The sequence below is a fragment of the Pectobacterium aroidearum genome, from assembly GCF_015689195.1.
In the GTDB taxonomy this organism is placed as follows: Bacteria; Pseudomonadota; Gammaproteobacteria; order Enterobacterales; family Enterobacteriaceae; genus Pectobacterium; species Pectobacterium aroidearum.
The window spans coordinates 1,208,650-1,323,992 of the sequence record NZ_CP065044.1; the positions used below are offsets into that span (position 1 = coordinate 1,208,650).

Genomic DNA, 115,343 nt, shown 5'->3' on the forward strand with positions numbered 1-115,343 from the left:
GAACAGGAAACGAGCCAGCAGCTTATTGGCGTTACCCAGACCCAGATGAATATCGCCGCCGGAGTGGCCGCCTTTCAGCCCTTTAATCGTCAGTTTCAGCGTTTGGTAACCAGCCGGTGGAACTTCGCGCGTCAGCGGCAGACGGGTAATGAAATCAATACCGCCCGCGCAACCCATGTAGATCTCGCCTTCTTCTTCCGAATCGGTATTGATCAGGATTTCGCCCTGAAGCCAGTTTGGTTGCAGGCCAAACGCGCCATCCATACCGGCTTCTTCCGTCATGGTCAGCAGCACTTCCAGCGGGCCATGCTCGACGTTTGGATCGGCCAGCACCGCTAGCGCAGACGCCATACCGATGCCATTATCCGCGCCCAGCGTGGTGCCGCGTGCTTTCAGCCATTCACCGTCAACATAAGGCTGGATAGGATCGGTAGTGAAATCGTGTACGGTGTCGTTGTTTTTCTGCGGCACCATGTCCAGATGCGCCTGCAATACGACAGGTTTGCGATTTTCCATACCTGCGGTTGCCGCTTTGCGCAGCAGGATATTGCCGACCTGATCGCGCTCGGCATGAATGCCTTTCTCTTTAGCCCATTCCAGAATGTGTGCGGCCAGCGCTTCTTCATGATAAGACGGATGCGGAATGGAACAGATCTTGGCGAAAATATCCCACAGCGGCTGGGGGGAAAGTTGAGACAATTCAGACACTATTTCAGTCTCCTTGTTAGCGGCCAGCCTTCGCGTTCTGGCGGGCAGGGCTATAGGTTAAAAGTTAATCGCGGTTAGCCACATAATATGGCGTGTCATAACAGAATATCATTTTCCATCAAAGCAGGGGAATTGCCGTCGACCCTGCCTTATTTTTCCTGCTGCAATATGAATCAATGGGCTCGGCAGGGCGCAGGTTGACGGGAAAAACTCGGTTCTCACGTTGAGAAAAACTGGTTTTTATGTTGTCGGCTATCTATAATCTCGCGCAACCTTTTTCCCCCCTCAGACTCAACTTAAGCCGGTTTTTATTCGGCTGGGATATATTTTATGAGCGAAAAGTACGTCGTAACCTGGGATATGTTGCAAATTCATGCCCGCAAACTGGCACAGCGTTTACTGCCTGCCGATCAATGGAAAGGCATCATTGCCGTCAGCCGCGGCGGTCTGGTTCCAAGCGCGCTGCTGGCGCGTGAGCTGGGGATTCGTCACGTTGATACCGTTTGCATCTCCAGTTATGACCACGATAACCAGCGCGAAATGAAAGTGCTGAAACGTGCCGAGGGAGATGGCGAAGGGTTTATCGTGATTGACGATCTGGTCGACACGGGCGGTACGGCAAAAGCAATCCGTGATATGTACCCGAAAGCGCATTTTGTGACCATTTTCGCTAAGCCTGCTGGTAAACCGCTGGTTGACGATTACGTCATTGATATTCCGCAGGACACCTGGATTGAGCAGCCGTGGGATATGGGCGTGGTGTTTGTGCCGCCTTTGTCTGGCCGCTAATTGCCTCACCGATAAATATCGATTTCCATCAATGCCCGGTTTAGCCGGGCATTGTTGTTTATGAACTGTGGTAATTTCTAGCGTAGGCTTTGATCCGATCGTGTGTTTCTGCTGTTGGTATTTGTCTTCTCTGGCCTGAGTTCGTTACACTTTAACGGGTGACGAAGAAGTCGTCTGATGTCCGCTAACAGCGGTTTACATTAATGGAGGCTGCTGTGGCGCAAGCTAACCTGTCTGAAACGCTATTCAAACCATCCTTTAAACATCCAGAAACCTCGACGCTGGTTCGACGTACGCGAAATAGTCAGGACGTGCAGGGGCTGCATTCTACGCTGGAAGGGGAAAAGACCCGCAGTTGGTATCGCATGATTAACCGGCTGATGTGGATTTGGCGTGGCGTCGACCCTTGGGAAATCGAAGACGTGCTGTCGCGTATCGCGGTCAGCAAGGCCGACAGAAGCAACGAGCAACTGCTTGATACGGTGATCGGCTACCGCGGCGGTAACTGGATTTATGAATGGGCGAAGCAGGGCGCAGACTGGCAGCAGCGAGCAACAGAAAGCGGCGATGATGCGCAAACCGGACAGTTCTGGCTGAACGCCGCCAATCTCTACAGCATTGCTGCCTATCCGCATATTAAAGGCGATGAGCTGGCAGAGCAGGCGCAAACGCTGGCAAACCGCGCCTATGAAGAGGCCGCCAAGTATCTGCCTTATGAACTCAAAGAACTGACGTTCCCCATTGCGGGTGGCGGCACGCTGACCGGTTTTCTGCATATGCCATCGCAGGCGAAAGCGCCTTTCCCTACTGTGCTTATGTGCGGCAGTCTGGAAATGTTGCAGAGCGATTATCATCGCCTGTTTCAGGACTATTTTGCGCCAGCTGGCATGGCGATGCTGACGATTGATGTTCCCTCCGTTGGATTTTCTTCCCGCTGGAAACTGACTCAGGATTCCAGTTTCCTGCATCAGCAGCTCTTGCGCGCGCTGCCGGATGTCCCGTGGGTCGATCACTCGCGCGTTGTGGCGTTTGGTTTCCGCTTTGGTGCCAATATTGCCGTTCGGCTGGCGTATCTGGAATCGCAGCGCTTACGTGGTGTGGCCTGTCTTGGCCCTTTGGTGCATCACCTATTAAGCGATTCGACTCGCCAGCAGCAGGTGCCGGATATGTTTATGGATGTGCTGGCGAGTCGTCTGGGTATGCCCTTCTCGACGGATACCTCGCTGAAAACCGAGCTGGGGCGTTATTCGCTGAAAACGCAGGGGCTACTCGGACGCCGCTGCCCGACGCCAATGCTGGCAGGCTACTGGGATAACGATCCGCTGTGCCCGAAAGAAGAGGCCAGCCTGATAGTGAACTCATCCGCACAAGGGAAACTGCTGCCGGTTAACTTCTCGCCGGTGTACCAGAATTTCGATCGCGCATTACAGCAAATCAGTGGATGGCTGCAGGATAAAGTGTGTTAAGCATGATCAATGGCAGGCGTAGAACCTGCCAATTTTTTACCCGTTTGGGAATCGTTGAGGGATGCAATGATGTGGGGAATATTGTCTCGTCAGCAGCAAAGCCTGCATGACATCTGTTGTTCAGACCTACCGCTGGAAAAGAAAAAACGACAAATCGACCGCTTTCTGGCGCAGGGCGGCAGCATCAATGAAAGGCAACCCCATAGCGCTAATGTGCTTGGCTTGCTAACGGTCAATACGGACGCACCGGATACGGAGTTGGTTCGTTACCTGCTGGATAAGGGCGCTTTTATTGAACAGCCTGGAGGATTCAGCTCGTTACATAATGCGATCGAGTTTTTCCATCTGGAACTTGCCGAGCTCTACCTTCAGTACGGCGCTGATGTGCACTACCTCAATTTCTTCAGCAACTCATGGCTGAACTACCTGTACTGTCCTCAGGATCGCTATACCTACACCGACGACCAGCGTAAGCAAATGCTCGATCTGCTGTTACGTTACGGTTTGGATCTCAATCGTGAAACCATTTTCTGGACATCGCTGGAAACCAGCTTTCCGATCGAGATCGTGATGTGCGAGAAGGATGTCAGTCTGCTGGAGCATATCTTCCAGCTCGATATCCCGATTCATTTTGCCGAAACCGGCATTTTTGAACGCATCTTTAACTATAAAAGCGAGTGGCTTCCACTGCCGCTCTTTCAACAGATCGTGAAACGGGCAGGCGGGTCAGCTTATCGTGAGCCTGGTGTCATTCTTTCCGAAGACAAGAAGATCCGTACCGATGGATCGCTATTGGAAATGGCCATTTTTTATGCCGCGGACGAACGACTCTGTGAATGTTTGCTCGATACCTACCCTGATATCCGCTGCGATTTAAGCAACTACAGCTTTGTTCTGGATGCCTTGCTTAACCGCTATTCGCTTGAATTGGTGGAGCGGATTGTGCAAAAAACGGCGGATATCGATCGTCCTTATTCCTTGTTCATCTCCTCTGGCCGAAAAAAACAGGACGGGTGGGAGGCCGATGCATACCCTGACGTGGGTAGCTCGGCCATGATGCAGTTTGTGGACAACCGTCTGATAAAAGCGCTGAGTGAGCCCGATTACTACGTCTATTTTTACGATGCCATGAGCCTGTTGCTGCAATACGGCGCGTCGCCTCTGGTCGATAAAATGAGCGGGGGGCGCAGCTATGAAATGCGAAACTGGTCATTGCTTTACCTCGTCTGCGTTGAAATGGTGTCGCAGAATAACTTTCGTCCTGACCTGCTGGATTTACTGGTAGCGCATGGTGCGAATTTCAACGTGAAGAAAAGTGCGGTCAGCGAGCCACTCTGCATTACGCTGCTTCAGCGTGGCTATAGTTCGACACATGAAGATGTGCTGCTTCAGGTGATGAACTACCTCTACGAACACGGTATGGATTTGCAGGCGACCAATGCTTACCTGATCAACACGGCAGCCGCGGCGGGAATAGGCTCACGACCACAGGTCTTGCAGTGGCTTATTGCACGCGGTGTGGATATTCACACCCTGAGTGGGTTCGACAATTCCCCCGTTTTGCATAAAACCATCAGCCTGTATAGCGCGGAAGAACTGACGCCGGAGCGGCGTGCGGAAACCGTCGCGGTACTGTTGGATAACGGCGCGAATATTGATGAGTTTTCGATTGATGAACAATTCACGCCGCTGATGTGTGCGGCTTACTATGGTGAAGCGAAGTGTGCCGATGTACTGCTGGCGCGCGGAGCAAACCCGCATGCTCGCAGTGCCAACGGGATGACGCCTCTGCGCTGTGCGCTACATCGCGCCGATGCGGCAGCCGCGCGTATTGTGACCCTGCTTCATCAATATGGCGTGACGATCGCACGAGTGGACGAAGAGGGGAACGATCTGCTGGTCGACTGTATTCGCAATAAACATGAAGCGATGTTTAAAGCGCTACTGGAGATACTATCCCCCACTCTGGATGAGATGCATCGGCTTCTGGACTGGCTGGCGCGGGGCAACCGCTATTGCTATTTCTCCGATCAGTTACGCCAACAGATTGCGCGACTAAGTGCAGGCGAGCCGTCTTCTTCTCATCATTCGTTACCGCTATAAGGACGTAGTGTATGTTTGGTTCAACTTCCAAAACGGATACGTTAGAGACGATTTGTTTCTCTGATGCCCCCACCAGCAAGAAACAGAAATTGATCGATCGCTATCTGGCGGCGAAAGGCGACATCAACGCACTGAGCGACGGGCAAACAGTTTTGCACCAATTAAGTCAGGATCGCGACACAGAGAGCGATCTTGTCCGCTATTTGCTGGAGAAAGGGGCGAATATCGAAACGCCTGAAGGTGAAAGTGCGCTCTTCGCGGCTATCACGTCATACTCTCCTGAACTTGCTGCGCTGCTTTTACAGCACGGTGCCCGGCTGGATTTTCATGATAATCAGGGTCGCGGTTGGCTACACTGCTTTTTTGATCTGCCTGAAAGCCCGGTCTATACCCATGCTCAGCGCAGTACGATGCTGGGGGTATTACTGGCAAACGGGTTGGATATCAATCAGCCAATCCTGTTTCACCCCGAGGCAGAGAAACGCCACCCGGTCGATGTTCTGCTGGAAAAGCAGGACCGTTTCTTGTTAATGCGGCTGTTCCAGGTCGATAGCCCGGTACGCCTGACGGGGACGTCGATACTGGAAGCGGTATTTCGGCACGCCGGATCGTGGATGACGCTGGAGGTCTTTCAGCCGATCGTTGCACAGGCCGAGCGGGAAGGGATGCGGGAATCGGGTTTTACTCTGTCGTTTAATCAGGAACAGAAAACCTCGGTAACCTGGCTGGAAATGGCGTTGCATTGCGGCATGCCCGCGCCGCTTTGTACGTTCTTACTGGATACCTTTCCGGATATGCGCTGCGATGTGCCTTCGCACAGCGTCTTGTTGGATGCGCTGGAAAGGTCGTTTCCTCCTGCGCTGGTACGGCGCATTGCGGAACGGACTGCCGATCTCGATCGCCGCTATCCACTGCGTTTTGAGCAAAACGAACCTGATGATGAGGATGACGCAGAATATGAACACGGTGCTGAGCGCGAAAATGATGTCAATCAGGGGACGGTGCTGGCGCAATATCTTGTGCTGCGAGCCAAGGCGGCGGTAACGGATAGCCGCGTCCATCGCGTGTTTTCTTCCTCTCTCGCACACCTACTGGAATCAGGCGCTTCTCCCAATATTGGCTATACGATGTGGGAAGAGGACGATGACACGCCGACGACGTGGCCTGCGCTTTATACGCTCTGTGAGGCGATGATTGCCACCGGACAATATCATGCTGACTTGCTCGATCTGCTGATAGCGCACGGCGCTGATTTCAATCAACAGCAGGTACTGCAAGAAAGCGGCGCGCTTCCGCTGGGGATAGCGCTGCTCCTGTATTCACAGCATAGTCCGCACGAAAGCGTACTGCTTGATCTCTTCCTGCACCTGCATTCCTGTGGGATGAACCTGCATAGCATGGCACCAGACGAAATGAATATGGCTTATGCCGCTGCGGCAGGGTGTCGTCCGCAGGTGCTGAACTGGCTGGTTCAACAAGGTGTTAGCCTCAATGCGGAAACGGCGAACACCCTTGCGCCGCCGCTGCATCGCGTGATTAATAATGCAAGGGTTACGCCGGAAAGACGTAAAGCAACGCTTGAGGTATTGCTGCAACAGGGGATGGAGAAAGACATCGCGTGGGGCGCTCCCGCGATGACGCCATTGATGCTGGCAGCGAAACAGGGCGCCCAGCATTGCCTCGAGGTGTTGCTGCAATATGGCGCCAACCCGAATGTGCGTGCCGCAGGCGGCATGACGCCTGCGCTGTATGCGATAACGAGCCGCCATTCCATTGATTTCCCGCCTCGCCCTGAATCGGTGTCTGCCCGCATGCTGGCGATGCTGCATGCCTATGGTGCGGAGATTTGCCAAAGCAATGATGACGGCATAACGCCGCTGTCGCTCAGCGTGCAGGAAGAACGGAAAGAGGTCTTTGAAGCACTGCTCAGGCTGACGTCATTTACACAAGAACAACTGCGAAGCGTGCTGGATGGCAAACGCCCGATTCACGCTTATTTTGCTGAACGCCTGCAAGCGCTGCTGGCATTGCCTGTGCCACACGCCGAAGCGGGGCTTTCACGCTTTTCCGTGCCACGCAACTCCGTGGCATAGCGCGTTGGCGCAGAGGCAGAAAAGTCACGCGTCAGACAGTAACCTGATGCCAGGTGGTTGATAAATTGCCATTCTCTGCTAAAAAGAAAGTTCAACCAGAGGAGATCGCAGATGATGTTACCGAGTGGACACTCCAAAAGCCGACTGATGAAAAATTTTGCGGCGTTGGGGCCTTATATACGTGAAGCGCAGTGCGAGAATACCGCGTTCTTCTTTGATTGCCTGGCGGTTTGCGTCAACATCAAGCCTGCGCCAGAAAATCGCGAGTTCTGGGGATGGTGGCTGAATCTGGAAGATACTGGCCAGGCCTTTGCTTATGACTATCACTACGGATTGTTTGATAAACAGGGCAACTGGCGTGAGGAAAAAATCAAGGACAAAGCCGTGATGGAACAGGTGGAAAATGCCAAACAGGCTTTCCATGTCCGACTGGAGAAACTGCTGCACTCGCTCGAACCCGCTACGACCCTCGCTGCACGACCGTGATGCTTCCCTGACGATCCCCGATTTATTCGCAGGTTTTCGCGTTATGCCTGTTGGCATAACGCGTCTGTCCTGCTACAACGTTTTCCTTATTCTTATTTTTTGACATCCAACGGCAGAGAAATTATGAGCGGCAGCCAGACTTTGGTTGTGAAACTGGGCACCAGCGTGCTAACCGGCGGTTCGCGCCGTCTTAACCGCGCCCACATTGTTGAACTGGTGCGCCAGTGCGCGCAGCAACATGCGGCAGGGCATCGGATTGTTATTGTCACCTCAGGAGCGATTGCTGCCGGGCGTGAACATTTGGGTTACCCCGAACTCCCCGCCACGATTGCGACCAAACAACTACTGGCCGCCGTGGGTCAAAGCCGCCTGATTCAGCTGTGGGAACAGCTGTTTTCCATCTACGGTATCCACGTTGGGCAAATGCTGCTGACGCGTGCGGATATGGAAGATCGTGAGCGTTTCCTCAACGCGCGCGATACCATGCGGGCGCTGCTGGATAACAATATTGTTCCGGTCATTAATGAAAACGACGCCGTTGCGACCGCCGAGATCAAGGTGGGTGACAACGACAACCTCTCTGCACTGGCGGCGATTCTGGCCGATGCGGATAAGCTGCTGCTGCTGACCGATCAGGCCGGGTTGTTTACCGCCGATCCGCGCAATAATCCTGATGCGGAGCTGATTCGTGAAGTGAACGGCATCAATGATGCGCTGCGCAGCATCGCGGGTGACAGCGTGTCAGGCCTCGGAACGGGCGGTATGTCGACTAAATTGCAGGCTGCCGATGTGGCCTGTCGTGCTGGTATCGATGTGGTGATCGCCGCAGGCAGCAAACCAGGTGTGATTGGCGATGTCATTGCAGATATCTCCGTTGGAACGCGTTTTCATGCCGTGGATGCGCCGCTGGAAAGCCGTAAACACTGGATTTTTGGTGCGCCACCTGCAGGGGAAATCACTGTCGACGACGGCGCGCTTTCGGCGATCCTTGAACGCGGCAGCTCGCTGCTGCCGAAGGGCATTCGCCGCGTGGAAGGGAATTTCTCTCGCGGTGAAGTGATCCGCGTGCGCAGCTTGGCGGGCCGCGATGTGGCGCACGCCGTGACGCGTTATAACAGCGATGCGCTGCGTATGATTGCCGGACACCATTCTCAACAGATTGCCGAGATTCTTGGCTACGAATATGGTCCGGTGGCTATCCATCGCGACGATATGATTATCAATTAAGGAGTTCGCGATGCTTGAACAAATGGGTAAAGCGGCAAAAGCGGCCTCTTATCAACTGGCAGTCCTGAGCACGGCTCAAAAAGATCGCGCGCTGCTGACGATTGCGGATTTGCTGGAAGCCGAGAGTGCAACGATTCTGGCGGCTAACGCGCTGGATTTAGCCGATGCGCGCCAAAATGGCATGAGTGAGGCGTTGCAGGATCGTCTGCTTTTGACGCAGGAACGACTGAGCGCGATTGCCAGCGATGTGCGTCAGGTATGCCGCCTGACCGATCCGGTAGGGCAGGTGATTGACGGCAGTATGCTGGATAACGGGCTTAAACTGGAGCGTCGCCGCGTGCCGCTGGGCGTGGTCGGCGTGATTTATGAAGCGCGTCCGAACGTCACCATTGATGTGGCCTCCCTGTGCCTGAAAACCGGCAACGCGGTGATTCTGCGCGGTGGGAAAGAAACGTACCGCACCAATGCGGCTACAGTAAAAGTGATTCAGCAGGCGCTGTCGCAGTGCGGCCTGCCTGCCGCCGCGGTGCAGGCGATTGAAAGCCCGGATCGTGAACTGGTTAATCAACTGCTGAAGCTGGATCGCTACGTGGATATGCTGATTCCGCGCGGTGGTGCTGGCCTGCATAAGCTGTGCCGCGAACAATCGACGATTCCGGTTATTACCGGGGGCATCGGCGTTTGTCACATCTATGCGGACGATAGCATCGATTTCGACAAGGCGCTGACGGTCATTGAAAGCGCCAAAGTACAACGTCCTAGCGCCTGCAACAGCCTGGAAACGCTGCTGGTCAATCAACATATCGCTGACCGCTTCCTGCCTGAACTGAGCAAGAAAATGGCGGCGGCGGGCGTTACGCTCCATGCCAGTCCTTCAGCGATGCCCTACCTGACCGGTGGTCCGGCAAGTGTCGTTGCAGTGGAAGAGGCCAACTACAACGATGAATGGCTCTCTAACGACCTGAACGTTACGCTGGTGGATGATCTGGATGCGGCGGTGGCACATATTCGCGAACATGGTACGCAGCACTCTGATGCGATTCTGACGCGCTCGTTGACCAACGCAGAACGCTTCGTGCGTGAAGTGGATTCCTCTGCGGTATATGTCAACGCTAGTACGCGCTTTACCGACGGTGGCCAGTTTGGTCTGGGCGCAGAAGTGGCGGTCAGCACCCAGAAACTGCATGCGCGCGGCCCAATGGGGCTGGAAGCGCTGACTACCTATAAGTGGATTGGTTATGGCGACGATTTGATTCGCGCTTAATGGATGAATGGCTGCGTGTATCAATGATATGCGCAGCATTATTTTCACTCCGCTCTTTTTATTTTATTCTTTTTTCTAAATAAGATATTTCATTCCCACTGTGATTCTTTTTTTGTGGTTTTTATTTAAATTAAAATCTAACGCAGCAATAGAAATATAATAAAGTAACTACATTAGATAAATATCCTCCAATAGTAACAAACTATGCTTTGTGCAACGTATCACAAATACATAGTCTGTCTACCGGAGGATAAAGAGTAATTTTTTGTCCTCTGCTGCAATAATGCGTTATTTATTAACGCTGATGATTCTCTGCGGCATTGTGGACTGATCGTGCGGTTTCACGAGCCTGTTTTTCCGCACGGCTGTTAAAATTATCCGCCTTGGCTTTGGCATCAGCCCAGCCTTTTTCGGCGTCTTTTCTGGCTTCGGATTCTCTGGCTTTCACATCCGCTTTGATTTTTGCTTCCCTGTTTTTATTTTCTGATTCTCTTGCCTTTATATCGGCTTTGATGGCATCGGTTTTATCCCGGAAGTGAGATTCGCTGTTGCTTGTCTTCTGCGGTTCCCCCACAGAACCGGCATGAGCGCTAGCACTGACGTGACTGGGCCCTTGACCAGATGATGATTCAGTTTTGGTTACGCGCTCAGTTTTGCCATCATGAGTCGACTGAGCACTGGCGCTTGCTGAGGCAAAGCTATCCGCTGCAGCCATGCCGATATAGCTCGTACCCAATAACAAACCTAAAAATAGTGTTTTCATCTTCATTATTCACATCCTCTCACGGTACTTTCTAGTCATGCCGAAAATAATATTTTGATGGTGAGATATTATTTTGGCATCAACGTATAGACAGCATCCTTATTGCCTTGGCAGTAGTAGAACAAAATAAGAAATAAAAAGAATAGGGATTTCTCCTAAAACAAAATGACCGTTTGGTTGAGATTTATTTCATTTTCATCATAAAGGTAAGCAGTTATTTTTATTGTAACGTTCCTACTCTACGGAGAAATATATTGATTAAAAATGATCGGCGTTTGTCTAGTCAGATATTATCTGTCTGGAACCGGCTCCCGAAGCAAGGTGATATAGAAGCCAGATTCCGGCTTATCCGTTAAGCCCAAAAGCTATAGCATGCGGCATTATTAGTACGGAAAATTATCAGAACCGTATCATCTTCAACAGGATGATGATAAAACCAGCAGACGATCGCCAAACGCTTGACTTGATGTACCATTATCACTAATTTGTCACCCCGTAGTTCACGTCTGGCTCTCGCCACGACGATCCTAAAGCCGATATAGCTCAGTTGGTAGAGCAGCGCATTCGTAATGCGAAGGTCGTAGGTTCGACTCCTATTATCGGCACCATCATACCTATTTTAACGTCTCCCTAAGTCTACTAAAACACCCTTTAAACCCTTATAATACGCAGTTTCACGGCCCTTATTGTCTCTGCTTGTCTACTCACGTTCACAGAAATCTACGCTGAGTTGGGGGTATCAATGGGGGGATTCGCTGTTCGGTCTAGAGGAGATATCCCCAGATGAAGCTCAATGCCAGACAGGTAGAGATTGCCAAGCCCAAAGATAAACCCTACAAGATGAATGATGGTGGTGGCCTCTACTTATTGGTTAAAACCAACGGGTCACGCTACTGGTTCAAGGAACTTGCCCGTAAAGAGCTTAGCAAGCAGGGGATTGAGCCGAAGGGGTGATGATTTAGTTGGTTAGCAGAATAAACAACCAAGGGAATGGATGATGGATAAAAGAGCATTAATCTTAAAATCAGGGTTGACGGTCAGCGAGCTACTTCGTCTTAAAAATAACTATGTGTATGTTAAAAGCGATGATTTTAAATTTAATACCCCAACGAAGAAAGCCGAGTCCTTTGCAGACTATGTTTTTATCGTTACTCGTTTATGCTGGGAAGCAATGTATCTTCCTGTCTTCATGAGCCTATTTTTTTCAATTTACGCTTACTATGATAGTGGCAATGTGATTGCCTTTGTCAAAACTTTTTTTATTATTTATTCGATATCGATTTTTTGCGTATTAAAAGTTGAGGCTAATCATTATAATATACATATGATTACGGTTTTAAAATTAATTAAATTTAAACTGATGATTTATTTTGCTAACTGATTTTATTTTAACGTTATTCGGCGGCGTTATTGGTTAATAAGGAATGACTTGTATTATGAGCGAGGGAGCGTGTAATGAATAAAAGAGTGTTAATCTTAAAATCAGGATTGAGTGTCAGGGAATTACTTCGCCTGAAAAATAACTATGTAGATACAAAAAACAGGGCTTATGGAAAAAATATAAAAATAAAAGACATTGAATTTTTTTCTGATTATATTTATTTCATCGCATATCTGTGCTGGAATCAAATGCTGATGCTTTTTCTTATATCTCTGGGGTTTGCTATTTATGGTTACTATGAGTATGGTGTTATAATAAACAGTATAAAAATATTTTTATTAATTTATGGAATTTCGGTTATCAGTTTTATGAAAGCTAAAAGTGAAAATTACAAAATCACAATGATTATGATGATTAAATTAATCCCTCTGCGGGTTTTAAATTCATTTAATTATTTGGTCAGATTTTAAATGATATGTAGTTTTTATACTTATGGAAGTTAGCAATGACATTTGTCATTGCTACAGGGGAGAGTAATACCTTTAGGCTAAAGAATCACTTATCACTTATCACTTATCACTTATCACTTATCACTTATCACTTATCACTTATCACTTATCACTTATCACCTAAGCGGTAATTTTCATCTGTAAATTCAGCATATACTTTGTAGGCAGAACCCCCTACCATATAAATCTTCATTATGCTGTTTGCCGCAGTATATTTAGGTTTAAAGTCGCCATGAGCATATTTGAATAGTTTTGTTGTTCCTGGTTTATCCATAAAGCTTCGTGAGGCCAATCGAGTAGGACTGTCTACTAATACAGGTGTCCTTAAAGAGGCGTAAATTGTGAGTGTCAAATCACCAGCGCTATACAAGGCATCTCCGGCATCATCGTTATATCCTGCAAGAGAAGCAAGACCTCTGTATATGTGTCTGACTGGTCCTGCACTATATTTACCATCAAATATTATAGGAGTTGCTGACTCATAAGCATTATTGATTCCGTGGGAGATTAATAAAACTCCAAATGACTTGAAATGTTTAACATTGAGATATCTCCCTAATTGATTTAATCGATATCCCATAAATGCCTGAAAACCACCTGATACAACACCAGATGCGATTTTTGTGTATTTTAAAACACCCTGGTCTTCAAATATATCCGTAACGATATATTTTACATAATCACCTGTTCGTAGCTTTTGGTAGTCTCTTTCTGTTTCTTCACGCTCGGTTACCAATTCATGAAGGATATGATTTTTATCAAAAAAACTAATTGTTGATGACCTGAGTTTCATCTCTGTTTCATTGATGAAATCCTCAATTTCACGAAGATAACGCATCCTTAGTGTTTTATCTTGAATGAAAAAAGAGGAAGCCAACAGAGCAACCCTTCTCAGGCGGTTGCTTTCCTCTAAAAAGTGAAATTGATGTGCCGAATCGATACTCATCTTAATATTCCACATCTTTCCATAAGATATAAGAGCTTGTCCGTGCAACCACATGCTCCCATTCAATCGATGCGAACTTGAATGAAATATTTTCCTGAGGTTGTAATTCGTTGTGTGTTAATGAGTTTGGGGCGAAAAAGCGAATATCATTGATAACCGCATCTCTTAGCACCATTTTAAAATAGAGTTCATTACCACCTGATTGAGAAGTCCTGTAAAAAAAGAACTCACAGGTTAGTTTTTCATTACCATTCAATGCCTGTGCCAGAAGCGGGGTGGCTTTATCTATTGGCTTTCTGATTTCCACAGGGGAGAGTGAAACATTATCTTGTCTTGTTATCTGATTCATTAACTCATAAACAAAAATCTCATCTTCATGGGAAGCCTGATATTTATTACCAATCGAATCTGCACTTGAACAGCCCGCAGAGATAAGACCTTGTTTGATGCCAGTGAGTTTCAGATAGATCAAATTTGCCATTATTTATTCCTTAATATTATCCATAATCCTACCCCATAAATCCTTTTTCCTTATGGGAGGGGTAATTTCTGCATTTTTTAGTCAATGAGTCAATAGCCGTTATCGTGCAATGTGTATGACTTTAAATGGTTTCTTGGATCATAATTATTATGATAATTATTTAAATAGAATTCTCTTCTGGTAGAAGAGAACGGTATACCTTCACCGCCTATAAACGTAAGCCTTAAATTGGACACAAAATCCATTGGGGGGTACTTTTGGGGGTATCAGATAAAACAGAACAGTTATTTACCCTTCAGAGTCAATGGAATATGAAACAGGTTTTGTTCCTATTATGTCATCTATTTTATTGATTTAATTAATATTAAATTCATTCAGAGTGAAATCGCGTAGTCTATCAAGCCCTACGACCTCGCTCATGACGACCCTGGCGCGTTTTTTCGTAAATGTTTCCTCTGAACGTTCTTTGGGCAAGATCAGTCAGGCAAACTGAATCGCCTTCGAGCATATTAAGCAGCACGGAGGAAGCCATGTGTGATAATAAAACTGATAGTTACGCCAGACGTTTTAAACAGGTCTTTGATTATATTGACTGTCATCTCGATGACACATTATCACTGGAAAAACTCAGTGAAGTCGCTCACTTCTCGCCATTTCATTTTCATCGTCAATTTTGTAGTTATTGTGGGATGCCACCTGGTCGTTACATCCAGATGATGCGTTTAAAACGCGCATCTTATCGACTGGCTTTTAATCCGTTAGAGAAAATCACTGATATCGCGTTCGACGCCGGTTTTCAGCATGCTGAATCATTTAGTCGTGCTTTCAGGCAAATGTTTGGTCTATCACCGACGAAATTTCGCCAGCAGCCCCCTTGGGTAGATTGGCATAGACGCATATCCGAACCTTATAAAGCCAGGAGACAAACAATGCAAGGCCAGGTCAAAACCATCAATTTTCCCGCGACACCAGTCGCAATGTTGACTCATTATGGACAACCGGAGCGAATAAACGAAACTGCTGCTCGCTTTATTGAATGGCGAAAAAACACGGGTTATTCACCTGTTACCAGTAGCCAGACATACGGTATTGCACCACATGATCCTACCTTAACACCGCCGGATGAATTTGAGTTCCATATTTGCGGAACAGTAACGTCACCGATTGCGGAAGACAGTCGCTTCGGGGTGGTAAATAGCATCATCCCTGCTGGTCGATGTGCGGTGTTGCGCCATCAGGGATCGCATGATGCGTTAACCGAGTTGGCTAAGGCTCTTTATCGTGACTGGTTGCCTGAGAGCGGAGAGGAACTGCGCGATTTCCCGCTTTTCTTCCATTACCACAACTTTGTACATGAGGTAGCGGAACATGAATTGCTCACGGATATCTATTTGCCGTTGAAATAAACTGATTCAGCCTGTCATGTTCATCGCCACATCAGATGTGATACGCGCAGGGAAGCTCTCTGCGCGTTTTTTATTAAAGGTCGTGGTAAAAATCATGGTGCAGAATTCGTGGTGCTCTCTTAGAGCGGATGGCGGAGCCAGATGAAGCTTTAACACGCTGCCACTTTCGGTATATGCGATATCTTGCGGAAACATTATCAACCAGAGGGGCATGGACGTTTATGGCGACTTACCGACAAATTGCCGATGATGTTAAATGCCGAACGGCAAAAGCAGTCAAAACATGCTGAATAGCGCATGTTAAGTCATTGCATGCGCTAACCTGCCGCGTATCTTCGAACCAGATCAGCACCGAAAGCCGGGTTTACCCTTGTCCTGATAAATGGGTAGTGGAGATCGAGCAATCACTGAGAAATCTGGGTGAGCTTTAGCTTAGCCGCACCGCTTAACGTCGTTCTGTTTTGATCGCTCCATACCAGCCCCCTCATTTTCCTCTCTATCACGAGCAGGGAGGTAAATGTCCTCCCAGAATATTATCCTGCCGGATAGCTGCTATTTTTTAACCGGAAAGTGACGGTAAAAAGATCATTTCACTGCCTTAAACGATAGTTTTTGTTATGAAATAACGCCATTAGGCAGCTTGCAGTTAATGGCACTGATTTTCTATTTTTTGATAGTATAAAAACCTTTAAATTTTAATTAAATAATAAATGATTGCTAAATTATCTAATATTTATTTCTTAACTTAAAAATAATTACCTAAAGTTACATAGATATTTATTCTGTCAAAAGTAAAAAATAAAGGGTAAATTGTTTTACTAAATTAAAATTAATGGGGTATTTGTTATTGGTTATTTTTGTTAGCTGATTAAGTATTTCGTTTTTAACGAAATTAAAAGGCACAAAATATATGCCTTTTCCATTAATTGGAAATCGACGGTATATTCTTTTTTATCCTGCCTATTTTTACTTAAGTTTGTTTTAATTTGTTGTTTTTAGTGTATTTTGTGTTTTAGTGGTTCGCTTTAGTTGCTCTGCTATATAAGCGTTGACCGTGCATTTATGTTGTGTGTATGATCCAAACTCAAAATATAAATGTATTTAATTCCTTCTTGGTGTGACTCTTTTACACCGATATAAATCGTAAAATTACGATTTTATTATGGTTTTTTAATTCGGTTTTAATTTATTTCATCTCGCTGGTCGAAAAACAAATACGCTATACCCTAAATAATTCGAGTTTCAGGCAGGCGGCAAGAGAAGGCATCTCGATGAGCTGACTTAGGTAAGTGATTCGGGTGACTAAACGCAGCCAACGCACATGTAACTTGAAGTATGACGGGGATATTTGTTTGCCGAATTACTGCCGTGCTTATGGACTACGGCGGGCTTTTGGTAGGAATCGACTTTACTTCTCCGGGCCCGAGAGCCCTTACGTTGGTATAGACACATGGCAAAAGGAACTGACGGTGCATCTGTCGCACCAAAGGAACGTATTAATATCAAATATGTTCCAGCCACTGGTGGTCAGCAGGCGGAAATAGAATTGCCGTTGACGCTGATGATCGTGGGAAATATGAAAGGGCGCACAGAGGAAACGCCGATCGAAGAACGTCAGACCGTCTCGATCGACAAGAACAACTTTACCTCGGTGATGAAAGAAGCAGAGCTGGAACTGAATTTCAGTGTGCCAAACCGCCTTGAAGAAGAAAGCCAGGATGACCTGCCAGTGAAACTGAGCATCGGCGGTCTGAATGATTTCTCCCCTGACCGTATCGCCCAACAGGTGCCTGAATTGCGTAAGTTGCTTGATTTACGTGAGGCGCTGGTTGCGCTGAAAGGCCCCCTCGGCAATATTCCCTCATTCCGTAATCGTTTGCAGGATCTGTTGTCCAGCGAAGAAGCCAGAGAGCAGCTTTTGAAAGAGCTCGATCTGGTAAAACCCGCCGAATAATTGATGTTTACTGACGAAATAGGGAAACGAATATGTCAATAGTTGAAGAACAGGCCCAGGCAGGGGCTGCCAGCGCCTCCGGATCGCTGCTTGATGACATCATGGCTCAAGCGCGTATCACCCCGGTCGATGAAGGCTACAGCGTTGCTAAACAGGGGATTGCCGCACTGGTCGCTAACATTCTTGATAGCGGTAATGCAGCAGAACCCGTGAATAAAGCGCTGGTCGATAGCATGATTGTCGAACTGGACAAAAAGCTCAGTAAGCAGATCGACGTTATTCTGCATGCTAAAGAACTTCAGGAGCTGGAATCTTCCTGGCGTTCGCTGAAACTGCTTGTCGATCGCACTGATTTCCGTGAAAACATCAAACTGTTGGTGTTACATGCGACGAAAGAAGAGCTGTTAGAGGATTTTGAGTTCGCGCCTGAAATCTCACAGTCTGGCTTCTATAAACATGTGTACTCCAGCGGTTACGGCCAGTTCGGCGGCCAGCCTATTGGTGGCGTGATCGGTGACTATGCGATGACGCAAAGCTCACCAGACATCAAACTGATGCAGTACGTCAGCGCCGTTGGCGCGATGGCGCACGCACCATTCATCTCTTCCGTTGCGCCGACCTTCTTTGGCGTAGACAGCTTCACTGATTTACCGTCCATCAAAGATCTGAAATCCGTTTTCGAAGGCCCTGCCTACACGAAATGGCGTTCACTGCGTGAATCTGAAGACGGTCGCTATCTGGGCCTGACGGCACCGCGCTTCCTAGCTCGCTTGCCTTACGACCCGGTAGAAAACCCGATTAAGGGCTTTAACTACAAAGAAGATATCAGCACCGATCACGAACACTACCTGTGGGGCAACACCGCCTACCTGATGGGAACGGCGCTGACGGACAGCTTCGCGAAATACCGCTGGTGTCCGAACATCATTGGCCCGCAGAGCGGCGGTGCGATTACCGATCTGCCAGTGCATGTTTATGAAGCAATGGGTCAACTTCAGGCCAAGATCCCGACTGAAGTCCTGATCACCGATCGTCGCGAATATGAAATGGCCGAAGAGGGCTTTATCACACTGACGATGCGTAAAGACAGCGACAACGCAGCTTTCTTCTCGGCTAACTCGGTGCAGAAGCCGAAGGTGTTCCCGAACACCAAAGAAGGCAAAGAAGCGGAAACCAACTACAAGCTGGGTACGCAGCTGCCGTACATGTTCATCATCAACCGTCTGGCGCACTACATCAAAGTGCTACAGCGTGAACAGATTGGCTCATGGAAAGAGCGTCAGGATCTGGAACGTGAGCTGAATACCTGGATTAAACAGTACATCGCCGATCAGGAAAACCCGCCGGCAGATGTCCGTAGCCGTCGTCCTCTGCGTGCCGCACAAATCAAAGTGCTGGATGTGGAAGGAGAACCAGGTTGGTATCAGGTCACCATGTCTGTGCGCCCGCACTTCAAGTACATGGGGGCAAACTTTGAACTGTCGCTGGTAGGGCGTTTGGATAAGGAATAAGGCTTATGCCGTCTCTTTCTGCCTGGGAAAGGGGAAACGCGGCAAGTCTGTTTGATCGTATCCGTGGGGAGGAGCGCCGCTCCTCCCCAGAAACGGAAGTTGAAGCACTGATCGAGTCCGTTAAGCGTCAACTGGACAATGTGCTCAACACCCGGCCCGGAAATTGTCGCAGCGCACCTGAGCTTGGCGTGATTGATTTTAATGACGCGACGCAGGGTGGGGCGGACATTCGAGGGAAAATCCGGGAGGCGATCCGGCAGTGTATCTGTCGCTTTGAACCTCGAATTGTTCATGTGGATGTCGACGCATCGGACTATTTATCGAATCCGATGGAGATGTCGTTTCAGGTTACCGCGCATGTCAGATTGGAAGATCTGGAGCAGGTCACCTCTTTCAATATCCACATGGATAGCCACCGCCATTACAGAATGATCTGATTATGTCACTGGAACATTTTTTCAGGGATGAGCTGACCTACTTGCGCCTGCAAGGGCGTGAATTCGCCAAGGCGCACCCTGAGCTTACCCGATTTTTGTCAGAACAGACCACGGATCCAGACGTCGAGCGTCTGCTGGAAGGGTTCGCCTTTTTGACAGGGAGCCTGCGGGCGAAGATCGAGGATGAATTTCCGGAGCTGACACACGGTCTGCTGGGCATGCTGTGGCCTAATTACCTGCGCCCGGTACCGAGCATGACGATTATGCAGTTTTCGGTACTCCCCGGCGCAATTGCCCAACCGGCGTTTGTTGCGCGCGGTTGTGAGCTTGATAGCCTGCCGATTGATGATGTGGTCTGTCATTTTCAGACCTGTCACGATGCCTGGATTTATCCGGCGGATATCCGCGAGATCAAGGTACAGAGCGGCAACGATCTTTCCACCATCACGCTGGATATTGGGCTGCATGGCCCGCTCTCGCTCAGCGATTTGCAACTCGACAAGCTGCGTTTTTATCTGGGTGGTGATACCTATACGGCCTACGAACTCTATTTCTGGATTGCCAGCCAGCTGTCACATATTGAGCTGGAAATTGATGGTCAACGCTTCCGTCAGGAAGCCAGCGTCCTGAAGACGGTCGGCTTTGAACGCGAAGATGCGCTATTGCCGTACCCCGGCAACGTTTACTCGGGCTATCGCATTTTGCAGGAATACTTCTGTTTTCCTGAAAGCTTCCTCTTTTTCCAACTCGCGGGCGCGGTATGGCCGGATCTCCCGCTGACGGTAACGGAATTCCGTCTGCATTTTTGTTTCGATCGCCCGCTGCCGGCGGAACTGAAGATTCGCCCTGATTCGTTCATGCTCAACTGTGTGCCGGCGATCAATCTCTTCCAGCATGATAGCGAGCCGATCAACCTCAGCGGTCGCCAGACGGATTACCCGCTGAAGGCCAGCTATCGTAACGCTGATAGCTTTGAAATCTTCTCTGTGGATAAGGTGGAAGGCTGGGTGGAAGGGAATTCCGGGCGTGCTCGCGGCATTCCACGAACCTATCAGCCTTTTGAGAGCTTTCAGCACCAAATCGAGCGCGCTAAAGGACGGCTGGCGCTTTATTACCGCATTCGGGTAAGAGAAGCGGTGAACGGCAACGGTTTTGATCACATGCTCTCTTTTGTCCGTGGTGATGAGCAGGAAGTGATTGATTTGGATGAATCCATTTCGGTCACCTTGACCTGCACTAATCGCTCGCGTGCGGCACAGTTAACTGTCGGAGCGATCTGCGTGCCGACCGGGAACTCGCCGTCTTTCGCGACATTTCGCAATCTGGTGCGGCCGACGCGACCGCTGCGGCCTGCGATGGACGGTAGCCTGCACTGGACGCTGATCTCCAACCTGTCTCTGAACTATGTGTCGCTGCTGCGGCGCGATGCGCTGGTACAGATTCTGCGTACCTATGATTTCCCGGCGCTGCACGACAAGCAGGCGGAACAGGCTTCGCGTAAGCGTCTGGCGGGTATCGAATCTATCGAAACCACCCCTATCGATCGTCTGGTTCAGGGGATGCCGGTTCGCGGCTTGAAATCCATTCTGTCAGTACGGCAATCCGCGTTTTCCAGTGAAGGAGAACTCTATCTGTTCAGTACGGTGCTGGCGCACTTCTTCTCGCTATACGCCAGCGTCAACGCTTTCCACCTGTTGGAAGTGGTCAACATCGATAACAAGGAGCGCTACCGATGGCCGGTACAGATAGGTCAACACTCAATGATGTGACGTTCCGTCAGGATGTCTCACGCTTTAATTTTTTCCAACTGGTGGAGCTGCTTAACCAACTGGAAGGCGTGGATCTGGAACAAGAGCTGGATTTCCGCCCGGAGCAGGAGCGCCTACGCTTTCGCTCTACCGCCTCCATTGGTTTTCACCCCGGCGATATCTTGCAGGTGGAATGCGATGACGAGGGGCGTCAAGAACTGGAGGTCGCGTTTCTTGGCCTGCACGGTAGCCAGTCACCGATGCCCGGTTATTACCTTGAAGAGCTAGCCTGGGAATACGCACAGGGCGAACAGAAGCTGGGCGTGTTTCTCGACTTTTTTCATCACCGCTTACTTACGCTTCTGCACCGTGCATGGCGCAAATACCGCTATCACGTGCGTTTTCAGAATGATGGGGAGGATGGATTCTCCCGCCTGATGTTTGCGCTCGTGGGGTTAGGGAATGACGCCGTACGCGATAGCCTGCCAGTTAACCGCGCCAAGATGCTGTCCTACGCCGGGGTGCTCGCAAGCCCTAGTCGCTCGCCAGAAGTGGTCGCGGGGTTGGTTATTCACTGTTTTGACCTGGATGACGTAGCTGTTATGGCTTGGCAGCACCGCCGCGTCCCCATTCATGAAGGCCAGCAGAACCGTCTGGGCAAAGCCAACATGATGCTGGGCGGTGACTTTGTTATCGGCGACAAAGTGAGTGACTGTGCCGGCAAGTTTTTACTCAAGGTCGGCAACCTCAGTTTTAGCCGCTTCCTCAGCTTTTTGCCCAACGGCGAGCATTTTCAGCCGCTGGTGCGTTTTGTTTCTTTCATTCTTCGCGATCAGCTGGCCTGGGATCTGCGTCTTGGCTTTGCGGAAGGCGAAGCCAAGGGCTTAAGTCTGGGCAGTGAACAAAGTAGCCGGTTGGGATGGAGCAGCTTTCTCGGGCAGCCGCCCGCGGATCCCTATGTGACGATTTGTGTGCAGGAGTAAATGTGAACGTAACCCACCCACTCACGTTGGTTGTGCTCAACAGTGAGCAGCTCGATATCAATTCTCAGGTACAGCACCAGTTCGATCACCGTGGTGGCACGCTGGGCGCGTCGGAAAAAGACCAGTGGCAACTGCGGGATCGGCTGGGTGCCGTGGTCCCGGCACATGCCCGTATCGACATGACCGATGGTTATTTCAGCCTGTGCGATCTGAGCGGCCAGTCTTTTATTAACGGATCGCTGTCGCCGATTGGGCGAGATCGCAAAGTCATTTTGTCGCACGGTGATGAACTGGTGATTGGGCCTTTCCGGCTGGGCGTGTACATCGGCGATCCCACCACAGAACAGGATATCGATCAGGTATTAGGACAGCGCACCGACGATGTGCTGGGCGGCTGGCTGAGTGACGATAAAAAAGGGCGATCTACGGATCTGGCGGATCCCTCGGTCACGTTGAATGACCCGCTGTGGGCGCTACAGAAAGAACAGAGCCAGCCACTATTGCCATCAGACAGTGAGACGGTCGGAGAATCGCTCACGACCTCTCTTTCTTCTTTTTCTTCTGGTGAGGACACCATGGATCAGAAATTTGTGGAACTACCGACCATCAACACACCGTACGCGGGAGAAGGGCTGGAGGGCTACAGCGATGGCACCTCGCTGGCACCGCTGATGCGCGGGCTGGGGATGTCGCTTCAGCCGGGCGATGATGCGCGGTTACGTGAAATGCTGGAAGAGATGGGAAAAAGCCTGCGTGCGATGGTGGAAGGCCTGCTGGCATTGCAGACGGAACAGGCGGCGATGGCGGACACACATTTACGCCCGATTGAAGATAACCCGCTGCGTTTGGGGCTGGGCTATACCGATACGCTGTCGGTGCTGTTTGCCGAAGGAAAAAGTCCGGTACACCTGTCTGCGCCCGCCGCCGTGGAAGAAGTGTTGAACAATGTGCGGGTGCATCACATCGCGAATCAGCAAGCGATTGCCGTCGCGCTGGAAAATATTCTTCAGGCTTTCTCGCCTGCCGCGCTGCTCAACCGCTTTGAACACTATCGCCGCAGCGGCGATCCTCTGGCGGCGGATGACGGCTGGGCATGGCAGATGTATCAGCACTACTACCGCGAATTAACGTCGCCGCGCCAGCAGGGCTTCCAAAAACTGTTCCATCAGGTGTATGCGCAGGCGTATGACCGCGCCGTGCGTCAGCAGCAGGAGCAAAAATAATGCTGCGAGCATTGTGCTTATGTTCCCTGATGTTCGTGCTGTCAGGGTGCACCACGCTGGGCAAGATGGCGCAGGTGGCGGCGAATCCTGACATTCAGGTTGGCAGCAACAATCATCAGCCTTCTACCGTGGGTTTCAGCCTGTTGGCGGAGCCGGACGTTAACCCGAACGACAGCGGTGAAGCCGCGCCTATCGAATTCCAACTGGTTCTGCTGGCGGAAGATTCACGTCTGCTGGCCACCGATTACGATCAGGTAACGACGGATATCGAAAAGGCGTTAGCCAAGAATTACATCAATCATCAGGACTACACGCTGCTGCCGGGACAGTTCAAATACCTGCCGCCTGAAGCGCTGGATGAAAAGGTGCATTACCTCGGTGTGATCGCGCGCTATGCGGATTCGGAAAGCTCGGAATGGCGCAAAGTCATCAAGCTAAAAAATACCGGGCAAACGTATCAGATCCTCGTGCACCTGCGCCGGGATGAAGTCGAAATCAAAAAAGACCAAGAAGAAGAATAACTATGTCGAGTCGCAATCGCATTATCTGGCGGGAAGGCCTGTTCATTAAACCGCAACATTTTCAACAGCAGCAAAGACACACCGATTACGCACTGCATGCGCGTCTCAGCGCTCTCAGTGATTATTTCTATGGCTTACAGTCGCTGGCGATTAACGAGGAATACCTCAATTTTGGCCGTATCGCACTGGTGAACGCCAGCGGGGTGATGCCGGACGGCACCGTGTTCAATATTCCGGGTGATGACGCTCTGCCACTGCCGCTGGAAATTACCGATGTGGCGCTGGCAAACCAGAAAGTGTATCTGGCGTTGCCGCTGGCGGTGAATGGCGTCAGTGAAGTCGGTCAGCCGGGGCAGGGGATCGCCAGCCGCTTGCAGTCGCATCGACATGACGTGCGCGATCTGCACAGCGACGGCGGCGATATCGTTTCTCTGGAGGTCGGTAAGGTCAGCCTGCGCCTGATGCTCGATCGTGACGATCGCAGCGCTTATGCCTCGCTGGCGATTGCCAACATTCTGGATAAACGCCCTGACGGCGGCTTGATTCTGGATCCTAACTTCATGCCGTGCAGCATCAGCGTCACGGCAATCCCCACTTTAAAACGCTTTTTGGGGGAGTCCGCCGGTCTGGTGGCGGAGCGTGCGCGCAGTCTGGCGCAGCGTATTGCCGCACCGGGACAGCAGGGCGTCGCGGATGTCGCTGAATTTATGATGCTGCAATTACTTAACCGCGCGCAGCCCAAACTGTCGCATCTGGCGCGTCTGGGCACCTTGCACCCTGAACGCCTGCACGAAACGCTGGTTGAGCTGTGCGGCGAACTGATGACGTTCACCGATGAATCGCGCCTGCCGCCGGAATTCCCTGCCTACCGCCACGAGCACCAGCAGGCCAGCTTTGAGCCGCTGATGATGGCGCTGCGCCAGGCGCTGAGCACCGTGCTGTCGCCGCGCGCTGTTTCCATCCAACTGAAGAAACAGCCGTATGGCGTGATGGTAGCAATGGTCGGCGATGCAGAATTGATGACCAGCGCCGAGTTTGTGCTGGCGGTACGCGCGCGCATGCCGCAGGAACACCTGCGTAAACAGCTGCTGCAACAAACGAAGATCGCCTCCAGCGAGAAGATCCGTGAACTGATCAGCCTGCAACTACCGGGTATTCCGCTACTGCCGCTGCCGGTGGCACCGCGCCAGCTGCCTTATCACGCAGGTTACAGCTATTTCCAACTGGATAGACAAAGCCCCGCCTGGCAGATGCTGGTGTCCGGCAATACGTTGGCGTTCCACATTGCTGGTGAATTCCCGGAGCTGGATATGCAGCTTTGGGCGATCCGCGGCCAGTAGTAAGGAGAGGAAGAGATGAGCATCGAGGTTATTAAAAACGATCAACTGGGCGATCTGCTTTTTGATCATGCCCGACAGCTGGATATGGACTCCGACTACTGGTTTCGCCTGCGCGGACAAAGCATCAATCCGATGATTGATGCGGTCACGCCGCTATTGGGCATGGTGGAGCGGGTACGCCAGCTCTCCGCCTACGAGGGCGTAGAGGATCTCTATCAGCGCGTGGTGTCTGAAATTCAGGCTATTGAGCAGGAGTTACATTCTCATGGCTACGAAAACGGCGTGATTCTGTCGTTCCGCTACATCCTCTGTACCTTCATTGATGAAGCCGTAATGGGGCGGGAATGGGGTGGGCAGAGCATGTGGTCGGCCCATTCCCTGCTGACCCGTTTTCACAATGAGACCTGGGGCGGCGAAAAGGTATTTGTCCTGCTGGAGAAGCTACTGGATGACCCGGCACGCTATCGCGACATTCTGGAGTTTATTTACCTCTGCCTCTGCCTGGGTTTTGAAGGGCGCTATCGGGTGATGACTCAGGGGCGTGAGGAACTCAATCGCGTCGTGAGCAAGTTGCATGACACGCTGCGCCCTGAACCTGCGGATTCTCCGACCGTCTTCCACCTGAATCTCGGGCAACAGGCCTCGCGCTATCACCTGCGCAGACAGGTGTCATTGCGCACGCTGTTCATTGGCGTGTGTGTGGTTCTGGTGGCCGCATTCGGCCTGTACCGTTACCAGCTAACTCATCAAACCCAGGACGTACTGCGTCAGCTGGGAGAATTATTACAATAACAGGAGCTACACCGTGATTCGAATTGAACTGCCGACACTGGTTGAACGACTCAACCCTGTGTGCCGTCATATGCTGGAAGAAGCGGCGGCACTCTGTATTCAGCATCAGGGTGCGGAAATTCGCATTGAGCACCTGTTGATGAAAATGCTGGAAACGCCGCTGTGTGATGTACGCCAGATCCTCAAGCGTGCGGGCGTCGATGCGGATGAGCTGTCTTCATTGCTTCTGCCTTCCTCCGTGGATAAGGAATTTGACGCGGGCTACCCTTCATTCTCTCCTCTGCTGGTGGAGTGGTTGCAGGATAGCTGGCTGCTGGCGTCGGCGGAATTTCAACACACGCGTTTGCGTAGCGGCATTTTGCTGCTGGTCTTGCTGATGACGCCAAATCGCTATGTGGCAGGCGCGATATCTCGTCCGCTGGCGCAGATCAACCGTGAGCTTTTACGCCAGCAGTTTGATGAGTGGGTGAAGGATTCGGTTGAAACGGAAGTCGCGGTGCAATCGGCTACAGCCGAACAAGCCGTGGCGGCGACCACGCAGTTGTCCCGCTATACCCAAAACGTAACGGAATCTGCCCGACAGGGACAGTTGGATCCGGTGTTGTGCCGTGACCATGAAATCGATCTGATGATCGACATTCTCTCTCGCCGTCGTAAAAACAACCCGATTGTGGTCGGGGAAGCGGGCGTGGGTAAAAGTGCGCTGATCGAAGGGCTGGCGCTGCGCATCATTGCGGGCGCGGTGCCGGAAAGATTGCGGGATGTCGAACTGCTCACGCTCGATCTGGGAGCGATGCAGGCTGGCGCCTCGGTGAAAGGTGAATTTGAGAAACGCTTCAAAGGTGTAATGCAGGAAGTGAAAGAGGCGCCGCGCCCTATCATTCTGTTTATCGATGAAGCGCATACGCTCATCGGGGCCGGTAATCAGGCTGGCGGGCTGGATGTTTCCAACCTGCTCAAGCCAGCGCTGGCGCGCGGTGAACTGCGTACGATCGCGGCAACGACCTGGAGCGAATACAAAAAATACGTGGAGAAGGACGCCGCGCTTTCCCGCCGTTTCCAGCTCGTCAAAGTGGGTGAGCCGAACGCGGAAGAAGCCACGGTTATCTTACGCGGGCTGCGCGGCATCTATGAAAAGGCGCACGGCGTCCTGATTGATGAGGATGCGCTTCAGGCGGCGGCACAGCTGTCGGCGCGTTATATCTCCGGTCGCCAACTGCCGGACAAGGCGATTGACGTGCTGGATACCGCCAGCGCGCGCGTCGCCATTAACCTGACGACGCCACCGCGTGCGGTCAGCCAGCTCCAGACTCGCCTGCGCCAGCAGGAGATGGAAATCACCCAGCTTGAGCGTCAGGCGCGTATCGGCTTGGGCAATACCGAAGAGCGGTTAGCCGAACTGCGTGACGCCCGTGAGGCCGGCGCGGCACAGCTGGCGCAGTTGGAAGCCGATTGGCAGCAGCAGAAAACGCAGGTTCAGCGCGTGATTGAACTGCGTACCGCGCTGCTGGATGACGAGCAGGCTGTCGATTTTGATGCAGCATCGGCGACGGCGGAGCTGGCCGCCTGTGAACAGGCGCTGGAAGCGCTGCAACACTCCTCCGTTCTGGTCTCCCCTCACGTTGATAAAACGCAGATTGCTGCGGTCATTGCCGAGTGGACGGGCGTGCCGCTGAACCGCATCTCACAGGGTGAAATGGATGTCGTCACGCGCCTGCCTGAATTCCTGGGCGAGTCGATTAAAGGGCAGCAGTTGGCGATTGCCCACTTGCATAAACACCTGCTGACCGCGCGCGCCGATCTGCGTCGTCCGGGGCGTCCGCTGGGGGCGTTCCTGCTGGTGGGGCCGAGCGGCGTGGGTAAAACGGAAACCGTGGTGCAGATTGCCGACCTGATGTTTGGCGGACGTAACTATCTGACCACCATCAATATGTCCGAGTATCAGGAGAAACACACGGTTTCACGCCTGATCGGGTCACCGCCGGGCTATGTCGGGTTTGGTGAGGGGGGCGTCTTGACCGAAGCCATCCGCCAGAAACCGTATTCTGTGGTACTGCTGGATGAAGTGGAGAAGGCGCACCCTGATGTCCTGAACCTGTTCTATCAGGCGTTTGATAAAGGTGAACTCGCCGATGGCGAAGGCCGGGTGATCGACTGTCGCAACGTGGTGTTCTTCCTGACGTCCAACCTCGGGTTCCAAACGATCGTGAATTACGCCGAGCAGTCGGATGTGTTGCTGGATGCGCTCTATCCCGAACTGGCGGCCTTCTTTAAACCTGCGCTGTTGGCGCGTATGGAAGTCATTCCGTACCTGCCGCTGGCGCATGACACTATGGTCGAGATTGTACAGGGCAAACTGTCGCGTCTGGTGTCTCTGCTGCAACAGCGCTTTGGTGCAGAAGTCATTATTGAAGACGAGGTGCCGGAAGAGATTCTGCGGTTGGCGAACCGCAGCGAAAATGGGGCGCGTATGCTCGAATCGGTGATTGATGGTGCCTTGCTGCCGCCGGTTTCGCTACAGCTGCTGCAACGCCTGTCTGCGGGCGAACCCGTCAGCCGCATTCATTTCCGCGTCGACGCCGGCCAGTTCCAGACTGAGGTGGAGGGCTGAGTATGCAACATGCCCTCGAACTGGCGCTTGCACTCACCCGGCAGCATGACGAGGCCGGTCTGTGCGACTGGCTGCTGGAGACCATGCAGGCTGCCTGGCAGCCTCAAGGGATGCTACTGGGGATGGTGGATGTCAGCGGCAGGCAGCTGACCTGCCAGGGGCGGGTGCATGACATGCCGGTGGCGCTGAACCTGGGGGTGGATGACTTTAGCCACCCGCTGGCTTATGCGCTGCATAAGAATCAGGCGCGTACCTGGGATTCTCTTTATGGCGGCGCACGCATTGAGCACCGTGATTTTCGGCAGATGCTGATCTCTGTCGGAACGAATTGCGGGCTTCATGCGCAGCCATTGCTGTCAGACAGCGGTAAGCCGCTGGCGGTGCTGGCGCTGCTGGATACGCCGACGCGCCTGCAAACGTTGCATCAGCGCGGTGAGTGTGAACGGCTGGCACAGGTGTTTTGTCGCCAGCTTATCCTGCTGCGTGAACTGGCGCACACCCGTCGGGAGCAGGTCGCGCTGAGAGATTCGCTCCGCCAGATTAAGGATGAAGGGCAAAGCCGTCGCGAGCAGGAAAAACGGGTGGAAACGACGCTGGTGGGGCAGTCCACCGTGATTAAGGCGCTGCACCAGCAGATTTATCAGGCGGCAAAACACCGTCTTTCGGTGCTGATTCAGGGTGAAACCGGGTCAGGGAAAGATGTGGTGGCGCGTTTGCTGCATCAGTGCTCCGAGCGTGCCAGCAAACCTTTTATTGCCATCAACTGTGCCGCGATCCCGGAAAACCTGATTGAAAGCGAGCTGTTTGGCTACCAGAAAGGCGCGTTCTCCGGCGCACAAAGCAACAAGATTGGTCTGGTCGAGCAGGCTAACGGCGGAACCCTGTTTCTGGATGAGGTCGGCGATATGCCACAGTCCATGCAGGCCAAGCTGTTAAGGGTATTGGAGACGCACAGCTTCCGTCCTTTGGGCGCGGAAAAAGAAGTGCATTCCGATTTCCGCCTGATTGCCGCGACGCATCAGCCGCTGGAGCAGCACGTGTCTGACGGCGTGTTTCGGCAGGATCTCTATCACCGCCTTTGCCAGTGTTTATTGCAGGTCGCGCCGCTGCGCGAGCGGCCGGATGATATTCGCCTGCTGTGCGAGCACTTCATCAATCAATTCGCAGACAAACAGCAAAAACACGTTGGGCCATTAAATCGGGCTTTCCTGCGCCAACTGGTAGGGTATGACTTTCCCGGCAATGTGCGGGAACTGCGTAACCTGCTGGAGGTTGCCTGCGCCCATACGCCGGACGGCGAGGCGCTGTCTCTGGCGTCATTGCCGCCCGAGTTGCGCGAGCGGCTAACGAGTAGCACGGCTGAAGAGCAGGATCGCTACCAGCACATCCACGATTTGCGTATTGCCACACAGCGGTATGAAGCGGCTGTCATTGAGGCACGCCTGCGCCAGTTTCAGGGGAACCGCCTGCTGGTGGCTGATAGCCTCAATATTCCCAAACGTACTCTTGACCACAAATGCCAGAAGCTGGAGGTAAATTGATGTTTCTGACGATGGCACCCCTACTGTTGGCAACTGCCGCGACGCCCGATCCCGCCTGGCAGTCGTTATGGGAACAGTGCCGTAATGAGACGGCTCCAGAACTTCGGCTGGCCTGCTATGACGCGTTGGGGCGGGAAGCGGAACGTACCGGTACGCTCTCCCCGCAGGGTGATAAAACAATGGCTGGCAACACCTTTCAACTGGGGCGTGAAGCCGACAGTGGCGATATGACGCTCACCCGCGTGCTGGCTGATGGCAACACGCTGGTGATTAGCTGTGCCAGCAACATTACGCACTTGCGCTTAACGCTCAGTGAACCCTGGAAAGGGGAGGCCGTCACGTCACAGCTTGATGGCGTAACGGTGTCAGACAGCTGGTTTATTCGTAACCGCGGGCTGCTGCTGGAATCAGGGCGAGGCCTGCCAGCGATTGATGCGTTAAAGCGCTGGATTGGGCATCGAGAATTGGTGCTGAACGGGGCGGATGGTCATACGTTGCGTATTGAACTCGCCGGGCTAGGTGACGCGCTCGCGCCGCTGCGTCAGCAGTGTCATTGGTAAAGGAGGCGTTCATGCATGCACATCCCTGGTGTAAACGCCTGCAAACCTCGTTACCGGATGAGATGTTGCGCGCGGCGGTATTGCCTGACGATCCGCTCTGGGAAAAGGTCGAGACGGAGTTGGTCAAGCTGGGATCGCTGGCGCATAACCAGGTCGACCTTAACGTAGTCGCGGGTTATTGCCTGACCTTGCTGGAAAGCAAAACCAAAGACATGCGGGTACTGGTGCAGCTACTGCGCTGCTTACAGCACCCGGCCAAAGCAACACCGTTTTCTACCGCGCTGATGCTGCTGGATAGCTGGCTGGAGAGTTATTGGGCGATCGCCTGGCCTGCCAGTCCGGTTCAGAAGCAGAAGCTGATGATCCAGATTATTCGGCGTTTTGAGAGCGTGCTTCCGCGTATTGCAGAAAGCGGATCCAGCGCAGAGCTGGAGCAATTGCAGAAGTTAACGGAGCAAGTGGCGACCCGCTGGAGTGAACTGGTCAGCGACAAAGCCTCGCTGATGGATGAACTGGTGCAGGGCATTAAGCGTGCCAGACAGCGGCAGCAGGCGCAGGAACAGGCGAATCAGACGGCGAAACCGACGCCGACGGCCAGCGGCGGTGGAACAACGGACGGGAGTGAAACCAGCGCCAGCGTGGCTTCGACGCCAGTCAGTTCGGTAGAAATTAATTCATCCGACGAGCGCGGCTGGCGGCAAACCCAGCTGAACGTCGCGGCGCTGCTGGTTGAGCGCCATCCCGGCTCACCGATTGGCTACCGTCTGCGCCGTCACGCTATCTGGTCCGGTATTGCCACACCGCCGATGTCATCCAAGGGAAATAAAACCCAACTGGCGCCCGTCTCGGCGGATCGCGTGGATGAATACCAAAGTGCGCTGGCACAGGCTGACTTGGCGCTGTGGGAACGGATAGAGCAAAGCCTGGTGCTGGCACCTTACTGGTTTGATGGTCATATGCTGTCCGCTTCAGTGGCCTCAAGGCTGGGGCATACCTCTGTCGCAACGGCGATTGCCGAGGAGCTTTCGGCGTTTATTCAGCGTTTACCTGAGCTGCGTGAACTGGCGTTCAGCGATGGCGCGCCCTTTTTGACCGGGAAGTGTAGCCAGTGGCTACAGTCCAGCCAGCCCGTTCGCGGCGGTGGCGGGGCACGGCAGGACGATCTGGCGACGGAGGCGGCCGCCTGCCGGGATGAGAAAGGAATTGGCGCGGCGATGCAGTTATTGGATGAACGTATGCGCCGCCTGAAAGAACCGCGTGACCGCTTTTATGCCGAGTTGGTACTGGCAGATTTACTCGCCGAAGAAGGGATGAAATCACTGGCAGCACAGCACTATCAGCACATGTGGCAGGAAAGCCAACAATTGGGCCTGATGCAATGGGAACCGGGAATGGTCAGCCGCGTAGAGCGGTTGGCGGCATCCCGCAAAAAATAAGACATTCGGAGTGAATGGTCACTTATGTTTAAAACAATCATAACCTTTCTACGCAAGCAGTTGCCTAAACTGAAACCCTCCTGGCTGCTTTTGGGCGTGCTACTGTGGATCGTCGTGCTGGTTCTGGCCTGGTGGCTGGGGCCGCGTTTGGTGGTGGGCGAATCACGCCCGTTACAGGGAATCTGGGGTCGCGTGGTGTTCACGCTGGTCTGGCTGTGGCTGGCGTTCTCCTATAGTGCCTGGATGGTCTGGCGTCGTGTGCAGCAGATGCGTGCGGAGCGTCATGAACAACAGGTAATTGAGCAGGATCCCTTGCAGGTGTATGTCGATAGCCAGCAGACGTTTCTCGATCGCTGGCTGGAGGCGTTTCAGACCCAACTGGGTAAACGCGCACTGTATGCGATGCCCTGGTATCTGACGATTGGTCTGGCTGGCAGCGGGAAAAGCAGCCTGATCCATCGTGCCAATCCGGCAAACAAAATGAACCCGAAGCTGGATGCGGAGCTGCGAGACGTGGCGGCAGGCCAGCAGGTGAGCAGTTGGGTCGGTGAGTCCGCCGTTATCTGGGATCCCAGCGGACAGCTACTCGCACAGCCTGAACTGGAAGGCGATTCACTCGGACAGCGTTATGCTCGACTGTGGCAGCACCTGCTCCAGTGGCTGAGTGAAAACCGCCGCCGTCAGCCGCTTAATGGTCTGGTGCTCACGCTGGATATTTCCTGGCTGGCACAGGCTGGCGTCGCGGATCGCAAAGCTTATGCGCAGGTCATGCGCGCGCGTTTGCAGGAAATTTCCGTCAACATCAATACGCGCTTACCGGTGTATATCGCGCTGACCCGTCTGGATATGCTGAGCGGCTTCGATAAGGTCTATCGCCAGTTAAACCGCGACGCGCGTCAGGCAGTATTGGGGGTGACCTTTACCCCGCAGGCGAGCAATGGCAAAGGTTGGCTAGAAGAGCTGGAGCGTTTCTGGGATGAGTGGGTCACGCACCTGAATGACAACCTGCCAGACATGCTGCTGACGCAGTCCGACAGAAGCGTGCGCAATTCGCTGTTCTCGTTCGTCCGCCAACTCGCTGGCGTGAAAGATTATGTGATGGAAGTGCTGACGGAAACGTTAGCGACGGGCGAGGATCGCGCGTTTCTGATCCGCGGTGTTTACGTGAGTTCTGTCTATCAGCAAGGGGTACCGTTCGATGCCTTTGCGCAGTCGGCTTCCCGACGCTATCAACTGCCTGAACCGATTAATCCCGCGCTGCGCGGGGAATCCAATACGTTCTTTGTGCAGCGCCTTTTTCCTGACGTCATCTTCCCTGAAGCCAGTCTGGCGGGTGAAAACCGGCTGCATAGCCTCTATCGTCGGCGTCGACTGAGCATCGGCGTGGGCTGCATGCTGCTTGCCAGTCTGGTGCTGATTGGCAGCTGGCACCATTTCTATCGGGTCAATGAAGAGGCCGGACGTAACGTACTGACGAAAGCGCAGGCGTTTATCGGCACCAATGAACTGGAAGGGCAGCCGGGCTACGGTTATCAGCAGTTGCCGCGGTTGAATTTGATTCGCGATGCGACCTTATCTTTTGGTAATTACCACGAACGTACGCCGATGCTGGCCGATCTTGGCCTGTATCAGGGCGGCAAGATTGGGCCTTATGTTGAAGGCACTTACCTGCAAATGCTGAACCAGCGCTTTCTTCCGGCGGTGATGCAAGGGTTGCTGGAGGATTTGAATCAGGCACCTGCCAATAGTGAGCAAAAGCTGACGATTCTGCGCGTGATGCGGATGTTGGATGATGCGTCAGGGCGTAATAAATCGCTGGTCGAACAGTTTATGGCGCAGCGTTGGCAGAAGGCATTTCCCGGTCAGGGCAATGTGCAGGAACAACTGATGCAGCATCTGGATTATGCCCTTGAGCACACGGATTGGCACAAGGCGCGTGAGCAGAAAGATGCGGTAGCCATCAGCACGTTTGCTCCCTTTAATCAGCCGATTACGCTTGCCCAGCAGGAACTGAGCAAGCTGCCGATGTATCAGCGCGTTTATCAGAGCCTGGTCATGAAGGCGACACAGGTATTGCCACCAGATTTAGCGATCCGTGATGAGGTCGGGCCGACCTTTGATCCGGTGTTTTCCCTGCGTAATGACAAAGCGGGAAGCGTGCCGCGGCTGCTAACGTACCCCGGCTTTAGTGATTATTACCTCAAGCAGGACAAAGCCCTGTTAGAGCTGACGGCGCTGGATGCCTGGGTACTGGGACAGCGTGAGCGTGCGCAGTTCAGCGAGGCCGATCGGCGTGAAATTCTGCGTCAGGTGAACGATCGCTACATTACGGATTACATCAACCAGTGGCAGAAAGTGCTGGCGAACATTGATGTGCAGACGCTCGATACGCCGGAGCAGGCGCTCGATATTCTCACGGATATTACCGGCAACGATCAGCCTTTCCAGCGCGTGCTGACGACGGTTAGTGATAATACCCGCATTCGTAAGCTGGCCGATGATGACAACGACACGGCGCAGAACATCAATACGCGGATTGGTCGTCCGTTTATGACCATCAACGCGGCGCTGAGCGGACGTGGTGAGCAAGGGCCGCTGGTGCAAGAGGTCAATCAGAAGCTGACCGATCTCTATCACTATCTCGATCAGATCGTTAACGCGACCGATCCTGGGCAGGCGGCGTTGAAAGCGGTGCAGGCGCGGCAGGGAAATAAATTTGCCGATCCGGTATTCGCTTTACAGCAATACGCCCGCAGCCTTCCCGCACCGCTGGATCGCTGGGTCGGACAGCTCGCTGGAGAGAGCGCGAGTTTGGTGACCGGACTGGCGATGTCGTCACTGAATCAGGAATGGCTGGATAAAGTCGTGACGCCATTCAATGAGAAGCTGGCGGATCGTTATCCCTTCGACCCGTCATCGAACAAGGATGTGCCGCTATCGGAAATGGAAATGTTCTTCATGGCTGGCGGGACGCTGGACAGCTTCTATCAAACCAACCTCAAGGCGATGATGGAAAGCGGCATGCTGGAAGAAGGCATGGCGTCGCCGTTGCAGGCTGAACTGGTGAAACAGCTTGAACGCGCCACTCGCATCCGCCAGACCCTGTTTAATGCGCAGGGCAGTCTGGAAGTGCATTTCGTGCTGGAGCCGCTGGAACTGACGGCGAACAAGCGCCGCAGCGTACTCAATTTGGATGGACAACTGCTGGAATACAGCCACGGTCGTCGCCAGAAAACGCCGCTGGTGTGGCCAAACAGTATGCGTGACGGGGCTGAGAGCAAGCTGACACTGGTGCCGGACGATCGTGAGCGTTCACCGCGCAGCCTGAGCTTTAGCGGGCCGTGGGCGATGTTCCGGTTAATCAATAGCGATCAGCTGACTCAGGTGAATGAGAACACCTTTGACGTACGTTTCTCGCTGGAGAACGGTGCGATGACGTATCGCGTGTATACCGATGCCAGCCATAACCCGTTTGCCGGTGGTCTGTTCAGCCAGTTCACGCTGCCTGACTCTCTTTATTAATTAACTCTCGGGAGCCTGTTCAGGCTCCCTATTGCTGGATGATGTGATATGCAAGATGCACAACAGGCCCTGAAAGTCGGCCGCGATCCACGGATGCTGCCGGAGTTTGACGCACTTCGGGCGGAAATTAACAAGCTGAGTCACGCGTCTCGCCCTGATGTGGACTGGATGCTGGTGCACGATATGGCCACCACCATCTTTGAAAAGCAGGGCGTGGATCTTCAGACCGCGATCTACTTTACGCTGGCGCGTTCAAGACTGGCGGGATTGACGGGCTTCACGGAAAGCTGTGAATTTCTGGCGAACCTGATCGTCACGCAGTGGGATAACTTCTGGCCGCCGGTGCATCAGGAACGGGCGCGTATCGAGATGCTGGACTGGTTTATTGCCCGCATCAGCGAAGTGGTGCGTCAATACGCCATCAGTCATGAACATAAGCGGCTGGTTTACCGTTGCGAACGTGCGCTGCAACTCATGAGTGAAAAGCTGCACAACGCCGGCTTGAGCCGCATCCCCCGCGTTGAGAATCTGCTGCACTTCGTTGAAGGCTATACCCATTTGTTTGATGAAACCGAGATTGTCATTGTGTCGGACGATCAGGAATTGAAAAAGCAGGATATGCAGATTCCGCCGATGGTGTTCTTTCATTCGGATATGGAGCCCGGCGCGACGGTGCAAAGCGGAGGTTCATCAGGCTCGGGGCAGGCTCCATTGCCCGCAGGTAGCATTCTCATCGGACGGGAGAAAGGGCAAATGAAGCCGACGGTATTGAAAATTGAAGCGCATAAAAAGCAGAAACCCGCGTGGTTCTGGTTTGTCTCCGGACTGCTGACCTGTGCGTTGCCCGTGGCGGCGATGACGGGCTGGCAGTATTGGCAGGAGCAGAAAGCTGATGCGCTGGCGCTATTGCAGCAGCCCGCGTACGCGTTGCCCGCTGCCCCCGATCATAATGACATTCGCCGGGTGCGGATTGTTCTGGGTGAACAGAAATTACAGGGCATGGAAGGTGAGCTGATCAACCGCTATCAGGCACAGTTAGAGCAGGTGAAAAATGCGTCGCCGTTTTACCTGTACCAATACGGCAACGGCTTGAAAAACGTGATGCAGCAGCTCTATCCCGATTCGCTGGCGGTGAAGGAAATGGAACGCCAATGGCAGATTGCGCTTGAACGCCAGCAGGGTGATGAACCGAAAACGCTGGGTTACGAACAGGCGCGCGCCAGAGTCAACGATACCTTGCAACAACTGCTGGAACTGGAACGACAGCGCCGGACAGTGACGATCTCCTACCTGAAATCAAAGCTCTATGACATGCAAAAAGACCTGATGTCGGATGTCCCCTTCGGGATACGGCTGCGGGAACTTGAGGCGCGTAAAATCAAGAACCAGTCGCTGACGCCAGCGGAACTGCGTGCGATGGAAGACGAACTGCGCGCCTTCAATATTCGCTTATACCGTTTGCAGCAGGGTAATTCCGCCAGCTGATTATCGTGAAGGGAAAAACGCTGAGCACATGATGAAATACAAAAAATTATTGATAGTCCTCTCGGCCTGCTGGCTGGCGTCATGTCAGGCACCGATCACGTCGCTGTCTGAAACGGAATTGGCGGCGTCAGCGAACCGCGGAAACGGTGAAGCGCAATATCAGTTGGCAAAGACACTCGCCGCGCGCTCGCAGTACACCGAGGCGATGCAGTGGATGCAAAAGGCGTCTGGCCTGTCTGAACTCCCCGCTAATACAGAAATGCGCGCTGCTGCCGCGCTTCAGGTTGGCGATTGGTATCAGGCCGGGCTGGGCGCGCCAAAGAACAGCCCGTCTGCCCGCCAGTGGTGGACAACATCCTCGCGTCTGGGAAATGGCGAAGCGGGGCATCGGTTGGGGATGGACTGTCAGGTTCAGCATCAAGGTAAGCTGGTCGCGGCCTGTCTGAGCGCGTTTGAATCCTCTGCGGCGAATGGCTATCCCCCCGCGCAGTTGATTGTTGCCCAATGGCACGCGACACATACCGGCGGTGAGAAAGAGGCCGTATCGTGGTTGTTGAAGGCTGCTGAACTCGGCAATCGGGATGCGCAGTACCAATTGGCGCAGCGTTACGAGCAGGGCAACGGCGTGGTGATCCGTCGCGATCTGGCCGAACGTTGGTATTTCCGGGCGGCGACGTTGGGGCAGGCACAGGCGCAGCTATGGATGGCGCGGCATGAAGACGGCGAGGATGCGCTGAACTGGTATCAAAAATCCGCGTCATCAGGTGATGCCGAAGCACAGCTTTGGCTGGGCAAGGCATACCGCGAAGGTAAGCGCTTACCTTGGGATGAGCAAAAGGCGCGTTATTGGCTGGAGCGTGCTGCATCCGGTGGATCGGGCGAGGCAGACTATTTGCTCAGTCAGAGCCAGACAACCCATGAAAAGCGTGAACAGTATCTGGTTCAGGCCTCCTCTGCGGGCTACATCCGGGCGCAGCGTGAACTGGGTGAACGCTTGTTTAAAGCGAACGAATTTGCGCGTGCGCGTGAAGAATATGCTAAAGCGGCATCCGCAGGAGATACCGAGTCCCGTCTGGCTTACGGTGAGATGCTGCGGCTGGGACAGGGCGGCAAAGAGGATTATGTTGAGGCGATGAAGCAGTACCGTCTGGCGGCAAATGACGGCAACCGCATGGCGCAGTATCGGATGGGTATGATGCGTCAGGACGGGCTGGGTGCCTCGCGCAATCGTATTCATGCCTACGCCTGGTATGCGATGGCAGCGACGGAGGGGATGCCTGAGGCCATTCATGCGCGTAACGATCTGGAGGCGACGATGCAGTCTGATGAAATCAAAGCCGGACAGCGGTTGGCGATGCACTGGTCATCGGGGAAAACAGAGTAATCCGTAGCGGTAGATCGTTGTTATCTGGTCGGATAATCGTGGCATAAATAGTGATAATAAACAGACGGGTGTTGCGTGATAGCAACACCCGTTTTTTGTTTGTATGACTATTTTTATCGTTGGATACGCTGGCTTTGCCATTCCTGTTTATCATAAAAAAAAGTAAGTGACTGCTTACTCTTATTGTTATGAACATGCGCTATTTATCGCCAAATATAGTTTTTTGCTATTAATAAGCATGATTTCTATCGGTCATTCATTTCGTTAATTCATCACTAACGTAAACATTCAGAATAACTGCGCATTCTGCGCAACTTATTGCTCACTTTCTGGTGTAAATCACTTTTTGCGCAATGTCTGCAAACGATTCGCGAGGTCTGCGCAATTTCTTGCTCAAGTTTTACTTAGGTGAAATTTTTGTTAGGTAAATTTCTTTATAAAACATAAAGATAAGTTTTGGCATATGTATTGCTATACAGACGGTGAAGTTACTCATTCCGTTTAACTAGTAATCCCGTTCAACAACAAGGAGCAAGACTATGCCAACTCCATGCTATATCAGCATCGAAGGTAAAACGCAGGGCAACATCACCGCGGGTGCTTTCACGTCTGATTCTGTCGGCAACATCTATGTGGAAGGCCACGAAGACGAAATGCTGGTACAGGAATTCAAACACATCGTCACCGTACCAACCGACCCGCAGTCTGGTCAGCCATCCGGCCAGCGCGTACACAAGCCGTTCAAATTCACCGTTGCGCTGAACAAAGCGGTTCCGCTGATGTACAACGCCCTGGCGTCCGGTGAAATGCTGCCGACCGTCACCCTGAAATGGTATCGCACGTCAGTTGAAGGTAAGCAGGAGCACTTCTTCTCTACCGTGCTGACCGATTCCACCATCGTTGACATCGACTGCAAAATGCCACACTGCCAGGACCCGTCAAAACTGGACTACACCCAGTTAATCGAAGTGTCGCTGGCCTATCGCAAAATTGACTGGGAGCACACGGTTGCCGGTACGTCCGGCTCTGATGACTGGCGTGCACCGGTCGAAGCGTAATCCTTCTATCTCTAACCCGGGCTTGCCCGGGTTTTCTGCGTTTTTCTTTGGCGTGGCGTTTCATCAACGTCATGTTTTATCAACATGATGTTTTTATCAGCGTGACTTGCGGTGTGAGCAGACTCAGACCCCAACTCAGGTTTTTATTTTCATCAGGATAGCGACATGCCGTTTCAGGGGAACCTGAGGCGTGCGGTAGCCATGGCAACGGCGAAGAAGGAGAAAGCAGGTGGCAAACAGTACAGGATTACAGTTCACCGTTAAGGTCGGTGCCCTGGCGGTAGGCACTTTTGCAGTAGTGGATTTCAGGCTGGATGAAGGATTGAACCGGCCTTTCAGCCTGTCGCTAAGTCTGGCGAGCGCACAGCCGGATGTCGATTTCGGAGCGGTGCTGGACCAGCCGTGCGAGCTGATGATTTGGTATGAAGGCGAACTGAAACGTCGGGTCAGCGGGATTGTCAGCGGCTTCACGCAGGGCGACACCGGTTTTCGGCGCACGCGCTATCAGATAGAAGTCCGTCCGGCGCTGTGGCGACTGGGGTTGCGCACTAACGCCCGTATTTTTCAGGCACAAAAGCCGGAAGCCATTATCAGCATGCTGCTGGAAGAGGCTGGCATCACCGACTACGCCTTTGCGCTGCGTAACGAGCATGCGGTGCGGGAATATTGCGTGCAGTACCGGGAAAGCGATTTGGCGTTTATCACCCGTCTGGCTGCGGAGGAAGGCATGTACTTCTTCCACGAATATGAAGAGGGCAAACACCGGGTGGTGTTTGCCGACGATGCGGGCGCACTGACCAAAGGCCCGGAGCTGTTCTTCAATCTCGCCACGCAGGGGCTGAGCGAGGGGGAATACGTTCGGCGCTTCCACTACGCAGAGCGGGTGAGCACGGCCGAAGTCGAGCTGAAAGACTATAGCTTCAAGACGCCGGCTTACGGGCTGTCACACAAGAAGATGAGCGGTGAGCTGGCGCACCAGCGTGAAAGCTACCAGCATTACGACTATCCGGGGCGCTATAAACAAGACCCGAGCGGCAAGGCGTTCAGCGGCTACCGGCTGGATGCGTTGCGATCTGGAGCCGTGACGAGCGAAGGGGAATCCAACTGCGCGGGGCTGATGCCGGGTAGTATGTTTACCCTGACAGAGCACCCGAATGCGACGCTGAATGCGGTGTGGCAGACGGTGAGCGTGACGCACGTCGGGCAACAGCCGCAGGCGCTGGAAGAGGAAAGCGGTGGCGAACCAACCACCATGAGTAACAGTTTTGCGGTGGTGAAAGGTACAACAACGTGGCGCGCCGCGATGCCGTATAAACCGATGGTGGACGGCCCGCAAATCGCCACGGTTGTCGGTCCGACCGGGGAAGAAATCTACTGTGACCCGTATGGTCGGGTAAAACTGCAATTCCCGTGGGACAGATACGGCGCGAGCAACGACCAAAGCTCCTGCTGGGTGCGGGTGAGTCAGGGCTGGGCGGGCGGTCAATACGGCATGATTGCTATCCCACGTATTGGCCATGAAGTGATCGTCAGCTTCCTGGAAGGTGACCCGGACCAGCCGATTGTCACCGGGCGTACCTTCCACGCGACCAATCCGACACCGTATGTTTTACCGGCACATAAAACGCGCACGACGCTACGTACCGATACCCATAAAGGCAGTGGCTTCAACGAGTTGCGCTTTGAGGATGAGGCGACGCGTGAACAAATTTACTATCACGCTCAGAAAGATATGGATGGTGTCATCAATAACATCCATCGGCAGAGTGTCGGGCGCGATCAGCACCTCAGCGTGGATCAGGATCAGTTCCAACGGGTTACTCGTCACCGTCACCGAACGATAGGCAAGGACGATTTTGAAAATATCGGTCAGGACCATCATCAGGAAATTGGTCGGAGCTTTATTCAGAAGATTGGTGCGTCGTTCAAACGTTTCATCGGCGGGGGAGAGATTACCCGTATCGAAGGGAGCCGCCAGACCACGATGTCCGGTTCTGAAGAGACGCTGATTGGTGCGCACCAGCGCGTTCTGGTGAATACGGACAGCTACCTGAAAGCCGCGGATATCGTACTGGAAGCAGGGCAAGCGTTGACCATCAAGGCGCCGGGCGGTTTTATCAAGATTGATAGCGCGGGCGTGACGATTTCCGGGACGATTGTAAAAATCAACGACGGCGGTGCGGCTGGCGTAGGGACTGCGCCGGTATCGATTACGCCAGAAGATCCGACGAGGCCCACGCTGCCGGATGCACCAGACAGACGTTAAGGAGGAACTATGCCAGGAGCTGCACGTTTAGGGGACAGCTGCGCGGGTCACGGCTGTTTTCCTGCCACCCCGATTATTGAAGGCAGTGGTGATGTCATCATTAATGGCAAACCGGCGGCCCGCAAAAGCGATGCGGTCTTACTTCACGCCTGCCCTTGCCCGAATATGCCTCACGGCGTACACAATCGTGCGATATCGGCAGGATCCGGAACGGTCATTATCAATGGCAAGCTGGCGGCGCGTATCGGCGATGCGATCGGCTGCGGCGGCTCGGTTGCCGCTGGCAGTGGGAACGTCATTATTGGTGACTCGCCCTATCAGTCCCCGGTGAAACCCTGCGCTGAGCAATCGGCAAAAAGCCGTGCACCTCTGCTGGCATTGACGCCGATGCTGTTGCCGACATTAATGGAGTGGGCTTCGGTCGCCGAGCTGCCTATTCTTGATGACTTGCTCTCCGTCGCCCAGCGTAAAGAGCGCTATCTGGCGCGTGCCAAGTTGGCGACCGAGGCAGCGACGCTGCCGGGATTAGCCGATGCGGCAAAGCGGCTGGCGTTTAATAACGACAGCATCTTACGCGCAGAGGCTGCCCAGTATGTTTACTCGGTCGATGAATTCCGACGCGGCGTGTTGGATAAATTACCGAAAGCACCCGTGGGGCTGGAACTATTGGATGTCCAAAAACTTCCGGGTTTGACGGACAATGACTTCATGGATAAGAAAACAGGGTTTGGTTCTGCACTGTTTAAATCAGCGATTAATGGCGAAACCATGTTGACCTACCGGGGCACGAATAACGCGGTGACGGGCGTTAAAGACTGGCTGACTAACGCCACTCAGGGTATGGGATTTGAAGCTGCGCAGTACAAACAAGCAATGGATCTCGCGACTCAGGTCAAAGATCTGATGCCAAATCCTCCACCTGTTATTGTTGGCCATTCTCTGGGCGGCGGGTTAGCCTCTGCTGCGGTCAGTGCGACAAAACTTCCCGGCTATACGTTCAATGCCGCAGGATTACATGAGAATACGGCCTTGCGAGGTGGTGGTGCGACATTGGCAGAAACGGCGTCATTGATTAAAACACAAGCGGTAGATGGCGAGATATTAACCATGGTGCAAACTTACGGTAAGGCGTTGATTCCAGGCTTGCTATCCGGGGCTGGCGCATTGATTGGCGGAACCGCCGGCGCGGCGATTGGTGGTGTTATCGGTGTTGCAAAGCTACTGGGAGGGGGGTTGCCGAAAGCCAGTGGTGATATGATGACGCTTCCCGCAGTAGGGGGCTCGCCGATTGCTCGCCACGGTATGGATCAGGTGATTGCGGGTATTGAAAGCCAGAAAAAGGAAGATATCGGGAAGATAACCAATACATTCAGGGGAATATAATGCAATGGTTGGCACGTATAAAATGGGTAGGCGTCGTTATTCTGGGATTATTAACCGCTTGTCAGGCAGGAGGACACAGTATGCGGGCGAGTGAACTTTTTGAACCGCCTGTGGTGGCGGTGCTGGAAAGCATTCAAAAAGATGACGAATCAGCCGCTCGTCATCAACTGTCGCAGGGCGTTAACCTGAATATTCAGGGAAAAGAAGGCGTCACGCCGCTGCTGTGGCTGATTTATGAGACGAAGGATAAAAAGGCCGTCACGCTGGCGCTTAAACTGGGTGTCGATCCAAACTATAAAGACGGATTTGGCGACAGCGCAGTTAATTCCGTGGCGGGAGCCAAAGATCCGGACTGGCTGCGCATTATTCTGGATGCAGGTGGAGATCCGAATGCAATTGGTCGGCGTGGTCAGCCTGCAATATTTAGCGCCATTAATGAGCAACGGTGGGCTGATATTAAGCTACTTGTTGAGAAAGGGGCTGATCTGAATTTAGAAGATCAAAATAAAAGAAATAGTGCGCTTTATGCTGCTTATGTAAATGAATACGAAATTGTTTATTGGTTGATTGAGCAGGGCGCAAGTTTCGATACCTATTCTTCAACCGGTAGTAGCCTGGCGTGGCGTGTGCACGACAGCTTATCCATTATGTCCCCTAAATCTCCGCACTATCCTTGGGCACTAAAGGTAAAACAGCTGTTACTGGAACGAGGTGTTAAATTTCCACCGCTGTCACCTACTGAAGTTCGGGAGCGTTGGGAAAAAGGGCTGCCGTTATAATTTTTATTCGTTTTTTTATCACGTATTTTTCATCATATAAATAAACTGTATTTTCTAACCCGATAATCTGCATGATTATCGGGTCGTTGCTGCGATTATCAATACACGCTCATCGTATTAAAATTATCTCATTTATTGACAGGCAAATAACGATGATGGCAAACGGTTATACTCTGTTTGAAATCAGCCAGTTTGATGCGCCTTTGTACGCAATTATCTCGCCGCTGAGTTATCCCCAATTACCTGAATATTGGCAGGCTTTTCAACCTGCGGCGGCGGATATATGGCAACAGCTACATTTTGGCAAGGATGCTGAAGACTGGCAGATGTGGGCACCTATTGTGGTGAAAATAGAAGAAGGCAAACCAGGAGAAACGTTGCTGCATTGGTTGACTGAGATTCAGCCGGAGCGCCATGGTGGTGCGATCCTCACGCATGGCGACCTGACATTGCAGCAGGTGGTGAATTTTTGGCAGCAGCGTATTTTCTGCCTCTGGCCTGATGGCACACGGGCTGTATTTCGTAGTTATGCGCCAGACGTTTTATCGGCTTGGTGGCCCACTTTGGATCTGGCTGCTCAAACTGATTTTCTCGGTCCACTCGATGATATGTATTTACCCATAATAAATAGCGAACGTGGGGAATATCAGCTATTCGCACAGCGAGACATTAAGTATAAAAATAAGCACGACGTTGATAATGCGTACCATATTACGTTAACGCACTATCAATATTACCTTCTCGCTAACGACAATCGCTTACACCGATTAGCGAATGAACTCTTTCTTTTTGTCAGTGCGCACTGTGTTTTTCCTCTGGATATTGAAATAGTCAAAGCGCGCTTTATTAGCGGTATTGCTTTAGCAAAGAACTATTATCCCAAAGCCAGCGAAGCGGAATGTGAAGCCTGGGCTGCCCATCGCTGGGTTCTCGGTAGTGAATTCTATTTGCACCCGATCTTTATTCATCTGACTGAACGTTATTCGATAGCGGACAGTCTTCGGATTTTTAAATCTGAGCCAGAACGAATTGAAAGTGTGCAGCTTAATTACCATCGCCCCGGCTGGATGCGGGGAGAATTACCTGACATAACGGAGGTCACGCTGTGAGTGTATCGCAACCTTTCCTTGAATTGATGCCGGAAGATGATGCGGTCTGGCAAACGCGTATCGCTCAGGGCGGCTGTTTTGTTATCGCAGAAGCCTCGATGAACGAGGCTGTTCCCTGGCTGGCCGAACGCTGGGGAGGCAGTCTGGAACAGACCCGTTTGTACTGGGGGGAAACGGGGCGCGTTCATGCTTCGGTATCACCCTATTGCATCCCGCTTAACGTTGCTAACTGGCCTCAAGTGAAAGAACATTTGGTTACTCAACCGGGTTGGGGAATGGGGTTACAGCTGGCGTGGTTTATGCAGGCATATTCACCGCTCGATCAACTGCTTGAGGTCACGAAGCATCTGCGGCAGTGGAGTCTGGTGACCTCTCCTTCCGGGGAGAATGCCATCCTGCGCGTGGGGGACTGGCAGGTGGTGAAGCAGTTGTTATCCGCCAGTTCCGCACAAGAAGCCTGTGCGCTCTATGGCCCGATAGCCAGTTTCTGCGACATTTCTCCTGATGGCGTGATACGCACCTTAAACCTCACCGCCCGTGAGCCGCACTCCATTCCAGACATCCTGCCGCGGCAGCTGAGTACCGAACAATGGCATGCCATCATGGCGCCTTCCGAGCATCAGCATCTGGCGCGCTATATGGAACATCTGCGTACTTATCATGCTGACTGGCAAAACGCGTCTGACGATGAACTACAGGCGTTTACCTATCAGCAGACAGAACAGGCAAAGAGCAACGGCTTTAACAACGACCGCGATATCGTGCGCTGGCTGGCATTGGCGACAGAACTCTCACCAACATTCATTCATCAGCCTTGGGCAAAAAATATTTTGGTACAGCCGGAATACATCGGCACGCAAAGCCGTATGGATCGCCTGTATCAGGCAGCTATTGACCACCTGGACGAAGCATAAAATAAAAAGGACGTCATTTCATGAGTCAGGATAAAAGCAGCGCGTTAGCTGCCAGCGGGGATGCCGCGAAGCATAATTTTGCCACGGATAATAAAATTTCAGGGGGATGTACAACCTGTGGTTGCGAAATACTTGTTTATTACCATTACGATTCAGGAGACCCAATACCTAACGCCCCTTTTCAATTAACTGATAGCCGGGATCACAAGATAGAAGGCAAAACCGACGATAACGGGATGTTTTTTATCCATGATATGGGGTGTAGCACGTATGAACTCATTTTGGGGGAAGGCAGCGATACGTTTGACCCTAAGAAAACGGTGCAAAACAACCCCGTTTTGATGTCTAACCCTGCCTATGCGAGTTTTGCCGGAGAATACTTTTCCCTGTTCGTCATCCTGAGAGCGCAAGGGCTGGTGGAGTATGGGTCTGTTCAGCAGTCAGTGAGAATGCCGCTGAGTACGATACCCGATCAATATAAACCAGCGTTGAAACGTTTCTGGGAATTGGAAAGGCAGCTCTATAGAAGTGATGGCGAGCTCCAAAGAGAAATCCGCCGGATTCAACATCAACAGGCGGCGGAGGTAGCTAGTAAGGCATCCAGTATTGATAACGCCGTTCTGCTGTTCTGTGAAGTCATTCTTGGCTGTATTCCCGTAGTCGGACAGGCGATGGATGTGTATTTCCTCGGGAAGTGGTGCTGGGATAGCTATGAAACTCCTGAATTGCTGAAGGACACCATGCACCAGATTGACGGGGTGCTGTGCGTCATTGGGTTTGTTCCTGGTGTTGGGGACGCGCTAAAAGTCAGTGGTAATGCCATTACGCAAGCCTTACGGAAGCTCAAAGGCGCGAAAGGCAACAAACAGCAGAATATTGAGGAAGCCACTCAAATTATTCGCCGTTTGAGTAACGGTAATATAGTCAACTGGTTGATGGGTATACGTTCTGATATCAGAATTTATGCTGATAAAGGGCAAAAAATACTGGAAACCATGAAAGCGGCGCTGGATCTGCTGGTGAAAGGTGTTTCTGGTGAGCGCAGTTGGATAGTTGTGCTGATGGCTGACAGCTTTCGAGCCATGGTGAACGTCCTCGAGAAATTAATCTCAATGTTTACCGTTGTCACGGGATTAATTGAGGCTGAATTTGCTGAATTTATCCCCCAAATCATGACACAGGTTATTGGCAGTGCGCGGCCTAAAGGGAGCTGTGAGTTATCTGCCATGACTGTGCAAAAGGGGGGATCGGGTGACTATCGTACCGAAGAGGAAATCACTGAATTTAATCAACGGGCAGAAAAGCCTAGTGGTTTGACGATGGCTGAGGTCGGAATGGTGTCGTCAATAGGTATACTTTCTGCTATGTCAGGGAAAGGCGGTAAGAATAGAATCGGTATGGCCTCTCAGGGCGGGAAACCTTCGACGAGTGCCTCACATGCCTCTCAACGCCCACCTACACCGTCTGAGCAACACCATTCAACATCGGCGGAAACGCCAAAACCTCAAGATAAGCCTCAGCCTAAATCTACTGATAGCAGTCAAAAAAGTCAGCCTCATGAGGCTGAAAAGCATTCATCGGGTGAGAATAAACACACGCCAGATGGTGCCACGCCACTTCCTGATGGCACTCATACTGTAACGGCAGGTGCTCGGAAACCCAAACAAAACGTTGATGAAGCAGCCCAGAAAAAAGCACAAGAACAAAATGAAGACGCTAAATCTGACCCCAAAAATGGCAAACAAAATGGTGACCCCGTCGACATGGCAACCGGGGCGGTGGTGGAGCAGCGCACGGATATTCAGGTAAGCAGTCCTCTGCCGCTTTCATTGCAACGTTATTATCGTTCCACGGGAAAACGTCACTCTGGTTTATTAGGCACATTGTGGCGTACCAACTGGGATATCAGCCTGACGCTTAACGATGGGGTAGCAACGTTAACGGATGGTGAATTTAATCAGGCATTTTTCACGCTCCCGAATGAAGGGGAGTTCAGTCGCTCAACGTCGAACCCACAATGGCGGCTGACTCGGCAGCAGGGTGAACTGGTGCTTCACCATGTTGGTGGCTTGCTCTATCGCTTTGAATATGCGCTTGGTCTCCAACTTTGTTTGACGTCGATTGACGATGCCGCGGGTCATCGGGTGGCTTTCGAGTGGGTGTTGGGCGAACTGCACTGGGTTACGTTGTCGGATGGGCGTTTGGTTCACGTCACGTCGGAACACCAAAGGATCACGGCACTGACGCTGTGTACCCCGCAGCGTCAGCGATTAAAAACGTTGGCGAGCTATAGCTATGACAAGCGTGGACATTTGCTGAGCGTACGGGCGGATGAAGGACGCAACTTTGACTATCGCTACTCGCCGGAAGGCTGGATGCTGCGCTGGTCGGATTTAGGCTCGACCTGGGTTGAGCACGACTATGATAAAAAAGGGCGTGCCATCCGGGACAGAACCTCGGAAGGCTACTGGCCGGGTCACTTTGAATACGATGATGACACCCTGACCAGCCACTATCACAGCGGGTTTGGCGGGGTATTCAGCTATGTGCGCGACGAGCGCAACAATATTCTGTTGGAACGCACGCCAGACGGCGGTGAGACCCGGTTTGAGTGGGTGGACAACCAACTGGCGGCAGAGACCGACCCGCTGGGTGGACGCACGGTGTATCAGCGTAATGACTGGGGACAGGTAACCGAAGTTATCTTACCCGACGGCGCGACGCATCAGTATGCGTATGATGATAATGGACATCTGCTGGCCTATATCGACCCGCTGGGCAGCGAATGGCGCTATCAGCGTAATGCGGCAGGGCAGGTTGTCGAGGTGAACGACCCGGAAGGGCGCGAGTGGCTGTACCGTTACGGCGACATGGGGCAACTGTCGACGGTGATAGGGCCGGACGGTGTGTTGCAGCGTTATCACTATAATCGTCGTGGTCTGCTGAGCAGCCTTGAGCGGGATAATGCACCGCCGGTCATGTTCCGGTATGACGACCTTGATCGCCTGACGGAGCGGCATATCGGGCATGAGGCTGGCGTACAGGTTCGGCGCTGGGAGTATGACGGCGTGCGTGAGTCACCGTCGAAAGTGGTGTATGAAGACGGCAGCGAGACGCGGTTTGGTTACGATGTGGAAGGTAACCTGACGGCGGTGACGGATGCGCTGGGTCAGCGCTATCAGTTCCGCTACGGGGCGTTCGATAACCTGCTGGAAGCGACCGACCCGCTGGGAGCGACGGTGCGCTATCACTACAATGCGGAAGCCGAGTTCGCCGGGGTGACGAACAGCCAGGGACGGGACTGGACGTACGGCTTTGACAGCAGTGGACGGTTGAGCGAGGAACGGCATTACGACGGTCGGGTATACCGGTATCAGTACGATGTGGCCGACCGCTTGGTGCAGCGCACCGCGCCGGATGGCAGTGCGCTGCATTATGAGCACGATGCGGCAGGGCGGATAACGTGTATCACGGCGCGGAAAGCGGACGGGGAAACGGACGGCATCACCGAGCTGGCATATGATGTTGCCGGTAGGCTGACCAAAGCCGCCAGCCCGGATGCGGTGGTGGAATACGCCTATAACCGTGCGGGGCAGGTGACGTCGGAAACGGTGAACGGCGAGGCGGTGCAGAGCGGTTACGACGCGGGTGGTCAGCGTGCCATTGTCGACGGTATTCTGGCGCCGCTGCAACTGGCCTGGCAGTCGGGACGGCTGTCATCGCTGGGTATCGGCTCTCACCAGCCGTTGCAGTTCAGCCACACGGCAGCAGGGGAAGAGCAGCGACGCACTAACGGCAGCGGTTTTTCACTGCGTCACGAGTGGAGCCCGACGGGGCTGTTGCAGCGTCAGGCGCTGGAAGGGGCAGACGGCCGGGTGAATGACGTGCTGGAGCGTCGCTACCAGTACGATGTGCTGGACCGTCTGACGGGCATCAGCGACAGCCACTGGGGTGAGCAGGCATTCCGGCTGAACGGGGCCGGTCAGGTGACGGCGGAGCGCCGTGATGAGGGGCGGCGGCGTCAGGCGCGGCTGTTTGGCTACGACAGCGAACAGAACCTGTGCGAAGTGTCACAGATAGCGCCGGGTCTGGGTGAGACGCTGAAAGTGCAGGATGCGGTGGTACAGTCATCGGCGCGGTACGATGCTGCGGGACGGGTCATTGAGCGGGGCCATACACAGTACCGGTATGATGACTGCGGGCGTCTGGCAGTGAAGCGTGAAACGCGGTCGGGGTTCAGACCGAAGGAAACGTATTTTGAGTGGGACGTGCAGGACCGGCTGGTGCGGGTAAGTCTGCCGGACGGGGCACGCTGGCGGTATCGCTACGATGCGTTTGGGCGCAGAATCAACAAGGTGCGCGAGGGCCAGGTTCCGTCGGCGCAGGCGGTAGCGCGGGTGGCGTACCGGTGGGACGGTGACCAACTGATTGGTCAGCAGCAGTACCGGGCAGACGGTTCAGCGGCACGGGAAGTGCAGTGGGTGTACGAGCCGGGAAGCTTCCGGCCGCTGGCACAGGTGGAGGCGCAGGGCGACAGCACGCAACTGCACTACATCGTGACGGACCTGACAGGAACCGCAAGAGAGCTGTGCAGCGAGGAAGGGGAAGTCCGCTGGCGCGGGGAACAGGGACTGTGGGGCGCACACCGGGAAGAGCGGCGACCTATCCCGCTGCGTCGCTATCTGGGGGATGCGGCGAACGAAGAAGTGTACTGCGAGCTGCGCTATCAGGGGCAGTTGTATGACGCAGAAACGGGGCTTTACTACAACCGGCATCGTTACTATGATGCGGAGAGCGGACAGTATCTGTCGCCGGACCCGATAGGGCTGCTGGGTGGTAGAAGGGCATATGGTTATGTAAAAAATCCGCTCAGTTGGGTAGATCCCCTTGGATTGACACCGAAGGAAACAATAACGTACCGAGGGGATTCAAGAGATCCTAATACTATTTTTAATGAGGGTTTTCAGCCTTGGGGGGATAGTAATGATCTTTTTAAACACGCTTCCGATAATACATCTCCCCCTAGTAATTTTATAAGCACATCTAAATCACCAGAAGTAGCCGCAGAATTTGGTTCGCAGCTCTATACAGAAAGTGGCTATGTGTACGCTATAAGATCTAATAATGGCATAGATGTTAATTCTGTATTGGGAAAAGCGACACCATTCCCTCGTGAATTAGAGGTCGCAATTCCTCGGGGAGTTAAACCAGAGAATGTATTAGGTGTAACTCCGGTTAATGCCGATGGAACTTTTGGAAATTATAGTATATTAAATCCTAAGCATTATGGGTGGTGATGATGATTAATAGTGTTGATGTCAGTTTATTAATTGATGGAAAAGAGACTCTTGGGACGATAGTTCTGAAGAAAGACTCATCTTGTTTGATGACTTTACTTGTTAATGGGGAAGTTATAGAACAATCTCAAGCTAATGATTTTTTTTCTTGTCTCTGTAGTTTAAGAGATAAAGTAAAAAATATCACTTTCTTATGTAAAGGGGCAAAAAAGAATGTGTACCCTTCGAGAATGGCTAGACAGATGGCAAACGGAATAAAAGCTTATGAATTAACTTGGGGGAGGCAAGCTGATCGGGGTGATTTGGTTGGTATCTTTGATTATGAAGTAGAAGATTTAGTTAGCCCTGATGAGCAAAAAGAATATTTTGATAAATGGATAAGTTCTCTGGGAGAGTGATTTCTTAATTAAAAAATAGCCGGAAGCGATCTGATGATCCTTCCGGCTATTTTATTTTTAGCAGTTAGTCAGCAGTTATAAATTAATCTGCGTCTCAATAATAATCCTGCCTCTTTCCACCGTGACGGTCACGGGCATCCCAGTGATAAAGCCCGACTCTTCCAGCCAGCGGCCTTTAAGGTTGATGGCGGAGGGCGGGTTGGATTTACCATTATGCGGGGCGTATCCCACGGTGTAGTAACGCTCTGTTTTGCCTGCTTTATTAACGGTGACGCCTGACTTAGAATGTGCCTTAGCCATGATTAACTACCTCGTTTAGTTGCTTGTGGTGAGCGGCGTGGGTGAGGTGCGAACTCATCTTCGCCGCGCTAGTTATCCTTCAGTTACGCGCCTGAGCAATCAGAGCGCTTAACATCTCCGAAATCATCTTCTGTTTTGCCTTGGGCAAACTGTCTATCTCTTCAATAAGCTGTTGCCATTTTGGCGTCGGGCCACGTTTACGGGCGGCCTTCTCTGCTTCCTTACCGAGTAAATCCTCAAGAGAAACTGATAACACTCTCGCCACGGCTGGGAGTATGGAAATCTGTATCCGTCTTCTTCCTGCTTCCCATGCCTGTACAGCCTGCTGGGAAACGTTCAGCGCCTGTGCAACCTGCGTCTGTGTCATCCCAGCTTCTTTCCTCAGTGCGGTTATCCGCTTACCCAGTTCGGTGATAAAGACCTGTTCTTCATTGCTTATCGGTGCGGCCATAGTCGTTTTACCTGAAATCCTTTGTGACCTGATGACCATAATCTACTCCATGTTTTACATTATACTGTTGTAAATACTACTAGCTGATGTATATACTTGTCGAGTTATTTTTAGCCAAACCCTATTGACAGGTTTTTAGAGGAAATCCGTTTATGGTACGCATCCCCGAATCCGAGTTGCAGCACCTGAAAGCCGCCGTGTCACTGGTTGAGGTGGTGCGTGCGCAGGGGCGCAAGGTGGTGAAGCGCGGCAAGGACGTCGTGGTGCTGTGCCCGTTCCATCAGGAGAAAACCCCTTCAATGGTTATCTCGCCGGACAAGAATCTCTATCACTGCTTCGGTTGTGATGCAGGCGGTTCGGTCATTGACTGGGTGATGAAGACGGAGAATCTCAGCTTGCCTCATGCGGTCGATAAGTTGCGGCGTGAGTTGGGGAGTGTGCCCGCCGCTGAGCCGTTGCCCCCTGTGGCGGATATCGCGAATGAACAAGAGCAGCAGGCGTTACTGCATCGCGTTACCGAGTTCTATCATCACACCCTGCTCAATGCGCCGGAGGTCATCGCGTATCTGGAAAAACGCCGCCTCAATCATCCTGAGTTAGTCGCGCAGTTCCGCTTAGGGTTCGCCAACCGGACGCTGGGCTATCGTCTGCCATCGAAGAAGCTGAAAGACGGCGCAGCCATCCGGGCGCAGTTGCAGGCCATCGGGGTGATGCGTTCATCCGGCCATGAGCATCTGGCGGGTTCATTAGTCGTTCCGGTTATCGACTTTAACGGTCGGGTGCGGGAGTTATATGGCCGCAAGGTGGGCGACCGTCTGCGTGTCGGCACACCAAAACACCTGTATCTGCCGGGGCCACACGGCGGGGTGTGGAACGAGCAGGCGTTAGTGGCGAGTAAGTCGGTCATCTTATGCGAATCACTTATCGATGCGATGTCGTTCTGGGTAGCGGGCTTCCGCAATGTCACCGCCGCCTATGGGGTGAACGGGTTCACAGAAGAAATGCGCGAGTCGTTTATCCGCCATGGCGTGAAACAGGTGCTAATCGCGTTCGATAACGATGCGGCAGGCGATGAAGGCGCGGTGAAACTGGCTGCTGCGTTAGCGGCTGACGGCATCACCCCGTTCCGCGTGGTGTTCCCGGCTGGCATGGATGCGAATGAATACCTGTGTAAAGTCTCGGAGCCGGAAGTGGCGTTCCGTGCGGTGGTTGAAGGCGCAATGGCGATGGGGGAAGCCGTCAGAGCTGAACCTGAATCCGTGCCACAACGGAAAGCTACGCCACAGCCTGAAAAACCGTCTCAACCCGCCTCCTCTTTAGCTGCCGGGGTTGTGGTTGACGCCCTGCCGAACGGTGAGCTTGAGATAGCGCTGTCCGGCCAGCAATGGCGCATCCGGGGTATGGCATCGGTGAAGATCGGCAGCGGTGCAATGAAGGTGAACGCACAGGTTATCGACACGGCCAGCGGCGTGGTGTTCGCGGACAGCGTGGACATGATGAGCGCCCGGAGCCGGGCGGGTTATGCGCGGCTGGCTGCATCGGAGCTGGGGTTGGCGGAAAGCGACCTTAAACGCCATCTGGGGCGGGTGCTGCTGGCACTGGAAAACCACCTTGCCCAACCTGAAGCCAATGATGACCTCGCACCGGAACTGGATGATGCCGCGAAAGCCGACGCGCTGGCGCTGCTGCAAGACCCGAACCTTATCGGCAGGCTGACCGATGACCTTGCCGCCTGTGGCGTGGTGGGGGAATCGACCAACTTAGTGGCGGGTTATCTGGCGGCGGTGTCGCGCAAGCTGGATAAGCCGCTGGCCGTGCTTATCCAGTCATCAAGCGCGGCGGGAAAATCCTCGCTGATGGATGCGGTGCTGAACCTGATACCGCCGGAAGAGCGGCTGCAATACTCGGCGATGACGGGGCAGAGCCTGTTCTATCTGGGCGAAACGAACTTACAGCACAAGATACTGGCGATAGCGGAAGAAGAAGGCGTGCGGCAGGCGGCGTATGCGCTGAAGCTGTTGCAGAGTGACGGAGAACTGACCATCGCCAGTACCGGTAAGGATGATGCCACAGGCAATCTGGTCACCAAGCAGTACACGGTGAAAGGCCCGGTGATGCTGATGCTGACCACCACGGCCATCGACGTGGATGAAGAGCTGTTAAACCGCTGTCTGGTTCTCAGCGTGAACGAATCCCGCGAACAGACCGAGGCTATCCACGCGTTGCAGCGGCACAAGCAGACGTTAGAGGGCTTGCTGATGGAGAACGAGAAAGGCTATCTCACCGAGTTGTACCAGAACGCGCAACGGTTACTCAAGCCGCTAAAAGTGGTCAATCCGTTCGCCAGTCAGCTCACGTTCCTGAGTGATAAAACCCGCACCCGCCGTGACCATATGAAGTACCTCACCCTGATACAGAGTATCGCCCTGTTACACCAGTACCAGCGGGAGGTGAAGCAGGTAGAACACCGTGGCACGGTTATCGAGTATATCGAGGTGGAACGGTCGGATATCGTGCTGGCCAATCGGTTAGCCCATGAAATCCTTGGCCGGACGCTGGACGAGATGCCGCCGCAGACCAGAAAGCTGTTGCTGTTAATACAGGGGATGGTCAATCAGTTAGCACATACGCAGAACAGGAAACCGGGCGAGGTGCGCTTTACCCGCCGGGATATCCGCAACGCGACGCAGTGGAGTGACAGCCAGCTCAAGCTGCACTGCCTGCGACTGGCTGAAATGGAATACCTGCTGGTTCATGGCGGGAGCCGGGGACACTTGTTGCAGTACGAACTGCTGTGGGATGGCACAGTGCCGGAAGGGGCGCACCTGTGCGGGTTAATCGAGCCGGAAGTCAGTGAAAAAGACGGGTACGACTTGCGCAAGTCTGGGTCTGGCAATGGCAAGTCGGGGTCAAGTCTGCCCCAAGTCGGGGCCAAGTCTGGGTCGGGAAAACCACTCCAAGCCGCAGCCGATAAGGGTTCATCTGTCGCAAGTCGGGTTAACGGCAAAAGCACGGTTCCGGCAAAGCCAGCTAAGCGCATCACATCGTAACGCTTCTTCCTTAACCTCTCTTCTCACCCCGCAGGACGCGCCGCCATGACCCGACCCAAATCGCCCAGCCCGGAAGCCCTTTACCTTAGCAGCCTGTCACAGACGCTGCGCCAGTACACCACCGCTTACCTTGCGCACCTGACAGCGACAAACCACAGCCCACGCACGGTGGAAGGGTACGGTGAACGGCTGCGCCCGTTCGTGACGTGGTGTGAAGAGCGAGGACTGATGCAGGCAGCACAGGTAAGTCTGGCAGTGCTGGAAGCCTATCAGCGCCATCTGCACGGCTACCGCAAGGCGGACGGCAAACCGCTGGCACAAGGCGGGCAACTTAACCGCCTGACGTCCATCAGGATGTTGTTCCGCTGGCTGCTGCAACGCCACCATATCCTGTACAACCCCGCCGAACAGATGACGCTGCCGAAAGCGGAGAAACGACTTCCGGCGCAGATACTGAGCGAGGAAGAAACGGAAGCGGTGATGGACGCGCAGGACACCGACACGCTGACAGGGTTACGCAATCGTGCGGTACTGGAAATGCTGTGGAGCACGGGGCTAAGACGTTCAGAGCTGGCCGGGCTGATGCTGGACGATGTGGACGTGGGGCGCGGCGTTCTGGTGGTGCGACAGGGCAAAGGCAACAAAGACCGGGTGGTTCCGGTTGGCCTGCGGGCGCTGGTCTGGGTACAGCGCTATCTGGATGCGGTGCGGCCAAGGCTGACGACGAAGCACGACAGCGGTTATCTGTTCGTCACAATATGGGGCAAGCGGCTGGGACGGGCGACGCTGACGATACTGGCAGGCCGGGCAATACGGAACGACGCGCACCTGAAAAAAGCGGGAGCGTGCCACGTGTTCCGGCACTCGATGGCGACACAGATGCTGGAGAACGGCGCGGACACGCGGCACATACAAGCGATACTCGGCCATGAAAAGCTGGAGACCACGCAGGTCTACACGCGGGTTGCTATCGGGCATCTGAAACAGGTGCATGAGAAAACCCATCCGGCAGAGCGCAAGCCGAAAACGCGACGCAGGAAGAAACGCAAACCGAGTGAGCCTAAGCCGGACACCACGCCGCAGCCGGACAGCCCGAAAAAGTAGCTCGCTCCCCTCCATCCCGCAGGACGGTGCAGGGCAAACGCTGCGCCGTCCATGGCGCACCGCTTGCCTTATGTGGCTAAGGCGCTCCGGCGGTAAATGTCGCCCGGCCAGCGCTCACCGCCATCACTCTCTGCAAGCATCGTTGCTGGCCGAACGTCATTCAACATAATGTGGCATTACGCGCAAGTTGCTGAACGCAACCCGCGCGCAACACACATTATGTCGGCGCCGGGCAGGTTAAGGGCGCGCTGCGGTCTGCTTCGGCATCGGTGTGCGGCTGGCCGCCGGGGTTAGGCTCTTGGTGCGGTGTGGCGCACAGGGCTTCACCCTCTGCTGTCGGCATCGCGCCCGTTCTTCGGCTTCCACGGCGTGGCCGCCTTCCCTGGCGGCGCAGGCTGCGGCGTCAGTCTTCAGCAAACATCAACGTCAACAGAACAGGGGTTGTCGGCCTGACGGCCTTCGCTGAAAGGCGTTACCTCGCCCCCACCCCAACCCTGCTGCACTGGCTGCGCTCGGCTCGCAGTCGCCCGCTCCTTGCTCGTTGCCGTGCTCGCCATCTCCGCCCCGTGCGGCCCCCGCCGGGGGCCTCCCTGCTTAACGGCTTGTCTTGCGGGCCTCGCCAGCCCGCACCCGGCAGACGCTTCACCGTCCCACAGCAAGCTGCGGAACGGCTCGCGCCGCGATAAAACCGGGTTCAGCAGTAAAACGACTAATGGCAGCGGCTGACGCCGCTGCTATGATGTGGGGCAGGCAGACAGGGAAGTCAGAGCCTGGCGGTAGCGTGTCCGGGGGCAAAAGTGCGCGTCGGGGTGTTCGGGTTAAAACGTTGTTAAGCTGGCGAAAAACGTGACTTAAAAAGGCTGTTGCATCAATAGGTTAAGTGCGCCAGAAAGTACGACTGCACCGGAGTTGTCCCTATGACCCGATAGGGCTGCTGGGTGGTAGAAGGGCATATGGTTATGTAAAAAATCCGCTCAGTTGGGTAGATCCCCTTGGATTGACACCGAAGGAAACAATAACGTACCGAGGGGATTCAAGAGATCCTAATACTATTTTTAATGAGGGTTTTCAGCCTTGGGGGGATAGTAATGATCTTTTTAAACACGCTTCCGATAATACATCTCCCCCTAGTAATTTTATAAGCACATCTAAATCACCAGAAGTAGCCGCAGAATTTGGTTCGCAGCTCTATACAGAAAGTGGCTATGTGTACGCTATAAGATCTAATAATGGCATAGATGTTAATTCTGTATTGGGAAAAGCGACACCATTCCCTCGTGAATTAGAGGTCGCAATTCCTCGGGGAGTTAAACCAGAGAATGTATTAGGTGTAACTCCGGTTAATGCCGATGGAACTTTTGGAAATTATAGTATATTAAATCCTAAGCATTATGGGTGGTGATGATGATTAATAGTGTTGATGTCAGTTTATTAATTGATGGAAAAGAGACTCTTGGGACGATAGTTCTGAAGAAAGACTCATCTTGTTTGATGACTTTACTTGTTAATGGGGAAGTTATAGAACAATCTCAAGCTAATGATTTTTTTTCTTGTCTCTGTAGTTTAAGAGATAAAGTAAAAAATATCACTTTCTTATGTAAAGGGGCAAAAAAGAATGTGTACCCTTCGAGAATGGCTAGACAGATGGCAAACGGAATAAAAGCTTATGAATTAACTTGGGGGAGGCAAGCTGATCGGGGTGATTTGGTTGGTATCTTTGATTATGAAGTAGAAGATTTAGTTAGCCCTGATGAGCAAAAAGAATATTTTGATAAATGGATAAGTTCTCTGGGAGAGTGATTTCTTAATTAAAAAATAGCCGGAAGCGATCTGATGATCCTTCCGGCTATTTTATTTTTAGCAGTTAGTCAGCAGTTATAAATTAATCTGCGTCTCAATAATAATCCTGCCTCTTTCCACCGTGACGGTCACGGGCATCCCAGTGATAAAGCCCGACTCTTCCAGCCAGCGGCCTTTAAGGTTGATGGCGGAGGGCGGGTTGGATTTACCATTATGCGGGGCGTATCCCACGGTGTAGTAACGCTCTGTTTTGCCTGCTTTATTAACGGTGACGCCTGACTTAGAATGTGCCTTAGCCATGATTAACTACCTCGTTTAGTTGCTTGTGGTGAGCGGCGTGGGTGAGGTGCGAACTCATCTTCGCCGCGCTAGTTATCCTTCAGTTACGCGCCTGAGCAATCAGAGCGCTTAACATCTCCGAAATCATCTTCTGTTTTGCCTTGGGCAAACTGTCTATCTCTTCAATAAGCTGTTGCCATTTTGGCGTCGGGCCACGTTTACGGGCGGCCTTCTCTGCTTCCTTACCGAGTAAATCCTCAAGAGAAACTGATAACACTCTCGCCACGGCTGGGAGTATGGAAATCTGTATCCGTCTTCTTCCTGCTTCCCATGCCTGTACAGCCTGCTGGGAAACGTTCAGCGCCTGTGCAACCTGCGTCTGTGTCATCCCAGCTTCTTTCCTCAGTGCGGTTATCCGCTTACCCAGTTCGGTGATAAAGACCTGTTCTTCATTGCTTATCGGTGCGGCCATAGTCGTTTTACCTGAAATCCTTTGTGACCTGATGACCATAATCTACTCCATGTTTTACATTATACTGTTGTAAATACTACTAGCTGATGTATATACTTGTCGAGTTATTTTTAGCCAAACCCTATTGACAGGTTTTTAGAGGAAATCCGTTTATGGTACGCATCCCCGAATCCGAGTTGCAGCACCTGAAAGCCGCCGTGTCACTGGTTGAGGTGGTGCGTGCGCAGGGGCGCAAGGTGGTGAAGCGCGGCAAGGACGTCGTGGTGCTGTGCCCGTTCCATCAGGAGAAAACCCCTTCAATGGTTATCTCGCCGGACAAGAATCTCTATCACTGCTTCGGTTGTGATGCAGGCGGTTCGGTCATTGACTGGGTGATGAAGACGGAGAATCTCAGCTTGCCTCATGCGGTCGATAAGTTGCGGCGTGAGTTGGGGAGTGTGCCCGCCGCTGAGCCGTTGCCCCCTGTGGCGGATATCGCGAATGAACAAGAGCAGCAGGCGTTACTGCATCGCGTTACCGAGTTCTATCATCACACCCTGCTCAATGCGCCGGAGGTCATCGCGTATCTGGAAAAACGCCGCCTCAATCATCCTGAGTTAGTCGCGCAGTTCCGCTTAGGGTTCGCCAACCGGACGCTGGGCTATCGTCTGCCATCGAAGAAGCTGAAAGACGGCGCAGCCATCCGGGCGCAGTTGCAGGCCATCGGGGTGATGCGTTCATCCGGCCATGAGCATCTGGCGGGTTCATTAGTCGTTCCGGTTATCGACTTTAACGGTCGGGTGCGGGAGTTATATGGCCGCAAGGTGGGCGACCGTCTGCGTGTCGGCACACCAAAACACCTGTATCTGCCGGGGCCACACGGCGGGGTGTGGAACGAGCAGGCGTTAGTGGCGAGTAAGTCGGTCATCTTATGCGAATCACTTATCGATGCGATGTCGTTCTGGGTAGCGGGCTTCCGCAATGTCACCGCCGCCTATGGGGTGAACGGGTTCACAGAAGAAATGCGCGAGTCGTTTATCCGCCATGGCGTGAAACAGGTGCTAATCGCGTTCGATAACGATGCGGCAGGCGATGAAGGCGCGGTGAAACTGGCTGCTGCGTTAGCGGCTGACGGCATCACCCCGTTCCGCGTGGTGTTCCCGGCTGGCATGGATGCGAATGAATACCTGTGTAAAGTCTCGGAGCCGGAAGTGGCGTTCCGTGCGGTGGTTGAAGGCGCAATGGCGATGGGGGAAGCCGTCAGAGCTGAACCTGAATCCGTGCCACAACGGAAAGCTACGCCACAGCCTGAAAAACCGTCTCAACCCGCCTCCTCTTTAGCTGCCGGGGTTGTGGTTGACGCCCTGCCGAACGGTGAGCTTGAGATAGCGCTGTCCGGCCAGCAATGGCGCATCCGGGGTATGGCATCGGTGAAGATCGGCAGCGGTGCAATGAAGGTGAACGCACAGGTTATCGACACGGCCAGCGGCGTGGTGTTCGCGGACAGCGTGGACATGATGAGCGCCCGGAGCCGGGCGGGTTATGCGCGGCTGGCTGCATCGGAGCTGGGGTTGGCGGAAAGCGACCTTAAACGCCATCTGGGGCGGGTGCTGCTGGCACTGGAAAACCACCTTGCCCAACCTGAAGCCAATGATGACCTCGCACCGGAACTGGATGATGCCGCGAAAGCCGACGCGCTGGCGCTGCTGCAAGACCCGAACCTTATCGGCAGGCTGACCGATGACCTTGCCGCCTGTGGCGTGGTGGGGGAATCGACCAACTTAGTGGCGGGTTATCTGGCGGCGGTGTCGCGCAAGCTGGATAAGCCGCTGGCCGTGCTTATCCAGTCATCAAGCGCGGCGGGAAAATCCTCGCTGATGGATGCGGTGCTGAACCTGATACCGCCGGAAGAGCGGCTGCAATACTCGGCGATGACGGGGCAGAGCCTGTTCTATCTGGGCGAAACGAACTTACAGCACAAGATACTGGCGATAGCGGAAGAAGAAGGCGTGCGGCAGGCGGCGTATGCGCTGAAGCTGTTGCAGAGTGACGGAGAACTGACCATCGCCAGTACCGGTAAGGATGATGCCACAGGCAATCTGGTCACCAAGCAGTACACGGTGAAAGGCCCGGTGATGCTGATGCTGACCACCACGGCCATCGACGTGGATGAAGAGCTGTTAAACCGCTGTCTGGTTCTCAGCGTGAACGAATCCCGCGAACAGACCGAGGCTATCCACGCGTTGCAGCGGCACAAGCAGACGTTAGAGGGCTTGCTGATGGAGAACGAGAAAGGCTATCTCACCGAGTTGTACCAGAACGCGCAACGGTTACTCAAGCCGCTAAAAGTGGTCAATCCGTTCGCCAGTCAGCTCACGTTCCTGAGTGATAAAACCCGCACCCGCCGTGACCATATGAAGTACCTCACCCTGATACAGAGTATCGCCCTGTTACACCAGTACCAGCGGGAGGTGAAGCAGGTAGAACACCGTGGCACGGTTATCGAGTATATCGAGGTGGAACGGTCGGATATCGTGCTGGCCAATCGGTTAGCCCATGAAATCCTTGGCCGGACGCTGGACGAGATGCCGCCGCAGACCAGAAAGCTGTTGCTGTTAATACAGGGGATGGTCAATCAGTTAGCACATACGCAGAACAGGAAACCGGGCGAGGTGCGCTTTACCCGCCGGGATATCCGCAACGCGACGCAGTGGAGTGACAGCCAGCTCAAGCTGCACTGCCTGCGACTGGCTGAAATGGAATACCTGCTGGTTCATGGCGGGAGCCGGGGACACTTGTTGCAGTACGAACTGCTGTGGGATGGCACAGTGCCGGAAGGGGCGCACCTGTGCGGGTTAATCGAGCCGGAAGTCAGTGAAAAAGACGGGTACGACTTGCGCAAGTCTGGGTCTGGCAATGGCAAGTCGGGGTCAAGTCTGCCCCAAGTCGGGGCCAAGTCTGGGTCGGGAAAACCACTCCAAGCCGCAGCCGATAAGGGTTCATCTGTCGCAAGTCGGGTTAACGGCAAAAGCACGGTTCCGGCAAAGCCAGCTAAGCGCATCACATCGTAACGCTTCTTCCTTAACCTCTCTTCTCACCCCGCAGGACGCGCCGCCATGACCCGACCCAAATCGCCCAGCCCGGAAGCCCTTTACCTTAGCAGCCTGTCACAGACGCTGCGCCAGTACACCACCGCTTACCTTGCGCACCTGACAGCGACAAACCACAGCCCACGCACGGTGGAAGGGTACGGTGAACGGCTGCGCCCGTTCGTGACGTGGTGTGAAGAGCGAGGACTGATGCAGGCAGCACAGGTAAGTCTGGCAGTGCTGGAAGCCTATCAGCGCCATCTGCACGGCTACCGCAAGGCGGACGGCAAACCGCTGGCACAAGGCGGGCAACTTAACCGCCTGACGTCCATCAGGATGTTGTTCCGCTGGCTGCTGCAACGCCACCATATCCTGTACAACCCCGCCGAACAGATGACGCTGCCGAAAGCGGAGAAACGACTTCCGGCGCAGATACTGAGCGAGGAAGAAACGGAAGCGGTGATGGACGCGCAGGACACCGACACGCTGACAGGGTTACGCAATCGTGCGGTACTGGAAATGCTGTGGAGCACGGGGCTAAGACGTTCAGAGCTGGCCGGGCTGATGCTGGACGATGTGGACGTGGGGCGCGGCGTTCTGGTGGTGCGACAGGGCAAAGGCAACAAAGACCGGGTGGTTCCGGTTGGCCTGCGGGCGCTGGTCTGGGTACAGCGCTATCTGGATGCGGTGCGGCCAAGGCTGACGACGAAGCACGACAGCGGTTATCTGTTCGTCACAATATGGGGCAAGCGGCTGGGACGGGCGACGCTGACGATACTGGCAGGCCGGGCAATACGGAACGACGCGCACCTGAAAAAAGCGGGAGCGTGCCACGTGTTCCGGCACTCGATGGCGACACAGATGCTGGAGAACGGCGCGGACACGCGGCACATACAAGCGATACTCGGCCATGAAAAGCTGGAGACCACGCAGGTCTACACGCGGGTTGCTATCGGGCATCTGAAACAGGTGCATGAGAAAACCCATCCGGCAGAGCGCAAGCCGAAAACGCGACGCAGGAAGAAACGCAAACCGAGTGAGCCTAAGCCGGACACCACGCCGCAGCCGGACAGCCCGAAAAAGTAGCTCGCTCCCCTCCATCCCGCAGGACGGTGCAGGGCAAACGCTGCGCCGTCCATGGCGCACCGCTTGCCTTATGTGGCTAAGGCGCTCCGGCGGTAAATGTCGCCCGGCCAGCGCTCACCGCCATCACTCTCTGCAAGCATCGTTGCTGGCCGAACGTCATTCAACATAATGTGGCATTACGCGCAAGTTGCTGAACGCAACCCGCGCGCAACACACATTATGTCGGCGCCGGGCAGGTTAAGGGCGCGCTGCGGTCTGCTTCGGCATCGGTGTGCGGCTGGCCGCCGGGGTTAGGCTCTTGGTGCGGTGTGGCGCACAGGGCTTCACCCTCTGCTGTCGGCATCGCGCCCGTTCTTCGGCTTCCACGGCGTGGCCGCCTTCCCTGGCGGCGCAGGCTGCGGCGTCAGTCTTCAGCAAACATCAACGTCAACAGAACAGGGGTTGTCGGCCTGACGGCCTTCGCTGAAAGGCGTTACCTCGCCCCCACCCCAACCCTGCTGCACTGGCTGCGCTCGGCTCGCAGTCGCCCGCTCCTTGCTCGTTGCCGTGCTCGCCATCTCCGCCCCGTGCGGCCCCCGCCGGGGGCCTCCCTGCTTAACGGCTTGTCTTGCGGGCCTCGCCAGCCCGCACCCGGCAGACGCTTCACCGTCCCACAGCAAGCTGCGGAACGGCTCGCGCCGCGATAAAACCGGGTTCAGCAGTAAAACGACTAATGGCAGCGGCTGACGCCGCTGCTATGATGTGGGGCAGGCAGACAGGGAAGTCAGAGCCTGGCGGTAGCGTGTCCGGGGGCAAAAGTGCGCGTCGGGGTGTTCGGGTTAAAACGTTGTTAAGCTGGCGAAAAACGTGACTTAAAAAGGCTGTTGCATCAATAGGTTAAGTGCGCCAGAAAGTACGACTGCACCGGAGTTGTCCCTATGACCCGATAGGGCTGCTGGGTGGCATTCGACCTCAAGCCTACGTTCACAATCCGTTAGAGTGGTGTGATCCCTTTGGATTATCTTTAATTAGCCCAAAAACTATTCTTTTTTCTCAAGACAGTATTGCTGGTTCATTTTCGGATGGTGGTTCAATAAATGAATTAGTACATAGATTGAAAAACAATCCATCCTATATAAATGAGGTTGAACCTATTAGAAAAGTCAGAATGCGTGACTTACCGACTAATGTCCAAGAAAGGTTAATGTCCCAAGGGGCACATAAAGATTCGGTGTTTAGTTTAGATAACAGAAGATTGTATGCTGCAAAAGAGGCCGGTATTTCAAAAATGCCTTCAAGGTGGGCAACTCCTGAGGAGTTGGCAGAGATAAATCTAAATAGACGCTTCTCCACAGAAACGGGTGGAAAAGGTATTGAAGTAAGGAAGGCTTGCGGATAATGACTGATTTAAAAATTAAAGAATTAGATACAAAATACGGCCGTATCTTCTCAAGAAATGCCTTAATTATTAGAGATTACTCTATTCAAATTACACCTATGACGGTGAATATCAAAACTTCACTTTCTCTGCGGGGTTGTATTCCCTCAGTTAAAGATGCCCCTGATGTATGTGTTGAGTTTTATTTTAGTGATGTGGAAAGTGTGTCTATATATAAAGTTGATACTTTTCCTTATGAGAAGTACACGCTTTCAAGCTTTGATGAGGTTGAAGGGGAGTATAAAAAAAATAGGAAAAGAGTGATATTAAGTACATATGATCATGTTTTTGATATTATTGGTAATATTGAATTGAAATATGATTGATATAAAGGCCGGAAGTGATCGAACAGATCCTTCCGGCTTTATTATTTTTAGCAGTTGGTCAGTCGCTATAAATTAATCTCAGTCTCAATAATAATCCTGCCGCGCTCGACCGTGACGGTAACGGGCATCCCGGTGATAAAGCCACACTCTTCCAGCCAGCGGCCTTTCAGGTTGATGGCGGAGGGCGGGTTGGATTTACCATTTTACTCATCTCATTTTGATATTCGCCCTGCGGGAGTTACTGTCGCGTCAGGCACAGGAAAGGCCGAGTGCTGGGGGAAATAACACGCTGGATCATCTAATTTAGTCGTGTAAAATACCAGCAGTAGTTTAATTATTTTAAGTGATGTGAAGGGGGGATAATATGAAACTCATCGTCCTTGATGGTGAAAAACAGAAAACACCACATGATATTTATGATCATCTTTCACAAGAGTTAGCGTTTGGTCCTTATTTTGGAAGAAACGCAGATGCACTATATGATTTCATGACCCCGATTGATGATGAATGTCGACCATTGATCGTGGAATGGAGGAATAGTTCTGTTTTTAAAAATAGTTATCCAGAAGAGTTTTCAAGGCTGTTATCAATCTTCAGAAATATAGCCAGATTTTCTGGGTTTAATGAGGGCGTTTTTAAATTTAATGTCTCTTGATGATGGTTGCATGATGAATACAATTCCAGAAAACACGATTGTTGTAAGCGATATTGCAGGGAGCACTCTGAAACTTAGTGTGCAAGGAGAGGACTTAACAAATAAAATGAAATCTCTTGGTTTTTTACATTCTTGTGGTTTTATGACCAAAGTTGTAGAAAGTGAAAGCGATAAACTCTATCTCATCAGAGAATTGGTTAAGTTAGATGCGTTATTTTTGTTTGGCTATGGTTGGTATCCGTCAGAGGTTATGGGGTTTTATAAAGAGAAAGGGCTATACACAGGGAAGTATAAAATAATTTCATGGTCAGAACCAGATCATTACCAAATTGAAGAGAAGTAATTAACAACAATTCATAATCAATTTCCCTCACGCTAATCACTCCACTCATAATACCATTACGCCAACGTTCCCTTCGCTTTACCCAGTCGCCAATACTTCAATCGTCAGCGATAGACTCGTTTTCCCGTTCTGTGTGGTTCGCCGCCCGTCAGAGTCCATTTTCTATTATCCACTTATCCTACCCGCCCTGCCGATAGCAGTATCTGCATCGTGGCTTATTCTCTGGTTCTGATACTTAATTATTTTCTCATAATTATTTTATGAACGATTTGAATTATTAGCGTCGTAAATAAAAATACTGAATATGTTATTCAGTATTTTTTTTGTGCTCGCGTAAGGGTTTTATTTTATTGTTTGTGTGTCACTGCTATGCAGTTAATTCCCTTCTTTAAGTTAATGAGGTTATTTTGGATATAATAAATAATGAATTAGTTTCATCGCTAATATTAAGTGAGTTAATTCAATATCGACGCAGATTTACCCATTCGACGAAACCGATTAGTGAAGAAGAGTCTCAGGTGACTCAGGTTCAATTGCCCAGAATCCGTGCCTTTATTGAAGAAGGCCGTCGCATTGAACTTATTCTCCCGGCATTTCCGGTGAAATCTCCCAGCCCTTATAAGGTGTTAGGGAGAAAACCAGATATGGCGGAGCGTTTGTCCCTGACCTTCCTGAATTCGTTATGTCAGCGTATTCAGCTGTATTATCCGCCCGGTGCACATATTCGTATTTGCTCAGATGGACATGTATTTGGCGATCTGATTGGGACTAGCGACGAAACGATTAATCTCTATCAGGATGAAATTGAAAGTTTACTTCATGAACTAGGAGCTGTTCATCTCAGCGTCTTTAACCTTAAGGACGTAGAGAATATGGCGCCGCTTACTGCTGATTATGATTATCTTCGCCAGCGACTGGTTGAGGATTACGCCGAGTCAGAAGAGGACATTAAAGCGCAGCTCATGCAGAGCGAAGAAGGCTTGCAGCTTTATCGTTCAATAACCCGCTTTCTCTATGAAGATAGCCTGCGCCCTGACTATACCGGTTCTAACGCGGCGTTACAGAAGGATGCTAAAAAGCGCGCGTGTGGCGTTATTCAACGCAGTTGGGCGTGGGGCAACCTGCTTGCTGAGCAATTTCCTGACGCGATCCGTTTGTCTATTCACCCTCAGCCTTCGGACAGCCTGAAGCTGGGCATTCATATGATGCCTACCAAGGACGATTGGTTGACGCCCTGGCATGGGGTTGCCGCCAATGTTAATGGGCAGTTTGTGTTGATGAAGAATGCTGATGCGCAGCAGTTGGACGGTGAGATTGTGGAAATCCGTGGTACGCCCAGCCATTACTTAGTTAAACAGCCTGATATGGCATAAGCGTACTTTTCTCGTCTTGTCGTCCACACGGACATCAAGATTGTCATCTGATAAAGGAATATACATGATGGAAAATAGCATGAACTGTCACCTTGAACCGCTTTCCCCTTTTGGTGTATTGCTGACGCCTGTTGAAGCAGGACAGGGCATTGCCACACTGCCAATTGACACTCTGCGTGCGCTCGCCCGAGAGCATCATCTTCTGGTACTGCGTGGGTTTTCTTCCGGGTTTTCCGATCCTGAAACGTTGACCGAATACGCTGGTCACTGGGGGGAAATCATGATGTGGCCTTTCGGGGCGGTGCTCGACGTGAAAGAGCATGCGGATACCAAGGATCATATCTTTGATAATAGCTATGTACCGCTGCACTGGGATGGCATGTACAAACCAACCATACCCGAGTTTCAACTGTTCCACTGCGTTTCTGCGCCGGGGCAGGATCAAGGCGGACGTACCACCTTTGTTGACACCACGCGCTTATTGGCAGAGGCCGACACACAATTAGCCGATAAGTGGCGCACTGTTTCAATCACTTACCGTATTAAAGCCGTTGTGCATTACGGTGGTGAAGTCACTTCTCCATTGGTCATCCCTCACCCCAACGGCACCGGTGAGATCATGCGTTATAACGAGCCGCCGACAGAAGGAGAGCGTTTCCTTAACCAGCATGCGCTGGAATACCATAATGTCACGCCGGAAACGCAAAACGCATTTAGTCAGACGTTGCGGCAGCACCTGTACGATCCCCGTTATTACTATGCGCATAAATGGTTGCAGGGCGATGTTGTCATAGCCGACAACTTCTCGCTGCTGCATGGTCGCGAAGCTTTTACGGCCCAGTCTGCGCGTCACCTGCAACGGGTTCACATTCAGGGTACTCCGATTTGTGTGAATACCTGTATTGATAACGCAGCATAAGGGCAAGCATCATGGCACATATTCTTATGGCGGCGATGGCAACGCCGGGGCATGTTTATCCTTTGCTGACTATCGCTCGCTATTTGGTTGAGCAGGGGAATGATGTCACGTTGTTTAGCGGGGCGTTGTTCCGCGAGCAGGCGGAGGCGGCTGGCGTCGGGTTTATCCCTTTTAGTGATGACATTGATTTTGACTACCGACACCTTGAACAGCATTTCCCCCAGCGTGCCATGCTGCCGCCGGGTAATGCACAGATGGCTTTGGCGCTGAAAGATTTTTTTGCAGCACCGATTCCCTTGTTGGATCGCCAGTTGCGTGACGCGTTGGCAAAAACTGATGCCGATCTGCTCATGGTTGAAAACTGTTTTTATGGTGTCCTGCCGTTGTTGCTTTCTGGGCAGCGGCCGCCCGTGATCGTCATCGGGGTTACGCCGCTGTCCTATTCGACGCGAGATTCAGTTTTCTATGGGCCTCGTATTCCTCCGAAATTGCTGCCGCCCGATCTGAGCCATGAACAGCTTGTTGATGAGGAAACGCGGGCATTGATGAGTGAAGTTCAGCGCGCGTTTGATCATGCGATGGTGCAGTCGGGAGGGAAGCCCCTCGAACAGCCTTTTATGGATGCACTGATTGGCGGTTGCGATCGTTTCTTGCAGCTATCCACTACCGAGCTAGAGTATCAGCGTGATGATTTGCCACAAAGCGTGCGATTTATCGGGCCATTATCCCACCACGTTGCGGCAGCGTGTGCTCCGCAATGGTGGGCATCGGACGACAGTCGGCCGCTTATTATCGTTTCACAAGGAACACTGGCGAATGTTGATCTCCAGCAGCTCATTGGGCCAACGCTGCGAGCGCTGGCTGATTTGCCCGTCAGAGTGCTGGCGACCACCGGAGGACGTTCAGTTGAGTCGTTGCAAGCCTCTTTGCCTGAAAACGCCAGAGTGGTGAGTTTTCTCGCTTATGACGATTGGTTACCAGAGGCGTCGATATTAATAACCAACGGTGGATACGGTTCGATAAATGCTGCATTGAAAGATGGTGTGCCTTTAATTGTGGCTGGGGTCGGGGAAGATAAACAGGAAGGTGCTGCGCGCGTGGTATTCGCTAAATGTGGGATTAACCTGCAAACCAGTACGCCAAGTGAACAGCAGATTAAGCAGTCTGTTATTGAGATACTGGAGGACCCGGGCTATTTGCAGCGTGCAAGATGGATTAAGGCAGATTATGCCAGACACGATGCGTTGGCTCTGATTCAGGCCGAAGTACATGCACTCTCTTTTTCAAAGGAATGCCAGTCAAAGGAGGACGGTATAGTATCAGCCAGGGATGCTTCTCTGCTCCGTGTTTAGGTGTAATAACGTCTAAATCAGCCACACGTTATGGGGTGGAACGGTGCCCCATAACGCTATTGCGGATCATGTTTTTAAAATAGAATACGCGCACGGATGTTCTCTCGCAGGGGCGCAGTATATGAAATTATTTTTAGCTGTGATTTTTCAGCATTGATGATTCCTCAGATCGGCTTTTCAGCAACAAAAACGGATGCGCTGACGTTGCTGAAACATTTGGATGTGACCACTTTCCGCAGTTCTTTTGGGCCGAAACATTTCCCTAAGGGAACGCTGCTGAAGGATACCGGTGACTATGAGTTTAGCCAGGAAAAAGACCGGGCAAACGCAACGGAAAAAGATGGCAGTTGGACATATTCGCTAACGATTATCTCGGAAAATGAAAAAGAGATAATTGCCTGTTTCGTAGATGATGCGCAGATTGGGAGCTATTTTTCGACAAGTCCTTTCCTGATAAAGAAAACGAAAAATGCTCAGGCCTATTCGGTGATTGAGCTTGATCACGATGTAGAAGGATGCGCACTCAATCCCAAAGATCAATAATCTTGATTGCCATCGGTAAATGAATAACGTTCGTGATCTGACCGTTGTTAAAAATAAGGAGCCGCCATAAGCCGCTCCTTTTTTGTTTTTATTATCGCTGTTTTACAGCGCTTTATCGGTCAACAACACGACCTTGCTGGCTGTTGATACCCGCTCAAGGTACGCCTGAACGTTAGGACCAAACTGCACGCCTTTTACGATCGTGAGTGATAGCAAGATAGGGAACAGGATAAAATCGGTGGTGGAAATGGCATTGACGTTTGCCAGTCGCGGCTCCAGTTCGTTGAGTTTTTGTTCCACTTCCGCAATCAGCTCGGGGGTTTTCGCGAGTAGCGCATCCAGATCGCCGAAGGCCTTTTCTTCACGCAGGATGTAGGCATGACGCGCTTCTGGCGTGGAAAGCTCTTTGAAATCCGCTTTCGTGAAGCGGGGAACAGCAAGGTTAAACACCGCACTGGAAACGGACTTACACCAGGTTTCTATCTCTGCATCAACCGCTTTGTCGGCGATTAACGGCGCTTGCTTGCTATCGACATAGTGGACGATATCCATACTTTCCGGCATGAAGCTGCCATCTTCTTTCTGCAGGATCGGCACCACTTTGCGACCCACCATGCGCGTTGGCGTGTCGACATCGCCTTCCATAATGACCGATTGCTCAACAGGCAGATCTTTCAGACCAAAAATCATTCTGGCTCTGACACAGAATGGGCAGTGTTCGTAAATGAAAAGTTTCATACATCGCCTCGTAAGATTTTGAAAAAGGCCGCAAAAGTTTGCCAGCCCTAGCATGACAAGTCATGCCATCAGAGTAATACCGGATGCGGTCGGCGGTAAAGTGAATGTGGCTCGCTGTTGTGGATGGTGGGGAAATAAAGGGGGTGTGTGAATCCGCCTTATTCTCGCCGGGTTCCTGTATGATGCAGTGAAATTCCTTTTTCGGAAGAGAAACCATGGATCGCCTCAGCGCGCTGGAAACATTTATCTGCGTTTTTGAAACGGGGTCGTTTTCCGCTGCGTCCCGCAGGCTTGGTATCGGGCAGCCTGCGGTTTCCAAGGCGATTATGCAGCTTGAAAATCAGCTGGCAACGCCGCTGCTGCTTCGTTCTACCCGAGGGCTGACGCCGACAGAAGCAGGGCAGCATTTTTATGAGCAAATTTCCCCTGCGTTAAAAATGCTGGGTGAGGCTCAGGAGCAGGTGGTGAGCGGGAGCGCGGCGTTGTCTGGTCGGCTGCGTATCTGTGCGCCGGTAACCTTTGCCAGACTACACATCATGCCTCGTATCCATGAGTTCATGGCAGAACATCCCCAGCTAAACGTTGATGTCATTCTGGACGATCGCCCAATCGATCTGATTGCTGAAGGGATTGATGTTGCATTGCGTTTGGGTGAAATGAAAGATTCCAGCCTGATCGCCCAACGGTTGGCGTCGTGTTCCATGCGCCTGTTGGCGACCCCCGACTATTTTGCGCGTCATGGCGTGCCTGCTTCTCCTGATGTACTGGCTGCACATCCTGCCGTCATCTATTTGCAGGGGGAGAGAACCAATCGCTGGATCTTTTCTCGGGATGGCGCACAGACCACGGTATTCCCCAAGGGACGTATCCGTGTTTCTGCGGCGGAAGGCGTGCGTGCGGCCGTGCTGTCCGGCGCAGGGCTGGCTGTAGCGTCTGAATGGATGTTCGCGCCAGAACTGGAAAGTGGGCAGGTTGTCACCGCGCTGGATTCATGGGCGCTGGGGAAGATGGATCTGTGGGCTGTCTACCCCGGAGGCCGCATGACATCCGTCCGCGCCAGAATTTTTACCGATTTCGTTCAGCGTCTTTTCTCCTGATTTATTCCTGTTAGGAATAGATGATATCCATTTTACTCCTCTACTGGGAATGATCCCGGCACCTTATGCTGTGTTCATCACTTGCCGACTTCCGGCGGGAAATACACAGACAGGTATGATGATGAGTACATTATCCAGCGAAGCCGATGTCAGAACGCAGCAGGTTCCCGGTAAATTATTGATTTTCTCAATGGCTGCAGCCAGCGGTATTTCTGTTGCCAATATCTATTACAACCAACCGATGCTGGGCGTGATCGGTGAAAGTTTTACGTCGAGCGGGGCTGTTTCGTTGATTCCAACGGTGACGCAGTTGGGCTACGCGCTGGGACTGCTATTGCTGGTTCCGCTCGGTGATAAGTTCGATCGTCGTCGGTTGATTGTGTGGCAATTTTTGATGCTGGCGCTGGCTTCTGCGTTTGCAGCTTTGTCGACATCGGCTGTTGCTTTATTAAGTGCTTCGTTGCTCATCGGTTTTGGCGCGACCGCCGCCCAGCAGATTGTTCCGGCCGCGGCGGCGCTTGCCAATGCGAAGCAGCGCGGCGCGATTGTCGGGACGGTGATGAGCGGGTTGTTAAGTGGGATTCTGCTGAGTCGTACGATTGCGGGCCTTGTGGCGGAAAGTGCGGGCTGGCGTGTGATGTTCTGGTTGAGTGTGCCGTTGGCGCTGGCAGGCGCGTGGGCAATGGGAAGAATGTTACCGACGTCACCCTCGCATCACACCGTTCGTTACCGTGAGCTGATGCATTCACTGGTGACGCTGTGGCGCGGTGAACGCGCATTACGCAAAGCCACGTTGATTCAGGCGCTGTTGTTTGCATCGTTCAGCGCCTTCTGGAGCGTGCTTGCGTTGTATCTGGAAAGCGGACGTTTCCACATGGGCGCTGCTGCCGCGGGTTTGTTTGGCGTGATTGGTGTGGCGGGGATCTTTGCTGCTCCGCTGGCGGGAAGAATTGCCGACAGAACCGGTAGTCGTCCGGTTGTGATTGCCGGAGCACTGCTGACGCTGCTCTCGTGGGGAATATTCATCGGTTTCGATTCCGTTATTGGCCTGATTATCGGCGTTATCCTGCTCGATCTCGGCGTGCAAAGCGCATTAGTGGCCAACCAGCATGTGATTTACGGGCTCGGTGAAGCGGCAAGAGGTCGAATCAATACCGTATTCATGGGCGGTATGTTTTTAGGCGGTGCGGCGGGATCTTCGGTTGCGATGGCCGCCTGGCATCACGGGGGATGGCTGGTGGTCGGAGGGATTGCCAGCGCGTTGGCCATCATGGCATTTCTGGCTGCGATGATGAAAACGAAAAAAGTATGATGGCGACTTGGGAAGCCGGCTGAAATGGCCAGATAAGACGGCAGGGAGGCATTGCCAATGTTGTTTTACAACCGGCAGATTAACCTTACCTGCTGATGACAATACTATACATTTGGCTTGCTATAGTCCTTTCATCCCTTGTCAGTACCTCACATCTCTGTGAGTGTTGTGTTAGTTAACCATCCCTGTCATTAGAATGACCTTACCCGCCTCGTGCGGGTTTTTTTTTGCCAGTTTTCCCGCCTCATGATGGGCGTGTCTATTCTGTGTGGCTGTTGATTGAACTGTCGGGAACGACTTTGGTGACGACCCGGTTTCTGCCTTCATGTTTGGCCTGATAGAGGGCGTCATCTGCGATTTTCAACACGTTATCGATCTGCTCTGCTCCCGGAATAAAGCAGGTGACGCCTAATGAGATCGTGATATTTTCTGGAATCGGTAGCGGCATCTTCTCCACTTTTTTACGCAACCGTTCTGCAATATCAACGGCTTGCTTCATATCGGTATCGGGCAGGAGTGCGAGGAATTCCTCTCCGCCAGTACGGCAAATCAGATCGGATTCACGTGAACCCTGTTTTATGTTTTTAGCCAGCAACCTGATGACGTCATCGCCGATGTTGTGTCCGTAGGTATCATTCACGCGTTTGAAGTGGTCGATATCAATCACGATGGCGGCAACCTGATTGCTCTTTGGCAGAATGAGTTCAATGCTTTCATAGATGCCACGACGATTGAGTAGCCCTGTGAGTGGATCGGTGTGGGCCTGCAAACTCAGTTTGCCAATGCGTTTGTGCAGCAGCAGGGTACCGAAAAGAATGACGCGTTTGAGTTGTTCAACCTCAAAATACCAGGAAGGGACTTTCTTGATTTTTTCAATCACGCCGGGCTCCTCCATTTTACTGGCAGAAACGGCCAACAGGCGCAGAGGGTTGGCGATAGAGAAGGCGAGCAGGGTGAGTGCAATGAGCGTTAATGCCATCACTGGCGCGCCTTCATATAAAACGGAACGCATTACGCTGCTAAGCAAATCGATAACGGTTTGAGAAGGGTGCAAAGTAATGATGATCCAGCCGGATGAATTGACCGTATCAAAACCCGCAAGAGAGGGAGTGCCTTGCATATCGGGCATTGCGGCGGTGCCACTCTTCTTGTCTCGAAAGGCGTCTTTGATTTTCTGGTTGCTAACGGGCTTGCCGACCCACTGTTTATCCTGATGGTAGAGAACAATCCCACTTTTATCGATCACGTAAACACTGGAGTAATCGTTATAGAAATGGGTGTTCATGAATTCATTCAAGACGCTTTTATTTTTTAAATAAATCGTTCCGCCGATGTAACCGAGGTAATTTCCCTGTTTGTCTTTGATGGGGGAGGACACCAGCACGATCAGATTGCCCGTCACTGAAATATAAGGCTGGCTGATTAACGGCTTTTGTTCCACTAGTGCCAGTTTACTGGCCTCTGAGGTTAGTGTGCTTCCTTTCAGATTCAGCGATGTTGGGTAAACCGCGTGTATCTGATTCTGGGTATCCGCAACGAAAATAGAATTAAAACTTTGGCTCATGTGGTATGTCTGTTCACTTTTCTCCAGCAGTACTGCGTCGTCACTAAAACTATCCGCTATTGAGGTTGCGCTGTAAGCCAGCTCCTGCTGTGCTGAAGAGAGAAAACTTTCCGTGGTCGCCGCGAGTTTGGAAGAATAGTTAAGGTTTGAACTTAGTATCTGATCGGTGATGAGCTTCTTTTGTACATTATAAACAGCGATATAGGCATTGGTCAGCGTAATGAGCATGCTGATAATGGCGAGGGAGAGAATGAGTGAACGCAAGTTGACTAGGAGTCGTCTTTTTATTTTCATGGTGGCCGCACCTATTTTCCGCTAGGTAAGCAAAATCACGCTTTCTTTTTGTTATGTCATCATCAATGTAAAACTGGCGGGGCATTCGCTTGCGACCAATAAATAAACCCGCCATTCAAAGTTATAGACGCTAATTAGGCTATCTGGCAACGTATTGATATCTTTCCATCATCTTCGACTTAATGGAGAGAATGCACAATCTCCAGCGTGCCATTAATGATGAATTGCACGCCCATGCAAACCAGCAGAAATCCCATCAGTCGTGAAATCGCTTCAATGCCGCTTTTACCGATCAAACGCATAATCAGGCCTGAGCTTTTCAGACTTAGCCAGACGATCAGGCTGATCAACATAAAAGTCAGTACGGGGGCAACGGTAATCACCCATGGCGTGATATCTACACCGCTCTTGATCTGTGATGCGGTACTGATGATGAGGGCAATGGTTCCAGGCCCCGCAGTGCTGGGCATCGCCAGTGGAACGAAGGCGATATTGACTTCATTGGCGGAGAAACTGCCGTTGATTTCCTCTTTTTTACTTTTGACTTCAGGGGCGTGTTCTGGGTTTTGCTGGGGGAAAAGCATGCGAAAACCGATAAATACGACGATAAGTCCGCCGGCAATGCGCAATCCGGGAATGGAAATGCCGAAAGTATTCATCACAATCTGACCCGCATAGTACGCGACAGTCATAATGATGAAGACATAGAGCGAGGCCTGAAATATCTGACGATTCCGTTCCCCCTGACTCATATTGCCGGACATCGCCAAGAATACCGCTACCGTTGTCAGTGGGTTCGCAAGTGGCAGGATTAACACCAGACCAAGACCAATGGTTTGAATCAATTCCAGCATTCTACGTTCCTCTTTATTGGGGCGCTGTCGTCAGTTCAGGAAAACGGTCAATGATGACCTGTCGCTATGGCGTCTGGTACGGCTTACGCCAGCTCATCCTCCGCTAATTTTTTGAAACGATAGAGCGTTTTCGTCAGCATATCGCGGGAAAACATATCAAACATTTGGCCGATTTTTTTCCCAATCAAGCCTCCCGGTGGATTGTAGCGAATCGTCAGCGTCACGACTGTACCCACTTCTGATGTGGCAGGTTGAAAAGAAAGCCTACCTTCATTGGGAACCCGCGCTCCTTCCAGCGAACGCCAGTGGATATATTCCCCCGGTTTTTCATCAATAATACGCGCCTGCCATTCAATGAGCGCGCCAATCGGCGTGTTAATGCGCCAGTTGGAGTCGGTATAGTTCAGTATCTCAATACTGGCGAAATGCCCCATCAGGATCGGCAACGTTTCCGGTTTACGCCAAAGATCAAACAAGCGTTCTGCCGGGCGATTGATCGTAATGCTGCTGCTGATTTCATTGGCATAGCTGCCGTTTTTCGCTGCGGTTTTTCTTAAGAAAGAGGGAAACACCCGTCATTCTCCCTAATCGATGGTTACCCCTTTATGGGCATATGCACACCATTCTGACTGATATCTGCCAGCGAAGCAAAGCGGGAGGCGGCGGGTGATATTGAAGAGTGTTGGTGCAGGCTATCACAGCAATAGTCAGGATTTTTGCGCGTCTAATGTTGGGTTAATGTTCGTTCGGTACTGTAAGCATCAGACAGTAACCGAATGAAGTGCCGCAAAACACCAGGGTTTTTCCATAATGATAATCGCTGTACCCCGCCCACTATTTTTAGTGGGCTTTTTTTATTTTTATTTCTCTGTTTAGGCATTTTATTTTTATATTAATTGATATTTGTCAATTTATTGTTAATGAATTTATACCTATTAAGATGTAATAGATGTTTGTCCGTAGGCTCTGTCCTGTAAATAACACATGGCCTGTGAGTTTATTTACTTTATAAACATGTCGTGCTACGTTTATTGCCAGCTTTTATGCTGGTGAGAATAAATATGAGTAATCCATTTTCTGCCCGGTGGAGTCGTAATGGCAATCTGCTTTGCCACGGTCACTGGTTAATATCTTATAAAGAAAGAGAATTCGCGCTACCGGAAAAATATAAAGAAAATCATATGGGAACGATGGGGATTTACTCTATCATCGATCCTGATGATGAAACCTATCGGGACGGATTAGATGAGGATGATTGGATTCTGGAAAATATCGACTGGCTGGCCGATAGCTTCGAAGAAAATAATGTCCCTATCGAAGAGTGTTATTTTAGATATTTCTTTCAGGCGATAAATAAGCAGGACTGGCGATGCACCAGTTGCGCAGGCTGTATGTAAATTACGCTGTTATTCATTATTCCTCTCTGAGTTTGTACCCTACTGACTATATAGCCACGTCGCGCTATTTTTACCTGATTACACCGACGGCGTTTTATTCGGTTTCCCTCGCTTTTCATCTCTTTTCATCTTCTTTGCTATGCGCTTCGCATACCGCGTAGCGGGGCGTCTTTTGCAAGGAAAAGTGTTACCCTGACCCCACAATCCTTGATTAAGATGAGGCGGCAATGACGGAAGCTGACATTCTGCGGTTAAGTGTTTTGGTCGGTGAAAAACTGAAGGCGCGTGGTGCTACGCTGACGTGCGCAGAATCCTGTACTGGAGGTTGGCTGGCTAAGTCTATTACTGATGTTGCAGGTAGTTCCGGCTGGTTTGACTATGGCTTTGTGACATACAGCAATCTGGCCAAGCAGCGTCTGGTGAATGTGAGCGCGGAGACATTGGAACGGCACGGTGCGGTGAGTGAAGCTGTCGTCAATGAGATGGCCGCAGGGGCTTTGCAGGCCGCCGATGCAGATTTTGCCATATCAGTAAGCGGCATCGCCGGGCCCGATGGGGGGAGTGAAGAGAAGCCTGTCGGCACGGTATGGTTTGGCTTCACAGATAAACAGGGCGGGGCATTTGCGCGGACAATCCGGTTCAGTGGGGACAGAAACGCAGTTCGTCTGCAATCGGTCCATTTTGCGCTGCAAACGCTGCTCGACGCGTTTCTGAAAAAATAACCTTGATGCTGTATGCGCATACAGTATAATGTCAGTAATTATTCGGCAATTCATGATTAAGCAGCCGCGTAGAGACAGCAGCTTTACGCCGCATGACAGGAGCAGAAATGGCTATTGATGAGAACAAACAAAAGGCACTTGCGGCAGCACTGGGCCAAATCGAAAAGCAATTTGGTAAAGGTTCTATCATGCGGTTGGGCGAGGATCGCTCAATGGATGTTGAAACCATTTCTACAGGCTCCTTGTCCCTTGATATTGCTCTGGGTGCCGGTGGTTTACCGATGGGCCGTATCGTTGAGATTTATGGCCCGGAATCCTCTGGTAAAACAACGCTAACCTTACAGGTTATTGCTGCCGCTCAGCGTGAGGGCAAAACCTGTGCGTTCATTGATGCTGAACATGCGTTGGATCCGATTTATGCGAAAAAGCTTGGCGTCGATATCGATAATCTGCTGTGTTCTCAGCCGGATACCGGCGAGCAAGCGCTGGAAATCTGTGATGCGCTAACGCGCTCCGGCGCGGTTGACGTTATCATCGTCGACTCCGTTGCTGCTTTGACACCGAAAGCCGAAATTGAAGGTGAAATCGGCGACTCCCACATGGGGCTGGCTGCACGTATGATGAGTCAGGCTATGCGTAAACTGGCAGGTAACCTGAAACAAGCCAATACGCTGCTGATCTTCATCAACCAGATTCGTATGAAAATCGGTGTGATGTTCGGTAACCCTGAAACTACCACCGGTGGTAACGCGCTGAAGTTTTATGCTTCCGTTCGTCTGGATATTCGCCGTACTGGCGCGATTAAGGAAGGCGAAGAAGTCGTCGGCAGCGAAACTCGCGTTAAAGTCGTGAAGAATAAAGTGGCAGCACCGTTCAAACAGGCTGAGTTCCAGATTCTGTACGGCGAAGGTATCAACATCCACGGTGAGCTGGTCGATCTGGGTGTGAAACACAAACTGATCGAAAAAGCGGGTGCCTGGTATAGCTATAACGGCGACAAGATTGGTCAGGGCAAAGCAAATGCCTGTAATTTCCTGAAAGAGAACCCGGCGGTTGCTGCGGAACTGGATAAGAAATTGCGTGAAATGTTGTTGCATAAGGGCAATGAGCTGACACCTGCTACAGCAGGTAATAGCCATGACGAAGATGCATTCGCCGACGAAGGCAACGAAGAGTTTTAATGGTGGCTGAATTCCCCGTGACAAAGCACATCATCGGATAGATGGATGAATAAACCCTTACGCTATGCGATGAATGTGCTTTCTGTTCGGGATTATAGTGAAGCCGAAATACGCCGCAAATGTGCGGCGTATTTATATAAATCAGAAAGTGCAGAAGCAGAAGATGAAGCTACTGCTCGAGCTGCAGTAGAAGATGTGGAAGCTGCCATTGCTTACTGCAAGGAACACGGTTGGCTGGATGATGCGCGCTATGCTCGTCGCTATATCAACAGCCGAAGTCGCAAAGGCTATGGCGTCCAGCGAATTAAAATGGAGCTGAGCCAGAAAGGAATCGATAAGACGATATTAGCCACGGCATTAAACGAGAGTGATATCGATTGGTGCGCGCTGGCGAAATCAGTTGTTGAGCGAAAATTCGGGCATCCTCTGTCCGATGAATGGAAAGACAAAGTCAAACATCAGCGATATCTGCTCTATCGTGGCTTCTTTCATGAAGAAATCCAGTCAATTTATACGAATTTTTCAGATTGAACGCATACGGGATTTTACTTCCCATCGAAGAAAATTTATCTTATTCCCACTTTTTTGTTCGTGAGTTGCTCGGTAGCGTCAGCATGCTGGACTAACCTTGCCCGCGACCTGTTCTTCTAGCTTGATTCCAGGACAATTATGAGCAAGAGCACCGCTGAGATCCGTCAAGCGTTTCTCGATTTTTTCCACAGTAAGGGACACCAGGTTGTTGATAGCAGCTCTCTGGTGCCGAACAACGATCCTACATTGTTATTCACCAATGCGGGTATGAACCAGTTCAAAGATGTGTTCCTCGGTCTGGATAAACGTAACTATGTCCGAGCGACGACCTCGCAGCGCTGTGTGCGCGCCGGTGGTAAACATAATGACTTGGAAAACGTAGGTTATACCGCACGCCACCACACCTTCTTTGAAATGCTGGGTAACTTCAGCTTCGGTGATTACTTCAAGCATGATGCGATTCGCTATGCGTGGGAATTACTGACGTCTCCCCAGTGGTTCAACCTGCCAAAAGAGAAACTGTGGGTAACGGTATACGCAACGGATGACGAAGCCTACGATATTTGGGCTGATGAAGTTGGCGTACCGCGCGAAAGAATTATTCGTATTGGTGATAACAAAGGCGGACCTTATGCCTCTGATAACTTCTGGCAGATGGGTGAAACAGGGCCGTGTGGTCCGTGTACCGAGATTTTCTTCGATCACGGTGAACACATCGCCGGTGGCCCGCCGGGAAGCCCTGATGAAGACGGCGACCGCTATATCGAAATTTGGAACCTGGTGTTCATGCAGTTCAACCGTCAGGTTGATGGCACGATGCTGCCGCTGCCGAAACCTTCCGTCGATACCGGAATGGGGTTAGAACGTATTTCTGCCGTGTTACAACATGTCAATTCAAACTATGACATTGATTTGTTTAAAACGCTGATTGAGGCAGTTGCTAAAGCTGTCGGTACGACAGATTTAACCAATAAATCGCTGCGTGTTATCGCCGACCATATCCGCTCTTGTGCATTCCTGATTGCGGACGGCGTGACGCCATCGAATGAAAACCGTGGTTATGTTCTGCGCCGTATCATTCGCCGCGCTGCACGTCACGGTAATATGCTGGGCGCTACGGATGCCTTCTTCTATAAACTGGTTGCGCCGCTGATTGAAGTCATGGGGCCGGCGGCGGCGGAGTTGAAAAAGCAGCAGTCTGTCGTTGAGCAAGCGCTGAAGATGGAAGAAGAGCAGTTTGCCCGTACGCTGGAACGCGGCCTGTCTCTGCTGGACGAAGAAATTAAAAATCTGAAAGGGGATACGCTGGACGGCGAAACGGCCTTCCGCCTGTATGATACCTATGGTTTCCCTGTCGATCTCACTGCGGATGTGTGCCGCGAGCGTGGCCTGAAAGTCGATGAGGAAGGTTTTGAAGCGGCAATGACGGCTCAGCGTCAGCGCGCGCGTGAAGCCAGCGGATTTGGTGTGGATTACAACAGCCTTATCCGTGTGGATGAAAACACCCCATTCTGCGGCTATGAAAAAACGCAGCAGCAAGCGAAGGTGATTGCGCTTTATCACAACGGAAACGCGGTTGATCAGATTGCAGCAGGTGATGAAGCGGTAGTGATCCTGAATGAAACGCCATTCTATGGCGAATCCGGTGGTCAGGTTGGCGACCAGGGTGAACTGAAAAACGCGGGCGTCAGCTTTGCCGTTCAGGATACGCAGAAATACGGTCAGGCAATCGGCCACGTCGGTAAACTGACGCAGGGTACGCTGCGTGTTAACGACAGTGTTGATGCAAACGTTGATAGCCAACGCCGCGATCGCATTCGTCTGAATCACTCTGCAACGCACCTGCTACATGCCGCGCTGCGTCAGGTTCTGGGCGATCATGTTGCGCAGAAAGGTTCTCTGGTTAATGATAGCTATCTGCGTTTTGACTTCTCACATACGGAAGCGATGAAACCTGAGCAGATTCGTCAGGTTGAAGATATCGTCAATGCGCAAATCCGCCGTAACCTTACCGTGCAAACGGATGTCATGGCGCTGGATGATGCGAGAGCGAAGGGCGCGATGGCGCTGTTCGGCGAGAAGTATGACGACCATGTTCGTGTTCTGACGATGGGGGACTTCTCCATTGAACTGTGCGGCGGCACACACGCCAGTCGTACTGGTGATATCGGCCTATTCCAAATCATTTCAGAATCAGGTACCGCAGCCGGGGTGCGTCGTATTGAAGCGACTACGGGTGAAAATGCGCTTTCTGCGCTGCACCGTCAGAGTGACGTTCTGCAAGATATCGCGCAACTGCTGAAAGGGGATAGTCACAACCTGACAGATAAGGTACGCTCTGTTTTAGATCGTGCTCGCGCGTTGGAGAAAGAGCTTCAGCAGTTGAAGGCTCAGCAAGCGGCGCAGGAAAGCTCGTCACTGTCTGGCAAAGCAAAAGAGGTTAGCGGCGTGAAGTTGCTGGTTACGCAACTGGACAACGTGGATCCTAAGCTACTGCGCACGATGGTGGATGACCTGAAGAATCAGTTAGGGTCTGCTGTTATTGTTCTTGGAACGGTGGCAGAAGGTCGGGTTAGCTTGATTTCTGGTGTAACGAAAGATCTGACTGACCGTGTCAAAGCCGGTGAACTGATTGGGTTTGTTGCCCAGCAGGTTGGCGGTAAAGGCGGTGGTCGCCCAGATATGGCACAGGCTGGTGGTTCAGATGTGTCTGCACTGCCTGCTGCGCTGGCAAGCGTTGAATCCTGGGTTGCTGCTAAGCTATAAAACGATAGATAACGTTTTATTCGCGTTATCCAACAAAACGCCATAACTTTCTGGTTGTGGCGTTTTTGTCTGCGGAAAAGGATCCGATAAATGGGATAGGACGTGTACTACTTTCAGATATTCTGAAGTACTACATGCTCAGTCCTGTTGTTGTGATAACAAAAGCACAAGCTACTGATATCGACTAAACTAACAAGTAGTGACAAACCGGAGTGTGATGGTGGTGCTTATACCATCGTCTAGGTTTACGTTTTCACGGCACATGATGGATAATGGCGGGGAGACAGAGAGACCCGACTCTTTATAATCTTTCAAGGAGCAAAGAATGCTTATTTTGACTCGTCGAGTTGGCGAAACCCTCATGATCGGCGATGAGGTAACGGTTACCGTATTAGGAGTGAAAGGCAACCAGGTGCGTATTGGTGTTAATGCACCTAAAGAGGTTTCTGTCCACCGTGAAGAGATCTATCAGCGTATTCAGGCCGAAAAATCTCAACCAACGTCATATTGATTGACAATGCGTCTCGTGTTCACGGGACGCAATTGTTATTTCCCGCTTTTCCCCCGCACATTTATCGATATATCCATTTTTACTGTGTGCGCCTTTTAGCAAGGTAACCGCCTGTTTTTCTGTCGATAAAACAGACTTTTTGTTGTGAAAATACGCATCTTGGATGCGAATTGTTCAAACAAACACAAGGTGGGAAAAATTGTTTGACTTATAAGTCTGGGAAAGTAATATGTGCGCCACGCAGTACCGGTGAGCACTAACAAGAAGTTCTTAGTAGCGAATCAGGTAATGTAAGGTGAGGTGGCCGAGAGGCTGAAGGCGCTCCCCTGCTAAGGGAGTATGCGGTCAAAAGCTGCATCGAGGGTTCGAATCCCTCCCTCACCGCCATTTAATATGCATCCGTAGCTCAGCTGGATAGAGTACTCGGCTACGAACCGAGCGGTCGGAGGTTCGAATCCTCCCGGATGCACCATAAACACTGTCTTTGCAAGGCAAGTAGTAAAAGTAAGTTTTGTCGTAGATAAAGAATCATTAATGCATCCGTAGCTCAGCTGGATAGAGTACTCGGCTACGAACCGAGCGGTCGGAGGTTCGAATCCTCCCGGATGCACCATATTTCGATATGGATTAAGGTTGTTATCTTGCTCTTATAATCGCTCATTTGTGATTACAAGAACAAGGGAGGAAAACGTTGCTTTAGCAACGGCCCGAAGGGCAAGGCGAAGCCGAGTAATCCTCCCGGATGCACCATTCTTAAGTATCTCGTTCAATTCCCTTATTTCTGCACCACACTCTGCATCCGTAGCTCAGCTGGATAGAGTACTCGGCTACGAACCGAGCGGTCGGAGGTTCGAATCCTCCCGGATGCACCATATTTCGATATGGATTAAGGTTGTTATCTTGCTCTTATAATCGCTCATTTGTGATTACAAGAACAAGGGAGGAAAACGTTGCTTTAGCAACGGCCCGAAGGGCAAGGCGAAGCCGAGTAATCCTCCCGGATGCACCATATTCTGATGTAAATAAAATCGTTATCTTACTTCCTACGTTAGCGCGACTTAATAAGTGCAAGGATAATATTGCGTAGTCGACGCCTTATCAGGACGGTACAAGTCAAACACTGTTCTCAGATACACCACTTCTGTTTTACCAATCGTTTCCTACCTACTTTTAGCGCGATAGCAGCATTGTGCTCTCTTGCCTATTCAGAACGATATTTCTCCCATCATGTTCGTACCTTAATTCTTGCTCTTATCCTGTCTGCATGCCGATATTGAATCAGTGAACAAATAACGATTTTCTTACCGCTATGGTAGTAATAACCTGTTTTTTATAAGGTTATTGAGTAAGCGACAACGTTTTCACTTTACGATAAAGTAAGCTCTCTTTTCGGTGATCATGGAGTCATGATGTACGATCGCTATCAAGGGCTGATCTTTGATATGGATGGCACCCTGCTCGATACTGAGCCGACGCACCATAAAGCGTGGGATCAGGTTCTTGCACGGTATGGTATGAGATATGATGCCCGTGCCATGACAGCATTGAACGGCTCGCCCACCTGGCATATTGCACAGCGTATTATCGACAGTCATCAGGCTGATATTGATCCTCACCAACTGGCGGCGGAAAAAACGGCCGTTGTTGAGGAAATGCTGCTGGATACAGTAAAACCACTGCCGCTGATTGATGTGGTTAAGCATTATCGCGGGCGCCGCCCTATGGCGGTTGGTACGGGTAGCACGCATGGCATGGCTGATAGATTACTAACGCATTTGGGTTTGCATGATTATTTTGATGCAATTGTCGGGGCGGATGATGTTATTCAGCATAAGCCTTTCCCTGATACCTTTCTGCGCTGCGCAGCGTTGATTTCTGTTGCACCAGAACACTGTATCGTGTTTGAAGATGCAGACTACGGTATTGAAGCCGCCAAGCGAGCTAACATGGCCGTGGTTGACGTCCGTACATTGTGAGTGAGTTCTGGGCCGTTTTTTCTCTTTTCTGGAGTAGCCTGCTCAGTGCAACATTGCTACCCGGCAGTTCGGAAGTACTGCTGGTAACATTATTGCTTGCTGACAGTGCCAAACCCTACCTGTTGATCGCTGTAGCGACGGTAGGAAATACGCTGGGCGGGTTAACAAATATTTTTATAGGGCGCTTACTCCCTCAGCCAAAACAACAAGCTGGGTATACGGTGGCCATGCGTTGGTTACAGCGCTATGGTTACGCTGCGCTGTTGTTTAGCTGGGTACCGATAGTAGGCGATTTATTGTGCGTGTTAGCGGGTTGGCTACGCATGCCCTGTGTGCAATCGGCGGTTTTCATCGGTATTGGAAAAGCGCTGCGGTATATCGTATTGGCAGGTATAACGTTACAGGGGATGGCGTGGTGGTCTTAACCAGATTGCAATGCGAACTGGTGAGAGCTACTGAGTTTCAATTATGCTTACAACCATTACATTTTAACAACGGGAGGTCGATTTGATCCCGGACATTTCAGAAGCACTTTCTTGGCTGGAAAAACACCCACTGGCGGTGAAGGGTATTCAGCGTGGAATTGAACGCGAAACATTGCGCGTAACAGCAAACGGACATCTTGCTACGACAGGGCACCCCGAGATATTGGGCTCGGCGTTGGCACACCCGTGGATTACGACAGATTTTGCAGAAGCGCTGTTAGAGTTTATTACGCCGGTCGATAAAGATGTTGATCATCTGCTGACGTTTCTGCGCGATATTCATCGCCACGTTTCCCGCAATCTGGGTGATGAGCGGATGTGGCCATTGAGTATGCCGTGTTTTATCGACAGTGAGCAAAACATAGAGCTGGCGCAGTATGGCTCATCAAATATCGGGCGCTTCAAAACGCTTTATCGCGAAGGGTTGAAAAACCGCTATGGTGCGTTGATGCAGACCATTTCCGGGGTGCATTACAACTTCTCCCTTCCGCTGTCATTCTGGCAGGCGCGAGAAGGTGTCGCTGATGCAGAAAGCGGGAAAAAGGCCATTTCTGCAGGATACTTCAGACTGATTCGCAACTATTACCGCTTTGGTTGGGTGATTCCTTACCTGTTCGGGGCTTCTCCGGCGATCTGTTCTTCTTTCCTGAAAGGTCGGGAAACTGCACTGCCGTTTGAGCGTACGGAAAAAGGCATGCTTTACCTGCCTTATGCGACCTCTCTGCGTCTTAGTGACTTAGGCTATACCAATAAATCGCAGAGTAATCTGGGGATTACGTTTAACGATTTGGATACCTATGTCGCCGCGTTAAAACGCGCGATAAAAACGCCGTCTGAGGAATATGCTCAGGTTGGTATGAAGAAAGATGGTCGCTATCTACAATTGAATACGAACGTCTTGCAGATTGAGAATGAGCTCTATGCACCGATTCGTCCGAAGCGTGTAACGCGCGCGGGTGAAACGCCATCTGATGCCTTGCTGCGTGGCGGAATCGAATATATCGAAGTGCGCTCTCTGGATATCAATCCTTTCTCTCCGACCGGAGTGAGTGAAAGTCAGGTACGTTTCCTGGATTTATTCCTGATCTGGTGCGCGCTGGCGGATGCGCCGGAAATGAGTGCCGATGAACTACTGTGTACGCGTAAAAACTGGAACCGGGTGATTCTGGAAGGGCGTAAACCGGGGCAAACGGTGGGCATGCGGTGTGAAACTATCCAACAGCCGATTGCCGAGGTGGGGAAATCCCTGTTTGCGGATTTACGTCGTGTTGCGGAAGTGCTGGACGCGGAAAACAGTCAACCACACTATCAGCAGGTTTGCGATGAGCTGCTTGTTGGCTTTGACGATCCAGAAACGACGTTCTCTGGTCGACTATTAACGTTGATGAAGCAAGAAGGCAATGGTAGCGTGGGGCTGAATTTAGCGGAAGAATATCGCAAAATGCTCAGCAGCGAACCGTTGCAGGTGTTGACGGAAGAACAATTGGCTGCTGCGAGTGAACATTCCTGGCAGCGTCAACGTCAGATTGAGTCTGAAGATACGATGAGTTTTGACGATTATCTGGCGGCGAATTAAAAAGAAAAGGCCACAGAAACTGTGGCCAAATAAACATCTCTAATAGGGATGATGATAATAAATGCGCGTCTTTCAGTAAGTCAGACTCGCATAAAAAGGAAAAGTTCTCGGAAACGAGAAAAAATGAATTTTTTTCTTTGAGGAGGTGGAATTATGCCGTTACTAGATAGCTTTACTGTTGACCATACCCGTATGGCCGCACCTGCCGTTCGGGTCGCTAAAACCATGAAAACCCCTCATGGCGACAATATTACGGTATTTGATCTGCGTTTCTGCCGTCCGAACATCGAAGTGATGCCGGAGCGAGGAATTCATACGCTTGAGCACCTGTTTGCGGGCTTTATGCGGGATCATTTAAACGGGGATGGCGTCGAAATTATCGACATCTCTCCGATGGGATGCCGTACCGGTTTCTACATGAGCCTGATTGGTACGCCGGACGAGCAACGTGTTGCCGATTCCTGGAAAGCGGCGATGGCGGACGTTCTGAAAGTGACCGACCAGCGTAAAATTCCTGAACTGAACGAATTCCAGTGTGGCACCTATGAGATGCACTCGCTGAAAGAAGCGCAGGAAATCGCTCAGCACATCGTGGATAGCGATATTGGTATCAACCAAAATGACGATCTGGCGCTGCCGAAAGATAAGCTGGCCGAGCTGCATATCTAGTTTGTCGGATAAGCGCAGATAAAAAAGAGAGCCGAAAGTTGGCTCTCTTTTTTTGTGTTCGAGGAAGTGTCAGACGGCGAGAAAGTGCTGTATAACCCGGCTACCAAAGTAGGAAAGCGTTAACATCAGCGCGCCGAGCAGGCTGAACCAGACAACGCGCCGACCGCGCCACCCTTCATGGTAGTGTCCCCAGAGCAGCAGAATATAGATGAACCACGCAAATAGGGAGAACACAGCTTTGTGCAAGTTCTCTTTGTTATCGATCAGATCGTCCATATAGAACAAGCCAGTACAGAGCGTTAGCGTGAGTAGAATGACGCCTATCTGTGTAATGTGAAACATTTTACGCTCAATGCCCATTAGCGGCGGCATGTCAGCGGCAAATCCCAGCTTTTTATTCTTGAGCAGATAATCCAGCCAGGCGAGCTGGAGTGCATAAAGGGCGGCAATTAACAGCGTGGCATAAGAGAAAAGTGCCAGGCCAATATGGATCATCAAGCCCGGAGACGCTTCCAGATGCGTAATAAATTCGCTTGGCATGAAGCTGGCGAAGGCCAGATTGATCAGTGCAAAAGTGTAGACGATAGGAAGAATAAACCAGCCACGATCGCGCGAGGCGACAATCGTCATCACCGTACAGATAATGAGACTGACCAGCGAACCGATATTCAGCAGGCTAAGGTTTTGGCCGACCTGAACATCGAAAATGCGTTGATAGAGCGCCACCGCATGGCAGATTAGCGCAGCGCTGGCCGAGAGTATTGCCAGCCGACGATATGCACTGTTCTTGCGCAGCAGACTGGGGATAATCAGTCCGAGGCTGAGTGTGTAGGCGACAAGCGCCACAATAGCGAAAACAGACATACAAATAGGTTATTAAATATCAACTAGGTAAAATGAAGAATCAGTATAGCGTTAGTCGTCGTGGGTACCAACAGTTCTCCATCAGCAGCGCTGAGATCGTTCCCGCTTTTGTGTATAATCTCTTCCATTCGTGTCGCGCTGGCGGCCTGTCTTACGTTGAGCATGAGATATGTTTGAAAATTTAACCGATCGACTCTCGCGCACATTGCGCAACATCAGTGGCCGCGGGCGGTTGACTGAAGACAACATAAAAGAAACGCTGCGTGAAGTGCGTATGGCATTGCTGGAAGCCGACGTCGCGTTACCCGTGGTGCGTGATTTTATCAATCGCGTGAAAGAACGTGCCGTCGGGCATGAAGTTAATAAAAGTCTGACGCCAGGCCAAGAGTTCGTCAAAATTGTTAAGAATGAACTCGTCAGCGCCATGGGTGAAATCAATGCCGAGCTGAATCTTGCTGCGCAGCCGCCAGCAGTTGTTCTTATGGCGGGTCTGCAAGGTGCGGGTAAAACAACCAGCGTGGGTAAGCTGGGTAAATTCCTGCGTGAAAAGCAGAAGAAAAAAGTGCTGGTCGTTTCTGCCGACGTTTATCGTCCTGCGGCGATTAAGCAGTTGGAAACGCTGGCAGAGCAGGTCGGGGTCGATTTTTTCCCGTCAGACGTGCAGGAAAAGCCGCTTGCTATTGTAGAACGTGCCTTACAACACGCTAAGCTGAAATTCTACGATGTATTGTTGGTGGATACCGCGGGTCGTCTCCACGTTGACGACGCGATGATGGACGAGATCAAACAGGTTCACGCGGCGATTAAGCCAGTTGAAACGCTGTTTGTTGTTGATGCCATGACCGGGCAGGATGCGGCGAATACGGCGAAAGCCTTTAATGAAGCGCTGCCGCTGACCGGTGTGATCCTCACCAAAATTGATGGCGATGCTCGCGGCGGTGCAGCGTTGTCTATTCGCCATATTACCGGCAAGCCGATTAAGTTCCTCGGTGTCGGTGAGAAAACCGAAGCGTTGGAGCCGTTTTACCCTGAGCGTGTGGCATCGCGCATTCTCGGCATGGGCGATGTGCTTTCACTGATCGAAGATATTGAAAGCAAGGTCGACCGTACACAGGCAGAAAAGCTAGCGAAGAAGCTGAAGAAGGGAGATGGGTTTGATTTGACCGATTTTCTGGATCAGCTCAAGCAGATGCGCAATATGGGCGGCATGGCGAGCATGATGAGCAAAATGCCCGGTATGGGTCAACTGCCTGATAATGTGAAATCGCAAATGGATGACAAGGTACTGGTACGTATGGAAGCGATCATTAATTCAATGACGCATCAGGAACGTGCCAAACCTGAGATCATCAAAGGATCGCGCAAGCGTCGTATCGCGATGGGTTCTGGCATGCAGGTGCAGGATGTAAACCGTCTTCTGAAACAGTTCGATGATATGCAGCGAATGATGAAGAAGATGAAAAACGGCGGCCTGGCGAAAATGATGCGCGGTATGAAAGGGATGATGCCACCAGGATTCCCGGGGCGTTAACCACCTAAACCGATGGTGCAGAGAAACTCTTGGCGAGATTACACGCTTTAGATTGCTTTTTGCGCCAAAATGAGTAAAATTTTCGGGCTTTTTATATGACATACTGGGCTCCGTTCCTCGATGGGGCCCAGTTGTTTTATTCACTAAAGAGGATGTTATGGTAACAATTCGTTTGGCACGTGGCGGCGCTAAAAAACGCCCTTTCTATCAAGTAGTCGTGACCGACAGCCGCAATGCGCGTGATGGTCGTTTCATCGAGCGCGTAGGTTTCTTCAACCCAATCGCAGCTGGTCAAGCAGAAGCCCTGCGTCTGGATCTGGACCGTATCGAGCATTGGCTTGGTCTGGGTGCAACTGTGTCTGATCGCGTATCTTCGCTGATCAAAGACGCTAAAAAAGCAGCATAATCTGTTGCGGTGGTGATAATGAGCAATCAACTCAGCCCAAAGCCTCCCGTTAACCCGATTGTGATGGGGAAAATTGGATCGGCGTATGGCATCCGAGGTTGGCTCAGAGTGTTTTCATCCACCGAAGATGCCGAGAGCATTTTTGATTATCAGCCTTGGTTCATCCAGAGCAAAAGCGGTTGGCAGCTTGTCGAGATTGAAGGCTGGAAGTATCACAATCAGGATCTGATCATTAAAGTGAAAGGTACTGATGACCGTGATGCGGCTAATTTACTGACTAATTGTGAAATTGTCGTAGATTCGTCACAACTGCCCGATCTGGGCGAAGGTGATTATTACTGGAAGGATCTTATGGGCTGTCAGGTCGTGACCGTAACCGGTTATGAGTTGGGTAAAGTCATCGATATGATGGAAACCGGCTCAAACGATGTGATGGTGATAAAAGCCAACCTGAAAGATGCCTTCGGAGTCAAGGAACGGCTGGTTCCGTTCCTCACTGAACAGGTTGTTAAGCGCGTTGACCTTCCTACTCAAACTATTGAAGTAGATTGGGATCCTGGTTTTTGAGCTCTGAATCGACCAGTAGTACCCAGCGGAACGAGACTATGTGGATTGGGGTGATTAGCCTGTTTCCAGAGATGTTCCGGGCAATTACTGATTACGGAGTCACTGGCCGGGCAGTAAAAAATGGCCTGCTGAACGTACAGTATTGGAGTCCTCGTGATTTCACTTACGATCGGCATCGCACCGTGGACGACCGGCCTTACGGCGGCGGCCCCGGAATGCTGATGATGGTGCAACCTTTACGGGATGCGATCCACGCAGCAAAAGCAGCGGCAGGCGAAGGCGCGAGAGTGATTTATTTATCACCTCAGGGCCGTAAATTAGATCAGCAAGGCGTACGTCAACTCGCTACGAACCAGAAGATGATTCTGGTCTGTGGACGGTACGAGGGGATTGATGAGCGCGTAATTAAAACCGAAATCGATGAAGAATGGTCGATAGGGGATTACGTACTCAGCGGTGGGGAACTGCCAGCGATGACCCTGATTGACTCCGTTGCCCGCTTTATACCGGGCGTACTGGGGCATCAGGCTTCAGCAGAAGAAGATTCTTTTGCCGATGGGTTGCTGGACTGTCCTCATTTCACTCGCCCTGAAATACTTGAGGGCATGGAAGTTCCGGCAGTATTACTGTCTGGCAACCATGCGGAAATACGTCGCTGGCGATTGAAGCAGTCGCTGGGCCGAACCTGGCTTAGAAGACCTGAACTTCTGAAAAGCCTAGCTCTGACTGACGAGCAAACAAGGTTGCTGGCTGAATTCCAACGCGAATATCAGTCTGAGCAACAAGAGTATTAGGTGGTTACGCCCGTTTACCGTGCGAACCCAACTATCAGTTTACCTAGGGTAAGAGACATATTATGAGCAACATTATTAAGCAAATCGAAGACGAACAAATGAAGCAGGACGTACCTGCATTTCGTCCGGGTGATACCGTAGAAGTGAAGGTATGGGTTGTTGAAGGTAGCAAAAAACGTCTGCAGGCATTCGAGGGCGTGGTTATCGCTATTCGTAACCGCGGTCTGCATTCTGCATTCACTGTTCGCAAAATTTCTAACGGCGAAGGCGTGGAGCGTGTATTCCAGACTCACTCTCCAGTAGTTGACAGCATCGCTGTTAAACGTCGTGGTGCCGTGCGTAAAGCCAAACTGTACTACCTGCGTGAGCGTACTGGTAAGTCTGCTCGTATCAAAGAGCGTCTTAACTAAGATAGCGCTTTCGCAACATCCGAAAGTTGTTATTTTTCAAAGGCCTAGCGTAATTGCTGGGCTTTTTTTTGTCTAAATGATGGCAACACGGCGGCAGAGAAAAAATAGATAAAAGACATCTCAGGTACTCGTAGGGACGCGTATGATAGTCCCGTCAGAAAGCCAGTGATGAATAAGGCTCTCTGGTTTGACCATAACGTCTGTCATTACTGCACGCAGGCAATGGCTTTAGCGTGATAATTAGTGCGGTGGCTAGCTGCTGGAATGGCTTTGATTGAGTATTGAAACAACACTTTCCTGAGATAGTTCGGTTGATTTTGCGATTTGCACACCGCATTATTCTGCAGCATTTGATAGTAATGTTTGGTCAAGATTTACTACATTAAGTCTCCGCTCTATCGTAATCTGGTAAGCTAATTAATATTGGTGATTGGTCTTTTGAACCTGACTTAATTTCTTCTTCTGATAATGATTGAAGGCACGTTGGAAAGGTGAATTACTCTTGGATGATAGATTTTAGCAAGAAAACATTAAGCAATAGCTGATGGTTACTTGATATTGATGGGAGTTACGATACGTATAATATTGCCGCGCTTCCTGATAAAAGAATTAATATTACTGGTAAAACAATGAGTTTTGAATGTGATATTGATAAGGTAACCCCTCTGGGGGGATGGAAACTAAAAAGTTGTATTAAGCAGGGATATGTAATGAAGAAGTTTTTTAAGTGGGTGCTTTATATTTTTGTTGCTTTAATTGTTATTGGTTATTTTGCGGATGACAAAAAAGCAAACAAAGGTAGTGAATCTAACGCTTCTGTAAGTAATGCTGCAAGCACTCCTGTGCCAGAAAGTAAAGCGCCGGAGGTTTATAAGACTACTGCTAGCGGGTTGTTCAATGCTTATGAAGAGAATGAAGTTGCTATAGATGAAAAAATGAAAGGGAAGATTGTAGAAATATCAGGCACAGTACAATCTATTGATAAGGATTTCACCGACGCTATTATTGTCCAGCTAAAAACGGGTAATGAATTTCTTCCTGCAATGATGAACATTATTGATTCAGAGAAATCAACGGCGATTTCTCTAAAGAAAGGACAGAAGATTGTTGTTAGGTGTGAAAGTGTGATGCGTATTATTGGTGCTCCAGCCGGCCGTAATTGTGTATTTGTAAATTAGAACATGTTTATGGCGGTTAAGTAGTGTCGCTATTTTTATCCCTAACAGGCTTCTGATCACTATTAGGTCTGTCAGTAAAAAGCCCACCATGTTGGTGGGCTTTGCTTTCCCTGGCGCGATCGTTATTGTTTGAACTTCAGTACCATGATGACATTAGACATGGTTATTTTATAAACGTTTATACAGATCAATTTTCCAATATTGATCGGTTATGGCGATCGAAGTGTTGTGCTGATACTGTCTGTATCCTGCTCAATACGGCTTACTAGCGATGACCGTTGGGTACATGTGCATACGATCGTTAATAAACTGAATACCAGTGAATCCAGCCTGTTCTAACTGCGATTGCGTTTGTTTGTGGGTACGGAACGCTGTCCAGGTTGCCCCAATAATGCGTGAGAAAAGGACATATTGAAGCGCCAGCAATTTCGGTTCGGCGTTTGTCCACGGAGAGTCTTGCGATTGCGTAGGAGGTGGCGTCATAAAGCTGGTTATCAACGTGCCTCCCGGTTTCAGCCCAGAATAGAACACGCGGTAAAGTTCGGTCACTTTGTCATCATCTTGCTCATAAACATTGAGTCCATTGCTGGTAATCACATCAGCTTGGGCGGCCAAATCAATTTCCCAGGCATCTGCAAGCACCAACGATATCTGGTTTTCCAGTCCTTGCTGACTGGCAAGTTTGTAAGCTTCTTCCAGAGCCTGTCTATCCAGGTCGATCCCGATTATTTTTACATCTTGATGTTGCGTATAGTTCAGCAGCAATAAGTCGGCCATGACGCCGCAGGGGACGGACGCCATAACGGCATTCGGCCGTAAGCGTTCTTGAAGCTGGTGTTGGAAAATACTGAACCGTTCGCGTGTCGCCAAAACATTGGGGAGTTGTGTGTAGATGATTTCTTCGAGTGGATTCACATAGTGAGTTGGCTGATGTGTTATTACATTATGCGTCCAGTACGCATTTAGCCCATGATGTTTTAGTAGAAATCGGCCTAATTCAAGGTGAGAGAAGGCGTCCAGTATCGCCAATTGCTCCTCTACGGAAATACCGGGATGGTCGCCGGATTCGATAATTCTGCTCTTTACCGCCGCGACTCGTTCATCATGGCTTTCCTGCGATGAATCTGCGTGTGATAAGAGCCTTGAGTGGCTATTCAGAGACGCGTTATGAGGCTTGTGTGAACCGGACATATGAGCACTCCATAATATCAATCGCGATCAGGAATCATGGAATTCACTATCAGTGAGATATGATCCTTTCGTTATCCCAGCATTAGGTTTTTAATAACCTAATGTGATTATTTTCCTTGGCGATAATAGCGGAGAGGTATGTCTGGCGTATTTCTTTGCGAGTACAAAAGTGAGTGGAATTGTTACCAGATGCAATGGTTCATGATTTTCTATTTAATGTATTGATAATTATGGTAATTAATCTTTTAGGGAGGGTTAAGGCAGGTTCTGTTGCCAGTGGGTTCGTAGCATTTCCGCATTCTCTACGCCATCGCAGCTGGCGGGAAAATTCTTTCCTGCTTTTCCCCATTCTTCCATGTTATCTGTACCGCAAAAAGCCGACTGTCCGGCCTGATAACCTCTTAAGTAAGTTTCACGGTCGATCTGCGGATTACCAAACCATTCCTGTAAGGTGCTATCGTCTTTTACGACCATGCCAGATATTGCATCCTGATAACCCGCCTCGTACCAGAACCCTGACTCACTTTTAGCAGGTAGCGAGGGAATGTTGCTTTTGCATGCTGTCATTAAAAGAATTACAGCCAAGATATAACTGTATTTCATCATCAAACCTTCAATGTTTCGGCCATTGGCCCGAAAGAGCATTCCATCAGGCAATGCCCAGTTTTTCTTTCAGTAACCTGAGATAGCGGCGACTGACGGGGATGTGTTTTCCCGTATGCGTCAATACTTCTGCTGCGCCGTTCTCCATTAACTGGATTTCTTTCAGTTGCTCCGTGTTAACCATATATTGACGGTGGCAACGGACGAAAGGCGTTTTTTCTTCCAACGTTTTCAGTGAAAGTTGGGTATAGCCGGACTGGCTGACGCCCACGACGTGCACGCCGCTGAGTTCTGAACAAAGATACTCGACTTCCTCAATCTTGAGCAAAAAAATACGGTTGTGTCCGTTACAGGGAATATGACGGAGCAAGGGTTCGGAAATTACCTGTACGTTTTTATTTACACTGATGCCGCGCCGTAAACGATTTAGCGTTTTGCCGAGCCGCTGTGCATCCAGTGGTTTCAGTAAATAGTCAAAAGCATGCTCTTCAAATGCCCTCACTGCGTATTCGTCATAGGCTGTCACGAAGACGACATAAGGCATATTTTCTGGATCCAACATGGCAACCAGCTCTAATCCGCTGACCTTTGGCATCTGTATATCCAGAAAAATGACATCCGGTTGCAGCCGGTGAATCGCGGGTATTGCCTCCAGCGCATTGCTGCACTGTGCAATGATGGTGATATCAGATTCATTTTCCAGTAGCAGGCTGAGCTCTTCACGTGCCAGCTGTTCGTCATCGATGATTATCGCTTTCAGCATCCTTCCCCCTTGTTGGCGTGATTCTATCATTATTCACGCTGGAGATAGGCATGGTTGTGTTGGGAAGTGATAGGGCATGCAGATATTGTTTTTATGACAATATTTAGGATGGTAATTTTTTATTTACACTAAGTGGATTGAAATCTTTACGGTTCGTGTTATGGTGTAAACATCACGCGTAGGTTGTGCAGTTAATCAGTTGTGCAGACAGTCGCGAACATACCGAACTTTTCAGGAATGGGATCATGCAAAAAGATTCACTTAACAATATTAATATCAGTGCAGAACAGATTTTGATTACTCCCGATGAATTGAAAGCCAAGTTTCCGCTTAACGATGCGGAACAGCGTGATATTGCGCAAGCGAGAGCAACCATCGCGGATATCATTCATGGCCGCGATGACCGACTGTTGATCGTCTGCGGGCCTTGCTCGATTCATGACACGGATGCTGCGTTGGAGTACGCACGCCGCCTGCAGTCACTTGCCGCTGAATTAAACGATCGCCTCTACATCGTGATGCGTGTTTATTTTGAAAAACCGCGTACCACCGTGGGCTGGAAAGGGCTTATCAACGATCCGTTCATGGATGGTTCATTTGATGTGGAATCTGGGTTGCACATCGCGCGCGGTCTGCTGCTGGAACTGGTGAATATGGGGCTGCCGCTGGCGACCGAAGCACTTGATCCGAACAGCCCGCAGTACCTGGGTGATTTATTCAGCTGGTCAGCTATCGGCGCACGTACAACGGAATCACAAACGCACCGTGAGATGGCCTCCGGCCTGTCCATGCCTGTTGGGTTCAAAAACGGTACGGATGGCAGCCTGGGAACAGCGATCAACGCGATGAGAGCGGCCGCCATGCCACATCGCTTTGTTGGTATCAATCAAACCGGTCAGGTCTGTCTGCTGCAAACGCAGGGGAACATTGATGGCCACGTGATTCTGCGCGGCGGTAAAAAACCAAACTACAGTGCGCAGGATGTCGCTGAATGTGAAAAACAGATGCAGGATGCGGGACTGAAACCTGCGCTGATGATAGATTGTAGTCACGGTAATTCGAATAAAGACTACCGCCGTCAGCCACTTGTTGTTGAATCTGCGATTGAACAAATTAAGGCGGGAAATCGTTCCATTATAGGATTGATGCTGGAAAGCCACCTTAACGAGGGGAGCCAGTCTTCAGAACAGCCGCGTTCAGATATGCGCTACGGTGTATCAGTCACGGATGCCTGTATCAGTTGGGAAAGTACAGAAGCGCTGCTGCGTTCCGTTCATCAAGAGCTGAGTGCTGCACGTGTGAAACATTCAGGAGAGTAACAAGATATGGTAGCTGAACTGACCGCATTACGTGATCAGATAGATGAGGTAGATAAGGAGCTTGTCGCGCTGTTATCACGTCGGTTGCGTTTGGTGGCGGAAGTGGGCGAAGTGAAAAGCCGCTATGGTTTGCCTATTTATGCGCCCGATCGTGAAGCGGCCATGCTTAGCTCACGCCGTAAAGAGGCGGAATCGATGGGGGTTCCACCGGATCTCATCGAGGATATCCTGCGGCGTACAATGCGCGAATCCTATACCAGTGAAAATGACAAAGGCTTTAAAACACTGTGTCCGCAGTTGCGCCCAGTCGTCATCATTGGTGGCCGTGGTCAAATGGGCAATCTGTTTGAAAAAATGCTGACGCTGTCGGGCTATCAGGTGAGGATTCTGGAGCAAGATGACTGGCCGCGCGCGGATGAACTCCTGTCTGACGCTGGTATGGTGATTGTTAGCGTGCCGATTCACGTGACTGAGCAGGTTATTGCTCGTCTGCCAGCTTTGCCGGATGACTGTATTTTGGTTGATCTGGCATCGGTAAAAAATGGTCCGCTCCAGGCGATGCTGGCGGCGCATAGTGGTCCGGTACTGGGGCTGCACCCTATGTTCGGGCCAGACAGCGGTAGCCTTGCCAAGCAGGTCGTTGTCTATTGCGATGGTCGTCAGCCGGAAGCTTACCAGTGGCTGCTGGAACAGATTCAGGTATGGGGCGCACGTCTGCACCGCATTAGCGCGGTTGAACACGATCAGAACATGATGTTCATTCAGGCGCTGCGTCACTTTGCGACATTCGCCTATGGCCTGCATTTAGCGGAAGAGAATGTGCAGATTGAGCAGCTACTCGCCCTGTCATCGCCGATTTATCGTCTGGAGTTGATCATGGTTGGGCGGTTGTTTGCACAGGACCCGCAGCTTTATGCCGACATTATTATGTCTTCAGAGGATAATCTGGCGTTGATTAAGCGTTACTACAAACGCTTTGGCGAAGCGATTACGTTGCTGGAACAGACGGATAAAGCCGAGTTTATTAACAGTTTCAAGAAAGTCGAACACTGGTTTGGCGATTATGCCAAACGCTTCCAGGCGGAGAGCAGGGTGCTTTTGCGTCAGGCAAACGATATTCGTCAGTAAGTACGTTTGCGCTTCAGGCTGTGTTTGATATTTGAATGATGTTCGAGAGGCCATCCCGGCGAGTAACCGGGATGGCTTTTTCCATTATTTGTTTACACCGACTATTCGTTCACATCGACGGGTACGACGTTTTCACTAGGGTAACAGCCCAACACTTTTAACGAGCGGGTGATGGGGGCTAATCCTTTTAGCGCTTTCTGCATAGCATCGCTGCGCAGGTTCGCCTGCACATCAAGATAGAACATCTCTTCCCACGGGTTACCGTTGATCGGTCTGGATTCCAGCTTGGTCATTATAATGCCGTTATCACGCAATACCAGGAGTGCTTCCACCAGTGCACCAGACTGTTGACCGGTTGCCATAATCAGCGTGGTTTTTGCCGGCACTTGTTCTGTTACTTCAATAGGTTTACGCGCTAATACAATGAAGCGGGTGATGTTTTGTGACTGATTCGCCAGATCGTGTTCCAGCACCTGTAGCTGATAAAGCTGACCACCAGCTTCGCTGCCGAGTGCCGCTGCTTTTGGCGAATTGAGCGCCGCGACTTTTTCCATCGCCGCAGCGGTGCTCTCACAATATTCAATCTTCCAGTGCGGAAAACGATTGATGAAGTGGCTGCACTGCTGGAACGGTTGCGGGTGGCTGTAAACCGTTTCGATTTGTGCGAGTGACGTCTCTGTAGCGACCAGAACACAGTGGTTTATCGGGTTGGTTAATTCGCCGACGATGGATAATCCCGTGTGCTGCAGCAAGTCATAGACGTCGTTGATTGAACCGGAACTGGTATTTTCAATCGGCAGAACGGCATAGTCGGCTTGCCCTGTTTCCACCATATTGAAGATGTCCTGAAATTTTTGGCAGCCGCATTCGATGAGTTGCTCGAAGTGTCGCGCGGCATACTGGCGGGCGGCAAGATGAGAATAAGACCCCTTCGGACCAAGGAACGCAATACGAGCAGAGTGTGACGTTGTTTGGTTGAGGTGGTGCTGTAAGAGAGCCTGCTGTGTCAGTACTGAATCTTCAATAATGAGTTGAAATAAGCGGGTAATATAGTGACCATCAAGATGATGCTTTTTCCCAGCGGCTGTCAGCTTGTCTAGCAAATCACGTTCACGCTCTTTGTCACGGATGGGGCGATGCGAATGTAATTTGCTGCGGGCAACGTCCAGCGCCAGTTCTCGTCTTTGTGCCAGCAATTCAATTAATTGCAGATCCAATGCGCTGATGCGTTCTCGCAGTGCCAGTAATGGATTGTCTGTCATGATGCTATTACCTGCCTTATGTTCTTATATAAAAAAAGCCTCCCGGTCAGGAGGCTTTTTTGTTCGTCTTCGTATTCTTGTTCTTACGACGAATCGCCTCCCAAATCAGGGGAAGGTGAAAAAGAATACGAAGAAGAACAGTTTATTGGTCATGTGTGCTCGGTTAGTCAGGAAAACCCAAATTCTTAACAGGTAAGGTAACTGTTGGCTTTTCATCCTGTCAATACAAAATCACCACGTGCAATGTTAAACCATGTATCGTGCTGGCGCTTTAGGGCGTAGGTTACGGGCGAGTAGAATGCAGAAACGCGCCCTCAGGCGCGTTATATTGAGGTAAAGGGAGTCAATTACTCTTCTTGAGTTGGCTGGAGATTGGCTTCTTTGACGCTAGCTACTGCACGTCTGGCTTCGCCTTTATGCTGGAGTTTGTCCAACTGACGTTCGAGTTTGGTAATTAGCTCATTGATAGCGGCATACATATCATCATGTTTGGCGCTGGCAACCAGTGGACCATTTGGCGTACTGATAGTGGCATCGGCCACAAAACCCTGAGGCTCTTTTGACAGAATAATATGCGGGTTAATCAGCTGGGTTTGCCACTTATCCAGCTTGGAAAGACGGTCTTCGACATGTTGACGAATTGCGGGGGTGATATCCATTTGCTTACTGGTAATATTAATAGTCATATAAACTTACCTCTCTGCCTATGTCCGTCTTGGATGATTCCAGCATACCGCGAGTTGTGGCAAAAAGCGTGATATTGATCGCTTTTTTTCGTCACTTTTTGTCAAGAAAACGCGATTTGTGAGGCATCATCGGGAATCGAAGGGAAGTGCTTGAGGGGGCATTCGGCCTGTGCCATTATTGACAGGATGTGTTGATGTTACCGCGCTGTTGTTGACTCCCGCCAAGCTGTTTTTTCTGCATCATCGATGCATAGCGAACCGATAAAACCATAAAAAAAACGGCAACCGAAGCTGCCGTCTCATTATTGTGTGGCTTATCGTTTATGCCGGGTTCGCGGCAATAACTTTTGCGACTTTGTCTGCCTGTGCGGCCAGTTGCAGTTCACGATAGGCATTTTCCATCAACGGCAGGGCAGTTTTTGTTGCCTGAGTATCAGGGTAATCACGCAGCATTTGCTCAACGCGATTAACTACTGCCACATAAGCGCCGCGTTTCGTGTAGTATTGCGCGACAGAAAGTTCATACTTGGCCAGACGCTCTTTAAGGTAAACCAAACGCTTGTTTGCGTCGGTGGCGTATTGGCTGTTCGGATATCCCTGAATGAGCTTGCTGAAATCCCGGAAGGCGGTGCGGGCATACTGCGGATCGCGATCGGAACGATCAACGCCGAAGAAGCCTTGTAACGCGCTATCATCCAGCGCCATGTCGGTAAGGCCGCGCATGTACAGGACATAATCCACGTTTGGATGGGTCGGGTTGAGTCGCAGGAAGCGGTCAATAGAAGCTTGAGCCAATGGCAGCTCTGCGGATTTATAATAGGCGTAGATCAAATCCAACTGCACTTGCTGCGAATAGGGACCAAACGGATACCGGTTATCCAGTGCTTCCAACTGCGTGATGGCTGCTTTAAAGTTGCCGTCCTGCAGTTTTTGTTGAGCATTGGCATAGATTTCAGATGGCGGACTATCAGGAACCGCATCTTTGGAATTGCTGGAGCAACCAGCCAGCGCCAGGCTCAACGTGGCGGCAGCCACCAGATATTTCATACGCGTCATGACGTTTTGATTATCCTCAGAATGTTATTCCGGGAGACTGTCCGTTAAGCTCCCGATTTAGACCAGCTACAATAGTACATTATTTTAAACGGCGTCGCCGTCAAAACCCAACGTTAACGAAGAAGCTGCATAATATGGCACAACAAGTACAACTCACCGCAACGGTGGCCGAATCTCAACTCGGACAACGTTTAGATCAGGCTTTGGCCGAATTGTTCCCTGATTATTCACGATCCCGCATAAAAGAGTGGATTCTTGAGAATCGGGTACAGATTAACGGCAATGTCACCAATAAGCCAAAAGAGAAAGTACTTGGCGGCGAATCGGTAGCGATTGATGCATTGATTGAAGAAGAAGCCCGCTGGGAAGCTCAGGATATCAAGCTGGATATCGTGTATGAAGATCAGGATATTCTGGTCATCAACAAACCCAGAGATCTGGTGGTTCACCCCGGAGCGGGTAACCCGGATGGCACGGTATTGAATGCCTTGCTGCATCATTATCCTGAGATTGCCGATGTGCCTCGTGCCGGAATCGTGCACCGGCTTGATAAAGATACGACGGGGCTCATGGTGGTCGCGAAAACCGTACCAGCACAGACGCGTTTGGTTGAGGCGCTACAGGCGCGTGAAATTACTCGTGAGTATGAAGCCGTTGCGATTGGCTCGATGACGGCAGGCGGTATGGTCGATCAGCCTATCGCTCGCCACGCAACCAAGCGTACTCACATGGCGGTGCACCCAATGGGCAAGCCTGCTGTGACACATTATCGCATCATGGAACATTTCCGTGCGCATACCCGTTTGCGGTTGCGTCTGGAAACGGGGCGTACCCATCAGATTCGTGTGCATATGGCGCACATTAATCATCCTCTGGTTGGCGATCAGCTATACGGCGGTCGTCCTCGACCGCCAAGAGGCGCTTCGGAAGCGTTCATTGATACGCTGCGTGGTTTCGATCGTCAGGCGCTGCATGCCACCATGCTACGTTTCTACCATCCGATTACCGGCATTCACATGGAATGGCATGCGGAATTGCCGCAGGATATGGTTGATCTGATTGATGCGCTGAAAGCCGATACCGAAGAATTTAAAGATCAGCTCGACTGGTAAGGTATTCAATACGATAAGTGCCGATCTATAGAGGTGACGGACTATGCTGATATACCCCGACTGGCCTTTGCCAGAAAGTGTGAAATCTTGTAGTACGACGCGTGTTGGCGGACATAGTGTTGCACCTTATGATTTGCTGAATTTGGGGAATCATGTGGGTGATGAGCCTGCACACGTTATCGCAAATCGGCAAACGCTGGTGGAGATGGCTGGCCTTCCAGCCATGCCGCATTGGTTGGAACAGGTTCATGGCACCGATGTAATTCGTATTGGCGAGGGGTCCCCCACATCTGTTTGCGGTGATGCGGCTTATACGGATAAGAAAGGGCAGGTCTGTGCGGTGATGACGGCTGACTGTTTACCCGTGCTTTTTTGTGCAAGCAACGGCGATGAAGTGGCTGCTGCACATGCTGGCTGGCGGGGGTTGCACGCAGGGGTATTGGAGGAAACATTAGCCTGTTTCCGTGCGCAGCCCACGCAGATCATGGCGTGGCTGGGGCCCGCTATCGGGCCTGATGCTTTTGAAGTTGGTCCCGAAGTGAGAGACGCATTTATCCAGCATGATTCAGCAGCGGCTTCTGCATTTCGGCCTGAAGGAAATAAATTTTTTGCCGATATCTACCAACTGGCAAGACTGCGTTTACGCGCCGCAGGGGTAATGCAAATTTTTGGTGGAAACGCCTGTACTGTGAGCGAACCTCACAAATTTTTCTCTTATCGGCGTGATGGCGTGACTGGCCGTATGGCAAGTTTAATCTGGCTGATATAACCTATTGAATTAAGACGATCCAGGACAAGTAACGTTTAAATCCTGTCACGACTGGCAAAATAACCTTGAAATTTTTGAGGGATGACCTCATTTAATCTCCAGTAGCAATTTTGACCAGTGTATGGGAGGAGTTATGCGTCTGGATCGTCTTACCAACAAATTCCAACTTGCTCTTGCTGATGCTCAGTCTCTCGCCCTTGGGCGTGACCACCAGTTTATTGAACCCCTTCACTTGATGAGCGCTTTGCTTCATCAGGATGGTGGAACTGTTGGCCCACTTCTGACTGTTGCCGGAGCCAATCTTACTCACCTGAAAACCGAAATCGATCAGGCAATCAAGCGTTTGCCTCAGGTTGAAGGTACCGATGGTGATGTCCAACCTTCAAGCGAGTTAGTCCGCGTATTAAATATGTGCGACAAGCTGGCGCAAAAGCGTAACGATACCTTTATCTCTTCGGAACTTTTCGTGCTCGCTGCGCTGGAGTCTCGCGGCACGTTGGGAGATATATTGAAAAAGGCGGGTGTTACGCAGCAAGGGGTAACAAACGCGATTGATCAAGTGCGAGGAGGGGAGCAAGTGAACGACCAAGGGGCTGAGGATCAGCGCCAGGCATTGAAGAAATTCACAATTGATCTCACGGAACGTGCGGAACAAGGCAAGCTCGATCCTGTGATCGGGCGTGATGAAGAGATTCGCCGCACTATTCAGGTTTTACAGCGTCGAACCAAAAATAACCCGGTATTAATTGGTGAACCCGGTGTGGGTAAAACCGCAATAGTTGAAGGGTTAGCCCAGCGTATCGTTAATGGTGAAGTGCCTGAAGGCTTGAAAAACAAGCGAGTCCTTTCACTGGATATGGGCGCGCTGGTAGCTGGCGCGAAATATCGTGGTGAGTTTGAAGAGCGTTTGAAAGGCGTGCTCAACGATTTGTCTAAGCAGGAAGGCAACGTCATTCTGTTTATTGATGAACTCCACACGATGGTGGGCGCGGGCAAAGCCGATGGCGCTATGGATGCGGGTAATATGCTAAAACCTGCGTTGGCGCGTGGTGAGCTGCACTGCGTCGGGGCGACAACGCTGGATGAGTATCGGCAGTATATTGAAAAAGATGCAGCGCTTGAGCGCCGTTTTCAGAAGGTGTTTGTCGCAGAACCTACCGTTGAGGACACCATTGCGATTCTACGTGGGCTGAAAGAGCGCTATGAATTGCATCATCACGTACAAATTACTGACCCGGCGATTGTGGCGGCGGCCATGCTCTCTCATCGCTATATCGCGGATCGTCAGTTGCCGGATAAAGCGATTGACCTGATTGATGAAGCGGCGTCCAGCATCCGTATTCAGATTGATTCAAAACCAGAGCCTCTCGATCGGCTTGAGCGCCGGATCATTCAGTTAAAGCTGGAGCAACAGGCGCTGAAAAAAGAATCTGATGAAGCCAGCCAAAAACGGCTTGAATTGTTGAGTGCGGAACTTGACCAGAAAGAGCGTGAATATTCCCAGCAAGAAGAAGAGTGGAAAGCAGAAAAAGCATCACTCACGGGAACGCAGAATATTAAGGCGTCCTTAGAGCAGGCGAAAATTGCGCTGGAACAGGCTCGCCGTCAGGGCGATTTGGGGAGAATGTCTGAACTTCAATACGGCAAAATCCCCGAACTAGAGAAACAACTGGCAGCAGCAACGCAGCAAGAAGGAAAAACGATGCATTTGCTGCGTAATAGAGTAACAGATGTTGAAATTGCTGATGTGCTGGCGCGTTGGACTGGTATTCCTGTTTCTCGCATGCTGGAAAGCGAGAAAGAAAAATTATTGCGCATGGAAGATGAGCTGCATCAGCGTGTGATTGGGCAGAACGAAGCCGTCGAAGCGGTAGCGAACTCTATCCGTCGCAGCCGGGCAGGGCTATCTGACCCTAATCGTCCAATTGGATCTTTCCTGTTCCTTGGTCCAACTGGCGTTGGGAAAACAGAACTTTGTAAAACGCTGGCGACTTTCCTCTTCGACAGTGACGACGCCATGGTGCGTATCGATATGTCTGAGTTTATGGAGAAACACTCGGTTTCACGTTTGGTCGGGGCACCTCCTGGATATGTCGGTTACGAAGAAGGGGGATATCTGACGGAAGCGGTACGCCGTCGTCCTTATTCGGTGATTTTGCTGGATGAGATCGAAAAAGCCCACCCTGATGTGTTCAACATCTTGCTTCAGGTATTGGATGATGGTCGTCTTACTGATGGTCAGGGCAGAACGGTCGACTTCCGTAATACAGTGGTCATCATGACATCAAACTTGGGGTCTGACCTTATTCAGGAACGTTTTGGTGAGCGCAGTTATACCGAAATGAGAGATATGGTTCTTGAAGTTGTTAGCCACAGCTTCCGTCCTGAATTTATTAACCGTATCGATGAGGTCGTGGTATTCCATCCACTGGGAAGAGCGCACATTACGTCGATCGCAAAAATTCAGCTTCAGAGACTATACAAACGTCTTGAAGAGCGTGGATATAGCGTCACGATTACGGATGCTGCTTTAGATATGCTCGGAGAGGTCGGGTTTGATCCTGTCTATGGTGCGCGTCCGCTTAAAAGAGCGATACAGCAACTGATAGAGAACCCACTTGCTCAGCAGATACTTGGGGGAAAATTGATCCCCGGTAAACCGATCACATTAGATGTTGAAGGTGAACAGATAGTCGCACGGCAATAATCATGTGCGTGAAACGGTAAGCGGCAAACGGGGGCATTCGTTAATAGATACCCCCGTTTTTACATAGTGAGCTCAGATTATATTCACTTTCTGTATGTGAAGTATGCGAAATGGTGTCTTTTGGTTTGTTTTTGAACGGTTGAAAATTATTTTGCATTTAGCGCTTGTCAGGCGGCGAGAAGTCCCTATAATGCGCCTCCACTGACACGGCAACAGCGACTTACGAAGTTGGTGTGACAGAAAAAGATTCAACGAAGGCGGTCAGTAATGACTTGACTTCACAGCGGAAAAGCATAATATATGCGGCCCGCGCCACGGAAGATGTGGCACTGCTCTTTAACAATTTAATCAGACAATCTGTGTGGGCACTCACAAGACCGTATCTTAACGATATAAAAAGTCTTGAAGAGTGAACAACAGTAAATTCATTACGAATAAACAGTTTTAATTCTTTGAGCATCGCTGACGAGTTCAGCAAATCAAACAAATCTTAAATTGAAGAGTTTGATCATGGCTCAGATTGAACGCTGGCGGCAGGCCTAACACATGCAAGTCGAGCGGTAGCACAGAAGAGCTTGCTCTTCGGGTGACGAGCGGCGGACGGGTGAGTAATGTCTGGGAAACTGCCTGATGGAGGGGGATAACTACTGGAAACGGTAGCTAATACCGCATAACGTCTTCGGACCAAAGAGGGGGACCTTCGGGCCTCTTGCCATCAGATGTGCCCAGATGGGATTAGCTAGTAGGTGAGGTAATGGCTCACCTAGGCGACGATCCCTAGCTGGTCTGAGAGGATGACCAGCCACACTGGAACTGAGACACGGTCCAGACTCCTACGGGAGGCAGCAGTGGGGAATATTGCACAATGGGCGCAAGCCTGATGCAGCCATGCCGCGTGTGTGAAGAAGGCCTTCGGGTTGTAAAGCACTTTCAGCGGGGAGGAAGGCGGTGAGATTAATACTCTCACCGATTGACGTTACCCGCAGAAGAAGCACCGGCTAACTCCGTGCCAGCAGCCGCGGTAATACGGAGGGTGCAAGCGTTAATCGGAATGACTGGGCGTAAAGCGCACGCAGGCGGTTTGTTAAGTCAGATGTGAAATCCCCGAGCTTAACTTGGGAACTGCATTTGAAACTGGCAAGCTAGAGTCTTGTAGAGGGGGGTAGAATTCCAGGTGTAGCGGTGAAATGCGTAGAGATCTGGAGGAATACCGGTGGCGAAGGCGGCCCCCTGGACAAAGACTGACGCTCAGGTGCGAAAGCGTGGGGAGCAAACAGGATTAGATACCCTGGTAGTCCACGCTGTAAACGATGTCGATTTGGAGGTTGTGCCCTTGAGGCGTGGCTTCCGGAGCTAACGCGTTAAATCGACCGCCTGGGGAGTACGGCCGCAAGGTTAAAACTCAAATGAATTGACGGGGGCCCGCACAAGCGGTGGAGCATGTGGTTTAATTCGATGCAACGCGAAGAACCTTACCTACTCTTGACATCCACAGAATTCGGTAGAGATACCTTAGTGCCTTCGGGAACTGTGAGACAGGTGCTGCATGGCTGTCGTCAGCTCGTGTTGTGAAATGTTGGGTTAAGTCCCGCAACGAGCGCAACCCTTATCCTTTGTTGCCAGCGGTTCGGCCGGGAACTCAAAGGAGACTGCCAGTGATAAACTGGAGGAAGGTGGGGATGACGTCAAGTCATCATGGCCCTTACGAGTAGGGCTACACACGTGCTACAATGGCGTATACAAAGAGAAGCGACCTCGCGAGAGCAAGCGGACCTCATAAAGTACGTCGTAGTCCGGATTGGAGTCTGCAACTCGACTCCATGAAGTCGGAATCGCTAGTAATCGTAGATCAGAATGCTACGGTGAATACGTTCCCGGGCCTTGTACACACCGCCCGTCACACCATGGGAGTGGGTTGCAAAAGAAGTAGGTAGCTTAACCTTCGGGAGGGCGCTTACCACTTTGTGATTCATGACTGGGGTGAAGTCGTAACAAGGTAACCGTAGGGGAACCTGCGGTTGGATCACCTCCTTACCAAGAAGATGTGCGTTAAGTGAAGTGCTCACACAGATTGTCTGATGAAAATAACGAGCAGAAATACCTTAATAGGCTTGTAGCTCAGGTGGTTAGAGCGCACCCCTGATAAGGGTGAGGTCGGTGGTTCAAGTCCACTCAGGCCTACCAACTCTTCCGTGAGTGGTATCTAAGGTATCTGTAAGCAACGATGGGGCTATAGCTCAGCTGGGAGAGCGCCTGCTTTGCACGCAGGAGGTCTGCGGTTCGATCCCGCATAGCTCCACCATTAAAAAGACTTCAGAGCGTATTGGAAACAGTATGCTGCGAAGTATTTTGCTCTTTAACAATCTGGAACAAGCTGAAAATTGAAACATGACAGCTGAACGTGCGTTGATACCTTTGGGTGTCGATGGCGATGCAGTCTGTCAATGAGTCTCTCAAATAATCGCAGCGCGACAGTGACTTTGATTTATCAAAGACACCTTCGGGTTGTGAGGTTAAGCGACTAAGCGTACACGGTGGATGCCTAGGCAGTCAGAGGCGATGAAGGGCGTGCTAATCTGCGATAAGCGTCGGTAAGCTGATATGAAGCGTTATACCCGACGATACCCGAATGGGGAAACCCAGTGTGTTTCGACACACTATCATTATGTGAATCCATAGCGTAATGAGGCGAACCGGGGGAACTGAAACATCTCAGTACCCCGAGGAAAAGAAATCAACCGAGATTCCCCCAGTAGCGGCGAGCGAACGGGGAAGAGCCCAGAACCTGAATCAGTTTGTGTGTTAGTGGAAGCGTCTGGAAAGTCGCACAGTAAAGGGTGATAGTCCCGTACACAAAAATGCACAGGCTGTGAGTTCGATGAGTAGGGCGGGACACGTGACATCCTGTCTGAATATGGGGGGACCATCCTCCAAGGCTAAATACTCCTGACTGACCGATAGTGAACCAGTACCGTGAGGGAAAGGCGAAAAGAACCCCGGCGAGGGGAGTGAAATAGAACCTGAAACCGTGTACGTACAAGCAGTGGGAGCATCCTTCGGGGTGTGACTGCGTACCTTTTGTATAATGGGTCAGCGACTTATATTCTGTAGCAAGGTTAACCGAATAGGGGAGCCGCAGGGAAACCGAGTCTTAACTGGGCGTTAAGTTGCAGGGTATAGACCCGAAACCCGGTGATCTAGCCATGGGCAGGTTGAAGGTTGGGTAACACTAACTGGAGGACCGAACCGACTAATGTTGAAAAATTAGCGGATGACTTGTGGCTGGGGGTGAAAGGCCAATCAAACCGGGAGATAGCTGGTTCTCCCCGAAAGCTATTTAGGTAGCGCCTCGTGAATTCATCTTCGGGGGTAGAGCACTGTTTCGGCTAGGGGGTCATCCCGACTTACCAACCCGATGCAAACTACGAATACCGAAGAATGTTATCACGGGAGACACACGGCGGGTGCTAACGTTCGTCGTGAAGAGGGAAACAACCCAGACCGCCAGCTAAGGTCCCAAAGTCATGGTTAAGTGGGAAACGATGTGGGAAGGCATAGACAGCCAGGATGTTGGCTTAGAAGCAGCCATCATTTAAAGAAAGCGTAATAGCTCACTGGTCGAGTCGGCCTGCGCGGAAGATGTAACGGGGCTAAACCATGCACCGAAGCTGCGGCAGCGACACTTAGTGTTGTTGGGTAGGGGAGCGTTCTGTAAGCCTGCGAAGGTGGCCTGTGAGGGTTGCTGGAGGTATCAGAAGTGCGAATGCTGACATAAGTAACGATAATGCGGGTGAAAAACCCGCACGCCGGAAGACCAAGGGTTCCTGTCCAACGTTAATCGGGGCAGGGTGAGTCGACCCCTAAGGCGAGGCTGAAAAGCGTAGTCGATGGGAAACAGGTTAATATTCCTGTACTGGGTGTTACTGCGAAGGGGGGACGGAGAAAGCTAGGTTATCCGGGCGACGGTTGTCCCGGTTTAAGCGTGAAGGTGGGTGACTTTGGTAAATCCGGGTCATCGTTAACACTGAGGCGTGATGACGAGTCACTACGGTGATGAAGTAACTGATGCTACGCTTCCAGGAAAAGCCTCTAAGCTCCAGGTAACACCGAATCGTACCCCAAACCGACACAGGTGGTCAGGTAGAGAATACTCAGGCGCTTGAGAGAACTCGGGTGAAGGAACTAGGCAAAATGGTGCCGTAACTTCGGGAGAAGGCACGCTGATGGTAAGTGAAGTGACTTGCTCATGGAGCTGAAATCAGTCGAAGATACCAGCTGGCTGCAACTGTTTAATAAAAACACAGCACTGTGCAAACACGAAAGTGGACGTATACGGTGTGACGCCTGCCCGGTGCCGGAAGGTTAATTGATGGGGTCAGCCGCAAGGCGAAGCTCTTGATCGAAGCCCCGGTAAACGGCGGCCGTAACTATAACGGTCCTAAGGTAGCGAAATTCCTTGTCGGGTAAGTTCCGACCTGCACGAATGGCGTAATGATGGCCAGGCTGTCTCCACCCGAGACTCAGTGAAATTGAACTCGCTGTGAAGATGCAGTGTACCCGCGGCAAGACGGAAAGACCCCGTGAACCTTTACTATAGCTTGACACTGAACCTTGAGCCTTGATGTGTAGGATAGGTGGGAGGCTTTGAAGTGTGGACGCCAGTCTGCATGGAGCCAACCTTGAAATACCACCCTTTAATGTTTGATGTTCTAACGTAGACCCGTAATCCGGGTTGCGGACAGTGTCTGGTGGGTAGTTTGACTGGGGCGGTCTCCTCCCAAAGCGTAACGGAGGAGCACGAAGGTTAGCTAATCCTGGTCGGACATCAGGAGGTTAGTGCAAAGGCATAAGCTAGCTTGACTGCGAGAGTGACAGCTCGAGCAGGTGCGAAAGCAGGTCTTAGTGATCCGGTGGTTCTGAATGGAAGGGCCATCGCTCAACGGATAAAAGGTACTCCGGGGATAACAGGCTGATACCGCCCAAGAGTTCATATCGACGGCGGTGTTTGGCACCTCGATGTCGGCTCATCACATCCTGGGGCTGAAGTAGGTCCCAAGGGTATGGCTGTTCGCCATTTAAAGTGGTACGCGAGCTGGGTTTAGAACGTCGTGAGACAGTTCGGTCCCTATCTGCCGTGGGCGTTGGAAGATTGAGAGGGGTTGCTCCTAGTACGAGAGGACCGGAGTGAACGCACCACTGGTGTACGGGTTGTGATGCCAATTGCATTGCCCGGTAGCTAAGTGCGGAAGAGATAACCGCTGAAAGCATCTAAGCGGGAAACTTGCCTCGAGATGAGTCTTCCCTGGACACTAGATGTCCCTGAAGGGCCGTTGAAGACGACGACGTAGATAGGCTGGGTGTGTAAGCGTAGCGATACGTTGAGCTAACCAGTACTAATGACCCGAGAGGCTTAACCTTACAACACCGAAGGTGTTTTGTGAGACGACTCATAGAGAACGATGTTCAGCTTGTTCAGAGATTGGTTCTGATGGTTGTACAGATGGGAAGCGAAAGCGACCGGAGTATAACGGTTGGAATGAAACAGAATTTGCCTGGCGGCGATAGCGCGGTGGTCCCACCTGACCCCATGCCGAACTCAGAAGTGAAACGCCGTAGCGCCGATGGTAGTGTGGGGCTTCCCCATGTGAGAGTAGGGAACTGCCAGGCATCAAATTAAGCAGTAAGCCGGAGCAATCTGGTGGTTGTAGAGAAATTCGGTGGAGCGGTAGTTCAGTTGGTTAGAATACCTGCCTGTCACGCAGGGGGTCGCGGGTTCGAGCCCCGTCCGTTCCGCCACTTATTGTGCAAAAAGCCCTAAGTTAACGCTTAGGGCTTTTTGCATATTTAAATATTAAAGTTTTTAGATGAATTCCTCTCTTTCTCTTTGCCCACCATTGCATTTTTCCTTCCCGATCTCCACGCGTATATTGCAAGACTGCGATAAAATTCTTATAACAGAAGGGCACTTTTTTGATAGGGTATTAAGTGTATTAAAACTGATAGTGGATAAGGCGTGCGGAAAAAAACCTATGCAATGAGGTATGTTGCCGGCCAACCAGCTGAGCGTATCTTTCCTCCCGGGGAAATGCATTATCCGGGGCAATCGCTACCGACAGGCTCATTGTTGCTTGAGGGAGGTGTTTTACGTGTAATGGTGTGGAACATTTTTAAGCAACAACGAATGAACTGGCTTTCTGTTTTACAGAATTTCGGCAAAGGTACTCAGCTAGTCCTGTTGCAGGAGGCGCAAAGTACGCCAGACCTTATCCGTTTTGCAACCACTAACTATCTCTCTGCCGATCAGGTGCCCGCCATTATTCTTCCACAACATCCATCTGGTGTGATGACGCTATCAGCCGCTCAGCCCGTGTATTGCTGTCCTCTGCGCGAGAGGGAGCCTTTGCTGCGTTTAGCCAAATCCTCTCTGGTGACGGTCTATGCGCTTCAGAATGGGCAGAGACTGATGGTCATCAATATCCATGCCGTTAACTTTAGCTTTGGTGTTGAAGTGTACACAAAGCAGTTAGCTGCAATTGGGGAACAGCTCCTGCATCATCAGGGGCCGGCGATTATGGCTGGGGATTTTAATGCATGGAGTCAGCAACGTATCAACGCACTTAATCGTTTTGCGACAAGGATGGGGCTGCAAGAGGTATCTTTCGTTGATGATCAGCGACGCAAGGCATTTGGGCGGCCGCTAGATTTCGTTTTTTATCGTGAACTGACCGTAAATCAGTCCTCTGTATTGGTGACCCAGGCTTCAGATCATAATCCACTGCTCGTCGAGTTTAGTCTGGTTTAATTGCCATAAAAAAACAGCCCTCTACATCTGCAGAAGGGCTGTTTCTTGTTACTGATTCTGATATGACGTTAAGAATCAGGCTTTATATTGCTGCTAACATAAAGTGTCAGACGATCGCCTGGCTGAATGTTGGCATTCTTGTTGATAACAGTATTCCAGCGCATCACATCAGCGATATTTACGCCGTGGCGTTTAGCAATGCTTGCCAGCGAATCACCCTTCCGAACTTGATAGGTGATAGAGCTGCTACTGCCCGAAGCTTTGGCAACTTGTAGCGTCTGACCAACCTTGAGCGCACCAGCGCTACGCAGATTGTTCCAACTCTGCAAATCTTTTGTGCTGACATTAAGCCGTGCCGCAATTGCCGATAAGGTATCACCTGAACGTACCTTATACTGCTGTGATACTGGCGTTGTCTGTGCTTGTGCCAAGCGTGTTGGTTGAATCGCTGCGATGTCTCCATCAGCCAGTGAATCTTTCAACTGCTCAACGTGAGCTTTAGGAACCATAATGTAATGTGGCCCATTTGGTGCGGTTACATTACGCTTATAGCCCGAGTTATAGCTCTTTAGCTTATTCAACGACAGACCAGCCATCTCAGCGGCTTGTGTCAATTCTATCTGCTGCCCCAACTCAACCTTTGCTAATGCGCGGCTTTCATTGGGTTGCGGCAGACTCACGCCGTACTTCTTACTGTTTTTCAGAATATCGCTCAAGGCCAGCATCTTAGGAACATAAATTGACGTTTCACGCGGTAACGCCAGTGCCCAGAAGTTGGTTGATTTCCCTTTCGCTTTATTCGCTTTCATCGCCTGCATAACGCGGCCTTCACCACTGTTATAAGCAGCAACGGTTAATAACCAATCGCCATCAAACATGGTGTTGAGCCGCTGCATCATATCCAGTGCTGCCGTCGTGGATGCAATCACATCGCGACGTCCGTCGTACCATTGGTTCTGCTTCAAACCATAATTACGTCCTGTGCCAGGGATAATCTGCCATAGCCCAGCGGCGTTGGCGGATGATGTGGCACTTGGATCAAAAGCGCTCTCCACTATGGGTAGCAGTACCAGTTCCATCGGCATTTTACGTTGCTTAATCTGCTCGACTATCCAGTACATGTACGGCTCTGCCCGTAATGTTACATCGTGGAGATAGCTCTTATTTTTCAAATAACGCGTTTTTTGCTCGCGGATCCGGGCGTTATCCGGAACCTCCATCTTCAGCTCGTCGCCAATGAAGTTCCACAGATCTCGTTGCGCGAGGCTATCGTCATCTAGCCATCGCGCAGAGGCCTCTCGACCATCTGTGTACTTTCCTGCTTCACCTTGACTTGCCGAAGACAAACTCTGTGCATGCTGTTTGGGTTGCGAGGTGTCATGGGGGGAAACCTGACAACCCGCCAGCAAGACTGAGGCGATGATTATCGCTTTAGCCTTCATATGTTGGTCAATAGTTTGCTTAAAAGACGAGCAAGGATACTTTGATTAGAGGAATAGCACAACCTAAACCTTCAGAAGCAGTCTTTCTTGCTGCGTAGCATCTCAAAAACTTGCCAATTCTCTATATTTTCAGGTTCTTTTGATAATTTTCTTTTTAAATCAAATTCATGGCAGCGAAGAAATAGGTTGATTCTTCTCTCTAGTCCTAATGTTGTTGGTAAACTTGACTGCGATTTTTCTCGTATCTGACTGATTTCATGAAGATAAGCTTCAATACTTTGATCTTCAGGCCATATCGCATTAGAAAACCTTAAGTTTGATAGCGTGTATTCATGTGCACAACAGACTACCGTATCATCAGGAAGCGCTGCTATTTTTTGAATTGATTCATACATTTGCCGAGGACTGCCTTCAAAGATACGACCGCATCCCGCTGAAAACAGAGTGTCGCCACAGAATAAAAATGGCGCATTATAGTAGGCAATATGACCAGATGTGTGTCCCGGAACCTCAATTACAGAAAATTCCGAATTTAACAAAGAGACGGTAATTCCTTCCTCAAGCAAGCTGGTTGCGCCACATTTAGCGGTTTCTTTTGGGCCAAAAACAGGCAGGTTAGGGTAATGTTTGAGGAGTTCATGAACGCCCCCCACGTGGTCGTTATGGTG

95 protein-coding genes, 8 tRNA genes, 3 rRNA genes, 2 pseudogenes and 1 other annotated feature (2 of these 109 only partly in view) are annotated in these 115,343 nt (G+C 51.3%); of the genes and pseudogenes, 84 read left to right on the plus strand and 24 right to left on the minus strand.

Annotated features, from left to right (window positions below; genetic code table 11):
* Positions 1 to 708: the 5' end (the start) of a beta-Ala-His dipeptidase gene (gene pepD / locus I2D83_RS05410; protein ID WP_205947682.1), read on the minus strand. Its footprint begins 753 nt before the window's first position; only the first 708 of its 1,461 coding nucleotides appear in the window; its start codon is at positions 706 to 708; its stop codon lies off the left edge, out of view.
* Positions 709 to 1,038: 330 nt separating this feature from the next.
* On the opposite strand from pepD, the gene gpt reads away from it, so the two are divergent.
* The 7 genes from gpt to proA all read left to right on the plus strand — a co-directional run bounded on the left by gpt (position 1,039) and on the right by proA (position 10,136).
* Positions 1,039 to 1,497: a xanthine phosphoribosyltransferase gene (gene gpt, locus I2D83_RS05415; RefSeq protein WP_010282559.1), complete on the plus strand. Its 459-nt coding sequence runs from the start codon at positions 1,039 to 1,041 to the stop codon at positions 1,495 to 1,497.
* Positions 1,498 to 1,712: 215 nt separating this feature from the next.
* On the plus strand, positions 1,713 to 2,963 hold the full coding sequence (gene frsA / locus I2D83_RS05420) for an esterase FrsA (protein ID WP_181846052.1): 1,251 nt from the start codon (positions 1,713 to 1,715) through the stop codon (positions 2,961 to 2,963).
* Between the two features lie 9 nt (positions 2,964 to 2,972).
* Positions 2,973 to 5,066, plus strand: coding sequence for an ankyrin repeat domain-containing protein (locus I2D83_RS05425; protein WP_241007273.1), 2,094 nt, complete (start codon positions 2,973 to 2,975; stop codon positions 5,064 to 5,066).
* 11 nt (positions 5,067 to 5,077) lie between these two features.
* On the plus strand, positions 5,078 to 7,159 hold the full coding sequence (locus I2D83_RS05430) for an ankyrin repeat domain-containing protein (protein WP_205947683.1): 2,082 nt from the start codon (positions 5,078 to 5,080) through the stop codon (positions 7,157 to 7,159).
* Positions 7,160 to 7,270: 111 nt separating this feature from the next.
* On the plus strand, positions 7,271 to 7,645 hold the full coding sequence (crl, locus tag I2D83_RS05435) for a sigma factor-binding protein Crl (RefSeq protein WP_180778717.1): 375 nt from the start codon (positions 7,271 to 7,273) through the stop codon (positions 7,643 to 7,645).
* A gap of 123 nt (positions 7,646 to 7,768) precedes the next feature.
* Positions 7,769 to 8,872: a glutamate 5-kinase gene (gene proB / locus I2D83_RS05440; protein ID WP_015841435.1), complete on the plus strand. Its 1,104-nt coding sequence runs from the start codon at positions 7,769 to 7,771 to the stop codon at positions 8,870 to 8,872.
* Between the two features lie 10 nt (positions 8,873 to 8,882).
* Positions 8,883 to 10,136 carry a glutamate-5-semialdehyde dehydrogenase gene (proA, locus tag I2D83_RS05445; protein ID WP_205947684.1) on the plus strand — a complete coding sequence of 418 codons (1,254 nt, stop codon included), beginning with the start codon at positions 8,883 to 8,885 and terminating at the stop codon, positions 10,134 to 10,136.
* A 295-nt stretch (positions 10,137 to 10,431) separates the two neighbouring features.
* On the opposite strand, the gene I2D83_RS05450 is transcribed toward proA, so the two are convergent.
* Positions 10,432 to 10,905, minus strand: coding sequence for a hypothetical protein (locus tag I2D83_RS05450; protein ID WP_015841433.1), 474 nt, complete (start codon positions 10,903 to 10,905; stop codon positions 10,432 to 10,434).
* Positions 10,906 to 11,431: 526 nt separating this feature from the next.
* Between I2D83_RS05450 and I2D83_RS05455 the strand changes: the two genes are divergently transcribed.
* From I2D83_RS05455 to I2D83_RS05470, 4 genes and pseudogenes are all read left to right on the plus strand, one after another.
* A tRNA-Thr gene (locus I2D83_RS05455) sits at positions 11,432 to 11,507 on the plus strand.
* A gap of 175 nt (positions 11,508 to 11,682) precedes the next feature.
* A pseudogene (locus I2D83_RS05460) lies at positions 11,683 to 11,844 on the plus strand (Arm DNA-binding domain-containing protein); the annotation flags it as partial.
* Between the two features lie 49 nt (positions 11,845 to 11,893).
* Positions 11,894 to 12,280, plus strand: coding sequence for a hypothetical protein (locus I2D83_RS05465; protein ID WP_181846047.1), 387 nt, complete (start codon positions 11,894 to 11,896; stop codon positions 12,278 to 12,280).
* Positions 12,281 to 12,354: 74 nt separating this feature from the next.
* On the plus strand, positions 12,355 to 12,750 hold the full coding sequence (locus tag I2D83_RS05470; protein ID WP_205947685.1) for a hypothetical protein: 396 nt from the start codon (positions 12,355 to 12,357) through the stop codon (positions 12,748 to 12,750).
* Between the two features lie 148 nt (positions 12,751 to 12,898).
* Here the strand turns inward: I2D83_RS05470 and I2D83_RS05475 are convergent, their stop codons facing one another.
* Both I2D83_RS05475 and I2D83_RS05480 read right to left on the minus strand, forming a co-directional pair.
* Positions 12,899 to 13,735, minus strand: coding sequence for a DUF4225 domain-containing protein (locus tag I2D83_RS05475; protein WP_181846045.1), 837 nt, complete (start codon positions 13,733 to 13,735; stop codon positions 12,899 to 12,901).
* Between the two features lies 1 nt (position 13,736).
* Complete coding sequence (locus I2D83_RS05480) at positions 13,737 to 14,216, minus strand: Hcp family type VI secretion system effector (protein WP_039280041.1); 480 nt, start codon at positions 14,214 to 14,216, stop codon at positions 13,737 to 13,739.
* A 530-nt stretch (positions 14,217 to 14,746) separates the two neighbouring features.
* Here I2D83_RS05480 and I2D83_RS05485 point away from each other — a divergent pair.
* The 25 genes from I2D83_RS05485 (at position 14,747) to I2D83_RS22320 (ending at position 51,874) form a co-directional block, all read left to right on the plus strand.
* Positions 14,747 to 15,622, plus strand: a complete 876-nt coding sequence (locus I2D83_RS05485) for an AraC family transcriptional regulator (RefSeq protein WP_205947686.1) — start codon at positions 14,747 to 14,749, stop codon at positions 15,620 to 15,622.
* A gap of 1,450 nt (positions 15,623 to 17,072) precedes the next feature.
* The gene (gene tssB / locus I2D83_RS05490) at positions 17,073 to 17,576 is read left to right on the plus strand and encodes a type VI secretion system contractile sheath small subunit (RefSeq protein WP_015841410.1); all 504 of its coding nucleotides are present in this window, start codon (positions 17,073 to 17,075) and stop codon (positions 17,574 to 17,576) included.
* A 32-nt stretch (positions 17,577 to 17,608) separates the two neighbouring features.
* On the plus strand, positions 17,609 to 19,087 hold the full coding sequence (tssC, locus tag I2D83_RS05495; RefSeq protein WP_015841409.1) for a type VI secretion system contractile sheath large subunit: 1,479 nt from the start codon (positions 17,609 to 17,611) through the stop codon (positions 19,085 to 19,087).
* Positions 19,088 to 19,092: 5 nt separating this feature from the next.
* A complete protein-coding gene (gene tssE / locus I2D83_RS05500) occupies positions 19,093 to 19,524 on the plus strand; it encodes a type VI secretion system baseplate subunit TssE (protein WP_015841408.1) in 432 nt (143 codons plus the stop codon).
* A 2-nt stretch (positions 19,525 to 19,526) separates the two neighbouring features.
* Positions 19,527 to 21,293: a type VI secretion system baseplate subunit TssF gene (gene tssF, locus I2D83_RS05505; RefSeq protein WP_205947687.1), complete on the plus strand. Its 1,767-nt coding sequence runs from the start codon at positions 19,527 to 19,529 to the stop codon at positions 21,291 to 21,293.
* Positions 21,257 to 22,255, plus strand: coding sequence for a type VI secretion system baseplate subunit TssG (tssG, locus tag I2D83_RS05510; RefSeq protein WP_015841406.1), 999 nt, complete (start codon positions 21,257 to 21,259; stop codon positions 22,253 to 22,255). The genes tssF and tssG overlap by 37 nt, the downstream gene beginning before the upstream one ends.
* 2 nt (positions 22,256 to 22,257) lie before the next feature.
* The gene (gene tagH / locus I2D83_RS05515) at positions 22,258 to 23,478 is read left to right on the plus strand and encodes a type VI secretion system-associated FHA domain protein TagH (RefSeq protein ID WP_180779060.1); all 1,221 of its coding nucleotides are present in this window, start codon (positions 22,258 to 22,260) and stop codon (positions 23,476 to 23,478) included.
* Entirely contained in the window at positions 23,478 to 23,999 is a 522-nt protein-coding gene (gene tssJ, locus I2D83_RS05520) for a type VI secretion system lipoprotein TssJ (RefSeq protein WP_015841404.1), read from the plus strand. The genes tagH and tssJ overlap by 1 nt, the downstream gene beginning before the upstream one ends.
* Positions 24,000 to 24,001: 2 nt before the next feature.
* On the plus strand, positions 24,002 to 25,339 hold the full coding sequence (gene tssK, locus I2D83_RS05525) for a type VI secretion system baseplate subunit TssK (protein WP_015841403.1): 1,338 nt from the start codon (positions 24,002 to 24,004) through the stop codon (positions 25,337 to 25,339).
* Positions 25,340 to 25,354: 15 nt separating this feature from the next.
* Positions 25,355 to 26,131 carry a type IVB secretion system protein IcmH/DotU gene (gene icmH / locus I2D83_RS05530; protein ID WP_015841402.1) on the plus strand — a complete coding sequence of 259 codons (777 nt, stop codon included), beginning with the start codon at positions 25,355 to 25,357 and terminating at the stop codon, positions 26,129 to 26,131.
* Between the two features lie 13 nt (positions 26,132 to 26,144).
* Positions 26,145 to 28,742: a type VI secretion system ATPase TssH gene (tssH, locus tag I2D83_RS05535; RefSeq protein ID WP_181848405.1), complete on the plus strand. Its 2,598-nt coding sequence runs from the start codon at positions 26,145 to 26,147 to the stop codon at positions 28,740 to 28,742.
* Positions 28,743 to 28,744: 2 nt separating this feature from the next.
* Positions 28,745 to 30,283 carry a sigma-54 interaction domain-containing protein gene (locus I2D83_RS05540; protein ID WP_180779063.1) on the plus strand — a complete coding sequence of 513 codons (1,539 nt, stop codon included), beginning with the start codon at positions 28,745 to 28,747 and terminating at the stop codon, positions 30,281 to 30,283.
* The gene (gene vasI / locus I2D83_RS05545; RefSeq protein WP_180779064.1) at positions 30,283 to 30,843 is read left to right on the plus strand and encodes a type VI secretion system-associated protein VasI; all 561 of its coding nucleotides are present in this window, start codon (positions 30,283 to 30,285) and stop codon (positions 30,841 to 30,843) included. The genes I2D83_RS05540 and vasI overlap by 1 nt, the downstream gene beginning before the upstream one ends.
* An 11-nt stretch (positions 30,844 to 30,854) precedes the next feature.
* The gene (gene tssA, locus I2D83_RS05550; protein WP_181848408.1) at positions 30,855 to 32,279 is read left to right on the plus strand and encodes a type VI secretion system protein TssA; all 1,425 of its coding nucleotides are present in this window, start codon (positions 30,855 to 30,857) and stop codon (positions 32,277 to 32,279) included.
* Positions 32,280 to 32,303: 24 nt separating this feature from the next.
* Positions 32,304 to 35,801: a type VI secretion system membrane subunit TssM gene (tssM, locus tag I2D83_RS05555; protein ID WP_015841397.1), complete on the plus strand. Its 3,498-nt coding sequence runs from the start codon at positions 32,304 to 32,306 to the stop codon at positions 35,799 to 35,801.
* 48 nt (positions 35,802 to 35,849) lie between these two features.
* Positions 35,850 to 37,286: a VasL domain-containing protein gene (locus tag I2D83_RS05560; RefSeq protein ID WP_205947688.1), complete on the plus strand. Its 1,437-nt coding sequence runs from the start codon at positions 35,850 to 35,852 to the stop codon at positions 37,284 to 37,286.
* 28 nt (positions 37,287 to 37,314) lie between these two features.
* Positions 37,315 to 38,670: a tetratricopeptide repeat protein gene (locus tag I2D83_RS05565; protein WP_205947689.1), complete on the plus strand. Its 1,356-nt coding sequence runs from the start codon at positions 37,315 to 37,317 to the stop codon at positions 38,668 to 38,670.
* 539 nt (positions 38,671 to 39,209) lie between these two features.
* Positions 39,210 to 39,728 carry an Hcp family type VI secretion system effector gene (locus I2D83_RS05570; RefSeq protein WP_014916345.1) on the plus strand — a complete coding sequence of 173 codons (519 nt, stop codon included), beginning with the start codon at positions 39,210 to 39,212 and terminating at the stop codon, positions 39,726 to 39,728.
* A 229-nt stretch (positions 39,729 to 39,957) separates the two neighbouring features.
* Positions 39,958 to 41,994 carry a type VI secretion system Vgr family protein gene (locus tag I2D83_RS05575; RefSeq protein WP_205947690.1) on the plus strand — a complete coding sequence of 679 codons (2,037 nt, stop codon included), beginning with the start codon at positions 39,958 to 39,960 and terminating at the stop codon, positions 41,992 to 41,994.
* Between the two features lie 9 nt (positions 41,995 to 42,003).
* A complete protein-coding gene (locus I2D83_RS05580; protein ID WP_194430796.1) occupies positions 42,004 to 43,377 on the plus strand; it encodes a PAAR domain-containing protein in 1,374 nt (457 codons plus the stop codon).
* A gap of 80 nt (positions 43,378 to 43,457) precedes the next feature.
* On the plus strand, positions 43,458 to 44,156 hold the full coding sequence (locus I2D83_RS05585) for an ankyrin repeat domain-containing protein (protein ID WP_194431723.1): 699 nt from the start codon (positions 43,458 to 43,460) through the stop codon (positions 44,154 to 44,156).
* A 152-nt stretch (positions 44,157 to 44,308) separates the two neighbouring features.
* Complete coding sequence (locus I2D83_RS05590; RefSeq protein WP_205947691.1) at positions 44,309 to 45,265, plus strand: DUF4123 domain-containing protein; 957 nt, start codon at positions 44,309 to 44,311, stop codon at positions 45,263 to 45,265.
* Positions 45,262 to 46,179, plus strand: coding sequence for a DUF4123 domain-containing protein (locus I2D83_RS05595; RefSeq protein ID WP_181848412.1), 918 nt, complete (start codon positions 45,262 to 45,264; stop codon positions 46,177 to 46,179). Before I2D83_RS05590 ends, I2D83_RS05595 begins: the two co-directional genes overlap by 4 nt.
* A gap of 20 nt (positions 46,180 to 46,199) precedes the next feature.
* On the plus strand, positions 46,200 to 51,476 hold the full coding sequence (locus I2D83_RS05600) for an RHS repeat-associated core domain-containing protein (protein ID WP_205947692.1): 5,277 nt from the start codon (positions 46,200 to 46,202) through the stop codon (positions 51,474 to 51,476).
* A complete protein-coding gene (locus I2D83_RS22320; protein ID WP_241007274.1) occupies positions 51,476 to 51,874 on the plus strand; it encodes a hypothetical protein in 399 nt (132 codons plus the stop codon). Before I2D83_RS05600 ends, I2D83_RS22320 begins: the two co-directional genes overlap by 1 nt.
* Positions 51,875 to 51,949: 75 nt before the next feature.
* On the opposite strand, the gene I2D83_RS05610 is transcribed toward I2D83_RS22320, so the two are convergent.
* Both I2D83_RS05610 and I2D83_RS05615 read right to left on the minus strand, forming a co-directional pair.
* Entirely contained in the window at positions 51,950 to 52,174 is a 225-nt protein-coding gene (locus I2D83_RS05610; RefSeq protein ID WP_048261787.1) for a SymE family type I addiction module toxin, read from the minus strand.
* A gap of 79 nt (positions 52,175 to 52,253) precedes the next feature.
* Entirely contained in the window at positions 52,254 to 52,625 is a 372-nt protein-coding gene (locus tag I2D83_RS05615) for a helix-turn-helix domain-containing protein (RefSeq protein WP_205947693.1), read from the minus strand.
* 152 nt (positions 52,626 to 52,777) lie between these two features.
* Between I2D83_RS05615 and I2D83_RS05620 the strand changes: the two genes are divergently transcribed.
* Together I2D83_RS05620 and xerC (I2D83_RS05625) are read left to right on the plus strand one after the other, a co-directional pair.
* A complete protein-coding gene (locus I2D83_RS05620; RefSeq protein WP_205947694.1) occupies positions 52,778 to 55,675 on the plus strand; it encodes a CHC2 zinc finger domain-containing protein in 2,898 nt (965 codons plus the stop codon).
* 45 nt (positions 55,676 to 55,720) lie between these two features.
* Entirely contained in the window at positions 55,721 to 56,779 is a 1,059-nt protein-coding gene (xerC, locus tag I2D83_RS05625; RefSeq protein WP_205947695.1) for a site-specific tyrosine recombinase XerC, read from the plus strand.
* Positions 56,780 to 56,996: 217 nt separating this feature from the next.
* On the opposite strand, the gene I2D83_RS22475 is transcribed toward xerC (I2D83_RS05625), so the two are convergent.
* Positions 56,997 to 57,122, minus strand: a complete 126-nt coding sequence (locus tag I2D83_RS22475) for a hypothetical protein (RefSeq protein WP_264042835.1) — start codon at positions 57,120 to 57,122, stop codon at positions 56,997 to 56,999.
* Positions 57,123 to 57,776: 654 nt separating this feature from the next.
* On the opposite strand from I2D83_RS22475, the gene I2D83_RS05630 reads away from it, so the two are divergent.
* A complete protein-coding gene (locus I2D83_RS05630) occupies positions 57,777 to 58,181 on the plus strand; it encodes a scabin-related ADP-ribosyltransferase (protein WP_241007275.1) in 405 nt (134 codons plus the stop codon).
* A complete protein-coding gene (locus I2D83_RS22325; protein ID WP_241007274.1) occupies positions 58,181 to 58,579 on the plus strand; it encodes a hypothetical protein in 399 nt (132 codons plus the stop codon). The genes I2D83_RS05630 and I2D83_RS22325 overlap by 1 nt, the downstream gene beginning before the upstream one ends.
* Positions 58,580 to 58,654: 75 nt before the next feature.
* Here I2D83_RS22325 and I2D83_RS05640 read toward each other — a convergent pair whose 3' ends face one another.
* Together I2D83_RS05640 and I2D83_RS05645 are read right to left on the minus strand one after the other, a co-directional pair.
* Positions 58,655 to 58,879 carry a SymE family type I addiction module toxin gene (locus tag I2D83_RS05640; protein ID WP_048261787.1) on the minus strand — a complete coding sequence of 75 codons (225 nt, stop codon included), beginning with the start codon at positions 58,877 to 58,879 and terminating at the stop codon, positions 58,655 to 58,657.
* Positions 58,880 to 58,958: 79 nt separating this feature from the next.
* Positions 58,959 to 59,330 carry a helix-turn-helix domain-containing protein gene (locus tag I2D83_RS05645; RefSeq protein WP_205947693.1) on the minus strand — a complete coding sequence of 124 codons (372 nt, stop codon included), beginning with the start codon at positions 59,328 to 59,330 and terminating at the stop codon, positions 58,959 to 58,961.
* 152 nt (positions 59,331 to 59,482) lie between these two features.
* Here I2D83_RS05645 and I2D83_RS05650 point away from each other — a divergent pair, with 152 nt between their 5' ends.
* Complete coding sequence (locus tag I2D83_RS05650) at positions 59,483 to 62,380, plus strand: CHC2 zinc finger domain-containing protein (RefSeq protein WP_205947694.1); 2,898 nt, start codon at positions 59,483 to 59,485, stop codon at positions 62,378 to 62,380.
* Positions 62,381 to 62,425: 45 nt separating this feature from the next.
* Entirely contained in the window at positions 62,426 to 63,484 is a 1,059-nt protein-coding gene (gene xerC, locus I2D83_RS05655) for a site-specific tyrosine recombinase XerC (protein ID WP_205947695.1), read from the plus strand.
* A 217-nt stretch (positions 63,485 to 63,701) separates the two neighbouring features.
* On the opposite strand, the gene I2D83_RS22480 is transcribed toward xerC (I2D83_RS05655), so the two are convergent.
* Positions 63,702 to 63,827 carry a hypothetical protein gene (locus I2D83_RS22480; RefSeq protein WP_264042835.1) on the minus strand — a complete coding sequence of 42 codons (126 nt, stop codon included), beginning with the start codon at positions 63,825 to 63,827 and terminating at the stop codon, positions 63,702 to 63,704.
* Positions 63,828 to 64,364: 537 nt separating this feature from the next.
* Between I2D83_RS22480 and I2D83_RS05660 the strand changes: the two genes are divergently transcribed.
* Together I2D83_RS05660 and I2D83_RS05665 are read left to right on the plus strand one after the other, a co-directional pair.
* A complete protein-coding gene (locus I2D83_RS05660; protein WP_241007276.1) occupies positions 64,365 to 64,862 on the plus strand; it encodes an RHS repeat-associated core domain-containing protein in 498 nt (165 codons plus the stop codon).
* Entirely contained in the window at positions 64,862 to 65,227 is a 366-nt protein-coding gene (locus tag I2D83_RS05665; RefSeq protein WP_205947697.1) for a hypothetical protein, read from the plus strand. The genes I2D83_RS05660 and I2D83_RS05665 overlap by 1 nt, the downstream gene beginning before the upstream one ends.
* A gap of 65 nt (positions 65,228 to 65,292) precedes the next feature.
* Here I2D83_RS05665 and I2D83_RS05670 read toward each other — a convergent pair.
* Positions 65,293 to 65,427: pseudogene (locus tag I2D83_RS05670) on the minus strand (SymE family type I addiction module toxin); the annotation flags it as partial.
* Positions 65,428 to 65,591: 164 nt separating this feature from the next.
* On the opposite strand from I2D83_RS05670, the gene I2D83_RS05675 reads away from it, so the two are divergent.
* The 6 genes from I2D83_RS05675 (at position 65,592) to I2D83_RS05700 (ending at position 70,412) form a co-directional block, all read left to right on the plus strand.
* Positions 65,592 to 65,882, plus strand: a complete 291-nt coding sequence (locus I2D83_RS05675) for a barstar family protein (RefSeq protein ID WP_205947698.1) — start codon at positions 65,592 to 65,594, stop codon at positions 65,880 to 65,882.
* A gap of 10 nt (positions 65,883 to 65,892) precedes the next feature.
* Positions 65,893 to 66,225 (plus strand): hypothetical protein, encoded by a 333-nt coding sequence (locus tag I2D83_RS05680; RefSeq protein WP_308415896.1) that lies wholly within the window; start codon positions 65,893 to 65,895, stop codon positions 66,223 to 66,225.
* 407 nt (positions 66,226 to 66,632) lie between these two features.
* Positions 66,633 to 67,598, plus strand: coding sequence for an L-tyrosine isonitrile synthase (gene pvcA / locus I2D83_RS05685; RefSeq protein ID WP_015841384.1), 966 nt, complete (start codon positions 66,633 to 66,635; stop codon positions 67,596 to 67,598).
* 67 nt (positions 67,599 to 67,665) lie between these two features.
* Complete coding sequence (locus I2D83_RS05690; RefSeq protein ID WP_277395615.1) at positions 67,666 to 68,517, plus strand: TauD/TfdA dioxygenase family protein; 852 nt, start codon at positions 67,666 to 67,668, stop codon at positions 68,515 to 68,517.
* Between the two features lie 11 nt (positions 68,518 to 68,528).
* The gene (locus I2D83_RS05695; protein ID WP_194430777.1) at positions 68,529 to 69,869 is read left to right on the plus strand and encodes a glycosyltransferase; all 1,341 of its coding nucleotides are present in this window, start codon (positions 68,529 to 68,531) and stop codon (positions 69,867 to 69,869) included.
* A 96-nt stretch (positions 69,870 to 69,965) separates the two neighbouring features.
* Positions 69,966 to 70,412, plus strand: coding sequence for a bacteriocin immunity protein (locus I2D83_RS05700; RefSeq protein ID WP_241007277.1), 447 nt, complete (start codon positions 69,966 to 69,968; stop codon positions 70,410 to 70,412).
* Between the two features lie 102 nt (positions 70,413 to 70,514).
* Here I2D83_RS05700 and grxB read toward each other — a convergent pair whose 3' ends face one another.
* The gene (grxB, locus tag I2D83_RS05705; RefSeq protein WP_194430773.1) at positions 70,515 to 71,150 is read right to left on the minus strand and encodes a glutaredoxin 2; all 636 of its coding nucleotides are present in this window, start codon (positions 71,148 to 71,150) and stop codon (positions 70,515 to 70,517) included.
* Between the two features lie 215 nt (positions 71,151 to 71,365).
* Between grxB and I2D83_RS05710 the strand changes: the two genes are divergently transcribed.
* Together I2D83_RS05710 and I2D83_RS05715 are read left to right on the plus strand one after the other, a co-directional pair.
* The gene (locus tag I2D83_RS05710; protein ID WP_205947699.1) at positions 71,366 to 72,247 is read left to right on the plus strand and encodes a LysR family transcriptional regulator; all 882 of its coding nucleotides are present in this window, start codon (positions 71,366 to 71,368) and stop codon (positions 72,245 to 72,247) included.
* A gap of 115 nt (positions 72,248 to 72,362) precedes the next feature.
* Positions 72,363 to 73,559, plus strand: a complete 1,197-nt coding sequence (locus tag I2D83_RS05715) for an MFS transporter (RefSeq protein ID WP_241007278.1) — start codon at positions 72,363 to 72,365, stop codon at positions 73,557 to 73,559.
* A 259-nt stretch (positions 73,560 to 73,818) separates the two neighbouring features.
* On the opposite strand, the gene I2D83_RS05720 is transcribed toward I2D83_RS05715, so the two are convergent.
* From I2D83_RS05720 to I2D83_RS05730, 3 genes are all read right to left on the minus strand, one after another.
* Positions 73,819 to 75,417, minus strand: a complete 1,599-nt coding sequence (locus I2D83_RS05720; RefSeq protein WP_205947700.1) for a sensor domain-containing diguanylate cyclase — start codon at positions 75,415 to 75,417, stop codon at positions 73,819 to 73,821.
* Between the two features lie 179 nt (positions 75,418 to 75,596).
* Positions 75,597 to 76,271, minus strand: coding sequence for a MarC family NAAT transporter (locus I2D83_RS05725; protein WP_180779580.1), 675 nt, complete (start codon positions 76,269 to 76,271; stop codon positions 75,597 to 75,599).
* A gap of 83 nt (positions 76,272 to 76,354) precedes the next feature.
* A complete protein-coding gene (locus I2D83_RS05730) occupies positions 76,355 to 76,843 on the minus strand; it encodes an SRPBCC family protein (RefSeq protein ID WP_015841375.1) in 489 nt (162 codons plus the stop codon).
* Between the two features lie 489 nt (positions 76,844 to 77,332).
* Here I2D83_RS05730 and I2D83_RS05735 point away from each other — a divergent pair, with 489 nt between their 5' ends.
* The 14 genes from I2D83_RS05735 to luxS all read left to right on the plus strand — a co-directional run bounded on the left by I2D83_RS05735 (position 77,333) and on the right by luxS (position 88,085).
* The gene (locus I2D83_RS05735; RefSeq protein WP_181830399.1) at positions 77,333 to 77,668 is read left to right on the plus strand and encodes a hypothetical protein; all 336 of its coding nucleotides are present in this window, start codon (positions 77,333 to 77,335) and stop codon (positions 77,666 to 77,668) included.
* A gap of 227 nt (positions 77,669 to 77,895) precedes the next feature.
* Complete coding sequence (gene pncC / locus I2D83_RS05740; RefSeq protein ID WP_015841373.1) at positions 77,896 to 78,390, plus strand: nicotinamide-nucleotide amidase; 495 nt, start codon at positions 77,896 to 77,898, stop codon at positions 78,388 to 78,390.
* A gap of 107 nt (positions 78,391 to 78,497) precedes the next feature.
* Complete coding sequence (gene recA, locus I2D83_RS05745; RefSeq protein ID WP_015841372.1) at positions 78,498 to 79,571, plus strand: recombinase RecA; 1,074 nt, start codon at positions 78,498 to 78,500, stop codon at positions 79,569 to 79,571.
* Positions 79,572 to 79,616: 45 nt separating this feature from the next.
* Positions 79,617 to 80,102: a recombination regulator RecX gene (gene recX, locus I2D83_RS05750; RefSeq protein ID WP_205947701.1), complete on the plus strand. Its 486-nt coding sequence runs from the start codon at positions 79,617 to 79,619 to the stop codon at positions 80,100 to 80,102.
* 138 nt (positions 80,103 to 80,240) lie between these two features.
* On the plus strand, positions 80,241 to 82,868 hold the full coding sequence (alaS, locus tag I2D83_RS05755; protein ID WP_181830403.1) for an alanine--tRNA ligase: 2,628 nt from the start codon (positions 80,241 to 80,243) through the stop codon (positions 82,866 to 82,868).
* A gap of 325 nt (positions 82,869 to 83,193) precedes the next feature.
* A complete protein-coding gene (gene csrA, locus I2D83_RS05760; RefSeq protein WP_005972168.1) occupies positions 83,194 to 83,379 on the plus strand; it encodes a carbon storage regulator CsrA in 186 nt (61 codons plus the stop codon).
* A 294-nt stretch (positions 83,380 to 83,673) separates the two neighbouring features.
* Positions 83,674 to 83,766, plus strand: a tRNA-Ser gene (locus I2D83_RS05765).
* 8 nt (positions 83,767 to 83,774) lie between these two features.
* Positions 83,775 to 83,851, plus strand: a tRNA-Arg gene (locus tag I2D83_RS05770).
* Positions 83,852 to 83,915: 64 nt separating this feature from the next.
* A tRNA-Arg gene (locus I2D83_RS05775) sits at positions 83,916 to 83,992 on the plus strand.
* Between the two features lie 182 nt (positions 83,993 to 84,174).
* A tRNA-Arg gene (locus I2D83_RS05780) sits at positions 84,175 to 84,251 on the plus strand.
* Positions 84,252 to 84,788: 537 nt separating this feature from the next.
* Positions 84,789 to 85,355, plus strand: coding sequence for a fructose-1-phosphate/6-phosphogluconate phosphatase (gene yqaB, locus I2D83_RS05785; protein ID WP_181848421.1), 567 nt, complete (start codon positions 84,789 to 84,791; stop codon positions 85,353 to 85,355).
* The gene (locus I2D83_RS05790; RefSeq protein ID WP_205947702.1) at positions 85,352 to 85,780 is read left to right on the plus strand and encodes a YqaA family protein; all 429 of its coding nucleotides are present in this window, start codon (positions 85,352 to 85,354) and stop codon (positions 85,778 to 85,780) included. The genes yqaB and I2D83_RS05790 overlap by 4 nt, the downstream gene beginning before the upstream one ends.
* A gap of 82 nt (positions 85,781 to 85,862) precedes the next feature.
* Positions 85,863 to 87,416, plus strand: a complete 1,554-nt coding sequence (gshA, locus tag I2D83_RS05795) for a glutamate--cysteine ligase (RefSeq protein ID WP_180779586.1) — start codon at positions 85,863 to 85,865, stop codon at positions 87,414 to 87,416.
* Positions 87,417 to 87,569: 153 nt separating this feature from the next.
* Complete coding sequence (gene luxS / locus I2D83_RS05800; protein ID WP_015841366.1) at positions 87,570 to 88,085, plus strand: S-ribosylhomocysteine lyase; 516 nt, start codon at positions 87,570 to 87,572, stop codon at positions 88,083 to 88,085.
* Positions 88,086 to 88,154: 69 nt separating this feature from the next.
* On the opposite strand, the gene I2D83_RS05805 is transcribed toward luxS, so the two are convergent.
* Positions 88,155 to 88,949 (minus strand): cytochrome C assembly family protein, encoded by a 795-nt coding sequence (locus tag I2D83_RS05805; RefSeq protein WP_015841365.1) that lies wholly within the window; start codon positions 88,947 to 88,949, stop codon positions 88,155 to 88,157.
* A gap of 169 nt (positions 88,950 to 89,118) precedes the next feature.
* Between I2D83_RS05805 and ffh the strand changes: the two genes are divergently transcribed.
* From ffh to I2D83_RS05840, 6 genes are all read left to right on the plus strand, one after another.
* The gene (ffh, locus tag I2D83_RS05810) at positions 89,119 to 90,480 is read left to right on the plus strand and encodes a signal recognition particle protein (RefSeq protein WP_015841364.1); all 1,362 of its coding nucleotides are present in this window, start codon (positions 89,119 to 89,121) and stop codon (positions 90,478 to 90,480) included.
* A gap of 157 nt (positions 90,481 to 90,637) precedes the next feature.
* Positions 90,638 to 90,886 carry a 30S ribosomal protein S16 gene (rpsP, locus tag I2D83_RS05815; RefSeq protein ID WP_015841363.1) on the plus strand — a complete coding sequence of 83 codons (249 nt, stop codon included), beginning with the start codon at positions 90,638 to 90,640 and terminating at the stop codon, positions 90,884 to 90,886.
* Between the two features lie 18 nt (positions 90,887 to 90,904).
* Positions 90,905 to 91,453 (plus strand): ribosome maturation factor RimM, encoded by a 549-nt coding sequence (gene rimM, locus I2D83_RS05820; RefSeq protein WP_205947703.1) that lies wholly within the window; start codon positions 90,905 to 90,907, stop codon positions 91,451 to 91,453.
* A gap of 38 nt (positions 91,454 to 91,491) precedes the next feature.
* Entirely contained in the window at positions 91,492 to 92,247 is a 756-nt protein-coding gene (trmD, locus tag I2D83_RS05825) for a tRNA (guanosine(37)-N1)-methyltransferase TrmD (protein WP_015841361.1), read from the plus strand.
* Positions 92,248 to 92,309: 62 nt separating this feature from the next.
* A complete protein-coding gene (gene rplS / locus I2D83_RS05830; protein ID WP_010285987.1) occupies positions 92,310 to 92,657 on the plus strand; it encodes a 50S ribosomal protein L19 in 348 nt (115 codons plus the stop codon).
* Positions 92,658 to 93,286: 629 nt separating this feature from the next.
* A complete protein-coding gene (locus I2D83_RS05840) occupies positions 93,287 to 93,835 on the plus strand; it encodes an OB-fold putative lipoprotein (protein WP_230856937.1) in 549 nt (182 codons plus the stop codon).
* Between the two features lie 252 nt (positions 93,836 to 94,087).
* Here the strand turns inward: I2D83_RS05840 and I2D83_RS05845 are convergent, their stop codons facing one another.
* The 3 genes from I2D83_RS05845 to btsR all read right to left on the minus strand — a co-directional run bounded on the left by I2D83_RS05845 (position 94,088) and on the right by btsR (position 96,392).
* The gene (locus I2D83_RS05845) at positions 94,088 to 95,026 is read right to left on the minus strand and encodes an SAM-dependent methyltransferase (RefSeq protein ID WP_205947704.1); all 939 of its coding nucleotides are present in this window, start codon (positions 95,024 to 95,026) and stop codon (positions 94,088 to 94,090) included.
* 255 nt (positions 95,027 to 95,281) lie between these two features.
* On the minus strand, positions 95,282 to 95,632 hold the full coding sequence (locus I2D83_RS05850; RefSeq protein WP_369987194.1) for a DUF2799 domain-containing protein: 351 nt from the start codon (positions 95,630 to 95,632) through the stop codon (positions 95,282 to 95,284).
* Between the two features lie 43 nt (positions 95,633 to 95,675).
* Positions 95,676 to 96,392, minus strand: a complete 717-nt coding sequence (btsR, locus tag I2D83_RS05855) for a two-component system response regulator BtsR (RefSeq protein WP_205947705.1) — start codon at positions 96,390 to 96,392, stop codon at positions 95,676 to 95,678.
* Between the two features lie 245 nt (positions 96,393 to 96,637).
* Here btsR and I2D83_RS05860 point away from each other — a divergent pair, with 245 nt between their 5' ends.
* On the plus strand, positions 96,638 to 97,711 hold the full coding sequence (locus I2D83_RS05860) for a 3-deoxy-7-phosphoheptulonate synthase (RefSeq protein ID WP_180779591.1): 1,074 nt from the start codon (positions 96,638 to 96,640) through the stop codon (positions 97,709 to 97,711).
* Positions 97,712 to 97,717: 6 nt separating this feature from the next.
* Positions 97,718 to 98,839, plus strand: coding sequence for a bifunctional chorismate mutase/prephenate dehydrogenase (gene tyrA, locus I2D83_RS05865; RefSeq protein WP_015841310.1), 1,122 nt, complete (start codon positions 97,718 to 97,720; stop codon positions 98,837 to 98,839).
* A gap of 101 nt (positions 98,840 to 98,940) precedes the next feature.
* Here tyrA and pheA read toward each other — a convergent pair whose 3' ends face one another.
* From pheA to bamD, 3 genes are all read right to left on the minus strand, one after another.
* Positions 98,941 to 100,101: a bifunctional chorismate mutase/prephenate dehydratase gene (gene pheA / locus I2D83_RS05870; protein ID WP_205947706.1), complete on the minus strand. Its 1,161-nt coding sequence runs from the start codon at positions 100,099 to 100,101 to the stop codon at positions 98,941 to 98,943.
* Between the two features lie 28 nt (positions 100,102 to 100,129).
* Positions 100,130 to 100,255, minus strand: a sequence feature (Phe leader region).
* 193 nt (positions 100,256 to 100,448) lie between these two features.
* Positions 100,449 to 100,787 (minus strand): ribosome-associated translation inhibitor RaiA, encoded by a 339-nt coding sequence (gene raiA / locus I2D83_RS05875; protein WP_010285968.1) that lies wholly within the window; start codon positions 100,785 to 100,787, stop codon positions 100,449 to 100,451.
* Between the two features lie 321 nt (positions 100,788 to 101,108).
* Entirely contained in the window at positions 101,109 to 101,843 is a 735-nt protein-coding gene (bamD, locus tag I2D83_RS05880; RefSeq protein WP_010306171.1) for an outer membrane protein assembly factor BamD, read from the minus strand.
* A gap of 134 nt (positions 101,844 to 101,977) precedes the next feature.
* Here bamD and rluD point away from each other — a divergent pair, with 134 nt between their 5' ends.
* From rluD to I2D83_RS05930, 10 genes are all read left to right on the plus strand, one after another.
* Positions 101,978 to 102,955: a 23S rRNA pseudouridine(1911/1915/1917) synthase RluD gene (gene rluD, locus I2D83_RS05885; RefSeq protein ID WP_181830411.1), complete on the plus strand. Its 978-nt coding sequence runs from the start codon at positions 101,978 to 101,980 to the stop codon at positions 102,953 to 102,955.
* Positions 102,956 to 102,998: 43 nt separating this feature from the next.
* Positions 102,999 to 103,724, plus strand: a complete 726-nt coding sequence (yfiH, locus tag I2D83_RS05890; RefSeq protein WP_205947707.1) for a purine nucleoside phosphorylase YfiH — start codon at positions 102,999 to 103,001, stop codon at positions 103,722 to 103,724.
* Positions 103,725 to 103,857: 133 nt separating this feature from the next.
* The gene (gene clpB, locus I2D83_RS05895) at positions 103,858 to 106,431 is read left to right on the plus strand and encodes an ATP-dependent chaperone ClpB (protein ID WP_205947708.1); all 2,574 of its coding nucleotides are present in this window, start codon (positions 103,858 to 103,860) and stop codon (positions 106,429 to 106,431) included.
* A 492-nt stretch (positions 106,432 to 106,923) separates the two neighbouring features.
* Positions 106,924 to 108,465, plus strand: a 16S ribosomal RNA gene (locus tag I2D83_RS05900).
* Positions 108,466 to 108,538: 73 nt separating this feature from the next.
* Positions 108,539 to 108,615, plus strand: a tRNA-Ile gene (locus I2D83_RS05905).
* 42 nt (positions 108,616 to 108,657) lie between these two features.
* Positions 108,658 to 108,733 (plus strand) — tRNA-Ala (locus I2D83_RS05910).
* A gap of 209 nt (positions 108,734 to 108,942) precedes the next feature.
* Positions 108,943 to 111,849: ribosomal RNA gene (locus I2D83_RS05915) — 23S ribosomal RNA — on the plus strand.
* A gap of 133 nt (positions 111,850 to 111,982) precedes the next feature.
* Positions 111,983 to 112,098 (plus strand): 5S ribosomal RNA (gene rrf, locus I2D83_RS05920).
* Together the 16S, 23S and 5S rRNA genes with 3 tRNA genes alongside form the textbook arrangement of a ribosomal RNA operon.
* Before the next feature lie 52 nt (positions 112,099 to 112,150).
* A tRNA-Asp gene (locus I2D83_RS05925) sits at positions 112,151 to 112,227 on the plus strand.
* Positions 112,228 to 112,444: 217 nt separating this feature from the next.
* Positions 112,445 to 113,233 (plus strand): endonuclease/exonuclease/phosphatase family protein, encoded by a 789-nt coding sequence (locus tag I2D83_RS05930; RefSeq protein ID WP_205947709.1) that lies wholly within the window; start codon positions 112,445 to 112,447, stop codon positions 113,231 to 113,233.
* Between the two features lie 68 nt (positions 113,234 to 113,301).
* Here I2D83_RS05930 and mltD read toward each other — a convergent pair whose 3' ends face one another.
* Together mltD and gloB are read right to left on the minus strand one after the other, a co-directional pair.
* The gene (mltD, locus tag I2D83_RS05935; protein ID WP_180779638.1) at positions 113,302 to 114,675 is read right to left on the minus strand and encodes a murein transglycosylase D; all 1,374 of its coding nucleotides are present in this window, start codon (positions 114,673 to 114,675) and stop codon (positions 113,302 to 113,304) included.
* Between the two features lie 71 nt (positions 114,676 to 114,746).
* Positions 114,747 to 115,343, minus strand: partial view of a hydroxyacylglutathione hydrolase gene (gene gloB, locus I2D83_RS05940; protein WP_205947710.1) — the 3' portion only. Its footprint extends 159 nt past the window's final position; the window shows 597 of its 756 coding nt (coding positions 160–756); its start codon lies beyond the right edge, outside the window; the stop codon is at positions 114,747 to 114,749.

Bases quoted from the DNA above. Each gene is read 5' to 3' on its own strand.
- gpt (WP_010282559.1), top strand. From the start codon at position 1,039: ATGAGCGAAAAGTACGTCGTAACCTGGGATATGTTGCAAATTCATGCC.
- I2D83_RS05425 (WP_241007273.1), top strand. From the start codon at position 2,973: ATGGCAGGCGTAGAACCTGCCAATTTTTTACCCGTTTGGGAATCGTTG.
- I2D83_RS05430 (WP_205947683.1), top strand. From the start codon at position 5,078: ATGTTTGGTTCAACTTCCAAAACGGATACGTTAGAGACGATTTGTTTC.
- crl (WP_180778717.1), top strand. From the start codon at position 7,271: ATGATGTTACCGAGTGGACACTCCAAAAGCCGACTGATGAAAAATTTT.
- proB (WP_015841435.1), top strand. From the start codon at position 7,769: ATGAGCGGCAGCCAGACTTTGGTTGTGAAACTGGGCACCAGCGTGCTA.
- proA (WP_205947684.1), top strand. From the start codon at position 8,883: ATGCTTGAACAAATGGGTAAAGCGGCAAAAGCGGCCTCTTATCAACTG.
- I2D83_RS05450 (WP_015841433.1), bottom strand. From the start codon at position 10,905: ATGAAGATGAAAACACTATTTTTAGGTTTGTTATTGGGTACGAGCTAT.
- I2D83_RS05465 (WP_181846047.1), top strand. From the start codon at position 11,894: ATGATGGATAAAAGAGCATTAATCTTAAAATCAGGGTTGACGGTCAGC.
- I2D83_RS05470 (WP_205947685.1), top strand. From the start codon at position 12,355: ATGAATAAAAGAGTGTTAATCTTAAAATCAGGATTGAGTGTCAGGGAA.
- I2D83_RS05475 (WP_181846045.1), bottom strand. From the start codon at position 13,735: ATGAGTATCGATTCGGCACATCAATTTCACTTTTTAGAGGAAAGCAAC.
- I2D83_RS05480 (WP_039280041.1), bottom strand. From the start codon at position 14,216: ATGGCAAATTTGATCTATCTGAAACTCACTGGCATCAAACAAGGTCTT.
- I2D83_RS05485 (WP_205947686.1), top strand. From the start codon at position 14,747: ATGTGTGATAATAAAACTGATAGTTACGCCAGACGTTTTAAACAGGTC.
- tssB (WP_015841410.1), top strand. From the start codon at position 17,073: ATGGCAAAAGGAACTGACGGTGCATCTGTCGCACCAAAGGAACGTATT.
- tssC (WP_015841409.1), top strand. From the start codon at position 17,609: ATGTCAATAGTTGAAGAACAGGCCCAGGCAGGGGCTGCCAGCGCCTCC.
- tssE (WP_015841408.1), top strand. From the start codon at position 19,093: ATGCCGTCTCTTTCTGCCTGGGAAAGGGGAAACGCGGCAAGTCTGTTT.
- tssF (WP_205947687.1), top strand. From the start codon at position 19,527: ATGTCACTGGAACATTTTTTCAGGGATGAGCTGACCTACTTGCGCCTG.
- tssG (WP_015841406.1), top strand. From the start codon at position 21,257: ATGGCCGGTACAGATAGGTCAACACTCAATGATGTGACGTTCCGTCAG.
- tssJ (WP_015841404.1), top strand. From the start codon at position 23,478: ATGCTGCGAGCATTGTGCTTATGTTCCCTGATGTTCGTGCTGTCAGGG.
- tssK (WP_015841403.1), top strand. From the start codon at position 24,002: ATGTCGAGTCGCAATCGCATTATCTGGCGGGAAGGCCTGTTCATTAAA.
- icmH (WP_015841402.1), top strand. From the start codon at position 25,355: ATGAGCATCGAGGTTATTAAAAACGATCAACTGGGCGATCTGCTTTTT.
- I2D83_RS05540 (WP_180779063.1), top strand. From the start codon at position 28,745: ATGCAACATGCCCTCGAACTGGCGCTTGCACTCACCCGGCAGCATGAC.
- vasI (WP_180779064.1), top strand. From the start codon at position 30,283: ATGTTTCTGACGATGGCACCCCTACTGTTGGCAACTGCCGCGACGCCC.
- tssA (WP_181848408.1), top strand. From the start codon at position 30,855: ATGCATGCACATCCCTGGTGTAAACGCCTGCAAACCTCGTTACCGGAT.
- tssM (WP_015841397.1), top strand. From the start codon at position 32,304: ATGTTTAAAACAATCATAACCTTTCTACGCAAGCAGTTGCCTAAACTG.
- I2D83_RS05560 (WP_205947688.1), top strand. From the start codon at position 35,850: ATGCAAGATGCACAACAGGCCCTGAAAGTCGGCCGCGATCCACGGATG.
- I2D83_RS05565 (WP_205947689.1), top strand. From the start codon at position 37,315: ATGATGAAATACAAAAAATTATTGATAGTCCTCTCGGCCTGCTGGCTG.
- I2D83_RS05570 (WP_014916345.1), top strand. From the start codon at position 39,210: ATGCCAACTCCATGCTATATCAGCATCGAAGGTAAAACGCAGGGCAAC.
- I2D83_RS05580 (WP_194430796.1), top strand. From the start codon at position 42,004: ATGCCAGGAGCTGCACGTTTAGGGGACAGCTGCGCGGGTCACGGCTGT.
- I2D83_RS05585 (WP_194431723.1), top strand. From the start codon at position 43,458: ATGCGGGCGAGTGAACTTTTTGAACCGCCTGTGGTGGCGGTGCTGGAA.
- I2D83_RS05590 (WP_205947691.1), top strand. From the start codon at position 44,309: ATGATGGCAAACGGTTATACTCTGTTTGAAATCAGCCAGTTTGATGCG.
- I2D83_RS05600 (WP_205947692.1), top strand. From the start codon at position 46,200: ATGAGTCAGGATAAAAGCAGCGCGTTAGCTGCCAGCGGGGATGCCGCG.
- I2D83_RS22320 (WP_241007274.1), top strand. From the start codon at position 51,476: ATGATGATTAATAGTGTTGATGTCAGTTTATTAATTGATGGAAAAGAG.
- I2D83_RS05610 (WP_048261787.1), bottom strand. From the start codon at position 52,174: ATGGCTAAGGCACATTCTAAGTCAGGCGTCACCGTTAATAAAGCAGGC.
- I2D83_RS05615 (WP_205947693.1), bottom strand. From the start codon at position 52,625: ATGGCCGCACCGATAAGCAATGAAGAACAGGTCTTTATCACCGAACTG.
- I2D83_RS05620 (WP_205947694.1), top strand. From the start codon at position 52,778: ATGGTACGCATCCCCGAATCCGAGTTGCAGCACCTGAAAGCCGCCGTG.
- xerC (WP_205947695.1), top strand. From the start codon at position 55,721: ATGACCCGACCCAAATCGCCCAGCCCGGAAGCCCTTTACCTTAGCAGC.
- I2D83_RS22475 (WP_264042835.1), bottom strand. From the start codon at position 57,122: ATGCCGACAGCAGAGGGTGAAGCCCTGTGCGCCACACCGCACCAAGAG.
- I2D83_RS22325 (WP_241007274.1), top strand. From the start codon at position 58,181: ATGATGATTAATAGTGTTGATGTCAGTTTATTAATTGATGGAAAAGAG.
- I2D83_RS05640 (WP_048261787.1), bottom strand. From the start codon at position 58,879: ATGGCTAAGGCACATTCTAAGTCAGGCGTCACCGTTAATAAAGCAGGC.
- I2D83_RS05645 (WP_205947693.1), bottom strand. From the start codon at position 59,330: ATGGCCGCACCGATAAGCAATGAAGAACAGGTCTTTATCACCGAACTG.
- I2D83_RS05650 (WP_205947694.1), top strand. From the start codon at position 59,483: ATGGTACGCATCCCCGAATCCGAGTTGCAGCACCTGAAAGCCGCCGTG.
- xerC (WP_205947695.1), top strand. From the start codon at position 62,426: ATGACCCGACCCAAATCGCCCAGCCCGGAAGCCCTTTACCTTAGCAGC.
- I2D83_RS22480 (WP_264042835.1), bottom strand. From the start codon at position 63,827: ATGCCGACAGCAGAGGGTGAAGCCCTGTGCGCCACACCGCACCAAGAG.
- I2D83_RS05665 (WP_205947697.1), top strand. From the start codon at position 64,862: ATGACTGATTTAAAAATTAAAGAATTAGATACAAAATACGGCCGTATC.
- I2D83_RS05675 (WP_205947698.1), top strand. From the start codon at position 65,592: ATGAAACTCATCGTCCTTGATGGTGAAAAACAGAAAACACCACATGAT.
- I2D83_RS05680 (WP_308415896.1), top strand. From the start codon at position 65,893: ATGATGAATACAATTCCAGAAAACACGATTGTTGTAAGCGATATTGCA.
- I2D83_RS05690 (WP_277395615.1), top strand. From the start codon at position 67,666: ATGGAAAATAGCATGAACTGTCACCTTGAACCGCTTTCCCCTTTTGGT.
- I2D83_RS05695 (WP_194430777.1), top strand. From the start codon at position 68,529: ATGGCACATATTCTTATGGCGGCGATGGCAACGCCGGGGCATGTTTAT.
- I2D83_RS05700 (WP_241007277.1), top strand. From the start codon at position 69,966: ATGTTCTCTCGCAGGGGCGCAGTATATGAAATTATTTTTAGCTGTGAT.
- grxB (WP_194430773.1), bottom strand. From the start codon at position 71,150: ATGAAACTTTTCATTTACGAACACTGCCCATTCTGTGTCAGAGCCAGA.
- I2D83_RS05710 (WP_205947699.1), top strand. From the start codon at position 71,366: ATGGATCGCCTCAGCGCGCTGGAAACATTTATCTGCGTTTTTGAAACG.
- I2D83_RS05715 (WP_241007278.1), top strand. From the start codon at position 72,363: ATGATGATGAGTACATTATCCAGCGAAGCCGATGTCAGAACGCAGCAG.
- I2D83_RS05720 (WP_205947700.1), bottom strand. From the start codon at position 75,417: ATGAAAATAAAAAGACGACTCCTAGTCAACTTGCGTTCACTCATTCTC.
- I2D83_RS05725 (WP_180779580.1), bottom strand. From the start codon at position 76,271: ATGCTGGAATTGATTCAAACCATTGGTCTTGGTCTGGTGTTAATCCTG.
- I2D83_RS05735 (WP_181830399.1), top strand. From the start codon at position 77,333: ATGAGTAATCCATTTTCTGCCCGGTGGAGTCGTAATGGCAATCTGCTT.
- pncC (WP_015841373.1), top strand. From the start codon at position 77,896: ATGACGGAAGCTGACATTCTGCGGTTAAGTGTTTTGGTCGGTGAAAAA.
- recA (WP_015841372.1), top strand. From the start codon at position 78,498: ATGGCTATTGATGAGAACAAACAAAAGGCACTTGCGGCAGCACTGGGC.
- recX (WP_205947701.1), top strand. From the start codon at position 79,617: ATGAATAAACCCTTACGCTATGCGATGAATGTGCTTTCTGTTCGGGAT.
- alaS (WP_181830403.1), top strand. From the start codon at position 80,241: ATGAGCAAGAGCACCGCTGAGATCCGTCAAGCGTTTCTCGATTTTTTC.
- csrA (WP_005972168.1), top strand. From the start codon at position 83,194: ATGCTTATTTTGACTCGTCGAGTTGGCGAAACCCTCATGATCGGCGAT.
- yqaB (WP_181848421.1), top strand. From the start codon at position 84,789: ATGTACGATCGCTATCAAGGGCTGATCTTTGATATGGATGGCACCCTG.
- luxS (WP_015841366.1), top strand. From the start codon at position 87,570: ATGCCGTTACTAGATAGCTTTACTGTTGACCATACCCGTATGGCCGCA.
- I2D83_RS05805 (WP_015841365.1), bottom strand. From the start codon at position 88,949: ATGTCTGTTTTCGCTATTGTGGCGCTTGTCGCCTACACACTCAGCCTC.
- ffh (WP_015841364.1), top strand. From the start codon at position 89,119: ATGTTTGAAAATTTAACCGATCGACTCTCGCGCACATTGCGCAACATC.
- rpsP (WP_015841363.1), top strand. From the start codon at position 90,638: ATGGTAACAATTCGTTTGGCACGTGGCGGCGCTAAAAAACGCCCTTTC.
- rimM (WP_205947703.1), top strand. From the start codon at position 90,905: ATGAGCAATCAACTCAGCCCAAAGCCTCCCGTTAACCCGATTGTGATG.
- trmD (WP_015841361.1), top strand. From the start codon at position 91,492: ATGTGGATTGGGGTGATTAGCCTGTTTCCAGAGATGTTCCGGGCAATT.
- rplS (WP_010285987.1), top strand. From the start codon at position 92,310: ATGAGCAACATTATTAAGCAAATCGAAGACGAACAAATGAAGCAGGAC.
- I2D83_RS05840 (WP_230856937.1), top strand. From the start codon at position 93,287: ATGAGTTTTGAATGTGATATTGATAAGGTAACCCCTCTGGGGGGATGG.
- I2D83_RS05845 (WP_205947704.1), bottom strand. From the start codon at position 95,026: ATGTCCGGTTCACACAAGCCTCATAACGCGTCTCTGAATAGCCACTCA.
- I2D83_RS05850 (WP_369987194.1), bottom strand. From the start codon at position 95,632: ATGATGAAATACAGTTATATCTTGGCTGTAATTCTTTTAATGACAGCA.
- btsR (WP_205947705.1), bottom strand. From the start codon at position 96,392: ATGCTGAAAGCGATAATCATCGATGACGAACAGCTGGCACGTGAAGAG.
- I2D83_RS05860 (WP_180779591.1), top strand. From the start codon at position 96,638: ATGCAAAAAGATTCACTTAACAATATTAATATCAGTGCAGAACAGATT.
- tyrA (WP_015841310.1), top strand. From the start codon at position 97,718: ATGGTAGCTGAACTGACCGCATTACGTGATCAGATAGATGAGGTAGAT.
- pheA (WP_205947706.1), bottom strand. From the start codon at position 100,101: ATGACAGACAATCCATTACTGGCACTGCGAGAACGCATCAGCGCATTG.
- raiA (WP_010285968.1), bottom strand. From the start codon at position 100,787: ATGACTATTAATATTACCAGTAAGCAAATGGATATCACCCCCGCAATT.
- bamD (WP_010306171.1), bottom strand. From the start codon at position 101,843: ATGACGCGTATGAAATATCTGGTGGCTGCCGCCACGTTGAGCCTGGCG.
- rluD (WP_181830411.1), top strand. From the start codon at position 101,978: ATGGCACAACAAGTACAACTCACCGCAACGGTGGCCGAATCTCAACTC.
- yfiH (WP_205947707.1), top strand. From the start codon at position 102,999: ATGCTGATATACCCCGACTGGCCTTTGCCAGAAAGTGTGAAATCTTGT.
- clpB (WP_205947708.1), top strand. From the start codon at position 103,858: ATGCGTCTGGATCGTCTTACCAACAAATTCCAACTTGCTCTTGCTGAT.
- mltD (WP_180779638.1), bottom strand. From the start codon at position 114,675: ATGAAGGCTAAAGCGATAATCATCGCCTCAGTCTTGCTGGCGGGTTGT.